The 115,343-nt window shown below is 70.4% G+C and carries 99 protein-coding genes, 1 pseudogene and 1 riboswitch (2 of these 101 running past the window's edge); of the genes and pseudogenes, 39 read left to right on the top strand and 61 right to left on the bottom strand.

All coding sequences use genetic code 11. From position 1 onward, the window contains the following. A protein-coding gene (locus OG446_RS33305) for an ABC transporter substrate-binding protein (protein WP_328897513.1) crosses the window boundary here: on the bottom strand, positions 1–776 show its 5' portion. It extends 253 nt beyond the left edge of the window; only the first 776 of its 1,029 coding nucleotides appear in the window; the start codon lies at positions 774–776; its stop codon lies off the left edge, out of view. 141 nt (positions 777–917) lie between these two features. Next, positions 918–1,028, bottom strand: a complete 111-nt coding sequence (locus OG446_RS33300) for a putative leader peptide (RefSeq protein WP_328897512.1) — start codon at positions 1,026–1,028, stop codon at positions 918–920. A 192-nt stretch (positions 1,029–1,220) separates the two neighbouring features. Between OG446_RS33300 and OG446_RS33295 the strand changes: the two genes are divergently transcribed. After that, entirely contained in the window at positions 1,221–2,003 is a 783-nt protein-coding gene (locus OG446_RS33295) for an IclR family transcriptional regulator (RefSeq protein WP_328897511.1), read from the top strand. A gap of 104 nt (positions 2,004–2,107) precedes the next feature. Then, positions 2,108–4,300: a DEAD/DEAH box helicase gene (locus tag OG446_RS33290; RefSeq protein ID WP_328897510.1), complete on the top strand. Its 2,193-nt coding sequence runs from the start codon at positions 2,108–2,110 to the stop codon at positions 4,298–4,300. Here the strand turns inward: OG446_RS33290 and OG446_RS33285 are convergent. Then, positions 4,297–5,310 (bottom strand): multicopper oxidase domain-containing protein, encoded by a 1,014-nt coding sequence (locus tag OG446_RS33285; RefSeq protein ID WP_328897509.1) that lies wholly within the window; start codon positions 5,308–5,310, stop codon positions 4,297–4,299. The genes OG446_RS33290 and OG446_RS33285 overlap by 4 nt on opposite strands. Before the next feature lie 199 nt (positions 5,311–5,509). Here OG446_RS33285 and OG446_RS33280 point away from each other — a divergent pair, with 199 nt between their 5' ends. Continuing rightward, positions 5,510–8,002, top strand: a complete 2,493-nt coding sequence (locus tag OG446_RS33280) for a ThuA domain-containing protein (RefSeq protein ID WP_328897508.1) — start codon at positions 5,510–5,512, stop codon at positions 8,000–8,002. A gap of 74 nt (positions 8,003–8,076) precedes the next feature. Beyond that, positions 8,077–10,236: an OmpL47-type beta-barrel domain-containing protein gene (locus tag OG446_RS33275; protein ID WP_443050295.1), complete on the top strand. Its 2,160-nt coding sequence runs from the start codon at positions 8,077–8,079 to the stop codon at positions 10,234–10,236. A gap of 15 nt (positions 10,237–10,251) precedes the next feature. Here OG446_RS33275 and OG446_RS33270 read toward each other — a convergent pair whose 3' ends face one another. Together OG446_RS33270 and ligD are read right to left on the bottom strand one after the other, a co-directional pair. Beyond that, the gene (locus OG446_RS33270) at positions 10,252–11,343 is read right to left on the bottom strand and encodes an ABC transporter permease (RefSeq protein ID WP_328897506.1); all 1,092 of its coding nucleotides are present in this window, start codon (positions 11,341–11,343) and stop codon (positions 10,252–10,254) included. Next, positions 11,340–12,350 (bottom strand): non-homologous end-joining DNA ligase, encoded by a 1,011-nt coding sequence (gene ligD, locus OG446_RS33265; RefSeq protein WP_328898492.1) that lies wholly within the window; start codon positions 12,348–12,350, stop codon positions 11,340–11,342. Before ligD ends, OG446_RS33270 begins: the two co-directional genes overlap by 4 nt. 97 nt (positions 12,351–12,447) lie before the next feature. On the opposite strand from ligD, the gene OG446_RS33260 reads away from it, so the two are divergent. After that, the gene (locus OG446_RS33260; RefSeq protein ID WP_328897505.1) at positions 12,448–13,512 is read left to right on the top strand and encodes an ATP-dependent DNA ligase; all 1,065 of its coding nucleotides are present in this window, start codon (positions 12,448–12,450) and stop codon (positions 13,510–13,512) included. A 19-nt stretch (positions 13,513–13,531) separates the two neighbouring features. Here OG446_RS33260 and OG446_RS33255 read toward each other — a convergent pair whose 3' ends face one another. The 17 genes from OG446_RS33255 to OG446_RS33175 all read right to left on the bottom strand — a co-directional run bounded on the left by OG446_RS33255 (position 13,532) and on the right by OG446_RS33175 (position 30,856). Continuing rightward, on the bottom strand, positions 13,532–14,803 hold the full coding sequence (locus OG446_RS33255) for a lytic transglycosylase domain-containing protein (RefSeq protein WP_328897504.1): 1,272 nt from the start codon (positions 14,801–14,803) through the stop codon (positions 13,532–13,534). Between the two features lie 19 nt (positions 14,804–14,822). Then, positions 14,823–15,536 carry a hypothetical protein gene (locus OG446_RS33250; RefSeq protein ID WP_328897503.1) on the bottom strand — a complete coding sequence of 238 codons (714 nt, stop codon included), beginning with the start codon at positions 15,534–15,536 and terminating at the stop codon, positions 14,823–14,825. A 46-nt stretch (positions 15,537–15,582) separates the two neighbouring features. Further along, the gene (locus OG446_RS33245; RefSeq protein WP_328897502.1) at positions 15,583–16,113 is read right to left on the bottom strand and encodes a hypothetical protein; all 531 of its coding nucleotides are present in this window, start codon (positions 16,111–16,113) and stop codon (positions 15,583–15,585) included. 79 nt (positions 16,114–16,192) lie between these two features. After that, positions 16,193–16,852 (bottom strand): hypothetical protein, encoded by a 660-nt coding sequence (locus tag OG446_RS33240; protein ID WP_328897501.1) that lies wholly within the window; start codon positions 16,850–16,852, stop codon positions 16,193–16,195. Beyond that, a complete protein-coding gene (locus OG446_RS33235; RefSeq protein WP_328897500.1) occupies positions 16,849–17,370 on the bottom strand; it encodes a hypothetical protein in 522 nt (173 codons plus the stop codon). Before OG446_RS33235 ends, OG446_RS33240 begins: the two co-directional genes overlap by 4 nt. Next, positions 17,367–18,623 carry an MlaD family protein gene (locus tag OG446_RS33230; protein WP_328897499.1) on the bottom strand — a complete coding sequence of 419 codons (1,257 nt, stop codon included), beginning with the start codon at positions 18,621–18,623 and terminating at the stop codon, positions 17,367–17,369. The genes OG446_RS33235 and OG446_RS33230 overlap by 4 nt, the downstream gene beginning before the upstream one ends. Further along, entirely contained in the window at positions 18,620–19,786 is a 1,167-nt protein-coding gene (locus tag OG446_RS33225) for an MCE family protein (protein WP_328897498.1), read from the bottom strand. The genes OG446_RS33230 and OG446_RS33225 overlap by 4 nt, the downstream gene beginning before the upstream one ends. Beyond that, entirely contained in the window at positions 19,783–20,898 is a 1,116-nt protein-coding gene (locus OG446_RS33220) for an MCE family protein (RefSeq protein WP_328897497.1), read from the bottom strand. The genes OG446_RS33225 and OG446_RS33220 overlap by 4 nt, the downstream gene beginning before the upstream one ends. A 1-nt stretch (position 20,899) precedes the next feature. Next, complete coding sequence (locus OG446_RS33215) at positions 20,900–21,919, bottom strand: MCE family protein (protein ID WP_328897496.1); 1,020 nt, start codon at positions 21,917–21,919, stop codon at positions 20,900–20,902. Next, the gene (locus OG446_RS33210) at positions 21,916–22,947 is read right to left on the bottom strand and encodes an MCE family protein (RefSeq protein ID WP_328897495.1); all 1,032 of its coding nucleotides are present in this window, start codon (positions 22,945–22,947) and stop codon (positions 21,916–21,918) included. Before OG446_RS33210 ends, OG446_RS33215 begins: the two co-directional genes overlap by 4 nt. After that, entirely contained in the window at positions 22,944–24,269 is a 1,326-nt protein-coding gene (locus OG446_RS33205; protein WP_328897494.1) for an MCE family protein, read from the bottom strand. Before OG446_RS33205 ends, OG446_RS33210 begins: the two co-directional genes overlap by 4 nt. Continuing rightward, entirely contained in the window at positions 24,269–25,072 is an 804-nt protein-coding gene (locus OG446_RS33200; protein WP_148016908.1) for an MlaE family ABC transporter permease, read from the bottom strand. Before OG446_RS33200 ends, OG446_RS33205 begins: the two co-directional genes overlap by 1 nt. A gap of 3 nt (positions 25,073–25,075) precedes the next feature. Beyond that, on the bottom strand, positions 25,076–25,942 hold the full coding sequence (locus tag OG446_RS33195; RefSeq protein WP_328897493.1) for an MlaE family ABC transporter permease: 867 nt from the start codon (positions 25,940–25,942) through the stop codon (positions 25,076–25,078). Continuing rightward, a complete protein-coding gene (locus OG446_RS33190; protein ID WP_328897492.1) occupies positions 25,939–26,937 on the bottom strand; it encodes an ABC transporter ATP-binding protein in 999 nt (332 codons plus the stop codon). Before OG446_RS33190 ends, OG446_RS33195 begins: the two co-directional genes overlap by 4 nt. A gap of 637 nt (positions 26,938–27,574) precedes the next feature. After that, positions 27,575–28,525, bottom strand: coding sequence for a hypothetical protein (locus tag OG446_RS33185; protein ID WP_328897491.1), 951 nt, complete (start codon positions 28,523–28,525; stop codon positions 27,575–27,577). An 83-nt stretch (positions 28,526–28,608) separates the two neighbouring features. Next, positions 28,609–30,123: a DUF6801 domain-containing protein gene (locus tag OG446_RS33180; protein WP_328897490.1), complete on the bottom strand. Its 1,515-nt coding sequence runs from the start codon at positions 30,121–30,123 to the stop codon at positions 28,609–28,611. Between the two features lie 100 nt (positions 30,124–30,223). Next, positions 30,224–30,856, bottom strand: a complete 633-nt coding sequence (locus OG446_RS33175) for a hypothetical protein (protein ID WP_328897489.1) — start codon at positions 30,854–30,856, stop codon at positions 30,224–30,226. 1,019 nt (positions 30,857–31,875) lie between these two features. Here OG446_RS33175 and OG446_RS33170 point away from each other — a divergent pair. The 4 genes from OG446_RS33170 (at position 31,876) to OG446_RS33155 (ending at position 35,357) form a co-directional block, all read left to right on the top strand. Further along, positions 31,876–33,090: a PucR family transcriptional regulator gene (locus OG446_RS33170; protein ID WP_328897488.1), complete on the top strand. Its 1,215-nt coding sequence runs from the start codon at positions 31,876–31,878 to the stop codon at positions 33,088–33,090. Between the two features lie 222 nt (positions 33,091–33,312). Next, the gene (locus OG446_RS33165; protein ID WP_328897487.1) at positions 33,313–33,576 is read left to right on the top strand and encodes a hypothetical protein; all 264 of its coding nucleotides are present in this window, start codon (positions 33,313–33,315) and stop codon (positions 33,574–33,576) included. Between the two features lie 87 nt (positions 33,577–33,663). Continuing rightward, positions 33,664–34,137, top strand: a complete 474-nt coding sequence (locus OG446_RS33160; protein WP_328897486.1) for an SCP2 sterol-binding domain-containing protein — start codon at positions 33,664–33,666, stop codon at positions 34,135–34,137. A gap of 5 nt (positions 34,138–34,142) precedes the next feature. After that, positions 34,143–35,357 (top strand): acyl-CoA dehydrogenase family protein, encoded by a 1,215-nt coding sequence (locus OG446_RS33155; protein ID WP_219567128.1) that lies wholly within the window; start codon positions 34,143–34,145, stop codon positions 35,355–35,357. Positions 35,358–35,396: 39 nt separating this feature from the next. On the opposite strand, the gene OG446_RS33150 is transcribed toward OG446_RS33155, so the two are convergent. Then, positions 35,397–36,653 carry a cytochrome P450 gene (locus OG446_RS33150; RefSeq protein WP_328897485.1) on the bottom strand — a complete coding sequence of 419 codons (1,257 nt, stop codon included), beginning with the start codon at positions 36,651–36,653 and terminating at the stop codon, positions 35,397–35,399. Positions 36,654–36,731: 78 nt separating this feature from the next. Between OG446_RS33150 and OG446_RS33145 the strand changes: the two genes are divergently transcribed. Together OG446_RS33145 and OG446_RS33140 are read left to right on the top strand one after the other, a co-directional pair. Next, on the top strand, positions 36,732–37,559 hold the full coding sequence (locus tag OG446_RS33145; protein ID WP_328897484.1) for a hypothetical protein: 828 nt from the start codon (positions 36,732–36,734) through the stop codon (positions 37,557–37,559). Positions 37,560–37,614: 55 nt separating this feature from the next. Continuing rightward, complete coding sequence (locus OG446_RS33140) at positions 37,615–39,687, top strand: MDR family MFS transporter (RefSeq protein ID WP_328897483.1); 2,073 nt, start codon at positions 37,615–37,617, stop codon at positions 39,685–39,687. 3 nt (positions 39,688–39,690) lie between these two features. Here the strand turns inward: OG446_RS33140 and OG446_RS33135 are convergent, their stop codons facing one another. Further along, positions 39,691–39,900 carry a winged helix-turn-helix transcriptional regulator gene (locus OG446_RS33135; RefSeq protein ID WP_328897482.1) on the bottom strand — a complete coding sequence of 70 codons (210 nt, stop codon included), beginning with the start codon at positions 39,898–39,900 and terminating at the stop codon, positions 39,691–39,693. 38 nt (positions 39,901–39,938) lie between these two features. On the opposite strand from OG446_RS33135, the gene OG446_RS33130 reads away from it, so the two are divergent. Further along, on the top strand, positions 39,939–40,121 hold the full coding sequence (locus tag OG446_RS33130) for a hypothetical protein (RefSeq protein WP_328897481.1): 183 nt from the start codon (positions 39,939–39,941) through the stop codon (positions 40,119–40,121). A 36-nt stretch (positions 40,122–40,157) separates the two neighbouring features. Here OG446_RS33130 and OG446_RS33125 read toward each other — a convergent pair whose 3' ends face one another. Beyond that, positions 40,158–40,598, bottom strand: a complete 441-nt coding sequence (locus tag OG446_RS33125; protein ID WP_328897480.1) for a YchJ family protein — start codon at positions 40,596–40,598, stop codon at positions 40,158–40,160. A gap of 154 nt (positions 40,599–40,752) precedes the next feature. Between OG446_RS33125 and OG446_RS33120 the strand changes: the two genes are divergently transcribed. Next, positions 40,753–41,910: a M48 family metallopeptidase gene (locus OG446_RS33120; RefSeq protein ID WP_328897479.1), complete on the top strand. Its 1,158-nt coding sequence runs from the start codon at positions 40,753–40,755 to the stop codon at positions 41,908–41,910. Between the two features lie 306 nt (positions 41,911–42,216). Here OG446_RS33120 and OG446_RS33115 read toward each other — a convergent pair whose 3' ends face one another. The 4 genes from OG446_RS33115 to OG446_RS33100 all read right to left on the bottom strand — a co-directional run bounded on the left by OG446_RS33115 (position 42,217) and on the right by OG446_RS33100 (position 45,351). After that, on the bottom strand, positions 42,217–43,203 hold the full coding sequence (locus OG446_RS33115) for a linear amide C-N hydrolase (protein ID WP_328897478.1): 987 nt from the start codon (positions 43,201–43,203) through the stop codon (positions 42,217–42,219). Between the two features lie 163 nt (positions 43,204–43,366). Further along, positions 43,367–44,173 carry an SAM-dependent methyltransferase gene (locus OG446_RS33110; RefSeq protein WP_328897477.1) on the bottom strand — a complete coding sequence of 269 codons (807 nt, stop codon included), beginning with the start codon at positions 44,171–44,173 and terminating at the stop codon, positions 43,367–43,369. Between the two features lie 81 nt (positions 44,174–44,254). Next, positions 44,255–44,491 carry a DUF397 domain-containing protein gene (locus tag OG446_RS33105; RefSeq protein ID WP_328897476.1) on the bottom strand — a complete coding sequence of 79 codons (237 nt, stop codon included), beginning with the start codon at positions 44,489–44,491 and terminating at the stop codon, positions 44,255–44,257. Next, the gene (locus OG446_RS33100; RefSeq protein ID WP_328897475.1) at positions 44,491–45,351 is read right to left on the bottom strand and encodes a helix-turn-helix domain-containing protein; all 861 of its coding nucleotides are present in this window, start codon (positions 45,349–45,351) and stop codon (positions 44,491–44,493) included. The genes OG446_RS33105 and OG446_RS33100 overlap by 1 nt, the downstream gene beginning before the upstream one ends. Positions 45,352–45,556: 205 nt before the next feature. Between OG446_RS33100 and OG446_RS33095 the strand changes: the two genes are divergently transcribed. Further along, positions 45,557–46,015, top strand: coding sequence for an ATP-binding protein (locus OG446_RS33095; RefSeq protein WP_219567119.1), 459 nt, complete (start codon positions 45,557–45,559; stop codon positions 46,013–46,015). Continuing rightward, positions 46,009–46,449 carry a hypothetical protein gene (locus OG446_RS33090; RefSeq protein WP_328897474.1) on the top strand — a complete coding sequence of 147 codons (441 nt, stop codon included), beginning with the start codon at positions 46,009–46,011 and terminating at the stop codon, positions 46,447–46,449. The genes OG446_RS33095 and OG446_RS33090 overlap by 7 nt, the downstream gene beginning before the upstream one ends. Before the next feature lie 58 nt (positions 46,450–46,507). Here OG446_RS33090 and OG446_RS33085 read toward each other — a convergent pair whose 3' ends face one another. Together OG446_RS33085 and OG446_RS33080 are read right to left on the bottom strand one after the other, a co-directional pair. Next, positions 46,508–46,651 (bottom strand): carbohydrate-binding protein, encoded by a 144-nt coding sequence (locus OG446_RS33085; protein WP_328897473.1) that lies wholly within the window; start codon positions 46,649–46,651, stop codon positions 46,508–46,510. 79 nt (positions 46,652–46,730) lie between these two features. Further along, positions 46,731–46,919, bottom strand: a pseudogene (locus tag OG446_RS33080) (hypothetical protein); the annotation flags it as partial. On the opposite strand from OG446_RS33080, the gene OG446_RS33075 reads away from it, so the two are divergent. Further along, the gene (locus OG446_RS33075) at positions 46,834–47,085 is read left to right on the top strand and encodes a hypothetical protein (protein WP_328897472.1); all 252 of its coding nucleotides are present in this window, start codon (positions 46,834–46,836) and stop codon (positions 47,083–47,085) included. The pseudogene OG446_RS33080 and the gene OG446_RS33075 overlap by 86 nt on opposite strands. 96 nt (positions 47,086–47,181) lie before the next feature. Here OG446_RS33075 and OG446_RS33070 read toward each other — a convergent pair whose 3' ends face one another. The 6 genes from OG446_RS33070 to OG446_RS33045 form a co-directional block, all read right to left on the bottom strand. Further along, positions 47,182–48,555 carry a 6-phospho-beta-glucosidase gene (locus tag OG446_RS33070; RefSeq protein WP_328897471.1) on the bottom strand — a complete coding sequence of 458 codons (1,374 nt, stop codon included), beginning with the start codon at positions 48,553–48,555 and terminating at the stop codon, positions 47,182–47,184. A gap of 84 nt (positions 48,556–48,639) precedes the next feature. Further along, positions 48,640–50,217, bottom strand: a complete 1,578-nt coding sequence (locus OG446_RS33065; protein WP_328897470.1) for a cytochrome P450 — start codon at positions 50,215–50,217, stop codon at positions 48,640–48,642. A gap of 79 nt (positions 50,218–50,296) precedes the next feature. After that, entirely contained in the window at positions 50,297–50,911 is a 615-nt protein-coding gene (locus OG446_RS33060; RefSeq protein WP_136324767.1) for a GTP-binding protein, read from the bottom strand. Then, positions 50,892–51,263 (bottom strand): DUF742 domain-containing protein, encoded by a 372-nt coding sequence (locus OG446_RS33055; protein WP_136324766.1) that lies wholly within the window; start codon positions 51,261–51,263, stop codon positions 50,892–50,894. The genes OG446_RS33060 and OG446_RS33055 overlap by 20 nt, the downstream gene beginning before the upstream one ends. Further along, entirely contained in the window at positions 51,260–51,667 is a 408-nt protein-coding gene (locus OG446_RS33050) for a roadblock/LC7 domain-containing protein (RefSeq protein ID WP_024494673.1), read from the bottom strand. The genes OG446_RS33055 and OG446_RS33050 overlap by 4 nt, the downstream gene beginning before the upstream one ends. Next, positions 51,664–53,274, bottom strand: coding sequence for a sensor histidine kinase (locus OG446_RS33045; RefSeq protein ID WP_328897469.1), 1,611 nt, complete (start codon positions 53,272–53,274; stop codon positions 51,664–51,666). The genes OG446_RS33050 and OG446_RS33045 overlap by 4 nt, the downstream gene beginning before the upstream one ends. A 457-nt stretch (positions 53,275–53,731) precedes the next feature. Here OG446_RS33045 and OG446_RS33040 point away from each other — a divergent pair, with 457 nt between their 5' ends. Continuing rightward, positions 53,732–54,526: an IclR family transcriptional regulator gene (locus OG446_RS33040; protein WP_328897468.1), complete on the top strand. Its 795-nt coding sequence runs from the start codon at positions 53,732–53,734 to the stop codon at positions 54,524–54,526. Positions 54,527–54,576: 50 nt separating this feature from the next. Here the strand turns inward: OG446_RS33040 and OG446_RS33035 are convergent, their stop codons facing one another. Both OG446_RS33035 and OG446_RS33030 read right to left on the bottom strand, forming a co-directional pair. Further along, the gene (locus tag OG446_RS33035; RefSeq protein ID WP_328897467.1) at positions 54,577–55,083 is read right to left on the bottom strand and encodes a MarR family winged helix-turn-helix transcriptional regulator; all 507 of its coding nucleotides are present in this window, start codon (positions 55,081–55,083) and stop codon (positions 54,577–54,579) included. After that, complete coding sequence (locus OG446_RS33030) at positions 55,080–56,771, bottom strand: FUSC family protein (protein WP_443050247.1); 1,692 nt, start codon at positions 56,769–56,771, stop codon at positions 55,080–55,082. The genes OG446_RS33035 and OG446_RS33030 overlap by 4 nt, the downstream gene beginning before the upstream one ends. Before the next feature lie 139 nt (positions 56,772–56,910). Here OG446_RS33030 and OG446_RS33025 point away from each other — a divergent pair, with 139 nt between their 5' ends. After that, positions 56,911–57,675, top strand: a complete 765-nt coding sequence (locus OG446_RS33025; protein ID WP_328897466.1) for a VOC family protein — start codon at positions 56,911–56,913, stop codon at positions 57,673–57,675. Positions 57,676–57,883: 208 nt separating this feature from the next. On the opposite strand, the gene OG446_RS33020 is transcribed toward OG446_RS33025, so the two are convergent. Next, a complete protein-coding gene (locus OG446_RS33020) occupies positions 57,884–58,465 on the bottom strand; it encodes a helix-turn-helix domain-containing protein (RefSeq protein WP_328897465.1) in 582 nt (193 codons plus the stop codon). 118 nt (positions 58,466–58,583) lie between these two features. Here OG446_RS33020 and OG446_RS33015 point away from each other — a divergent pair, with 118 nt between their 5' ends. Continuing rightward, positions 58,584–59,708 (top strand): aryl-sulfate sulfotransferase, encoded by a 1,125-nt coding sequence (locus tag OG446_RS33015; protein WP_328897464.1) that lies wholly within the window; start codon positions 58,584–58,586, stop codon positions 59,706–59,708. Between the two features lie 8 nt (positions 59,709–59,716). Then, the gene (locus OG446_RS33010) at positions 59,717–61,054 is read left to right on the top strand and encodes a uracil-xanthine permease family protein (RefSeq protein WP_328897463.1); all 1,338 of its coding nucleotides are present in this window, start codon (positions 59,717–59,719) and stop codon (positions 61,052–61,054) included. Positions 61,055–61,123: 69 nt separating this feature from the next. On the opposite strand, the gene OG446_RS33005 is transcribed toward OG446_RS33010, so the two are convergent. After that, entirely contained in the window at positions 61,124–62,029 is a 906-nt protein-coding gene (locus OG446_RS33005) for a phospholipid scramblase-related protein (RefSeq protein WP_328897462.1), read from the bottom strand. A 133-nt stretch (positions 62,030–62,162) separates the two neighbouring features. Between OG446_RS33005 and OG446_RS33000 the strand changes: the two genes are divergently transcribed. The 4 genes from OG446_RS33000 (at position 62,163) to OG446_RS32985 (ending at position 65,299) form a co-directional block, all read left to right on the top strand. Further along, entirely contained in the window at positions 62,163–62,588 is a 426-nt protein-coding gene (locus OG446_RS33000; RefSeq protein WP_328897461.1) for a hypothetical protein, read from the top strand. Between the two features lie 83 nt (positions 62,589–62,671). Further along, positions 62,672–63,322 (top strand): DUF3105 domain-containing protein, encoded by a 651-nt coding sequence (locus OG446_RS32995; protein ID WP_328897460.1) that lies wholly within the window; start codon positions 62,672–62,674, stop codon positions 63,320–63,322. A 26-nt stretch (positions 63,323–63,348) separates the two neighbouring features. Next, entirely contained in the window at positions 63,349–63,963 is a 615-nt protein-coding gene (locus OG446_RS32990; RefSeq protein ID WP_389261560.1) for a DUF305 domain-containing protein, read from the top strand. A 91-nt stretch (positions 63,964–64,054) separates the two neighbouring features. Beyond that, entirely contained in the window at positions 64,055–65,299 is a 1,245-nt protein-coding gene (locus OG446_RS32985; RefSeq protein WP_328897458.1) for an ROK family protein, read from the top strand. Positions 65,300–65,360: 61 nt separating this feature from the next. On the opposite strand, the gene xylA is transcribed toward OG446_RS32985, so the two are convergent. Beyond that, on the bottom strand, positions 65,361–66,530 hold the full coding sequence (gene xylA, locus OG446_RS32980) for a xylose isomerase (RefSeq protein ID WP_219568470.1): 1,170 nt from the start codon (positions 66,528–66,530) through the stop codon (positions 65,361–65,363). Positions 66,531–66,787: 257 nt separating this feature from the next. Here xylA and xylB point away from each other — a divergent pair, with 257 nt between their 5' ends. The 4 genes from xylB (at position 66,788) to OG446_RS32960 (ending at position 72,247) form a co-directional block, all read left to right on the top strand. Beyond that, a complete protein-coding gene (gene xylB / locus OG446_RS32975) occupies positions 66,788–68,278 on the top strand; it encodes a xylulokinase (RefSeq protein WP_328897457.1) in 1,491 nt (496 codons plus the stop codon). A 150-nt stretch (positions 68,279–68,428) separates the two neighbouring features. Beyond that, positions 68,429–69,703, top strand: coding sequence for a VWA domain-containing protein (locus tag OG446_RS32970; protein WP_328897456.1), 1,275 nt, complete (start codon positions 68,429–68,431; stop codon positions 69,701–69,703). Next, positions 69,703–70,527, top strand: coding sequence for a hypothetical protein (locus tag OG446_RS32965; RefSeq protein WP_328897455.1), 825 nt, complete (start codon positions 69,703–69,705; stop codon positions 70,525–70,527). The genes OG446_RS32970 and OG446_RS32965 overlap by 1 nt, the downstream gene beginning before the upstream one ends. Before the next feature lie 139 nt (positions 70,528–70,666). After that, positions 70,667–72,247: an aspartate:alanine exchanger family transporter gene (locus tag OG446_RS32960; protein WP_328897454.1), complete on the top strand. Its 1,581-nt coding sequence runs from the start codon at positions 70,667–70,669 to the stop codon at positions 72,245–72,247. A 13-nt stretch (positions 72,248–72,260) separates the two neighbouring features. Here OG446_RS32960 and OG446_RS32955 read toward each other — a convergent pair whose 3' ends face one another. Continuing rightward, entirely contained in the window at positions 72,261–73,433 is a 1,173-nt protein-coding gene (locus tag OG446_RS32955) for a GDSL-type esterase/lipase family protein (protein WP_328897453.1), read from the bottom strand. An 87-nt stretch (positions 73,434–73,520) separates the two neighbouring features. Next, entirely contained in the window at positions 73,521–74,090 is a 570-nt protein-coding gene (locus tag OG446_RS32950; protein WP_328897452.1) for a TetR/AcrR family transcriptional regulator, read from the bottom strand. A gap of 205 nt (positions 74,091–74,295) precedes the next feature. Here OG446_RS32950 and OG446_RS32945 point away from each other — a divergent pair, with 205 nt between their 5' ends. Then, positions 74,296–75,663, top strand: coding sequence for a cytochrome P450 (locus OG446_RS32945; RefSeq protein ID WP_328897451.1), 1,368 nt, complete (start codon positions 74,296–74,298; stop codon positions 75,661–75,663). Positions 75,664–75,835: 172 nt separating this feature from the next. Then, positions 75,836–76,372, top strand: coding sequence for a DUF4232 domain-containing protein (locus tag OG446_RS32940; protein WP_328897450.1), 537 nt, complete (start codon positions 75,836–75,838; stop codon positions 76,370–76,372). Between the two features lie 63 nt (positions 76,373–76,435). Here OG446_RS32940 and yicI read toward each other — a convergent pair whose 3' ends face one another. Then, on the bottom strand, positions 76,436–78,724 hold the full coding sequence (gene yicI, locus OG446_RS32935; protein WP_328897449.1) for an alpha-xylosidase: 2,289 nt from the start codon (positions 78,722–78,724) through the stop codon (positions 76,436–76,438). Positions 78,725–78,782: 58 nt separating this feature from the next. Continuing rightward, positions 78,783–81,656 (bottom strand): glycoside hydrolase family 3 C-terminal domain-containing protein, encoded by a 2,874-nt coding sequence (locus OG446_RS32930; RefSeq protein ID WP_328897448.1) that lies wholly within the window; start codon positions 81,654–81,656, stop codon positions 78,783–78,785. A 458-nt stretch (positions 81,657–82,114) separates the two neighbouring features. On the opposite strand from OG446_RS32930, the gene OG446_RS32925 reads away from it, so the two are divergent. From OG446_RS32925 to OG446_RS32895, 7 genes are all read left to right on the top strand, one after another. Beyond that, the gene (locus OG446_RS32925) at positions 82,115–83,788 is read left to right on the top strand and encodes an extracellular solute-binding protein (protein ID WP_328897447.1); all 1,674 of its coding nucleotides are present in this window, start codon (positions 82,115–82,117) and stop codon (positions 83,786–83,788) included. A 100-nt stretch (positions 83,789–83,888) separates the two neighbouring features. Next, positions 83,889–85,019, top strand: a complete 1,131-nt coding sequence (locus OG446_RS32920) for an ABC transporter permease (protein WP_328897446.1) — start codon at positions 83,889–83,891, stop codon at positions 85,017–85,019. Further along, positions 85,016–85,987, top strand: a complete 972-nt coding sequence (locus tag OG446_RS32915; protein WP_328897445.1) for a carbohydrate ABC transporter permease — start codon at positions 85,016–85,018, stop codon at positions 85,985–85,987. Before OG446_RS32920 ends, OG446_RS32915 begins: the two co-directional genes overlap by 4 nt. A 58-nt stretch (positions 85,988–86,045) precedes the next feature. Further along, positions 86,046–88,289, top strand: a complete 2,244-nt coding sequence (locus tag OG446_RS32910; RefSeq protein WP_328897444.1) for a WD40/YVTN/BNR-like repeat-containing protein — start codon at positions 86,046–86,048, stop codon at positions 88,287–88,289. Between the two features lie 22 nt (positions 88,290–88,311). Further along, positions 88,312–90,288 (top strand): beta-galactosidase, encoded by a 1,977-nt coding sequence (locus tag OG446_RS32905; protein ID WP_328897443.1) that lies wholly within the window; start codon positions 88,312–88,314, stop codon positions 90,286–90,288. Continuing rightward, a complete protein-coding gene (locus OG446_RS32900; RefSeq protein WP_328897442.1) occupies positions 90,285–92,537 on the top strand; it encodes a glycosyl hydrolase family 95 catalytic domain-containing protein in 2,253 nt (750 codons plus the stop codon). Before OG446_RS32905 ends, OG446_RS32900 begins: the two co-directional genes overlap by 4 nt. 39 nt (positions 92,538–92,576) lie before the next feature. Then, positions 92,577–93,290 (top strand): glycoside hydrolase family 12 protein, encoded by a 714-nt coding sequence (locus OG446_RS32895; protein ID WP_328897441.1) that lies wholly within the window; start codon positions 92,577–92,579, stop codon positions 93,288–93,290. Positions 93,291–93,411: 121 nt separating this feature from the next. Here the strand turns inward: OG446_RS32895 and OG446_RS32890 are convergent, their stop codons facing one another. The 12 genes from OG446_RS32890 to OG446_RS32835 form a co-directional block, all read right to left on the bottom strand. Continuing rightward, positions 93,412–94,419, bottom strand: a complete 1,008-nt coding sequence (locus OG446_RS32890) for a LacI family DNA-binding transcriptional regulator (RefSeq protein WP_328897440.1) — start codon at positions 94,417–94,419, stop codon at positions 93,412–93,414. Between the two features lie 294 nt (positions 94,420–94,713). Then, on the bottom strand, positions 94,714–96,807 hold the full coding sequence (locus tag OG446_RS32885) for a pectinesterase family protein (RefSeq protein ID WP_328897439.1): 2,094 nt from the start codon (positions 96,805–96,807) through the stop codon (positions 94,714–94,716). A gap of 83 nt (positions 96,808–96,890) precedes the next feature. After that, positions 96,891–98,342 carry a family 43 glycosylhydrolase gene (locus OG446_RS32880; protein WP_328897438.1) on the bottom strand — a complete coding sequence of 484 codons (1,452 nt, stop codon included), beginning with the start codon at positions 98,340–98,342 and terminating at the stop codon, positions 96,891–96,893. Then, entirely contained in the window at positions 98,324–99,298 is a 975-nt protein-coding gene (locus OG446_RS32875; protein WP_328897437.1) for an arabinan endo-1,5-alpha-L-arabinosidase, read from the bottom strand. The genes OG446_RS32880 and OG446_RS32875 overlap by 19 nt, the downstream gene beginning before the upstream one ends. Positions 99,299–99,865: 567 nt before the next feature. Next, positions 99,866–100,747 (bottom strand): TIGR03854 family LLM class F420-dependent oxidoreductase, encoded by an 882-nt coding sequence (locus tag OG446_RS32870; RefSeq protein WP_328897436.1) that lies wholly within the window; start codon positions 100,745–100,747, stop codon positions 99,866–99,868. A 78-nt stretch (positions 100,748–100,825) separates the two neighbouring features. Beyond that, a complete protein-coding gene (locus OG446_RS32865; protein ID WP_328897435.1) occupies positions 100,826–102,082 on the bottom strand; it encodes a cytochrome P450 family protein in 1,257 nt (418 codons plus the stop codon). Then, positions 102,079–103,374 (bottom strand): cytochrome P450, encoded by a 1,296-nt coding sequence (locus tag OG446_RS32860; RefSeq protein WP_328897434.1) that lies wholly within the window; start codon positions 103,372–103,374, stop codon positions 102,079–102,081. Before OG446_RS32860 ends, OG446_RS32865 begins: the two co-directional genes overlap by 4 nt. A 305-nt stretch (positions 103,375–103,679) precedes the next feature. Further along, positions 103,680–104,480 (bottom strand): DUF6585 family protein, encoded by an 801-nt coding sequence (locus OG446_RS32855; RefSeq protein ID WP_328897433.1) that lies wholly within the window; start codon positions 104,478–104,480, stop codon positions 103,680–103,682. Between the two features lie 449 nt (positions 104,481–104,929). Beyond that, the gene (locus tag OG446_RS32850) at positions 104,930–105,268 is read right to left on the bottom strand and encodes a MerR family transcriptional regulator (protein ID WP_328897432.1); all 339 of its coding nucleotides are present in this window, start codon (positions 105,266–105,268) and stop codon (positions 104,930–104,932) included. A 910-nt stretch (positions 105,269–106,178) separates the two neighbouring features. Next, positions 106,179–106,634 (bottom strand): hypothetical protein, encoded by a 456-nt coding sequence (locus OG446_RS32845; RefSeq protein ID WP_328897431.1) that lies wholly within the window; start codon positions 106,632–106,634, stop codon positions 106,179–106,181. 46 nt (positions 106,635–106,680) lie between these two features. Continuing rightward, positions 106,681–106,790, bottom strand: a riboswitch (SAM riboswitch). A 112-nt stretch (positions 106,791–106,902) separates the two neighbouring features. After that, positions 106,903–108,969: a phosphocholine-specific phospholipase C gene (locus tag OG446_RS32840; RefSeq protein ID WP_328897430.1), complete on the bottom strand. Its 2,067-nt coding sequence runs from the start codon at positions 108,967–108,969 to the stop codon at positions 106,903–106,905. A 202-nt stretch (positions 108,970–109,171) separates the two neighbouring features. Beyond that, positions 109,172–109,987 carry an SAM-dependent methyltransferase gene (locus OG446_RS32835; RefSeq protein ID WP_328897429.1) on the bottom strand — a complete coding sequence of 272 codons (816 nt, stop codon included), beginning with the start codon at positions 109,985–109,987 and terminating at the stop codon, positions 109,172–109,174. Positions 109,988–110,184: 197 nt separating this feature from the next. Here OG446_RS32835 and OG446_RS32830 point away from each other — a divergent pair, with 197 nt between their 5' ends. Beyond that, a complete protein-coding gene (locus OG446_RS32830; RefSeq protein ID WP_328897428.1) occupies positions 110,185–111,864 on the top strand; it encodes a DUF262 domain-containing protein in 1,680 nt (559 codons plus the stop codon). 81 nt (positions 111,865–111,945) lie between these two features. Here OG446_RS32830 and OG446_RS32825 read toward each other — a convergent pair whose 3' ends face one another. The 3 genes from OG446_RS32825 to OG446_RS32815 form a co-directional block, all read right to left on the bottom strand. Further along, positions 111,946–112,290: a hypothetical protein gene (locus tag OG446_RS32825; protein WP_328897427.1), complete on the bottom strand. Its 345-nt coding sequence runs from the start codon at positions 112,288–112,290 to the stop codon at positions 111,946–111,948. A 62-nt stretch (positions 112,291–112,352) separates the two neighbouring features. Next, positions 112,353–112,925 (bottom strand): hypothetical protein, encoded by a 573-nt coding sequence (locus tag OG446_RS32820; protein ID WP_328897426.1) that lies wholly within the window; start codon positions 112,923–112,925, stop codon positions 112,353–112,355. Between the two features lie 86 nt (positions 112,926–113,011). Further along, a complete protein-coding gene (locus tag OG446_RS32815) occupies positions 113,012–114,238 on the bottom strand; it encodes a DNA sulfur modification protein DndB (RefSeq protein WP_328897425.1) in 1,227 nt (408 codons plus the stop codon). A gap of 222 nt (positions 114,239–114,460) precedes the next feature. On the opposite strand from OG446_RS32815, the gene OG446_RS32810 reads away from it, so the two are divergent. Further along, positions 114,461–115,343 carry the beginning of an N-6 DNA methylase gene (locus tag OG446_RS32810; protein WP_328897424.1) on the top strand. 1,256 nt of this gene lie beyond the right edge of the window, so the window shows 883 of its 2,139 coding nt (coding positions 1–883); the start codon lies at positions 114,461–114,463; its stop codon lies off the right edge, out of view.

Below are 115,343 nucleotides of genomic sequence, written 5' to 3'. Positions count from 1 at the left end.
CCGAGGATGCGGTCGACCTCATCGGGCCGGCCGGCCGCCCAGTCGGCCGCCCTCAGCAGGACGGCGAGGAAGCGGTCGACGAGGTCGGGGTGGTCGTCCAGGAGCCGCTGGTGGACGGTGATGGGGCGTGGGGTTCCGTTGTTGACGCGGAAGCGACGGTCGGGCAGTTCGTCGAGCTCCACGGCCACCTCGGCACCGGCCCGCCGGGCCGCCTCGACGGCCACCGCGCCCTTCACGTACACGGCGTCGGCGTCGCCGCGGCGCAGTGCCGCGAGTTCGGCCGCCCACTGGCCCTCGTGTCCGTCGGCGGGTACGTCGACGAACGAGGCGTCGTCCAGGGCGAGTCCGGCGGAGGCGAGCGCCCCCTCGAAGCCGCGCAGGGCCATGGCCCGCCAGAAGTCGATGGCGATGTCGTGCTTCGGCACGGCGAGGCGCAGCCCGCGCAGTGCGGCGGCGCCCCGGATCCCGGAGCCGGGCGCGACCAGGACGGTCTGCCGTTCCTCGATCCAGGTGAGTCCGACCAGCCGGGTGTGCTCGCCCCGCGAACGGGCCCACAGAGCGGGTACGTTGCCGCCCTCCCGGAAGAGGCCGGGCAGGGCGTGGGTGTAGTGGGCGGCACGGTCGGCGTCCGGGGAGGCGTCCTGGAGGGAGCGCACGGAGATCCCGTCGGCGGCGAACTCGTCGGTGAGCCACTGCCGGTCGGCGGCGATGCCGGTGGCGGTGGGGACGGGACAGCGGGTGAACCAGAGGGTCCGGGGCAGGACGGCAGACGTCATGGAGTCTTCCCGAGGATCGGCGGAGCAGGGGGGAGCCCACGGGCACGGCACGTACGTCCCGGAGCCGGGAGATGCGTACGGCACGAGCCCGTGACGCGTCGGAGCGACGCGTCAGGCGTGAGGAAGAACGTGCGGGGAGGGTCAGCGACAGGCAGCGCTGGAGACGCGGGCCAGGTCGATGTGACGGCGCAGCGTGAGGGCGAGCAGGACCGGAGCGGTGCGGTCGGGGGACGCGGATCGGCGGCCGGCCATGGCACTGCTCCCTTCAGCTCGTCGGTGGTGAGGGCTGCAGCCTGCCACGGGGCGTCGTCCGCCCACAACTCGCTTCCCATGATGTGGGATTGGGTATGAACGGCATGTTTCACCAGGCGATTTGGGCCCGGCTCGGCTCCCGCAATGTGGCAAGGTCGGGTCCCGCACCCCCACGAGCGGAGAGTGAACCCCATGACCGAGGCCGCAGCGGTACGCGCTCCCGGTGGGGCGCAGGCGGTACAGCGCGCCCTGGACGTCCTGCACTGCTTCCACGACAACGGCCCCGATCTGAGCGCCTCCGATCTGGCCCGCCGTCTGAGGCTGTCGGTCTCCACCGCCCACCGGCTGGCGCGCACCCTGCTGGGTGCCGGGTTCCTGGAGCAGGACGCCCGGACGTCCCGTTACCGGCTGGGGCCCGCCGTGACCGAGTTGGGCCGGCTCTCCTACCACCAGCGCGGTCTGCATCTGGCCGCCCCCGAGCTGGCCGATCTCGCCGAGCGCACGGGCGCCACCGCCGACCTGGCGCTGCGCAGCGGCCCGCACGCGGTTATCGTCGCGGGCGGTTCGGTGACCCCCAAGGTGGGGCTGCGCCGGCCGCTGCACTCCACGGCTCTGGGCAAGGTCCTGCTGGCCTGGGCGAGGCCGGGTGAGGGCGGTCCTTCCTCGCTGCCGCCGCTGCCCGCCTTCACCGACCGGACGATCGTCGAACCGGCGGCCCTGGAGGCGGAGCTGGCCCGGGTGCGGTCCGACACCTATGCGGTCAACGACGGCGAGTCGGCCCACGGGGTGCGGACCCTGGCGGTGCCCGTGCTGGACGGCGCGGGGTACGCCCGTTTCGCCCTGGCGGTACGGGCCACCCCGTCCGTGATCACCGAGGAGCGCGGCGACTGGTTCCTGGCGCAGGCGCGTTCCTGCGCGCGCGCTCTGGAGGTACTGCTTCTGTCGCCGGCGGAGCGTCGCCCGCCCGCGCCCTGAACCGTCCGCCGGGCCGGCCTGTCAGTCGCGCATGGGACGATATGAGTCGCTCCGGGCGGAAGCCGGGCGCAGCGGCGCAAGGCGGCGGGGACAGAAGGTACGACATGACAGAGGCCGGGTCCACGGAGGGCGGGACGCCGACCGGGCGGGCGGCCCGTGAACTGCTGGCGCGGGCCGACGGGCTGCTGGAAGCGGCGCGCGGCGTCCTGGCGGATCACACCCGCGCGGTCGGTGCCGTGCGCGCGGCGCTGGACCCGCTCCTCGACGTCCTCGTCCGCAAGGAGCTGTCGGCCATCCCGGTGTCCCGCCTCAAGGACGTCACCGAGGGCCGGCTGCGCCTCGGCGCGGTCGAGCAGGCCGGGTTCACGACGGTGGAGCAGGTGTACGGGGCCGGCCGGTACGAGCTCCGCCAGATCCCCGGCGTCGGTGCGCAGACGGCCGACCAGACCCTGGCCGCCGCACGCCAGATCGCGCACGCGGTACGGGACACGGTCGCCCTGCGGATAGACGTGGACACCCCGGACGATGCCACGACGGCCCTGGTCACCGCGTTGTACCGGCTGGTCGAGGCCGGTCCTGACGTGCGGCGGGCCGTGGACGCGGCCCGCCGGCTGGCCACCTGCCTGGAGCCGCTGCTGACCGCTGCCGGACCGGCCCGGGGGCGGCTGCGGATGGTCTTCACCCGGCGGGAGGCCCGGGCGCGCGTGCTGGATGCCGTCGCGTCCGTGCGCGTGGCCGTCGCCGATGCGGTGGAGCGCGAACTGCCTCCGCTGTTCGCCCAGGTGTCGGTGGACCTGCTGCGGGACCCCGGGTCCGACGTCGCGGCCTGGGTCGACTTCGAGCTGCGGTCCGCGGAGTACTACAGCCTGCTGGCGGAGATGTCGGGAACCGGTCCCGACCGGGACGCGGCGGAGGGGTTCCTGCCGTCCGGGATCGCCGACCGGGTGCGCGGGCTGCGGCTGGACGACGCCCGGCTGCGGGTCTCGCTGCGCGGCTACCAGTCGTTCGGCGCGCGTTTCGCTCTCGCGCAGAAGCGGGTGATCCTCGGGGACGAGATGGGGCTCGGCAAGACCGTGCAGGCCATCGCCGCGCTGGCCCATCTCGCGGCGCGCGGGGAGACGCACTTCCTGGTGGTGTGCCCCGCGAGCGTGCTGATCAACTGGACGCGGGAGGTCCGCGCCCGCTCCACGCTGAGGCCCCTGCCGGTGCACGGTCCGGAGCGCCAGGAGGCGTTCGCCGAGTGGCGTGAGAGCGGCGGGGTCGCGCTCACCACCTTCGACGCCCTGCACACGCTTCCCGGCGCGGGCGAGAGCGGGGTGCGGCCCGGGATGCTCGTCGTCGACGAGGCGCACTACGTGAAGAATCCGGCCACCCGTCGCGCCCGTGCGGTGTCCGGCTGGTCGGAGGGGACCGAGCACGTGCTCTTCCTCACCGGCACGCCCATGGAGAACCGGGTGGAGGAGTTCCGCAGCCTGGTCCGCCATCTCCAGCCCGAACTGGCCCCGTCCGTCAGCACCACGCACGGCGTCGCCGGTTCGCACGCCTTCCGCCGGGCCGTCGCCCCCGCCTATCTGCGCCGCAACCAGCAGGACGTGCTCACCGAACTCCCCGCGCTCGTGCAGGTCGACGAGTGGGAGGAGTTCAGCGAGGCCGATCAGCAGGCGTACCACGAGGCGGTGGCCGCCGGGCACTTCATGCGGATGCGCCGGGCCGCGTACGCGCACCCCGCCACCTCCGCGAAACTGAACCGGCTGCGCGAGCTCGTCGCGGAGGCCGAGGACAACGGCCTGAAGGTCGTCGTGTTCTCCTACTTCCGCGAGGTGCTGGACACCGTCCGGCAGTCCCTGGGCGAAGGCGTGTTCGGCCCGCTGTCCGGAAGCGTGCCGGCCGCGCGACGCCAGGAGCTGATCGACGGCTTCGCCGCGGCGGACGGCCACGCGGTGCTGCTCAGCCAGATCCAGGCGGGCGGGATCGGGCTGAACATGCAGGCCGCGTCGGTCGTCATCCTCTGCGAGCCGCAGATCAAGCCGACGATGGAGCACCAGGCCGTGGCCCGCGCGCACCGGATGGGCCAGATACGCACGGTCCAGGTGCACCGGCTCCTCGCGGCGGACAGCGTCGACCAGCGGATGCTGGACATCCTGGCCCGCAAGGAGCGGTTGTTCGACGCGTACGCACGGCGCAGCGACGTCGCCGAGACGACGCCGGACGCCGTGGACGTGTCGGACGGTTCGCTGGCCCGCCGCATCGTGGAGGAGGAACAGCAGCGCCTCGCCGCGGTCGCGGACGCGCCCTAATGTCCCTCGTGCGCCGATGCCTTCGCCGAGGAGTCCGCCTCCGGCGCTGACGGCATGGTGTGTCCGTCGTACCCCGGCACCGTCCCGTCCGCCTTGGCGACCAGCAGCATTCCGGCCATGCCCATGTCGGAGTGGCTCTGCACATGGCAGTGGTACATCCAGGCGCCGGCGCCCACGTGTTCACCCGCGATGACCTGGAAGCCGAAGGAGTCCGCGGGCCCGACGATCTTCGTGTCGATGACCCGGCTCGGGTCGTCCGGCCCGGTGAGCAGGCCCGTGCGGTTGTCCGCCCAGCGGTGACCGTGGATGTGGAACGTGTGGTAGTACTCGCCGTGCGTGATCATGACGACTTCGAGCCGGTCCCCCACCGTGGCCTCGAAGTCGGGGCTCTGGTCGGCGGGCCTGTTGTTGATCGTCATGTCGTTGAAGACGATCGTGATGGTCTTGTCGGGCAGGATGTCGCCCTTGCGCCGGACCACCACAGGCCCGTACAGCCCCTTGCGGATGCCGCCCGTGCCGTGGTCCGTACCGACGACGTGGTCGTGGTAGTGCCAGTAGCCCGCACTGCCCGGCTGCCAGGTGCCGTCCTTGCGCCGGCCCGGGGCGTGGGTGCGCCAGGTGTACGTACGGGTCTCGCCCGGTTCGACGATGCTCCGGTTCATCCGGGTGCCGTCGCTCGCGATGTCGTAGTCCACGCCGTGCGCGTGGAGGCTGGCCGCCACGTCCATCGTGTTCTCGAACTCGATGTGCAGGGTGTCGCCCTCGTTGATGTCGATCAACGGCCCGGGAACCGATGCCTTGCCCTTCTCGAACCCGTAGCCCATCCGGCCGTCCGCCAGTTTCTCGGCGTACAGCTTGAGATGGCGGACCACTCCTCCCGCCGGTGCCGTCCGGGGTGGGTTCTCCGCCGACGTGGCCTCGATCGCACCGAGAGACAACGATGTCACTCCGGTCGCCGCCGCCACCCCGCCGCCCATCAGAACCCGCCGGTTGAAGCTCCTTCGGTCCATGTCGAACTCCCCACTGTGGGATGGATGTTGCGGAGATCGGGCCATACCGTAGCCCGGGCGGCTTCGTTTATCCACACCAAGGACAAAGTTGGTGTCATTGCTGCCATAGCTATTGGCGAGTCGCGAAAAGAGGTCTAGCTTCATGCGCTGTTGCAGTGACCGAAGCTGTGGCAGCGACCAAAGAGGGGTGGGTGACCACATGCAGCGCACACCACATCACAGGTCCGGATCACGACGCGGACTCGCGGCGGCCGTGGCGGCCGGCGCATTGACCGCATCCCTGCTCGGCGGCAACGCCGCCAGTGCCAGAACGGATCCCGGCGCGCCGGAGTCCATGGCGACAACGTTGTCCCTGCCGTCGCCGCCGGGCGGCGCCAACGTCAAGGTGCTCGTCTTCCACGCCTCCGCCACCGAGGAGTCCCCGACCGTCGACGCCGGGATCGCGGCGATCGAGAAGATCGGGCTCAGCGGGCCGGAGGCGGGCCGTTTCAGGACCGTGGCGTCCGACGATCCGGCCGTGTTCACCAACGGCAAGCAGCTCGGGAAGTACAACGCCGTCGTCTTCCTGACGGGTGGCGGCGACGTCCTCGACCCGGAGCAGGAGGCCGGTCTCGAGGCGTACATGGAGGCCGGCGGCGGCTTCCTCGGCATCCATGACGCGGCGCGCACCGAGCCGTACTCGGACTGGTTCACCGGACTCGTCGGTGCCCGTCCGGCGGCCGGCAGCCCCACCTCCGTACAGCGTGCGACGGTGGAGATCGGCGACCGGCAGCACCCGGCGACGAAGAACCTGCCGCTGGAGTGGAAGCGCCCGGACAAGTGGCTGAACTGGAAGGACAATCCGTCCGGGGACGTCCACACCGTGGCGCGGGTCCGGGAGATCACGTACAAGCCCGGCACGAGCGCCAACGGCTGGGATCACCCGGTCTCCTGGTGCCGTGACTACGACGGCGGCCGGTCCTTCTACACCGCCATGGGCGGCACGGTCGCCAGTTTCGCCGAGGCGGACTTCCGTGACCATCTGCGGGGCGCCCTGGACTGGACGACCCGGATCTCCCAGGCCGACTGCAAGGCGACGATCACCTCCAACTACACGGCGGAGAAGGTCACTCAGCCCAACCAGCCGGGCAAGAACGACCAGATCGGCGAACCGCACGGCCTGGTGACCGCCCCCGACGGACGGGTGATGTACATCGGCCGCGGCGGCGCGGACAGCAGCGTGCCGGTCGTCACCGACTGGACCGACCCGAACGTCGGCAAGGGGCTCGGCCAGATCCACGTCTACGACCCGAAGACCAAGAAGGTCACCCTCGCCGGTGAGCTGACGGTCTTCGGCAACAAGGGCGGCGGAGACGAACTGGTCAAGGTCGAGGAGGGTCTGCTCGGCATCGAGCTCGACCCGGACTTCGAGAAGAACGGCTGGGTGTACCTGCACTACACACCCCACGACAAGCTCGACCGCGACAAGCAGATGGCGGTCCGTCAGGTCTCCCGTTTCACCCTCGACCTGGCGACGAACAAACTGGACCTCTCCTCCGAGAAGGTGCTGTTGCAGTGGCCGGTCCAGGTCCACAGCTGCTGCCACGCCGGCGGCGGCATGGCGTGGGACTCGAAGGGCAACCTGTACATCGCGACCGGTGACAACAACTCCTCCGGATTCAGCGACGGTTACTCGGGCAACAACCCGCAGCCCAACTACAAGGGCGTCTCGTTCGCCGACGCCCGCCGCACCGCGGGCAACACCAACAACCTCAACGGGAAGATCCTGCGGATCCACCCCGAGGACGACGGCACGTACACGCTCCCCGCGGGCAACCTCTTCACCGGCAAGGAGCCGGACGAGGGCGGCGGCAAGACCCGCGGCGAGATCTATGTGATGGGCGTGCGCAACCCGGCCCGGATCTCCGTCGACAAGTCGACGGACACGCTGTACGCGGGCTGGGTCGGCCCCGACGCGGGTGCCCCGAGCACCACCTGGGGCCCGGCCAAGTACGACACGTTCGCCGCGATCACCCAGGCGGGCAACCACGGCTGGCCGTACTGCATGGGCAACAAGCAGCCCTACCGGGACCGCAATCTGCCGGATCCGGGCAAGCCGCTCGACTGGTACGACTGCGACCACCCCAAGAACGAGTCGCCGAACAACGACGGTCTCGTGAAGTTGCCGCCGATCACCTCCAACACCATCTGGTACTCGCCCCAGGGCGGTGGCGTGGACTACCCGCGCGACGAGAACGGCATCCCGAGCTACAAGGTCGAGGACCAGAAGGAGCTCCTGCCCTGGCTCAAGGGCGGCGGCCAGGCCACGATGAACGGCCCGGTCTACCGGTACGACGCGGCGAGCACCAGCGCCGACAAGTGGCCGTCGTACTGGGACGGCAAGTGGTTCGTCGGTGACTTCTACGACGACACCCAGCCGCGGCACGCCGTGCTCACCGATCCGAGGACGGTCGGCAAGGGCGGTCTGCCCACGCACGCCGAGTCCCTCAAGGAGATCATCCCGGTGGGCGCGGACGGCATCCGCAACCTGATGGACTGGAAGTTCGCCCCGGACGGTTCGCTGTACGTCCTGGACTACGGGCGCGGCTTCTTCACCTCCGACTCCAAGTCCGCGCTGTGGCGTGTGACGTACAAGGGCGGCGCGGCAACCCCGGCCGTCAAGGATCTGGCCAGGAAGGCGGCAGTGCAGTGAGTCACCGTTCGATCTTCTTCCGAAGGCGCTTGCGGCCGGCGCGGCTGTGGCTCGCGCTGCTGGGGTCGTTCCTGATGGTGCTGGGGCTCACGTCGACGGCGGCGTACGGCCGTACGGCGGCGCCGGCGGACGCGGCGGCCGACCAGGTGCTGACCTGGACGGCCGGCAATCCCATCGACCACTACCTCTCCGCGCCGAAGACGGCGGTGGCCGGCAAGGCGACCATCGTCTTCGAGAACAGTGAGGCGACCGGCAACACCACGGGCATGCCGCACACGCTGACCTTCAGCGTGTCGGACCCGGAGTTCAACAACGACGTCCCGCTGAACCTGCTGGCCAACCCGGGCGACGACCAGGGCGGCAAGCAGACGGCGGAGGTCACCCTCTCCCCCGGCCGGTACTTCTACCACTGCACCATGCCGGGGCACGAGGCGATGCAGGGCATCCTGACCGTGACCGACGGGGGCGGCGGTGAGGACACCACCGCGCCCGAGACCTCGGCGAAGGTCGACGGCGACAAGAACGCCGACGGCGCCTACATCGGCCAGGCCACGGTCACCCTCGCCGCCACCGACGAGGGTTCGGGCGTCGACACCGTCGAGTACGCGGTCGGGGCGGACGGTGCCTGGCAGCCGTACACCGTGCCGGTCGTCGTGAACGAGGTCGGCGCGCACGTCATCCGGTACCGCGCCACCGACAAGGCGGGCAACGCGGCCGCGGAGAAGACGGCCGAGTTCACGGTCGCCGCTCCGCCGACGGATGACGAGACCCCGCCCGAGACCTCGGCGACCGTGTCCGGGGAGACGGACGACCAGGGGCAGTACCTGGGCATGGCGACGGTCACCGTCACCGCCTCCGACACCGGTTCGGGTGTCAACACCATCGAGTACGCCCTCGGGGCGGACGGTGCCTGGCAGGCGTACGCCGGTCCCGTGATGGTCCACGAGGTGGGGGCGCAGAAGGTCCGCTACCGCGCCACCGACAAGGCCGGCAACGCGGCCGCGGAGAAGGCGGTGGACTTCACCGTCGTCGAGCCTCCGACCCAGGACACGACGGCGCCCGAGACGTCCGCGAAGGTCGAGGGCGACAAGAACTCGGACGGCGCCTACCTCACCAGCGCCAAGGTGACGGTCACCGCGACCGACGCCGACAGCGGCGTGGACAAGGTCGAGTACTCCCTGGACGGCGGCCCGTACCTCGCGTACACCACCACCGTCATCGTCGACCGGATCGGCTACCACACGGTCGCCCACCGGGCCACGGACAAGGCGGGGAACACCTCCGAAGCGCAGCAGGTGTCGTTCACCATCGCGCAGAGCGGCGGCGTTCCCGCGCCGAACTGCCCGGAGTTCGACGAACGCCTCACCGTCATCGTGGGCACGGTCGACACCGGGGTTCCCAACCGCATCACCGGGAACCGCTGCACGATCAACGAGCTGATCGAGGACGAGAAGGACTGGTCGTCGCACGCGCTGTTCCTCAAGCACGTCGACACGGTCCTCGACAAGCTGCTCACCGCCGGGGTGATCGACGCCCGCGAGCACAAGAAGATCTACCGGGCGGCCAAGCAGTCCGGCATCGGCAAGCCGGGCCAGGACGAGGGCTACAGCAAGCTCTTCGACGGCACGGCCGCCTCGCTCGCCAAGTGGCAGCAGGTGGGTGGCGGGCAGTTCGCGCTCAACGAGGCGGACAGCGCGATCACGAGCTCCACCACGGTGGACGGCATGGGCATGCTGTGGTTCCCGGGCCGTCAGTACGGGGACTTCTCGCTGAAGCTCCAGTGGCGGGACGACGCCCCCGGCACGGGCAACGCCAACGGCGGAGTGTTCGTGCGCTTCCCCGACGTCCACGACAACCCGGAGGAGCCGCGTCCGGAGTGGGCCGCCATCAAGTTCGGCCATGAGATCCAGGTCAACGACCGGCCGGACGGCGACATGTACAAGACCGGTTCCGTGTACGGATTCGACCGGGTGGGTCTCGCCGGCGCCGGGGTCACCCCCAAGGGCACCTGGAACGACTACGAGATCCGGGTGGTGGACCAGCACTACTCGATCTACCGCAACGGTGTCCTGCTCAACGAGTTCGACAACACCGGCGGTCAGGCCTTCGAGCCGCCGCGGGACGACGACCCGGGCACCGACGGACGGCGGTACGCCTCCGGCTACATCGGGCTCCAGGTCCACAGCACCTCGGACGTGATCTCCTACCGGGACATCCGCATCAAGGAGCTGTAACCGCACCGTTCGGCATCAGGTGGCCGCGGCCGCATGCTCGGGCATGTGGGCGCGGCCACCAGGGTGCCGGTGGCGCCATACCCAGAAGACCGTGATGGAGACCAGGCACCAGACCGCGAGCACCAGGAAGGGGAAGAGCTTCTGGTGGCCCTGGTAGTAGACGGCGGTGTGCTGGGCGTTGACGGAGGCGCCCGGCGGCAGCCAGCGCCCGATGTGCCCGAGCACCGAGGGCAGCAGCGGCCAGGACACGGCTCCGCCGGAGGAGGGGTTTCCCAGAATCACCATCAGGCCCCAGGTCGGGAGCATGGCCCAGCGCCCCATCATGGTGTTGAACATGGTGAAGACCATGCCCGAGGTGAACATGGTGAGCGCCAGGATCAGCCAGGACTCGGCGAAGGGCAGATCGACGGCGCCCAGCAGCCAGTCCACCACCGCGGCAATGGAGAAGGCTCCCAGCAGCGAGTAGAGAACCGTGAACGCGATCCGTTCCAGCGGGATCAGCCCCTTGGCGTGCACGCTCAGCTGGATGGAGCCGACGAAGCCGATGATCACGGCGGCGAGCGAGATGTAGAAGAGCGCGAGTCCGCGGGGGTCGCCCTTCTGGAGCGGTTTGACGTCAGCGACGGCCACCGGGAGGCCGAGCGCGTCCCCCACCTTCACCGCGGATTCCGCGAGCAGCTGGGCGACGGCCGCGCCGGAGGCACTGGCCACGTCGATCTCCACCCCGCGGCTGCCGGACCGCACGATCGTGAAGACCTCCTGCTCCTCCAGTGCCTCACGCGCCGCGGCCGGGGTCTCGTAGACGTGGATGACGAGGGAGGCGTCGAGGGCCTTGTCCATCGCGGCGACGAACTCCTTGCCGCGGGCCGTGTCCGGCTGGCTGACCACGGCGGTCGGAATCCGGTGGGGGGTCGGATTGGCCATCGCGTACGTGTACGAACCGGCGAAGAGTCCGGCGGCAGCCGCGAGGATGAACACCAGGACCGTCGCCGGGAAGTAGGGCGACTCCTTGTACGCCGCCCATTTCTCGCCCCTGGTCAGCGGCCTGCTGTGTGCCCCGCGGTGTGCGTCGGCGTGCGCCTCGGGCTCCTGGCCGGATGTGCTCATGCGTCGTCGTCCTCGTCGTGGCGGGCACGGCTGGGCTGTACGCGTTTCGGTTCGCCCGGCATCTTGGGGTACTCCGGCGGGTAGGGCAGGTCGCCGGGGCCGCCGTCGCGCTCGTGGCGGTCGGCGAGCTCCAGCAGTGAGTCGAGGCGGTAGGCCTCCTGGTCCATGTCCTCGTGCACATCGCCCAGTTCCGCGTAGCGCACCGGCATGGTCCTGATGTCGAAGTCGCGCGGCTGGGCGTCGTCGATCTCGTCCCAGCGCAGCGGGGCGGAGACCGGGGCGTGCGGGCGGGGGCGTACGGAGTAGGCGGAGGCGATCGTGCGGTCCCTGGCCGTCTGGTTGTAGTCGACGAAGATCCGCTCGCCGCGCTCCTCCTTCCACCAGGCGGTCGTCACCCGGTCGGGCATCCGGCTCTCCAGCTCGCGCCCCACCGCGATGGCCGCCCGCCGGACCTCGGTGAACGTCCAGCGGGCCTCGATGGGCACGAAGACGTGGATGCCCCGGCCGCCCGACGTCTTGGGCCAGCCGCGCAGCCCGTGCTCGTCCAGGACCGACCGCAGCTCATGGGCGGCCCGGACGGCGTCGGAGTAGTCGGTGCCGGGCTGCGGGTCCAGGTCGATGCGCAGTTCGTCGGGGTGGTCGGTGTCGCCGCCGCGGACGGGCCACGGGTGGAAGGTGAGCGTCCCGAGGTTGGCGGCCCAGATGACGGCGGCGACCTCGGTGGGGCACATCTCGCGGGCGGACCGGCCGCTGGGGAAGGAGATCTCCGTGGTGGGGATCCATTCGGGGAGGTTCTTCGGGGCGCGCTTCTGGTAGAAGAACTCGCCCTCGACCCCGTCCACGAACCGCTGGAGCGTGGTGGGCCGGTTGCGCAGGGCACGCAGGATTCCGGGGCCCACGGCGAGGAAGTACTCGGCCACGTCCCGCTTCGTGTAGCCCTTCTCCGGGAAGTAGATCTTGTCCGGACTGGACAGCCGTACGGCCCGTCCCGCTGCTTCCAGCTCCACCGCTTTGCCCGCTGCTGCCATGTCGGCCACGGTAGGCCGGGCACACATATGCCGCATATCGGAAGACTCCGGTCGTCGCACGGTTCACAATCGGGGCATGGACCTGCCGGTGATGCCACCCGTGAAGCCGATGCTCGCGAAGTCCGTGAAACGCATCCCGCCGGGGATGCAGTACGAGGCGAAGTGGGACGGTTTCCGCGCGATCGTGCACCGGGACGGGGACGAGGTGGTGATCGGCAGCCGTACCGGCAAGCCCCTGACCCGCTACTTCCCCGAGCTGGTCACCGCGGTCCGGGAGAACCTGCCGCCGCGCTGTGTCGTCGACGGCGAGATCGTGGTGGCGTACGACGGCCGGCTGGACTTCGACCGGCTGAGCGAGCGCATCCACCCCGCCGACTCCCGGGTACGGCTGCTGGCCGAGCAGACCCCGGCGAGCCTGGTCGCGTTCGATCTCCTCGCGCTGGGCGACGACTCGCTCCTGGACACCCCGCAGTCGGACCGGCGGACGGTACTGGAGGCCGCGCTCGCCGATGCCTCGGCCCCGGTTCACCTCGCTCCGTCGACCACCGATCCGGCCGTCGCGCAGGAGTGGTTCGAGCAGTACGAGGGGGCGGGCCTGGACGGGGTCGTCGCCAAGCCCCTCGATCTGCCGTACCGGCCGGACACCCGCGCGATGTACAAGATCAAGCACGAGCGGACCGCCGACTGTGTGGTGGCGGGCTACCGCTTCCACAAGAGCGGCCCGATCGTCGGCTCGCTGCTGCTCGGACTCTACGACGACCGGGGCACCCTGCAGCACGTGGGCGTCTGTGCGGCCTTCCCCATGAAACGACGCGCCGAACTGGTCACCGAACTCGAACCCCTGGTGACCGATGTCGCCGGGCATCCGTGGGGTTCCTGGGGGGACGCCGAGGCACACGAGGGTTCCCGGATGCCCGGCGCACCCAGCCGCTGGTCGGGGAAGAAGGACATGTCCTGGGTGGCGCTGCGTCCCGAGCGGGTCTGCGAGGTGGCGTACGACCACATGGAGGGCGACCGCTTCCGGCACACGACCCAGTTCCGCCGGTGGCGGCCGGACCGCACCCCCGCCGGCTGCACGTACGAGCAACTGGAAGAGGTGGTGCGGTACGACCTGGCCGAGGTGCTGTCGGCGGGCGGCTGAGACCACCGACCGCCGGTGCTCAGTCGGCGGCCGGCGGCACCGACGCCGTGGAGCACGGCTCCTCGGTGTCCGTCGGGTCGGGCGACGGTGTCTCCGTGCCACCTGTCGGGTCCGTCGGGTCCGTCGGGTCCGGCGAAGCCGGGTCCGTCGGGCAGCCGGGCTCCCCCGGGTCGGGCGGTGTGGTGGTCGGGCCGGGGTCCGGGGTGGTGCCCGGGTCGGGGGTCGTCGTCGGGTCCGGGCTCGCGGAGCCGGTGTCGGTGGGGTCGGGTGTGCCCGGGTCGGTGGATCCGCCAGGGTCCGGGGACTCGGTGTCGCCCGGCGAGGGGCTCGGGCCCGGGTCCACGGTTCCCGGTGTGGTCGGGCGCGTGGAGTGGCTGGGCTGCGGGCCGACCTCGATGCCGCCACCGCCGTTGTTGTCGTCGCCGCCCGTGCCCGGCCCGCCCACGGGGCGCTTCGGCTCGTTCGGACTGCCGGCGCCGGGGCTCCTGGGCACCGCCCCCTGGCCGTCGGGCACCACGTGGATGCCGTTGCGGTAGAACGCCAGCCAGGACAGCACGGTGCGCAGATAGGTGTCCGAGTGGTTGTAGCTCAGGATCGCCCGGTCGAGGTCGGCGCCCACCGTCAGATCGCGGGTGCCTGCGCAGAGATAGGACCCGGCGGCGAGGGCCGCGTCATAGATGTTGCTCGGGTCGCTGCGCCCGTCACCGTTGCCGTCCTTCGCCCAGTGCGCCCAGGTCGAGGGGATGAACTGCATCGGGCCGACCGCCCGGTCGTAGGTCCTGTCCCCGTCGTAGGCGCCACCGTCCGTGTCGGGGATGTTCGCGAACCCCGCACCGTTGAGCACCGGTCCCAGGATCGGGGAGAGCGTCGTGCCGTGGGTGTCCACCCGGCCGCCGGCCGCGTGCCCCGACTCGACCTTGCCGATCGCCGCCAGTAACTGCCACGGCAGCCGGCAGCCGGGGTCACTGCGCCCCAGCGCGCTCTCCGCCTTGCGGTAGGCGGCGAGCACGGTGGACGGGATGCCCGCCTCGGCCCACGACTGGACCGCGGCCTTGCTCTGCTTGACGCCGGGCTTCGGCGGCTCGGGGCTCTTCAGGGGCGGGAGTTCGGTGTGGTACGAGTCGTCGTTCGGCACCTGCGACCACGTGACCTCGTCCGTCTCCGTGTTCCGCTGCTGCGCCTCGTCGTGCGCGACGAGCCCCGGCGCCTGGGACGCGGTGAGGGCTGCCATCGCGGCGACGGCGGCTGCGGTGCCGCCGATGCCACGGCGCATGGTGCCGTTGAACCTCATGCGTGCTCCTCTCCCCGGGTCACCGGGTGAACGTGTCGATGGCAGATATCCGCCAGGTGCCGCCCCGGCGAACGGCGTCCACGGCGAACATGGCCGCGGCGTACGTGGTCTCATCGGACTTGCCCGTACGGGTGTTGCTCTGGTCGGCGAAGATGATCAGCCGGGCCCGGTCGCCGTCGAGCAGCTCCACACCGCTCTCGGTGACGGTCGTGGTGAGGACGAGCTTCTGCTTCGGCGCCTGCGCCCGTACCTCGGCGAGCATGTCCTCGTGCTGAGAGACGGCCTTGCCCGTCAGGTACTTCTTCACCGCCGCGTCGGCCTTGGCGGGCGAGGCGTAGTTGTACGAGAACACCGCGCCGACGGCCTCGGTGATCTGCCCCTTCACCTCGCTGGTGCGGGCGATGTCGGTGAGCGCGGTGTTCTGCCGGCCCGGTTCGTCGTTCAGGGTGGCGGCCGAGGTGAACGCCCAGGCGGCGAAGGCGCCGAGGAGGACGGTGAGGGCGCAGAGCACGGCGGGCAGCGTGATCCGGAGACGGGGGCGGGGACGGGGTGGCCGGCCGCCGGCCGGCTCCTTCTCCTCCTTCTCCTCCTGCTGTTCCGGCTCGTCCAATGGCTCCTCAGCGCCCGTCCCGGGTTCCACGGGCTTGCGTACGGGCGTGGGGGCGGCGGTGCGTTCGGCGGCGACGGTGGCCAGGCGGCGCTGCCGGTTGACGAGGTGACGGGTCGTCGACATGTCCGGGGTCCTCTCGGTGCGGGGTGGGAGTCGGTGACGTCAGCCGTCAGCCGGCGGTGTTGCCGACGGGTGCCTGGCCGAGGGCGCTGAGCTTCCACCCTTCGGAGGTACGGGTGAGCTGGCCCAGCATCCGGCTCTCCTTGACCGCGGGCTTGCCCTTGGGCGCGGTCACGGTCACCCGCAGCGCCACCATCACGCCCGCCTTGCCGGCCCGGTCGTCGAGCTCGGTGACCGCGCCGGACAGCACCTTGGCCGTGCTGACGGTCTTCGCCTCCTGGATCTGCTTCACGAACCCGTCCCGTCCGTCGACGAGTTGCCGGTGCAGGTCCCCGGTCGTGGAGTCCTCCCAGCTGTCGAGCCCCTTGGCGAGCTGCTCGTGATCGAGCGTGTTCATGTTCTGCACGGCCTGCTCGCCGGCGGCCAGCGCGTCGTCGCGGACCTGGGCGTACGCCGCCGAGTCGTCGTGCGCCGCCTGGTACCGGGACACTCCGCCCCAGCCCGCGGCGCCGGCTGCCGCGACGGTCAGCACGATCGCTGCCGCCACCAGCGGGTTCCTCGTCATCCGTACCCGTGCCATCGCTGCCTCTCCCTGCCGGCCTGTCCGTGCTGTGCCTGCTGCCTCGTGGTGCGGTCGTACGTCGTGCGGTCGGGGTGCGCTATCGGGCGTCGATCTCCACGATCGTCCAGCGGCCTTCCCGGAGTTGGGCCGTGACGGACAGCTGCGCCGCCGCGGTGCTCGCGGCCTTGCCCTTGCGTTCGTAGACCTGGTCCATGAAGACCAGGAGGTGCGCGCTGTCGTGGGTCAGCCGGGTCACCCCGGCGCGCACGACATGGGTGGTGAGGGTGAGCTTCTGGTCGGCGGCCTGCTTCTCGACCTGGCCGAAGAGCGCCGCGTACTGCTGGAGGGCCTTGCCCGCCAGCAGTTGCTGCGCGGCGGCCTTGGTGGCGGCGGTGGCGCCGGGACCGTAGGAGAAGACCTTGCCGAGCGCGTTGGTCACGTCGCCGGCGACCTGTGTGGTGGCCGCGCTGTCCGTCAGCGCCCTGTTCGAGGTGGCGGGGGTGTCGCGGAGTTGCCGGCCCGCGACGTAGAACGCGCCACCGGCCGCGAGCAGGACGACGACGAGCACCGCGGCCAGCACGCGGGGCCACCGCCGGGCGGGCCCGGCTTCGGTCTCGTCATCCCCGGACGAACCCGCACCGGAACCGGTGTCGTCGCTCGGACGCCCGGCAGTTCCGGGCACGCGGGGTTCCGCCGCGGCCTCGGCGTCCGTCTCGTCGGTCACGACGTCCGTCGTGGTCCCGCTCCCCGGCTTCATGCGCTGCCTCCTATGCCGAGCGCCGTGAGCGCCTTGACCTTCCAGCCGTCCCCGGTCCGGACGAGCGTGGCCTCGAAGCGTTTGCGCTCGGTGCCCGCCTTTCCGGTACGCGGGGTGACCTCGACGTCGACGGTGGCGATCATCAAGGCGGTGCCCGTCCGTTCGTCGACCTCGGTGAGCGCCGCGTCGGTGACCTTCCCGCGCGCCGTCGAGCCGGACTTCTTCAGCTCGGCGGCGTCCTTCGTGCGGGTGCGCTTCAACTGGTCGTGCAGCGGGCCGGTGGACGCGTCGAGCCAGGCGGCGAGGCCGGCGTCGACGCTCGGACCGTCCTTGCCGTCCAGAGTGTTGAGCCGGGCCAGGTCCTGCCTGCCGTCGGCCAGTGCGGCATCCCGGCTCTTGGCGTACGCCAGGTCGTCGTCGCCGCGCGCCCGGGCGTACGACCAGCCGCCCAGGGCGCAGATCAGCGCGGCGACGAGCAGGACGGCCCAGCCGCTGAGAGTGCGGCTACGTGAGGTCATGCGCCGCCTCCCAGGCCCAGCAGCCCGGCCATGCCCTCAGCCGCGGGTGCGTTGTCCGCCGGGGCACCGAGCGCTCCGGGCAGCCGGTCCTCGGTGTCGCCGCCGAGAAGCAGCGTGCCGGGTTTCGCCGGTGGTGCCAGTGGCCCGCCCTTCGGGGCGTTCGCGCTGCCGCGGACGTTGATCCCGGTGCCGGGCGACGAGGTGCAGCGGGCCTTGGTGTTGAGCGCGGGCGCGGGTGCGAGATCGCGCCCGTTGCGGTACTTGGTGGCACCGTAGCCGGCGGTGCAGGGCAGCGGTTCGAAGAAGGTGACCGACATCCCGAACCGGGCACCGTCCTCGTCGACCGCGCTGGCACCGGCCGCCGCGACGGCCGGGAGTTTCACCAGGAGTTCCTCCAGTCCGCGCTGCCGGGTGACGGCGACGTCCGACGTGGTGAGGAGGTTGGCGACGACGACCCCGAAGCTCGGGTCGAGGTCGCGCAGCAGCCCGCTGATCTGCCCGGTCGCGTCGGGTCCGGCGGCGATGAGCTTGCGCAGGTCGGTGTCCGAGCCCTTCAGCTGGGCCGCCAGTTCCTTCGCGCCCGAGGCGAAGCCCTTGAGGGCCTCGCCCTGTTCGACCTGGGTGCGCAGGACGGTCTCGCCGTCGGCCATCAGCTTGGTGTTGACGGGCAGCGCCTCGTCGGCCGCCTCGACGAATTCACTGCCGGTGTCCAGGAGGACCTGGAGGTCGTCGCCGCGTCCGGAGAACGCGGTGCCGAACTCGTCGACCACGGTGCGCAGCGACTCCAGGTCGACCGAGGAGGCCAGGTCGTTGACGCTGGTGAGCACATTGGTCACGGGTGCCGGAACGGTGGTCTCGGCCTGGTCGATGACCGAGCCGTTCCCGAGGAAGGGGCCCTCGGTGCGGGTCGGCCGCAGGTCGACGTACTGCTCGCCGACCGCGGAGAGGTTGGCCACGACGGCCTTGAGGTCGTCGGGGATGGACGGCGCGGACTTCTTGATGCGCAGCTCGGCCTCCACGCCGTCGTCGGTGAGTTCGATGGGACCGACGCGGCCCACGGAGACGCCCCGGTAGGTGACGTTGGAGTGAGTGAACAGGCCGCCGGTGCGCGGGAGTTGCATCTTCACGGTGTAGTAGTCGCGCATGCCGACGTAGTGGCCGAGGTCGGCGTAGCGCACGCCCAGATAGCCGAGCGCCAGCACCGCGATGATCAGGAACGCGATGTTCTTCAGCCGGATGGCGAGGGTGATCATCGGCTGCTCCCCTCAGAGGCCGGGCCCGTCCTGGGCGCCGAGGTGGCGGGAAGGGGCAGGGGCAGTCCCGCGCCGGCGACCGTCGTCGCCCCTGCCGGGGGCTGCGTCTCCTCCGGTTCGTAGGCGGGAATGATCTGGGTGCCGGGTGCTGCCGTCATGTCCAGGTACACGTTGAGGTAGTCGCCCTTCACGCCGCGCAGCACCTCGTCCGTGAACGGATAGGTGAGCAGCACCTGGAGCGAGTCGGGCAGGTCGTCGCCGGAGTCGGCCAGGGCCCTGAGGGTGGGGGCGATGGCCTTCAGGTCGGCGATCGTGTCCGCCTTGCTCTTGTTGATGGTGGTGACGGCGACGGTGGAGAGCGTGTCCAGGGAGCGCAGCATCGTCAGGAGCGAGCCGCGCTGCTTCTCCAGGACCTTCATCCCGGGGCTGAGCTTCGTGAGGACCGTTCCGACGTCCTGCTTGCGGGTGGCGAGCGTGGTGGAGAGCCGGTTGACGCCGTCGAGCGCCGCGGTGATGTCACCGCGGTGGTCGTCGAGGTTGGTGACGAGGGTGTCGACGCGCCGGAGCATGGCCCGGACCTGGGGTTCCTGACCGGTCAGCGCCTTGTTGAGTTCGGTGGTGATGGTCTTCAGCTGGTTGATGCCGCCGCCGTTGAGGAGCATCGACAGGGCGCCGAACACCTCCTCGACCTCCGGGTTGCGGTTGGTCCGGGTGAGCGGGATCCGGTCACCCGAGGCCAGGGTGCCCACCGCGGTGCCGCTCGCGGGGGGCGAGAGCTGGATGTACTTCTCGCCCAGCAGGCTCGACTGCTCCAGGTGCGCGTAGGCGTTGGCGGGCAGTTTGATCTTCCCGTTGACCTTCATGGTGACCCGGGCCTGCCAGGTGTCCGGGGCGAGCGAGATCCTGGTGACGCGGCCGACGGCGACGTCGTTGACCTTCACCGAGGACTGCGGGGCGAGGCTGAGCACGTCCCCGAAGTCCGCCGTGATCTCGTACGGATGGTCGCCGAGGTCCGCGCCGCCGGGCAGCGGCACGTCCTCGATCCCCGAGAAGCTCGGAGCCCCGCATCCGGTGACGAGGAGCGTGCAGCAGAGGCCGAACGCGATCAGGGTGGACGCGCCCGTGGTCGCGAGGGCGCCGGGTCTGCGCAGGTTCCGGCTCACTGGTTCGCCCCCTTCTTGTCGTTCTTGCCGTCCTGCGTCGTGCCGTAGACGGTGCCCACGGCCGGCAGGGGCAGCGAGGGCAACGCCTGCTGCTGTTCCGCGTCGACCGGCGAGAGTCCTTCGAGGCCGATGGACGGCTCCAGAAGAGGACCGCCCATGCTGAGCTCGTTGAGGTCGGTCCGGCCGTTGAGCGTGCGGTTGGCCGGGTCGTACGCGTTCAGGACGTTGCCCGCCGCCAGCGGCAGGGTGTCCATCGATTCGGCCAGTGAGGCGCGCTGGTCGACGAGGGTCTGCGTGATCGGCACCAGGGCGTCGACGTTCGCCTTGAGCGCGCCCCGGTTGTCCTTGATGAACGTCTTGACCTGACCGAGGGCGGTGCCCAGCTCCTTGAGCGCGGCCCCGAGGTTCTTCTTGTCGTCCGCCAGGAAGCCGGTGACGGAGTTCAGCTGGTCCTCGGCCGTGCGTACGTTGCTGTCGTTGTCCTTCAGCATCGTGGTGAACGTCTGGAGATAGGCCAGCGTGTCGAAGAGGTTCCCGCTGCTCCTGTCGAGGGTTTTCGTCGCCTTGCCGAACTGCTCGATGGAGTCGCCGATGTCCTTGCCGTTGCCCTTGAGGTTCTTCGCGCCGGTGTCCAGGAGCCCGGCGAAGGCCCCCTCCGCGTTCGCCCCGTCCGGGCCGAGCGCGGCTGAGATCTCGGTGATGGACTCGTAGAGCTGGTCCACCTCGACCGGTGTGGCGTTCTTCTCGGCGGGCAGTTCGGCTCCCTCGGCGAGAACGGCTCCCCCGGTGTACGCGGGGGCGAGCTGCACGTAGCGGTCGGCAACGAGGCTGGGGGCGACGACGACGGCGTGCACGTCCTTCGGGACCTGAATGTCCTTGTCGACGCGCAGGACGACCTTGACGTCCTTGCCGCGCGGCTCGACCGACTCGACGGTTCCGACCCGCACTCCGAGGATCCGCAGGTCCGATCCGGCGTAGACGCCGGTCGCCTGGTCGAAGTACGCGGTGACGGTCGTCGTGCCCGCTTCCTCCATGGCCATCACACCGGTGGTGGCCGCGACGGCCACGACCGCGAGGCCCGCCCCGATGCCGATGATGCGGGTGAGTCTCATCTCAGCTCCCGCCTTCCTGCTTGGGAGGCATGCATCCGGTCGCCGGCGGGGTGCCGGCGGGCAGGTAGTTCTTCGGGACGACGCCACAGACGTAGTTGTCGAACCAGCGGCCGTTGCCGAGGGTGTTGCCGACGAGCCTGTTGTACGAGCCGGAGAGCGCGAGCACCTTGTCGAGACTCTTGCGGTTCTTGTTCAGCACCGCGGTGACCCGGCCCAGCGCCTTGAGCGTGGGCTTCAGCTGCTTGTTGTTGTCGGCGACGAGACCGGTGAGCTGGATGCCCAGGTCGCGGGTGCCGGTGAGCAGCAGGTGGATGGAGTCGCGGCGGGCCTGGATCTCGCCGAGGAGCAGGTTGCCGTCCTCGAGGAGGGTCTCGAAGCTGCTCTTCTTGTTGGCGAGGGTCTTGGTGAGCTGCTTGCTGCCCTTGAGGAGGGTCGCCAGCTGTGCGTCACGCTCGGACACGGTCTTGGAGAGGGCGGAGAGCCCCTTGGCGGCGCTCTTCACGTTCGGCGGCGAGTCCTTGAACGTGGCGGAGATCGTCTCGAAGCTCTTGGCGAGCTGCGCGGTGTCGATCTCCTCGATGGTCTCGCCGAGTCCGTTGAAGGCCTGGGTGACGTCGTACGGGGAGGTGGTGCGGCCGGCCGTGATGCGCTCGTCCGGGTTCTGCGGCGACTCGCCGAGCGGGTCCACGGCGAGGTACTTGTCGCCGAGGAGCGTCTTGATGGCGATGCCGACGGTGCTGGCGTTGCCGATCCAGGCGTCCTTGACCTTGAAGGTGACCTTGACCTTGGCGCCTTCGAGGGAGACCCCGGTGACCTTGCCGACCTTCACTCCGGCGATCCGCACCTCGTCACCCTCGTCGAGCCCTGCGGACTCGGTGAAGTCGGCGCTGTACGTGGTGCCGTCGCCGATGAAGGGCAGGGAGTCGGCGCGGTAGGCCCCGTATCCCAGGAGGGCGAGCACGAGCAGTCCGACGATGCTGACGGCGACGGGGTTGCGGTCGCGTACGGGCTTGATTCTCATGACAGGCACCTCGGCTGGGTGATCTCGATGCCGGTCGGCGGGGTGCTGCCGTCGCTGGTCGTCACTCCGCTGACCTTGGCTTCGCAGAGGTAGAGGTTGAGCCATGAGCCGTACGAGGCGAGCCGGCTGATCGCCTCCATCTTGGCCGGGGTCTTCTGGAGGAAGTTCTCGATCTTCGGGGAGTTGTCGGCGAGCCGGTCGGAGAGCCGGCCGAGCTGCTTGATGTCCTCCTTGAGGGGCGCTCGCCCGTCCTTGAACAGGTCGGCCGTGACCGTGGTGAGGGCGCCCATCGCGGTGACGGCCTCGCCGAGCGGCTTGCGGTCGCCCGAGAAGCCGGTGACGAGTGCCTGGAGGGTGTCGACGAGGTCGTTGAACCCTGCCTCGCGGTCGTTGACGGTCTTCAGGACCGTGTTGAGGTTCTTGATCACCTCGCCGATCACCTGGTCCTTGGCGGCGACTGTGCCGGTCAGCGATCCGACGTGCTGGAGGATGCTGTCGATGGTGCCGCCCTCGCCCTGGAGCACCTGGACGATGGAGCCGGCCAGCTGGTTGACGTCGGGCGGGGACAGCCCTTCGAAGAGCGGCTGGAATCCGTTGAAGAGCTGGGTGAGGTCCAGGGCCGGCGTCGTACGGGAGAGCGGGATGGTGGCGCCCGCGGTGAAGCTCTTTCCGACGGGCCCGGCGCCCTGGTCGAGGTCGATGTAGCGCTGGCCGACCATGTTGAGGTACTTGATCGACGCGGTAACCGACGCCGGCAGCTTCCGGCTCTTCTGCACGTTGAAGCGGACCTCGGCGAGCCGTCGGTCGGCGACCTTGATGGACTCGACCTGTCCGACCTTGACGCCGGCGATCCGGACGCTGTCGCCGACGATGAGTCCGGTCGCGTCGGTGAACCTGGCGCGGTACGAACGGGTGTCGCCGACACCGGTGTTGGCGATGGAGAGACCCAGCACCGTGGTGGCGAGGACCGTCACCAGGATGAAGACGATCGATTTCGCGAGCGGTCCCGCGAGGGAGCGGCGCTTCACTTGAGCTTCACCTCCACACCGCGGAAGGCCGGACCGATGAGCACGCTGCTCCACTCGGGCAGGGCCTGCGGCCGGACTTTCAGTGAGGGAGCGACCAGCTCGTTGACGAGCCGGCTCTCCTGCGGGGAGTTGGGCATACCGAGGGACGGGTCGGCCGCCGGTACTTCTTCGGGGGCGGTCGTCTCCGCCTCGCCCGTGCCGCCGGTGTCGGCGACGGTCCTGGCGTCGGCGGTCGGCACGGTATCGCCGACATAGGGGACGGAGTAGCAGTGCGGTCCGCCCGTCGCGTTGTAGACCGGGGTGTCCTTGCCCGCCACGTACTTCCCCTTGGAGGGCACGGCCTTGACCGTGACGTGGAGCCCCGGCCGGTCGGTGCCCTTGCCGAGCGCCTTGTCCATGGCCGGCACGAACCCGGCGATGGTGCGCAGGGTGCAGGGGAACTCCGAGGAGTACTTCGCGAGGGTCTCCAGCGTCGGCCTGCCCGAGGTCGCGAGCCTGATGAGGTTGTCCTTGTTCTTCTCCAGGAACGCGGTGAGGTCCCGGGCGGAGGCGGTGGTGGAGCCGTACAGGTCGGCGAGTTCCGCCTGCTGTTCGGCGACGGTTCCGCTGGTGGTGGTGAAGTCCGTGAGGGCGTCCAGGACATCGGGGGCGGCGTCCGCGTACAGCGCGCTCACCTTGACGAGTTCCTTGATGTCGGCGTTGAGCGTGGGGAGTTGCGGGTTGAACTTCTTCAGGTGGGCGTCGAGGGTGACGAGGGTCTCGCCGAGCTTCTCGCCGCGGCCCTGGAGCGCCTGGGAGACCGCGTTGAGCGTGGCGGAGAGTTTCTCCGGCTTCACCGCGGTCAGCAGGGGAAGGACGTTGTCGAGGACCTCTTCGAGTTCGAGGGCGTTGCTGGAGCGGTCCTGCGGGATCACGGCCCCTGCCTGCAGTGTCTGCGCGGACGGCACGGCGGGCGGCACAAGGGCCACGAACCGTTCGCCGAACAGGGTGGTGGGCAGCATCTGGGCGGTGACGTCGGCCGGGATGCGGTCGAGCTTGTCCGGCTTGATCGCCAGGGTGAGGCGGGCGCCTTCGCCGTCGGCCGCGATGGAGCGGACCTGCCCGATGACGACACCGCGCAGCTTCACGTCGGCGTTGTCGTGCATCTCGTTGCCCACGCTCGACGTCTGTACGGTGACGGTCGCGTCGTGGACGAAGTCCTTCTCGTACACGGAGACCGAGACCCAGATGAGTACGGCGGGCACGAGGAAGAACGCGACCCCGGCGGTCCTGCGGCCGGCGGTCCTCGCGGCCCTGGTGCTCCTTGTGGTCCGGGATGTCATCAGCCGGCCACCTTCACGGTCGTCGTGGCGCCCCAGATCGCGAGCGAGAGGAAGAAGTCGGTGACGCTGATCAGCACGATCGCGTTACGCACCGAGCGGCCCACGGCCACGCCCACCCCGGCGGGCCCGCCGGTGGCGTGGTAGCCGTAGTAGCAGTGCGCGAGGATCACCATCACGCTGAAGATCAGCACTTTGAGCACCGACAGCAGGACGTCCTGCGGGGAGAGGAAGAGATTGAAGTAGTGGTCGTACGTTCCCGCGGACTGCCCGTTGAACAGGACGGTCACGTAGCGGGAGGCGACGTACGAGGAGAGCAGCCCGATCGCGTACAGCGGGATGATGGCGACGACCCCGGCGATAATGCGGGTGGTCACGAGGTACGGCATGGACCGCACGCCCATCGACTCGAGACCGTCGATCTCCTCGTTGATCCGCATGGCACCGAGCTGCGCGGTGAAGCCGGCGCCGACGGTCGCGGAGAGTGCGAGCCCTGCGACGAGCGGGGCAATCTCGCGGGTGTTGAAGTACGCGGAGATGAAGCCGGTGAAGGCGGCGGTGCCGATCTGGTTGAGGGCGGCGTACCCCTGGAGTCCGACGACCGTGCCGGTGGCCAGGGTCATCGCGATCATGACGCCGATGGTGCCGCCGACGACCCCGAGCCCGCCGCTGCCGAAGGCGACCTCGGCGAGCAGACGCTGCACCTCCTTCAGGTAGCGGCGCAGCGTCCTGGGTATCCAGACCAGTGCCCGTACGTAGAAGGTGAGTTGGTCGCCGGATCTGTCGAGCCAGCTGAGCATGGACATCGGTCAGCTCCCCTTCGCGGGGACGATCTGGAGGTAGATCGCCGTGAGGACCATGTTCACGAAGAACAGCAGCATGAAGGTGATGACGACGGACTGGTTGACCGCGTCGCCCACGCCCTTCGGACCACCGCGCGGGTTGAGGCCGCGGTAGGCGGCGACGATGCCGGCGATGAAGCCGAAGATCAGGGCCTTGATCTCGCTGACGTACAGGTCCGGCAATTGGGCCAGGGCCGAGAAGCTGGAGAGATAGGCGCCCGGGGTGCCGTCCTGCATGATCACGTTGAAGAAGTAGCCGCCCATCGTGCCGACGACGGAGACGAGGCCGTTGAGCAGCACGGCCACCAGCATGGTGGCCAGGACCCGCGGGACGACGAGGCGCTGCACGGGTGAGACGCCCATGACCTCCATCGCGTCGAGCTCCTCACGGATCTTGCGCGATCCGAGGTCGGCGCAGATGGCCGAGCCCGCGGCCCCGGAGACCAGCAGCGCCACGATGATCGGGCTGGCCTGCTGGATGACGGCGAGGACGCTGGCGCCGCCGGTGAAGGACTGGGCGCCGAGCTGCTGGGTGAGCGAGCCGACCTGGAGGGCGATGACCGCGCCGAACGGGATGGAGACGAGGGCGGCGGGCAGGATCGTGACGCTCGCGACGAACCAGAACTGCTCGATGAACTCCCGCACCTGGAAGGGCCGTCGGAAGGTCTCCCGGCACACGGTCCCGGCGAGCGCGAACAGCCGGCCGGTCTCGCGCAGCGGGGCGAGGGCCCTGCTGGGGCGCGGGGCCTCGGGCGCCTTCTTCGGGAGCGGGGCCGGAGTCGGGGGCCGGTCCCCCGGCGGCCCCGGGGGTATCACCGGCATGGGAGCCGTCATGGGCGCCCACCGCCCGCGGCGGCCGGGCTGTAGCTGTTGAGGATGGCGGTACGGGCCGCCTCCGGCAGCTGCCCCATCATCGACATGACCCGCTCCCGGCGGCGCAGGGCGCCCTGGCGCACCGGGAGGCCCGGCGAGGGCTCCAGTTGCGGGACGACGGTGCGCGGGGCGTTGGCCGAACTGATGCCCTGTCCGTAGCCGTTGAGCTCCTCGGCGGCGAGCGTGGCGGCGTCCTTCTCCTCGGACATGCCGATGGGCCCTTCGCAGCGCCCGGCGAGGAACTGGTTGACCACGGGCAGATCGCTGGTGAGCAGCACCTCGCGCGGCCCGAAGGTCACGAGGTTGCGGCAGAACAGCATGCCCATGTTGTCCGGCACGGTGGAGGCGATGTCGAGGTTGTGCGTGACGATGAGCATCGTCGCGTCGATCTGGGCGTTCAGGTCGACGAGCAGCTGGGAGATGAACGCGGTGCGGACCGGGTCGAGTCCGGAGTCGGGCTCGTCGCAGAGGATGATCTGCGGGTCCAGAACGAGTGCCCGGGCCAGGCCGGCCCGCTTGCGCATACCGCCCGAGATCTCGCCGGGCAGCTTGTCCTCGGCACCCAGGAGGCCGACCACGTCGATCCGCTCCATCACGATGCGGCGGATCTCGGATTCCTTCTTACGGGTGTGCTCCCGGAGCGGGAACGCGATGTTGTCGAAGAGCGACATCGAGCCGAAAAGCGCACCGTCCTGGAACATGAGGCCGAAGAGCTTGCGGGCTTCCATGATGTCCCGCTCGGAACCGTTCACCATGTCGACGCCATTGACAAGGACCCGGCCCTGTTCAGGCTTGAGCAGGCCGATGATGGATTTGAGGAATACGGTCTTTCCCGTACCCGACGGGCCGAGCATGACACTGACCTCACCTGCGGGGAGAGTGAGGCTGACGTCCTGCCAGATGTTCTGCTTTCCGAAGGATTTCGTCAGGCCTTCCACGATTACTTCGATTCCCATCGGCCCTCCCTCGACGTGTCGGTGAACGAAGTCATCAGTCAGCACTCCGGCTCTGAGAAATCCAATGGCGGCTCGTCACACATGCACCAGGAGGCGCACGTTATGTCCGCCGAAACCGCCAGGACAAGCCGTTGAACAGCGGAAATCAGCGGATCGATGACTCGGGTCGGACCACTTGTCACTGATTGACAATCCCACCCGGTGGGCTTGTCGGAATCTGCGCAAGTGACCCCGGCGTACGGGCCTGCGGCCCGGGGCCCGCCAGGAGCCCTGGTCTCACGCCTTTCGGGCAAGACGGCCGTCTCCCCCTCAGTGCGGACGCTACGGCCCGGTAACCTGAGTTCGCAATACTGGTTCATGAAATTTCTTGACCAGCATCTCCGGGTGCCGATTCCTTGTCCCGCAGTGAGCAACTCGCTTTTGAAACCTATCCGGATGTGAGTTGCTCCGAAGGGGCCGGCGGCTTCGGATCGGAACAATTTCATCAGCCCCGGACAGGACGCAGCCCGCCCCGGCCAGGAGTGACCTGACCGGGGCGGGCGCGAACGCGGGACGGCAGGGAGCACGCACGAAGTGACAAATCCGCTTCGGCCTGCCCGGAAGGGGACGGTTCCGAGGTGGGAGCCGCCGGAACCGGCTACTTCACAGCAGAGTGCCAGTTGTCGGACAGAACCTTGCCGGCGTCGGGTACGACGGCCCCGGGCGCGGTCAGCCCGACGGTGTACGTCGAGGCGTTGTTCAGCACCAGGTTGTTCTTCCCGGATCCCGCGGGCAGCCCGGTCTTGAGGTCGAGCACACCGTTGAGGAGGCCTCCCAGCCCACAGCCGCTGGACTTGGGTACGGAGAAGGTGCTGTCACCCTGGGAGGCGCCGGTCAGCGCGAACTGGATCAGCGAACCCTCCGGGTTGGTCGTCCCGTCGGGGTCGAACAGCGTCACGCCGAGCTCCGGCTGGCTCAGGTTGCCCGGGTGCAGCACGATCGGGTTCGAGGACGAGCCGAGGTAGCAGCCCGAGCCGAGGAACGGGTTCTCCAGGTGGATCCTGATCGGCAGGGAGACGATCGGCCCGGAGCTGAGGCCCGCCACCAGGTCGAAGTCCTTCGGCGCGCCCGCCGACTCGACCGTGGCCGTGACCTTGTTCAGCGTGTTGCTGGTGATCTGGTTGCAGATGCCCGTCACGAACGGGATGTCGCTCGGGCACATCAGCCCGAGCAGACCGCCGGGGATGGTGGTCCGGTCACTGATGATGGACCCGGCGGCCGGCGGCACGACGCTGTAGGTGCCCTCGGCCGGGTGCTGGATCACCCCGAACTGGAGATTGGTCGCCCCGGTCGTCGCGGTGGTGTTGCCGAGCTTGATCGTGCCGTTGGGGGACGTCGAGGTCACGCACAGCGCGATGTCGGTTTCGCCGTCCGTGGCCAGCATGGCGGGATCGTCCACCGGACACCGGTTGAACGGCGCCCAGTTGCCGTTGAGCTGAGGGGCCGCCGCTGCCGCCCCGGCGGGTGAGGCGACCACCGGTACGACCAGTGCTGCGGTGGCCGCGGCTGCGAGAAGGCCGGTGCGCCAGCTCTTCGGGACAGGTCTCATTGTTCCCTCGATTCGTTTTGCGCATGAGTAGGAATGCCGGGCTCGGTGCGAAGTGGGGCCTGCGTGGCGCGGTGCGAGCCGGTTCAGCGCTCCGCGACGGGTACGTTGACCGGCTGCCCGTCAGGTGTGCAGTACGCGGGGTCGGCGCTCACGGTCGCGCACGGGGCTCCCTGGGTCTGCTTGACGTAGCCGGACTCCCCGGAGATGGACGCCGTGAACAGGCTGTCGAGGTCCTCACCGGCGGTGCCGCATCCGCTGAACGGCGGGATGGTGACCGAACCGGTCAGCACGCCACCGCTGACCAGGGTGTATCCGTCGATGACACCTTCCGGCGTCATGGTCATCCGCCCCTCGAGCGAGAGCCGGAACGGCTTGCTCGTGCGGCAGGAGTCCCCGACGTCCATCGGTACGCCGTTGACCTCGACGTCACGCAGCCGCAGCATGAAGTCCATCGTGATGACCGTGATGTTCTTGCTGGAGTTGTCCGAGAGATTGATCGCGATGTCGGACTTGATGTTGGGGACGGGGATACCGTTGGCGTCGATCTTCGGCGGTATCTGGGTCATCTCCATGACCGCCGTGGTCGGCATGAAGCCGAAGGTCAGGAACGTCCCGGAGGCCGGTGGGAGCTGCGGTTTGCCGTGGTAGTCCAGCACCACGGCGGAATCCTGGTACACGTGGAGGAAGCCGGGCTCGGAGAAGTCGGGACGGGTGTCCCCCTGGGTGATCTGCGCACAGGCCAGCGGGAACCTGGTCGCGCTCCTGAGTTTCGTCACGTCGGCGTAGCCGGTCACGTAGGCGACCATGTTCAGCCCGTCGTTCGGGTCACCCACACAGGGAGGCGCCGCGGCGGCCGCGGCCGCCGGTTCCTTGCGCGCGCCGACCTCGGGCGCGGCAGAGTCCTTCGGCTTCGCCTTCGCCCTACTGCTCTCGGCGTCGCCGGGCCAGGTGGGCTCCGGTGCGGCGGTCTCGGTTTCCTCACCCGTGATCCGCACTTTTCCCAGGCCGGTCGGCTGATCGGCTTCGGGGGTGCAGGCGAGTGCCGTGGCGGCCGGTTCGACCGCGGTTCCGTCGGCCTTTCTGGGCGTGAGCACAGTCGTGAGCCCGACGGCATCGAAGGTGAGGTCGCCCACCGCCAGGGGCCTGACGAAGGGGACTTCGCCGGCCGATGTCAGGGTCAGCGGCCCCGAGGCGGGAACCGGCACAGCGGTGCCGGTCGTGCCGATCCACTCGGTCTCCGTACGGTGGTCCTGCTGCCCGACCCGGGTGGTGAGCCGGGTCTCGGCGCTCAGCGTCGTCGCGCCCGCTCCGGCCAGTTCCCTGACCAAGGCGTCCGGAAGGGTCACCTCCGTCACGACGTCGGCGGGAGTGATCCGCTCACCCGCCTTTGCGGAGTCGGGGACCGTCGCGGTGACACCCACCTCGACCTGCTGCTTGCTCGCGGCGAAGTCGCAGGTGTAGACGAGGTGGGCATCGATCTTGTGATCCCCGGCCGTCGCCTGGGCTCCGGGCAGCATCCCGCCCAGAAGCACCGCGGTCGCCACGACCGCGCCGCGCGCCGTGGTTCGGCGCCGGACCCCCGGCGCAAGGATGGGCATCACTGACGATGTCTCCCTTCGGACGGACCGGACGGCGGCTCGCACGACGGGGAACCCCCGCCGCGCGAGCCCGTTCCGGCCGGATCGTGCGGTGGCCGGATCAGCTGTAGACGATGGTCGGCTTGGTCGTGCCGCCGGCCGGGGTCACCGCGGAGTAGGAGGAGGTGAACGTCGGAACGTCACCGACCTTGGCGATGCCGGTGCAGCCGCTGGCGCTGATCGACGCGACGGACAGCTTGTAGGTGGCGTTGTTGGAGACCGCCAGCTTGCCGGTGGAGTTGGTGTACGTCGCCGCGACCCGGCCCGTCACCGTGAAGGTGCAGGTGAGCACCTTGATGGTGGCCTGGACACCATCGATGTAGCCGCTGGTGACGCCGGCGCTGTAGGTGTTGGCCACCAGGCGCCACGCCGGCGAGGTGTTGGTGGTCGGCGTCACGGTGCCGAACGGGCTGGTGCAGCCACTGAACGTCAGCGGGGCGATCGTGCCCACCTGGACGTTCGTGGTGCCACTGGCCGAGGTCAACGTGCCGGCGGCAGCGGATCCCGTACAGGTCATCGGGATGCTGTTGAGGGTGAGCACCGCACTGGTGGCGGTGGCCGAGAACGTCTCGGGCGAGGTGGGACCGACAGTCCAGACAGCCGTCGCACCAGCCGTTGCGGCAGGGGCGGCGAGGACGACGGCAGCGACGGTGGCGCCTGTCGCGACCGCGAGCCTTCTGAGGGAGTTGCGCACAGTAGTTCCTCCGATTCGACAATGCGGATGCACTGTTGCGGGGACGCACCGGGAATCCTGCGCCGAGGCAGGAAGTGCGGGATCAACCGTGTTGCGTGGGGGCCGTGCCCTGTTCAGCCACACACGTTCTGTGACAGGCCGTGACGTTACTTGCGGGAAACTTCGAGCACAATCCTGCCGGTCAAGATTCTCCGTAAGAGATTTTTTCCTCGTCCGCAGGTCAGTATTTCGAGCCAACGGCTTAGCATTTACTGCGCAGTTTCCCGGCCACGGACGAGGACCGGACCCGGCCACCCGAGCCGACGCATACACGTACGCTTCGCCATTTCGCGCGGCCAGGGGCTCGCGGGCCATTGGACGGTCGAGGCCGAACTCACCCCCTGCCGAATGCGCGCAGGCCCGCACCCGGGAGCCGCCCGCCCGGTATTGCGGGATCCGCCGGGGACCGACCGCCCGCGGCGGACCGCCGATCAGGCTGCTCCTCTTCCGGCCGCCGGGCCCAGGCCGGTGACGGACAGTGAGGTCGGTGCGCCGGGGGCCGGTTCGGTGCGGATATCGGAATGTGCGCCTCCGATAGCTCTCCCGGCGCACGGCACTCCCTGCCAAGACATCGGAAAGCCCCGAGCGCACGGCGGTTGCGAACCGAACAGGACAACGGCCTCGGCCTCTCCATGGAGACGCTCCGGAAGCACGCGGTTTCCCGGCTCCCGGAGCAGTCGACGACGAATCGGGCCGAGCCCTCCCAATTTTCCCGTTACCCAGGGTTACTTCATTGTCGCGAGAAGAGTAAACGGCCGGAAAACATTGTCTTGAAGTGAGCATTGGCGCCCGACCTGCACGGAAGGCCCACAACGCGGCCGAGATGTGTGGCCCCTGCACTTCGATCTTGTTCAAGTGGTGTGCACAATGCCTGACTTGGTCTATCTTCATCGCGGACTTGGTACGCACCTGTCGGTTCGTGGGAGCGCTTTCCCCCACTGCCTCACCCCCACCGGGCGCCGGAGAGCAAGGGGAACGTCATGCCGCACCGCATTCATCCGTCCGACGCCGACGATCCGCTGGGGCCGCTCCCGCAGGAGTTCGCCGCAATCATGCGACCCGAACTTCCCAGCCTCATCAAGGAAATAGGCGTCGAGGTGACCCGGGCATATCCGGAGTACGCGCGTCTGCTCGACGGCCCCAACGGGCAGGCGTTGCGGGTCGGTGTGGAGCAGAGCCTCGCCTCCTTCGTCGACCTGGTCGCGGAACCCTCCACGTCCACCAGCCTGCGCGACGACATGTGCCGGCGCTTCGGCCGGTTCGAGGCCTACGAGGGCCGGAGCATGGAGGCGCTGCAGGGGGCCTACCGCCTCGGCGCCCGGGTGGCGCTGCGCCGGGCGAAGAAGGTCGGCCGGAGCTACAGCTTCTCGCCCGCGCTCATGCTCAGCTTCGCCGACGCGCTCTTCGCCTATGTCGACGAACTGGAGTCGCTGTCGCGGGAGGGCTTCCTCGAGGTCCAGTCCCAGTCGGGCGAGCAGAGCGAGGCCACGCGCCGGCGCCTGCTCCATCTCATCCTCGCCGGACGGCCGGTACCGCGCACCGCCATCGCCGAGCTCTGCGAACAGACCGGCTGGCCCTTACCCGACCAGGTCACCCTGGTCGCCGCGCGGGCCCCCGCCGGACTCGACCGGGTCGACGCGGACCGCGACATGCTGGTCGACCTCAGCAGCCCGCAGCCTCACCTGCTGATACCGGGACCGCTGAACGAGGCACGCAGACAGATGCTCGAGCGGGCACTGATCGGCACCCGGGTCGCGATCGGCCCCACCGTTCCCACGGCACAGGCGTCCGACTCCATCCGCTGGGCCCGCCGGGTACTGGAACTCATCGACAGCGGGGCCATCGACGACGCGCCACTCGTGCTGTGCGAGAACCACCTGGTGACACTCTGGCTGCTGTCCGATCCCGCACTGCTCGACCAGCTGGCACAGCGGGAGCTCGCCCCGATCGCGGGTATCACCGCCACCCGGCGGGACCGGTTGATCGAGACCTTGCGCATCTGGCTCGACACCCGTGGCACAGCCGCGCACATGGGCGCCCTGCTCGATGTGCACCCGCAGACCGTCCGTTACCGCATGCGCAACCTGGAGACGATATTCGGCGAGCAACTCATCGATCCGGAAAGCCGGTTCTCGACGGAGGCGGTACTGCGCGCGCTCCAGCTGCGGTCACGCGGTGAGAACCTCCCCCTCTGAGCAGAGCTCCGGCCGCGCGAGGCGCGGGCCGGGGCGGGTACGTCACGACAGGTCAACTTACCTATGGGTAAGCGGAAATAGCCGGTCAGTCCCGAACGGTTGCCACACGGAGACGTTCTCAACGAGAAACCCGGAACTGCGTCCCGTACATATGGAGGAGTCGGCCGCCCACCCGGCGGCCGCGACGCCCGACCTCCTGGCCACCATTCGAGAGGGAACCCCATGACCGCCTCGCACCTGCTCGTCCCCGTACCGATCCCGGACCGCATCGCGGCACTGATCGGCTCCTGCATCCCGGCGCACATCCTGGAGGCGGAGTTCGACGCGGAGTGCGCCGCGCGCGAGGTCCGCAGCTTCCGCGGCCCGCGGCTCGACATCGAGGACCAGGCCGACCGTGAGCAGGCCCTCTCCCAACTGGCCCGCGCCAACAAGGTGCTCTCCGCCCACCATCCCCGGCTGGCGGTGCGCCCCGGCAGCTCCTGGTGACTCCCCCGCCTTGACTCCATCTTGCGAAGGCGCCGCACTGCGCTTACCTTACTCGGAAGTAAGTTTACTCCAGAGTAAGGAACTGGCGTGGCCGACAACAGCAGCGGCAACCTCACCGACGAACTGACCGCCCTCGACTTCGCGGCCGTGTCCCCGCAGGAGTTCGCACGGATCGTGAAGGGCCTGTCCGCCAAGCAGCTCGGCGAGGTCATGCACGGCGAACTGCGCACCCGGGTGCTAGGCGAGGTCTTCGGCCGGATGAAGCAGCAGTTCCGCCCGGAGGCGGCGGGACAGCTCAAGGCGCTGATCCGCTGGAAGATCACCGGTGACACGGACACGGTCTACGAGACCGCGATCGCCGACGGCGCCTGCACCATCAGCGAGGGCCGCTCCGACGCCGAGCCGCGCACGACGCTGGTGATGGCCGACGCCGAGTTCCTCAAGCTGGTCTCCGGTAACGGCAACCCCGTGACGATGTTCATGATGCGCAAGCTGAAGGTGGCCGGCGATGTCGGCCTCGCCTCGGGCCTCACCCGCTACTTCGACATCCCGAAGGCCTGAGGCCGATGAGCTACTTCTCCCTCGCCCTCACCGAGGAACAGCAGGACCTGCGCAACTGGGTGCACGGCTTCGCCGCCCAGGTGGTGCGCCCGGCGGCCGCCGAATGGGACGCCCGCGAGGAGACGCCCTGGCCCGTCATCCAGGAAGCGGCCCGGATCGGTCTGTACGGATTCGAGTCCCTGGCCGACATGTACGGCGACCCGTCAGGGCTCTCCCTCCAGATAGCCAACGAGGAACTGTTCTGGGGCGACGCCGGCATCGGCATGGCGCTCTTCGGCACCTCCCTGGCCGTCGCCGGCATCTTCGCCTCCGGCACACCGGACCAGCTCGCCGAGTGGGTGCCCCAGTGCTACGGCGACGAGGACGACCCGAAGGTGGCGGCGTTCTGCGTCTCCGAGCCGCAGGCCGGCTCCGATGTCTCCGCGATGGCCACGAAAGCGCGTTACGACGAGGCCAAGGACGAGTGGGTGCTCTCCGGCCAGAAGGCGTGGATCACCAACGGCGGGATCGCCGAGATCCACGTCGTCGTCGCCTCCGTCGACCCGTCGCTCGGCGCCCGCGGACAGGCCGCGTTCATCGTGCCGCCCGCGACAAAGGGGCTTGAGGCGAGCCGCACCATCAAGAAGCTGGGCCTGCGCGCCTCGCACACGGCGGACGTCTTCCTCGACGACGTACGCGTGCCCGGCCACTGCCTGCTCGGCGGCAAGGAGAAGCTCGACGCCCGGCTCGCCCGCGCCCGCGAGGGCGGCAACGCCAAGGGGCAGGCGGCGATGGCGACCTTCGAGGTCAGCCGCCCCACCGTCGGCGCCCAAGCGCTGGGCATCGCGCGCGCGGCGTACGAGTACGCGCTGGAGTACGCCGGACAGCGCGAGGCGTTCGGCCGGCCCATCATCGAGAACCAGTCGATCGCGTTCGCGCTGGCCGACATCCGTACGGAGATCGAGTCCGTACGGCTGCTGATCTGGCAGGCCGCGTGGATGGCCCGCAACGACCGCACCTTCGACGCGGGCCAGGGCTCCATGTCCAAGCTGCGCGCGGGCGAACTCGCGGTGTCCGCCACGGAGAAGGCCGTCCAGATCCTCGGGGGCGCCGGGTACAGCCGCGAGCATCCGGTGGAGCGGATGTACCGCGACGCCAAGATCTACACGATCTTCGAGGGCACCAGCGAGATCCAGCGCCTGGTCATCGCGCGGGCGATCTCGGGGCGCCACATCCGCTGACGCGGGATCGTGGGCCGAGGACCGGACACTGACACACGGTCAGGGCCCGGCGACCGGGGTGAACCGCACCGGCAGCGACGCCGGGCCCCGGGTGAAGACACCCTGCTCGGACGGGGTGAACCCGTCCGCGAGCCGTACGTCGGGCATCGCGTCGAGCAGCATGTTCACCCCGGTCCGCACCTCGGCCCTGGCCAGCAGCGCGCCGACGCAGAAATGCCGGCCGAGGGCGAACGCCAGATGGTCGGCCGCTGCGGAGAACGCCGTGGTGCTGGTCAGGTCGGTCCGGAAGAGGTCGAAACGATCGGGGTCGCGGTACCGGGACGCGTCCCGGTTGGCCGAGCCGATCAGACAGGTGACGGTCGACCCGGCCGGCACCCGGCCGCCGCCGAGCTCCACATCGACGGCCGTCTGCCGCATGATCATGTGCACCGGCGGGTTGAGCCGCAGCGTCTCGGCGAAGGCCCGGTCGATGAGAGTGCGGTCCTCCCGTACGGCGGCCAGCTGCTCGGGGTGGGTCAGCAGGTTGGCGAAGATCGAGGCGATGGCCTTGTCGGTGGTCTCGCCACCGGCGGCGAGCAGCAGGCTGCAGAACGCCTTGATGTCCTCGTCGCTCATCCGGACACCGTCGACCTCGGCGGCGCAGAGCGCGGAGAGCAGGTCGTCGCCGGGTGCCTTCCGCCGCTCCTGGACGACCGGAATCATGTACTCGGCGAATTCCTGCCGGGTCCGGTCACCGGCCGCCGCCACCTCCGGGTCGCCCGCGAGGTTGCCGAGGAAGGCGATGACGGTGGTGTACCAGCCGTGGAAGCGGTCGTGGTCGGCCTTGTCGAGGCCGAGCATGTCGGCGATGACGAGGACGGGGAAGCGGGTCGCGAACGCGTCGACGAGATCGGCCTCTCCGGTGTGCCGGAAGGTGTCGATCAGCTCACGTGCGTTGCGCTCGATGACGGGGAGGAACTTCTCCTGGAGGTCGGTGCCCCGGAAGGCCGGGGCCACCAGGGCCCTGCGTACGGAGTGCTCACGGCCGCTGAGCTGAAGGATGGTCTTGCCGTGGACGGGCTCGATCTGCCAGTCGTAGTTGTCGGTGGTGAACTCCCCCGCCTTGTCCCTGAAGACGCGCTCGACGTCCTCGTACCGGGAGACGATGTAGCTGTTGGTGGCCTCGTGCCTGATCAGCGGGTGGCTCTCGCGCATGATCCGGTAGGCCCCGTAGGGATCGGCGGCGAAGGAAGGCGAGAGAATGTCCGGCACGGGCGGTGCTTGCGAGGCGAGTGACTCTTGTGGGGCAGATGTCATGACGCTCCAGGGTCGTTGACGGGCAACGTCGCTCAGGTTATTGACCCACCGTCCGCTCTTGAACCCCCTGGGGGAACCATGCCCGCCGGCCCGCGCCCGTCCGTTCTCTTCGTCACCGATCTCGCCTACGAGGCGCGCGGGCGCCGCTACTGCGACGAGGACATCCACCTGACGTCGCGGCTGCGCGAGGACTTCGACGTCGCTCTCTGCCACCCCCGTGACGCCGCCGCGCTGCTGGAGGGATTCGACGCCGTCGTCGTACGCAACAGCGGCCCGGTGCTGCACTACCAGGAGGCGTACGACGCGTTCTGTGCGCGGGCCCGGAAGCTGGGCACGCGGGTGTACAACCCGCTGACGGGCCGTGGCGACATGGCGGGCAAGCAGTACCTGGTCGATCTGAGCCGGGCCGGGTACCCGGTCATCCCCACCGTGGACCGGGCGGCGGATCTGGGGCTGCTGCCCGAGGCCGAGGGCTATGTCATCAAGCCGAAGCTGGGCGCGGACTCGGTCGGGCTGCGGTTCGTCCGTACCCCTGAGCTCCCGCCGGGGGCGGACGGCACGGAGCTGGTCCAGCCGCGCATCGACTTCCGCTACGAGGTGTCCTTCTACTTCGTCGACCACGACTTCCAGTACGCGCTGTACGCGCCGCACCCGGAGCAGCGGTGGGTGCTGGAGCCGTACGAGGCCGACGCCGCGGATCTGGCGTTCGCGCGCGCGTTCGTCGACTGGAACACCCTCGACCACGGCATCCAGCGGGTCGACGCGTGCCGGACGGAGGCGGGTGAGTTGCTGCTCGTAGAACTGGAGGACCTCAATCCGTATCTCTCGCTGGACCGGGTGGGCGAGCCGGTGCGGGAGGCGTTCGTCGCACGGATGAAGGCCTCACTGAAGGACCTGCTGGGCTGACACGTCCGGCCGCCTCCCGCATGCGGGTGACAGGGGGCGGTGTGAGGGTGCAAAGGTGACCACTGCCAGCGAGATCGCCCCCGCCGCGCAGGCCGCCGGCGCACCGCCCCTGCTCGATCCGCGCCGCCGGAACATCGTCTTCGCCACGATCGTGCTGGGCATTCTGCTGGCCGCCCTCGACCAGACGATCGTGGGCACGGCGCTGCCCACGATCGTCTCGGACCTGGGCGGCGCCGCCCATATGTCGTGGGTGGTGACCGCGTACCTCCTGGCGGAGACCGTGGCGACGGTGCTGGTCGGCAAGTTCGGTGACCTGTTCGGCCGGAAGATCGTCTTCCAGGTCTCGGCGATCATCTTCATCACCGGTTCGTTCCTCTGCGGTCTCGCGACCAACATGACGCTGCTGATCGTGTGGCGCGGTCTCCAGGGCATCGGCGCGGGCGGTCTGATGGTCACGTCGATGGCGCTGATCGCCGATGTGATCCCGCTGCGCGACCGCGGCAAGTACCAGGGTGCGATCGGTGCGGTCTTCGGCGTATCGACCGTCATCGGGCCGCTGCTGGGCGGCCTCTTCACCGACCATCTGACCTGGCGCTGGGCGTTCTACGTCAACGTCCCGATCGCGATCGTGGTGGTCATCGCGGCAGCCAGGACCATTCCGTCCGTGAAGGCGGCGGGACGTCCGGTGATCGACTACCTGGGCATCGCGATGGTCACGGTCGGGGCGAGCTCCCTGATCCTGGCGACGAGCTGGGGCGGCAACGAGTACGCCTGGGGCTCCCCCGTCATCATCGGCCTTTTCGTCCTCGGCCTGGCCGCCCTCGCCGCGTTCTGCTTCGTCGAGTTCCGGGCGAAGGAACCGATGCTGCCGATGCGGCTGTTCAACAATCCGGTCTTCACGGTCTGCTCGATCCTCAGCTTCATCGTGGGCTTCGCGATGCTCGGCGCGATGATCTATCTGCCGACCTATCTGCAGTACGTGGACGGGGACTCGGCGACGCTGTCGGGGGTCCGGACGCTGCCGATGGTCATCGGACTCCTGGCAGCCTCGATCTTCAGCGGCAACGTGGTCAGCAAGACCGGCCGCTACCGGATCTTCCCCATCGTGGGCTCCCTCGTCATGGCGGTCGGACTGTTCCTGCTCTCCCGGATGGGGCCGGACAGCGGGGTGTGGCTGGAGTCGCTGTACATGCTGGTGCTCGGGCTCGGCATCGGGCTGTGCATGCAGGTCCTGACGATCGCGGTGCAGAACACGGTCGACTACGCGGACCTGGGCACGGCGACATCGGGGGTGACCTTCTTCCGGACGCTCGGCAGCTCGTTCGGCACGGCGGTGTTCGGGACCATCTACGCCAACTCGCTCGGGCCGAACCTCGAGGACGGGGTGGCGGCGGCGGTGCGGGCGGGCGGAGATCCGGCGGTGGTGGCGAAGGCCTCGCAGAGCCCGGAAGGGCTGCACTCACTCCCCGACGCCCAGTCGGCACCTCTCGCCCAGGCATACGCCGACACCCTGCACACGGTGTTCCTGTGGACGGTGCCGGTCGCGGTGCTCGGATTCGTCGTGGCGCTGTTCCTGAAGCAGGTGAAGCTGCGGGACACGGCACGGGCCTCCTCGACCGACATGGGTGACGGGTTCGCGTCGCCGAGCGCCGGGGACTCGGCCCGGCTGCTGGAGTTCTCGGTGGCCAAGGTGCTGCGCCGGGTGGACCCGGACACGGCCCGGCGGATCGTGGCCTCGTCCGACACCCGGCTCGACATGGCGGGGGCCTGGGCGGTCATGCAGGTCGAGCTGTTCACCCGGATGGTCGGCCACGCGGGACTCCGGCTGATCGCGACGCGGCACAGGATCCCGCCGGAGGTCCTGGTGCCCGTCTTCGACCGGATGATCGAGGAGGGCTATCTCACCGGGGACGGCCATCTGTTCACCCACACCGAGGCGGGCAGCCGGGAGGCCAGGACCATCAACGACGCCTGGTCCCACTGGCTCACCGAGCAGCTGGGCGACCAGGGAGCACAGGCCGACGACACCCGGCTGCGCGCGGCGGTCGACGTGATCGCCAAGCGGCTGCTGGCGGAGGACCTCACGCAGGAACTGGCTCCGGTCGCCCCGGCAGGGGCGCCGGTCTGACGCCTACGTCCTCCCCGCCGCCTCGTGCGCCGCGCGGGCTTCGAGGAGCGCGGGCAGATGGTCCTTGCTCCAGCTCCTCGCGGCTTCGACGAGGAGCATCAGGGAGTGCCCGAGCGGTGTCAGCTCGTACTCGACCCGGGGCGGGTTCTCGTCGTAGGCGGTACGGGTCACGAGTCCGTCCCGCTCCATCGCCCGCAGGGTCGCCGCGAGCACTTGGGGGTGATGGCACCGAGCGGCACGCCGACTGGCTGATGCTGACGCCGCCGGCGCTGCTGGAGGCGGACGGGGTCAGGACGGGCCGCTACCGGATCGGTGGGGACCGTGTGCCCGAGTCGCCGTCGGCCCGTCTGTCGTACGCGGATCTGGCCGTGGCCCTCGTCGACGCGTACGAGAAGCCGACCCTGCACCGGAAGCGCGTGTCCGTGTTCAGCTGACGGATACCGATTCCGCCCTGTCCCCCGCGCGACGGTTCACTCGGCGAAGACGGCCGACTCGTAGACCCAGGCGCCCTCGTGGCGGACGAAGCGGCTCTTCTCGTGGAGCGAGTCGCGGTCACCGCCGATCGTGTAGTGCGCCCGGAAGGTGACCGTTCCCGTGGTGTGGAAGGCGCTGCCCTCCGTCGTCCCCAGGATCTCCAGCCCCTGCCAGCGCTGCCCGGGGTCGAGGTCAAGGACGGCCGGCCGGTGGTCCGGGTGCCAGGTACGGAGCAGGTACGCGACGTCCCGGACGACGAAGGCGGCGTATCGGGAGCGCATCAGCGCCTCGCACGTCGGTGCGGACGCTCCGGCGTGGAACCGGCCGCAGCACTCGCCGTAGGTGGCGGGCAGCCCGCACGGGCACGGCAGGGCGGGGGTGACCTGGAAGACGGGGGCGGCGGAAGGCCGTCGGGGGCGTGCGGTGCGTCGGGACATGGCTCCATTGTGGCCTGGGGCCGCACCGCTCCGAGTGCCGGGCGTCGTCGGTCGCGCCTTCGGAACATGCGCGGGCCACTTGTCATTCCTGCGCGATGTTGATCAGATCATTTCATCTTCACGCGGCATCAGCCGTTCATTGCCGGGGGGCATCATGGATTCCGACCAGCACGGCCGACCGGCGAGCACCTCACGGGTCGGGTGCGCGAAAGCGGCGGTCGCGTACGCCGTGGCCGGGGTGGTCCATCTCGTCACAGCCGGGCTTTTCCTCACCGGCCTGCGATTGACCGTTCTCGGATTTCGCACGTTCTTCCAGCCGTGGATCGGCCTGTTGCTCCTGGGCATGGCCTTTGCCATGCGTCCGCGGCCCGGGCGACTGGATCCTGACGCGCCGACCGTGCGGGAAGCCGATGCACCGGCCCTGTTCGCGCTGTTGCACCGCACGGCGGACATCGCCGGAGTACGACGCGTCGACGCGGTCCAGTTCACTCCGGACTTCTCCGTGAGCGTCATCCACTACGGCCTTCGTCGCCGACGCTGCTTGGTCCTGGGCCTCCCGCTCTGGGCTGTCTCCCCTCCTCAGCAACGTGTTGCCGCCCTGACTCAGGCCCTGGGCCGGAGCGCTCCCCGCAACGTCCGGGACGGTGCGTTCGTCGGCACGGCCCTCAGGTCGCTGACAGCCGGGTCGCGGGCCGTGCAGGAAGGCGAGCCCTCCGCCACGCCACCACGCATCAACGCTGTTGCCCTGGGCGCTGCCGCCGTGGCAGACGGAACGCGACGCTTCGACGCACGGTCGCGGAAGAGCGAGTGGCTGCTGTGGATTCCCCGGACGGCGCTGGCCGCGACGGCCCGCCTGCTGCTGTGGCTCACGGAACCGGCCGCCCGGCGTGCGCTGTTCGAGGCGGACGACGCGTCGGCCCGTGCTGCTTCCTCGCAGGCCGCTCTCGCCGCTCTGCGTGACGGGCGCCTCGCACGTGCGGTCAGCATGGAGATGCACCGGCTGGCCGTCGAGAAGCGCACCGTCGTCAGGACTCACCGGCCTGCGGCCCCGCAGGAGGATCTCTGGGACATGCTCCACGCGCATGCGGCCCGTCTGCGCGCACAGGACATGCCCCAGCCCTCCGGACCGGACGCACCGGTCTCCACCGGCAACGGTTCCAGCGCCCTGCGCATCGAACGACTGACCCGGGCCCCGCAGTGTCCCGCGGCGATCACGCTCGCCGAGCCCGACCTGGCCCGCATCCGGGAGGAGCTGCGCGTGCCTCGGCAGACAGTGGCGCAACAGGTGCTGCGTGACGGCGTGCGGCTGTAGGACACCGAGCGGGGTGAGGCGCCGGCCTCACCCCGCTTCCGTCACCGTTCAGGCCTTGCGTGCCACGCTCGGCGAGGTCATCGACGTCCCGGGCGACGAACCGATCCCGGGCCACGGGGGTGGAGAGTGAGGCACCCGGGTCGACGGGTTCGAGACCGTGGAGGAAGGCGGTGGGTTCGGCGCGGCTGCGCGGGTGCGGGGCCATGCCCGGGGCCTGCCCGCCCAGTACGCCATACGAGTGAACCGGGCCTTCGACGCTTCGACCTGACCGCTGTGCGGTCGGAAGGGCCGTCTGCCCACTGGGTTCTACCGCGCCGGGAGGAAGTGCATCGGCGGTGCCTGGGCGAAGCGGTCGGTGACGTCTCCGACGAGTCCGCCTTCGAGGCCGGTGTCGTGGGCCAGGTCGAGTTTCAGCGCGGGGGCACCCTCGGAGAGATCGAGTCCGGACATCCGTGCCCACACGATGTTGGGCCGTGATGTCGACTCAAAGACGTAGACGCCGTTGGTCAGGTCCGCGAGTGTGCGCCAAATGGTCTGCGAGGCGTAGGGCTTGTGCGGATCGGCGACACGGAACGGCTGGGCTGCGTTACGCATCACACTCAGCAGTGAAGCGACCCCTTCGGTGATGCCACCGGGCTGCGGAAGCCTGGTCAGGTAGTACGCCGCACGCGCGAAGCGGTCCTCGGGGTCGGTCCCGCCCGGCAGGGGCTCGTTGCCGCCGAGGCCCTCGATCGTGCGCAGGTGCGCGAGCTGCTCGTCGAACGGGGGCGAGTTGGTGACCACCGTGTAGGCCTGGTCGTGGTGCACCCGCGGCTTCCCGTCCAGGTACTCGACGATCGCCGAATCGCCCGAGCTGTCGTCCAGCACCATGTGCAGGGTCACCGACTTACCGCTCGACGGGTCACTCTGTGTCACGATCTGCAGCTGGGAGCTCTCGATCCAGGCCGCCGCGTCAGCGACGGTCGCGAAGTTGTCGAGTACGTACTGCATCCAGACCGCCACGCTCAGAGCCGGCCGGCTCTCGTCCCGCTCGCCGTAGTCGGACTCCGGGAGGAACAGCTGGTGTGCCGCCAGGCCGGCCTCGTTGAGCCCGTCGACGGTCATGAGGTCGTGCGCGCCGGCGACCAGGCTGCCGTACACAGAAGTCCAGGTCAGCGTCCCGCCGAGCCCGTCATCGCGGGCCATGCCGCGTGGGAACGCCCAGAGGTTCGTCCCCATCTCCTCCATCCAGTCCATGTTGCGCCCGACCAGAACAGCCCCGCCCGCGCCAGCCCAGAGTGCCCGCGTGCACATAGATTCTCGCCTTCCGGACGTCAGTGATCCGCACCATCCCGTGCGGATCGGACGCCTGCGCTCGTTGAGAGCCCCATTATGGCGAATTGGGTAAGAATCAACCTCTCGGACGAGTCGCCGCACGGCGGGCGGGGCCACTTCGGTGCCGCTACGCGCCGAACGCTCAGCCCTTGCGGGCCACGCCCGCGTAGCCCGGGATCGGTTCGTCGCCCGGGACGTCGATGACCTCGCCGAGCTCCGGGTGCCAGTCGGCGGAGAGCGAGACACCCGGATCGACGAGTTCGAGACCGTGGAAGAAGGCGGTGAGTTCGGCCCGGCTGCGCGGGCGCAGCGTCATGCCGCGGGCCTTGTACATGGCGGCGGCCTTGGCCGCGCCCTCCGGGTCGAAGTCGCCGGTGGTCTGCGAGAGGATGAGGTAGCTGCCGGGGGCCAGTTGGTCGACCAGGCGGTCCACCAGTTCCGCGGCGCCGTCCTCGTCGTCCAGGAAGTGCAGCAGCGCCAGCAGGGACAGGGCGATCGGCTTGTCGAAGTCGAGGACCTTGCCGGCCGCTTCCAGGATGACCTCGGGCCTGCGGGCGTCGGCCTGGATGTACTCGGTGGCGCCCTCGGGGGTGGAGCGCAGCAGGGCCGCCGCATGGGCCAGGACGATCGGGTCGTTGTCGCAGTACACGACGCGCGCGTCCGGCGCGGTCTGCTGGGCGATCTGGTGGAGGTTGGGCTCGGTCGGTATCCCGGCACCGATGTCGAGGAACTGCCGGATGCCGTTCTCCGCCAGCCAGCGGGTGGCGCGGTGCATGAACGCCCGGTTGACGCGGGCCATGTCACGGCCGCGCGCGTCCACGGCGAGGAGCTGCCGGGCCATCTGCTCGTCGATCGGATAGTTGTCCTTGCCGCCGAGGAACCAGTCGTACATCCGGGCGGGATGCGGCTTACTGGTGTCGATCTCGACGGGGGGCTCGTGCCCGGTCATAGCGCGCTCCTTGGATCCGTGGTCGGCGAACAGAGAAACGACGTCGGTGCGCGGCGACCGGGAACCGCCCGCGCAGTGGGGTCAGGTCAGGAGGAAGTCTGCCTGACCGGCCTTGGCGCCCTGGATGAAAGCGGCGATCTCACGGTGGGTGTAGATGAGGGCCGGGCCCTCGGGGTCCGCGGACTGGCGCATGGCGATTCTTCCGTCGGAGAGCTTCATCGCCTCGACGCAGTTGCCGCCGTTGCCACCGCTCCACGGCTTGTACCAGCCCTCGGAGCCGAGATCGGCGGCCGGCATGCCGTTGTATATGGGTGTCATCACAGCTCCTTGCGGAAGTCCCGGAGGATTTCCTTCGTGCGTTGTGCAGTCGCGGCCTGGGCCGCCATGCGGTCCATGACCTCGAGGTAGGAGGCCACCTCGGGGCGCGCGTCGAAGTAGACGGCCCCGGTCAGGTATTCGCTGTAGACCATGTCGGGGAGTTCGGGGACGGCGAACCGGAAGAGGACGAACGGCCCGTAGGTGCCCGGGTGATGGCCGGTGGAGAACTCGGCGATCTGGAGGGTCACGTTGGGCAGCTCGGTCGCTTCCAGCAGCCGGTCGGTCTGGGCGCGCATGGCCTCGGGGCTGCCCACCGGGCGGCGCAGCACCGTCTCGTCCATGACCACCCACAGCCTCGGGGCGTCCGGCCGGATCAGCAGGGACTGCCGCTCCATCCGCAGTGCCACATGGCGTTCGATGTCCTCGGGCCTGGTCTGGCCGACGGCTCCGGTGCGCATCACCGAGCGCGAGTAGTCCTCGGTCTGCAGGAGCCCGGGAACGAAGTGCGGCTCGTACATCCGCAGGAGGCTCGCGGCGCCCTCCAGGCTGACGTACATGCTGAACCAGTCGGGCAGCACGTCGTGGAAGCGCTGCCACCAGCCCGGCTTGTTGGCCTCCTCGGTGAGGTCGACGAAGGCGTCGGTCTCCTCCTCGGCGATCCCGTAGGCCCTCAGGAGCGACTGCACATAGGGAACCTTGAGAGCGACCTCGGCGGTCTCCATCCTGCGGATCGTCGCCGGAGCGACACGGAGCACCTTGGCTGCCTGGTCCCGGCTCAGGCCGACACGCTCCCGCAGATCCTGCAGGCGCTTGCCGAGAACGACCTGACCCACGGTCGGGGCGGACCGCGGTTCGCTCACTTCAGACCTCCCCATGCGCTGTTTGGCAGCAGTGTGCCATGCGCGTGCCACCAAGAACACTGCCACTCTGAATTTTTCAGAGTGCCCCTTGCCAAGTGTTCACGACAGGGGGAGAGTTGGTGAGTGAACCAGTTCACTCGTCATGCCCGCCCTTTTTCAGGAAGATCGCGAAGCGTGACACAGCCCCCACTGTGAGGATTCGGTCGTGGCACCTGGCAGTGCGCTCATCCCCCGGCTCATGGACCTCAGCCCCGGGACGGAAGCGCTCCGATACTGCTTCGCGCTGCCCGCGCAGCCCGAGTCGGTCGCCGGAGCCCGGCGGCTGACGCGGGCCCGGCTGGACGAGTGGCGGCTCGACGACGACGCCCATGACGCGGCGGTCCTCATCGTGTCGGAACTGGTCACCAACGCGGTGGTGCACACCGCCAGCGCGCGCGTCGTGTGCGAGTTGCGCTGCCTCGAGACCCGGTTGCGCATAGCCGTACAGGACCAAGGACACCAGCCCGGCGGGCCACGTCTGGGCGCCGGCGCCGACGACGAGCACGGACGCGGCCTGCTGCTCGTCGACGCGATGTGCAGCGCCTGGGGGTCCCGCGACGCCGGGAACGGCTCGGGCCGCATCGTCTGGGCGGAACTGCCGCACAGCTCGGAGCACTCATGCTGAAGAACGCCATGTCCCATCTGCTCGGAGCCAGGCGCTCCCGTGAACCCGGCTGCCCCAACGGTGCCGGCATGGTGCGACTGCCGCTGCCCCCTGCCCTCTCGGCGAGCCTGGGCTGCGACGCGGTGGGCGTGCCCGCGCGCTACGGCTTCCGCCTGATGTCCCATCTTCCGCGTACGGGCTGCGTCTTCGCGGACGCGGACCGCTGGTGGTGGATCGTGCCGTCCGGCTCCGACCTCGATCTGGACTGGCCCGTGCAGGCCGCGTACGCGCGCGGGGGGTACGTCCCCGCCGTACGGCCCCGGCTGATCCACCAGCCGGACAGTCGCACGCCGTACACGCCGCCCATTCCGCTGTTCCTGATGGTCTGCCAGGTGACGGGTGTGACGCCCTCGTGGGCGCCCGCGGGCGGACGGCGCGTCGTCTCCGCTCCCTGAGCGCGTTTCCGTGCGGGTGGGGCGGGGCATCGTCCGATGCCCCGCCCCACCCGTCTGCTCACTTGCGGAAGGTCAGCCAGTCGACCGCTGCGGTCTTCTCGCCCCCGGCCGCCACGAGGTACACGTCGTGCGCTCCGGTGACGGTGTGCGGCAGCTTCGCCGACTGCTCCTGCCAGGTGTCCGCTCCGCCCGTGGCGCGCACCGGAAGCACCCCCCACGACCCGCCCCTTCGGGCTGTCCAGGCGCACCTGGAGCACTCCGGTCGCGCCCCGGCCCGGAGCCGCGACGCGGACGGTGATCCGGTCCGCTCCCGCGCCGAACCGGACCTGGCGGAAGCCCAGGCGGTCGCCGGAGCCGAGCAGGCCGGTGGCCGCGTTGCCACGGGTGACGCCCTTGACGTCGGTGGCCTGTTCGGCCTGGAGGGTGGTGGCGGCGTCGGGTCCGTCCGCGTACAGCCGGATCTCGTTCACCGCCCACCCGGTGTCACCGGGCGCGGTCAGCGTGATCCGCAGATGGCGGACCGTCTCCGGTGCGAAGACGGCCTCCTGGGTGAAGGAGCGGCCGCTGACCTCGGCGACCGGCTCGCCCCACTTCCTGCCGTCGGTGCTGGTGGAGACGGTGAAGCCGGACGGGTGACCGGTGGCGTCGAGACCGGCGTCCAGGGCGAGCCTGCCGACGGTGCCGGCTACGGCACGGGCCGAGCGGGAAGCGGCTGTTGCCCACAGCGCACGTCTACCCACCACCACGAGTGCTGGACGGCCCTTCCCGGCGCAGGTACGACAGCCCCGGATGGACCTTCGTATAGCCGTCGACCAGCCGGCGCGCCACCGAGACCGAGTCCACCAACGGGTGCAGCGCGAAGGCGCGGACCGCGTCGGCGCGTGATCCGCTCGCTGCCGCGTCGAGTACCGCACGTTCGACGGCCTTCACCGCGGTGACCAGCCCGACGGCGTGGTACGGGAGCGGATCGACGGCGACGGGACGGGCTCCGTTCGCGTCGACGAGGCACGGGGCCTCGATCACGGCGTCCGCGTCGAGCACCGCGAGGGTGCGCCCGTTGCGGACGTTGAGGATCAGGGACGTCTGCTCGTTGCGGGCGACGGCCCGCATCAGGGCCAGCGCGACCTGCTCGTAGCCACCGGAGTCCAGATCGCTCTCGTCCCGCTCCCCCGCCCCCGCGACATCCCGGTTCTCCGACATGTACGTCGCCTCGCGCTCGGCGCGGGTGCGGTCCCAGGTGGCCAGGGCCGGTGTGGCCGGGTCCTTCATCCGGCCGTAGAAGCCCTCCTGCTGTTCACGGAGGAAGGCGCCACGGGTCTGCTCGGCGTCCTGGTAGGCGCGGACCGCCTCGCGGTTGAAGTAGTAGTAGTGCAGGTATTCGTTGGGGATCGCGCCCAGGGAACGCAGCCAGTCGGCGCCGAAGAGCCGGCCCTCCTCGAAGGAGCCGAGCAGCTCCGGGTCGGCGAGCAGGCGCGGGAGTTCGTCGCGGCCCTCGACGTACAGCCCGCGCACCCAGCCGAGGTGATTGAGGCCGACGTAGTCGATCCGGGCCCGGTCGGGGTCGGCGCCGAGCACGCGGGCGATGCGGCGGCCGAGGCCGACGGGTGAGTCGCAGATCCCGATGACCCGGTCGCCGAGGTGACGGGACATGGCCTCGGTGACCAGGCCTGCGGGGTTCGTGAAGTTGATGACCCAGGCCTGCGGGGCGAGCCGGGCGATGCGGCGGGCCAGATCGACGGCGACCGGTACGGTGCGCAGTCCGTAGGCGATGCCACCGGCGCCGACCGTCTCCTGGCCGAGGACGCCCTCGTCGAGCGCGACGCGTTCGTCAGCCGCCCGGCCGGCGAGGCCGCCGACCCGGATCGCCGAGAAGACGAAGTCGGCGCCGCGCAGCGCCTCGTCCAGTTCGGTGGTCGCGGCGACGGTGGGCGCGTCCGGGATTCCCTCGGCCTGTTCGGTGAGGACCCGCGCCATGGCGGTGAGCCGGTCGACGTCGGTGTCGTAGAGGGTGACGGCCGAGACGCGGCCTTCGGCGTGGTCGGCGAGCAGCGCCCCGTAGACCAGGGGAACCCGGAACCCGCCGCCGCCCAGAATTGTCAGCTTCACGCTTCCGCATGGTACGTGGGGTGGTGGAGCGAGGCGCGGACGACCGGCCGGTGACCGGCCGTCCGCGCCCGACTGCGCCGCCGGTCAGTAGCCGTTCCACCAGCGGGTCACGACGCGCCACAGCCTGGCCGGGGCCGCGGGCCTCCGCTGCTGCGGGATCATCCCGGCAGCGGAGCCCTCACCGGTCCGCGCGTCGACGGATCCGTCGACGGCCACGGTCACCCCGGCCGGTGGGACGCCCGGCGCCGTGCCTGCCGGTTCCGGCGGGGCGGGGGCCCGTACCGGGGTCGGCGCCACGTGCCGTACCGCGGACTGCACCTCCCAGTCCTGGCGCGTCGGGTTCGGCTTGCCCATGGACGGCGGTTCCCGGTCGTCCTGCGGGGCGCGCGGCGCGAACTCGGCCGGCAGCTCAACGAGGTGGCGGCCCATGAGGTTGCCGACCCACCTCAGTTCGCTCTCGTCGACGGCGAGTTCGAGGTCGGGCAGGCGCATCAGCAGGGCGTCGACGCCGACGTCCGCGATGGCACGGCCGATGTCCTGGCCCGGGCACTCGTGGGGGCCGCCGCTGAACGCGAGGTGGGCGCGGTTGCCCTCCATGTTGGCGTCGAGGTCGGGACGCACCACCGGGTCGATGTTGGCGGGGGCGATACCGACGATCAGCGCGTCGCCCGCCTTGATGCGCTGCCCGCCGAGTTCCGTGTCGCCCACCGCCCAGCGGCCGAAGACCGCGGTGAACGGGGGCTCGTCCCACAGGGTCTGCTCGACCGCCTCGGGGACCGTCATGTGCCCGCCGCTGAGCCGGGCCCGGAAGCGCGGATCGGTGAGCACCATGCGGAGCACGTTGGCGATCAGGTTGGTGGTCGCCTCGTAGGACGCGATCAGGATGAGCCGCAGATGCTCGGCCACCTCCTTGTCGTTCATGTCGGCGGGGTGCTCCACCAGCCAGGTGGCGAAGTCGTCCGCGGGTTCGCGGCGGCGCCGCTCGACGAGGCGGTTCAGCGCGTCCAGCACATAGGCGTTGCTCTCGACCGCGGTCGCGGTGCCGCGGGTCATGTCGCGGGCGGCCTGCACCATCCGGTCGTTGTACTCCTCCGGCATACCGAGGATGGCGCACATCACCATCATGGGCAGCCGTTCGGCGAAGGCGGTGACCAGGTCGGTGCGGCCCTCGCGGCAGAAGTCGTTGACGAGCCGGTTGCTGTAGCGGTTGACGTGGCGCCGCACACCGCGGGTGTCGATCCGGCCCATGGAGTCGGTGACCGCGCCGCGTTGGCGCTCATGGGTGGCGCCGTCGGCGAAGACGCAGATCGGCTGCCAGGTGAAGATGGGCGCCAGCGGGTGGTCCGGCGCGACGCTGCCGTCCTGCAGGGCCCGCCAGCGGCGCGAGTCCCGGGAGAACTGTGAGGGCGTACGGGTCATGTGCAGGTTCTCGCTGTGCCCGAGGACCAGCCAGGCGGGTACGTCCCCGTGCAGCAGCACCGGCGCCACCGAGCCGTGTTCGGCGCGCAGTTTGGCGTACAGGCCGCGCGGATCCTGTTCGGCCTCGGGGCCGTAGAGGCGTCGCACGCCGCCGGGGCCGATACCGAGGCCGTGGGCCGGGCACTCGGGGGGCGGAACCGGCCCCGTGGCCTCGCCGGGTTCGTAGTGGAATGGGGATGTCACGATCGCTCCAGGGATCAGTCTGCCAAGGGCCGGACGGATGGGTGCGCGATGGGGGCGCGCGGATCGGGTGCGGGCGACGTCAGCCGAGCGGGACGGCCAGGCTGTGCAGATAGCGCATCAGGGTCATCAGCACATCGCGGCTGGAGGCGCGCAGCCGGGCGTCGCAGTCGATCATCGGGACCTCGTCCGGCAGGTCCAGGGCGCTGCGCAGCGCCTCGACGGGGTGTTTCGGCGCGTCGGGGAAGGTGTTGACGGCGACGACGAACGGCACGCCGCGCTCCTCCAGCCGCCCGATGACGTCGAAGCTGACTTCGAGCCGGCGCGTGTCGATGAGCACGACGGCGCCGAGTGCGCCCTCGAACAGTCCGTTCCACAGGAACCAGAAGCGCTCCTGCCCCGGGGTGCCGAACAGATAGAGGATCAGCTCCTCGCTGATGCTGATCCGGCCGAAGTCCATGGCGACGGTGGTGGCGGTCTTGCTCTCCACCCCGAAGTTGTCGTCCACGCCGACGCCGGCCTGGGTCATGGTCTCTTCTGTGGTCAGCGGTCGGATCTCGCTCACCGAGCCGACCATGGTCGTCTTGCCGACCCCGAACCCTCCGACGATCACGACCTTCACCGCGGCGGTGGCCGTGGTGGGGAGGACGTCCTCGCTGCGGGGGCCCGTGATCGTGTCAGAGTTTCTGAAGTCCATGCATCACCGCTTCGAGGAGGGACCTGTCCGGGAGGGTTGCGCGGACGATCGGGGCGCGCGATTCGATCAGTTCGGTGGCGAGGAGTTCGGTGAGGAGCGAGGTCACCACGCTGAAGGGCAGGCTGAGGTAGGCGGAGATCTCTGCCACGGATAACGGCGCCTGGCAGAGCCGCAGGATCACGGCCTGCTCGGGCTGGACCGTCGGTGTCGGCTGCGACTTCGAGACCACCATCGTGACCAGGTCGAGCGCTGCCCGCTCGCTGCCGTCGGGATCGCCGGTGATGACGTACAGCCGTTCCGGATCGCTCAGTGCCGGATCGGCCTTGCGGCGTTCTCGTCGGGAAGAACTCATCCGGCCTGCCCGTCGTGTCGGGGCGGGCTCGTCAGATGGGCGCCGATCCGTACGACCATGTCGCGCATCCGTGATCCGACGAGGCCCGCGTCGACCGTCTCACCGGCGAGTACGGCGAGGTACGCGCCGGCTCCCGCGGCCATCAGGTAGAAGAATCCGCCGGTCACCTCGATGACGACGAGCCGCATCCTGCCGTCGCTGTACGGGATTTCGGAGGCGACGGCGGCGGCCAGGCTCTGCAGCCCGGCGCAGGCCGCGGCGAGCCGGTCGGCGACGTCGGGGTCGCCTCCGTGCCGGGCGATGCGCAGTCCGTCCGCGGAGAGCACGACGATCTGGTGGATGTCCGGAACGTCGTCGGCGAGCTCTTTGAGCATCCAGTCCATGTTGCCCCGCTGCTGGATCACTTCAGGTCTCCCTTGTCCCACGCGTCGTCGGAGTCGTCGTCTGCCCCGGGCTCCCGGGGCACGCCGTTGGCTGCCTTGGTGAACGCCTCCAGCCAGATCCCGGGAGGCGGTTCCTTGCCATTGGCCTGACCGTGGCCGTTGCCGTAGGCGTTGCTCCGTCCGGCGCCCGTTTCGGTGGACTGGGCGGGAAGGTTGTGCGAACCGAGCGGTGCGCGGCCCCGGCTGCGGCGCTGCGGGAGTCCGCCGGAGGTCCATTCGGTGACCACGGGGACGTCGTCCTCCATGGCGACGGCCGGGGTGACGGGCCGGGGTTCGGGAGCGACCGGTCCGGTGGCCGGGCGGGAGGCTACGGGGCTCGGCTTGCGGCGGGAGCTGCGGGCCGGGACGACGTGCTTCATGTCCGCGAGGTCGATGTCGCTGGTGGGCCGCGACGTGGCGCCGATGCCGTGGGCGATGCCGGGCGCGGGGCCGGTGGTGATCATGGAGCGCGGCACGATGAGTACGGCGCGGACACCGCCGTACGCGGACTGCCGCAGCGACACCTGGAGGTCGTACATCCGCGACAGCCGGCCGACGACCGCCATGCCGAGCCGGGGGGACTCGCCGAGGTCGTTCATGCTGGAGCCGGCCTGGGCCCTGGCGAGCATGTTCTCGGCCCGGGCGCGGGCCTCCTCGCTGAGGCTGACGCCGCCGTCCTCGATCTCGATGGCGATGCCGGTCTGGACCTCGACGGCGGTGACGTGCACGCGGGTCTGCGGCGGCGAGTACCGGGTGGCGTTGTCCAGGAGTTCGGCGCAGGCGTGGATGAGCGGTTCGACCGCGGTGCCGATGATGGCGACCTTGGCGATCGAGTGCAGATCGACGCGCGGGTACTCCAGGATGCGCGACATGGCACCGCGCAGCACGCTGAACAGCGGTACGGGCTTGGGCCACTGACGGCTGGGCCGGGCTCCGCCGAGCACGGCGATGGAGTCGGCGAGCCGGCCGATCAGCGCGGTGCCGTGGTCGATGCGCAGGAGGTCGTCGAAGACGTCGGGGTTGCGCCCGTGGTGCTCCTCCATCTCCCGCAGCTCACTGGCCTGCCGGTGGACGATCGCCTGGACACGGCGGGCGACGTTGACGAAGGCGCGCTGCGCGGAGTCACGCGTCGCCTCCTCGTTGTCGATGATGTCCAGCACCGTGTAGACGAGCGCGCGCTGGGCGTCGGGGAGGTGGCGGTATACCTCGTCGCCGTCGACGACGTCCCGCAGCACCTCGTCGGGCGAATTGCCCACGCGCAGCCGGTGGATCGCCGCAGGGAGGAGCTCCTTGCTGATCCGTACGCTCTCTTCGTCGTGACTGGCGATGCGCCGCTCCAGCGCGGTGATGCGCTGTTCGTAGTGGGCGCGCTGCCGCCGGTTCGTGCGTGAGCGGCGGGCGAGTTCGGCGGTGAGCACGGCGACCACGACGGTGGCGACGGCGCCGCACCAGACGACTGGTATCCGCGCGGCCTCGGCAACCAGCGCGACGGCGGCGGCGGTTGCGCCGGCCATCACGACGACGGGCAGCAACACGGCACGGACGACAGGTGTTTCTCGGTCGATCGGTGGTGATTCAACACGAACCATCTAAAACCTCTGGCGGTTGATTCGGGAGGTAATCGGGAGGTACAGCGCTTGCAGGGCAGTAGGGAACAAGCGCTCGAATTCATATCAACTCGACTTCACTGCGCGTGAGCTTAGTCAGATCGAAACAGTGCTTCGGCACATTCACCCAACCCCCTGCGCGAGCGCTCCCGCGGTAATACACTCACGAGTTTTTACACGCACCGCCAACAGTCGTGCGCGAGGAGTGACGAACGGGAGAGATGAGCGAAACCCACGCCCGCCCGTCCTGCCCTGCGGGACGGAGATGCCGCATCCCGCCTTCGACCGGCAACACCCTCCCCGCAAGTCGTACGGTGACCGGGCGAATCATCGGGCTGCTCCGATGGGGGACGCCCCTTCGCGTCCCGCAGAGAAGGACAAGGGCACATGTGATCGAAGCGGATCGAAAGAAGCGGGTTGATGACCACCGCAAGGGTGGATGCCCATCGCGGACACGAAGGGGAACAGACATCTGATGGAGCCGGCGCGGGACTACACCATCGAATCGCTCGACACCGGCCTGCGGCTGATGCGGCTGTTCCTCACCCATGACGCCCTGACCGTCTCTGAGGCGGCCGGGCTGCTCTCCATCGGCCGCTCCACCGCCCACCGGGTCCTCAGCACCCTGGAAGGACGCGGCTTCGCCACCCGGGAACCGTCCGGGCGGGGCTACTCGCCCGGTCCCGAACTGGTGCGGCTGGGCCGCCCGGCCGGATTCGGCGCCCCGGTCCGGGAACGGGTGGGTGCGGTACTGGAGGACGCCGCGCGGCGCACCGGTGAGACCGTGCTCAGCACCGCGCTGATCGGCGACGAGGTCCTGGTCACGGACGGCCGCGAGTCCGGTCATCCGGTACGGGTGATGCTGGAGCGGGGCGGCACCCGTCCCGCGCACGCCACGGCGGGCGGCAAGCTGCTGCTCTCCCGGATGACCGCCGAGCAGATCCGCGTCCTGTACCCGCGGGAAAGGCTCGACGCGGTCACCCCCGACACGCTCACGTCCCGGCCGGAGCTCCTCGCCGAGCTGGGCCGGATCCGTGACCGCGGCTACGCGACCGCCCGCGACGAGTCGGTGCCGGGCCTGCACGCGGTCGCCGTACCGCTGGCCGGTGCCACCTGGCGTGACCGGCTGGCACTGGTGGCGTGCGCGCCGGCCTGCCGCGGCGACGAGGCCGCGCTGGAGCGTCGCGCCGGGGAACTCCTCCGGTCGGCGGCGCGGTTCGGTGCGCCCGGGTAGCTGTCCCAGGGCGCCGGGGCCCTGCTACGGGCCCCGGGTACCGCGGCCCGTCAGCGGCGGCCGCCGCCGATGCTGCCCTCCAGCTGGACCAGCAGTTCGCTGAGCTGTGCGCTGAGCCGGTCGCGGGACTCCGCGTCGAGACCGGAGAGCACCGCGCGTTCGTACGCGAGCTGCTGCGGCAGGAGTCCGTCGACCAGCTCCCGCCCCTCGTCGGTGAGTCCGACATGCGCGACCCGGCGGTCCCGCGCGTCGCTGCGGCGCGCGATCAGGCCGCGCTCCTGCAGCACCCGGAGCCGTTTGGTGACCGCTGCGCCGGAGGAGAACGTCTCCCGGGCCAGCTCGCCCGGGGTGAGTTCACGGTCGGTGCGTCGTACGGCGCCGAGCAGGTCGAACTCGGCGCGGGTCAGTCCGGCACCCCGCAGCGGTGCGTCCTCGGCCTGCTGGAGCAGGGCGGAGCAGCGGTTGATGCGGCCGATGAGTTCCATCGGCCCGGTGTCGAGTTCCGGGTTCACGGCCTGCCACTGCCGTACCACCGAGGCGACGATGTCGTCGGTCACACCGCTCCGTTCTCCTGGGCCGGGGCGATCGTCCCCAGCCGTTTCGCTGTCGCCGCGAGCGTACGGTGTCCGGCCTGCTCGGCCGCCAGCACCGCCTCCTGCGGCAGGGCGCGCTGCCACCATTCGCCGGCCGCGGTGTCCTCCGCCTCGCGCAGTTCGACCAGTGATCCGGTGAGCCTGCGGCGGGCCGCGTCCAGGGCGGCGTGGGTGGGCGCGGGGGCGGCCAGGGTCTGTACGGCGTGGGCGCGGGCCTGCTCGGCGTCGGCGAGTGCCTGCTCGACGCGGCCCGTGGCGCGGCGGTTGGTGACGAGCACGGCCGCGAGGAATCCGACTCCGGCACCGATGACGGTGTCCAGGATCCGGTCGCCGATGAGCTCACCGGCCGGGTGGCTGCCTGCGTACTCCAGGACGAGCAGCGCCATCGGGGTGACGGCCACGGAGCCGAGCCAGTAGTTGCGGGTGATCAGGGCTTCGGCGGCGAACCCGAAGAGGAGGCAGAAGCCGATCAGGGCCAGCGGGTCCATCCGGGCGGCCGGCAGGACCGCGGCGAAGACCAGGACCCCGAGGAGGTTGCCGAGGGTGCGCTGCAGCGTGCGGTTCCACGAGAGCATGACGTTGGCCTGGTAGAGCGAGGCGGCGGTCACGATGGCCCAGTAGGGGCGGCCGACGCCGACGGCCGAGCAGATGTACCCGGCCAGGGCGCAGCCGATGAGCGTGCGCACGGCCACCGGCAGCAGCGGGGAGCCCGGGGCGAGGCGGTGCAGCAGAGCGCGTACGGCTCCGTCGCCGGGGACCCGGCGCCGGGCGGTGCGTTCGGCGTCGACGCCGAAGATCTCCGCGGCGGTTCCGGGGGCGGGCGGGGGTGTGGGGACGGGCCCGCGGGCCCGGGTCTGCCGGGCCCATTCGCGGAGCCGGCCGGCGTCTGCGGCGGTGTCCCCCGGGTGTGCGGTGAGTGCCGTCTCGGCGTGGACGACGAGGCGTTCGAGTGCGGTGCGTACGGGGGTGGGGCGTCCGGCCGCGAGGAGGGTCTGCCAGGCCGCGTGCACGGCGGCGACCGCGGCGCGGCGGGTGCGGTGGCCGGGCTCGGCGACGTAGGCGGCCGCGGCGTTCAGCGCGCGGGCCGTGGCGCGGCGCTCGGGTCCCTCCCGGCGGACCAGCGCGGGGGCGACGGTGACGAGCCAGGACACCGCGCCGGCGCCGAGGGTCAGAGCGAGGTGGCCCGGCACCTGGCCCATCTCCTGCGGGCTGAACAGGGCGGCCGAGCTGACGAAGGTGAAGATCACCGGCCCCGGGGGCCCGATGCGGGTGGCGTCGCAGAGCAGCTTCTGCCCGGCGGCCAGGAGGGCGCCGACGGCGATCAGTACCGCGGTCGAACCGGTCAGCGAGGCCGTGACCAGGGAGACGGCCAGCCCGGCGAGCATCCCGAGGACCACTCCCACGACGGTTCCGGCACGGCGCGCGTACGGCAGGTTGTGGCCGTACAGCGCACAGAGCGAGCCGGCCATCGTGTACATCACGAGGTCGAGGCGGTCCAGGGAGTAGAGCACCAGGTTGGGGATCGCCGTGGCCACGACCACGCTCGTCGCCGGCTTGAACCACATGTCCGAGGGCCTGGCCAGACGCAGCGGGGCGGCCAGCGGGATTCTGCGGAAGGAGGACGGCCGGGGCCTGATGCTTGTATGACTCACGCACATACTTTAGCAGGTATTACACACGTAAACGATTGGGTCGGCTGCGCGTGCCTGATGGCCCGCTCCGGCACACGGTCATAGCGTTCAGCCGGACCGGCGAACCCGGCGCGCATCCACTCACGACGGAGGAATCCGAATGAAGCTCACCGCACCGGTGCCCGGCGGTCCCTGCTGGATCGAGCTGAGCACCTCCGACGTTCCGGCGGCCAAGTCGTTCTACACCGCACTCTTCGGCTGGCGGACCGAGACGGATCCGCGCGAGGAGGCGGGCGGCTACACCATGGCGCACCTGGGGAACGCCCGGGTCGCAGCCCTCAGCCCCACGTACCAGCCGGGGCAGCCGCCGGCCTGGACCGTGTCGTTCGCCGTCGAGGACGCGGACGCGACGGCCCGGAAGGCGACGGCGGCGGGCGGTTCGCTGCTGGTCGGTCCGATGGACGTGTTCGAGGAGGGCAGGTTCGCCGTCCTGGCGGACCCGTCCGGCGCGGTCTTCTCGCTGTGGCAGGGCCGCGCCTTCGCCGGCGCCGACCTGTTCAACGAACCGGGCACACTGGGCTGGACGGAGCTCGCCACCCGCGCGAGCGAACCGGCGCTCGCCTTCTACCCGGACGTCTTCGGCTGGACGGTCAAGGCCTCGGAGACGTACCCGCAGTGGGGCATCGCCGGGGAGGACTTCGGCGGTCTGCTGACGATGGACGAGAACATCCCGTCCGAGGTGCCGCCGCACTGGCTGCCGTACATCGCCGTCGCGGACGTCGACGCGACGGCGGCCGCCGCGCAGAGCGGAGGCGGCGATCTGCTGATGCCCCCGACGGACATCGCGAGCAGCCGCAGGATCGCGGTGGTACGCGACCCGCAGGGGGCCGCGTTCGGCGTCTACCGGGCGGGGGACGAGGGGTAGCCCCTCGGGCCTCCCGCCTGGATCGTGCCGGGGCCCGCGGGCCCCGGTGCGCACATCTGCGGCGTTGCCGTCGGTCGCCAATGCTCCGCAGCGACTCCCGCCTCCGCCCTGCGGCTGCACCCCCGCTCCCCGACCCGGTCCGATCCGAAGGAGAGGCCCGAGGTCAGCCGCTCCCTGATCCGGTCCGATCCGACCGAGTGGCCCGAGGTCAGCCGCTCTGCTCGTCCGTGACCTGGACGTGGTCCCCGATGCCGACCACGAGGACCCGGGTGCCCTCTTCGATCGGGCGCCAGCGGTGGACGAGGCCGCCCGCGCAGTAGAGCGTGTCGCCCCGCTCCAGGCGATAGAAGCTGCCGTCCGCCTCGACCTCCGCCGAACCGTCGGCGACGTACAGGATCTCGTCGTTGCGGTGCCGGAACTCGCGGCCCCAGTCGTGGTCCCCGGTGAACTCCAGCGCATGCAGCCGCTGGTGGCCGCGGACCAGCGGCCGCATCCGGCCGTCCCCTTCGCCCTCCGCGCCCGTCTCCCGCACGGACGCGGAGGTGCCGCGCACCACGTCGACGGGGCGGGGCGCCTCGGCTGTGGAGAGCAGCTGGACCGCGGTCGTGTCGAGCGCGTCGGCGATGCGCTGGAGCGATCCCATGCTCGGCCGGGAGCGGCCGTTCTCGATCTGGCTGAGGAAGGGGGTGGAGAGTCCCGCCCGTCGCGCGACCTCGGCGAGGGTCAGTTCCAGGGCGCGGCGCCGTCGGCGAATCCCCGGGCCGACCTGTGGGGCGTCCGCCTCGCTCATCTCATTCACTCCGTGTCCCTGCGTGCCGCACACCACAGGCGGCTGGGCAAGGAGCAGCCTACCGGGCCGGTTAACCTCTTAAGTCCCACCTAATAAAGTTAACCGGGAGGACCGATCCATGCCCCTCGTGGACCAGAACCAGCGACGGCGACGCGGTACCGGGCTCATGGCCCTGGACGAGGACGCCAGCTACGGCGGCTACACCCTCTTCGCCCCGCTGACCGGTGGTGGCGAGGTGTATCTCATCGACCTGCGCGGTGAGGTGGTCCACCAGTGGAACCTCCCGTACCGTCCCGGCCGTCACGCCCGGATCCTGCCCAACGGCAACCTCGCGTACAGCGGTGTCCTCCCGGACGAGCCGGCGCTCTTCCCGATGTGGCACAAGTACCGCGGCGGGATCATGCAGGAGATCACCCCCGACGGCACGGTCGTACGCGAGCACCGCGACCGTTTCCAGCACCACGACGCGTACCACTACGGCGACGGCCGGCTGTTGTACGCGGCGCTGGAGCCGCTGACCGGCGAGGCCGCGGCAGCGGTCCGGGGCGGGGTGCCCGGATCGGAGCCCGAAGGAACCGTCTGGGCGGACACCATCATCGAGGTGGACGCCGACGGGAACACCGTCTGGGAGTGGAAGGTCTCCGAACACCTCGGCCGCGAGGCGTTCCCACTGCACCCCGACTACTCGCGCGAGCACTACCCGCTGATCAACAGCGTGCTGCCGACCAGCGACGGCAACATCCTGGCGAGCTTCCGCTCCGTCTCCGCCGTGGTCGTCATCAGCCGGGAGACCGGCGAGATCATCTGGCGCAGCGAGCCCGGTGCCGTCTCGCAGCAGCACTGCCCGACCGAGCTGGAGAACGGCAACTTCCTGGTCTTCGACAACGGCGTCTTCCGGCCGCACTGGGACGTCCCGTTCAGCCGGGTCATCGAGATCGAGCGGTCGAGTGGCACCATTGCGTGGGAGTACCACGATCCGGCGCGCGAGTCGTTCTTCGCCCCGTTCATGGGCAGCGCCCAGCGCCTGCCGAACGGGAACACGCTGGTGACGGACTCCCCCGCGGGACGCCTCTTCGAGGTGACCGCGGACGGCTATCTGTGCTGGGAGTACATTGTGCCGTTCTTCGGCGGCTACCAGGAAGAAGAAGTGCGCAAGCTGTTCCCGTCCGAGCCCAACGCCGTGTTCCGCTCCTACCGCTACTCGGCCCGGGAACTCCCCTGGCTCGACGTCCCGAAGGGCTGAGCCGGACCATGGCCTCCCCTGTCCCCGACACGGCCGCCCCCGCCGCCGCACCGTCCGCCGCGCCGGCCCCGTCCGTCGCGCCGGTCGACGAGCGGCTCCCGCTCCCCCGGCTGGTCCCGCTCGCGTTCCAGCACCTGCTGGCCGGGGTGGCCGCCCCGGTCTCCTCGGTCATCCTGATCGGCACCACGCTGTCGCTGAGCGCCTCCCAGACCGCGTCGCTGCTCAGCGCCACGCTCGTGCTGTGCGGCATCGGCGCGCTGCTCCAGTCCCTGGGCGTCAAGGCGTTGCGCATCGGGGCCCGGCTGCCGTTCCTCATGCTCCCCGGCGGGGCGGCGGTAGCGATCTTCCTCCAGGTCGCCAAGGAGCACGGACCGGCCACCGCCTCCGGTTCGGTGCTGATCGCGGCGGTCTTCCTGATCGCCGTGCTGCCCCTGTACGGACGGCTGGTGCGGTTCTTCCCGCCGCTGGTCATGGGCACGACGGTGGTCCTGATCGGGATCAACATGATCAAGATCACCGCGCCGATGATCGCCTCGGGGCCGGGCCTCGGCTTCGCCACGCTCGGCATCACCGCCCTGTTCTTCCTGTTCATGCGTGGTGTCTGGCGGCAGATGTCGGTGCTGTTCGGACTGGCGGGCGGCACTCTGGTCGCCGCGCTCAGCGGTACGGCGTTCCACATGGCGCACGGCAGCACGTTCGCGCTGCCCGACCCGTTCCCGTACGGCACACCGCACTTCGATCTGCTGGCCGCCGTGCCGCTGCTGGTCTTCGCGCTCGCCTCGCTGGCGGAGGCGACCGGGCAGACCGTGCTGAACAGCGAGGCGGTGGGCCGTACTCCGGACGCCGCGCGTGACGTGCCGAGGATCTCCCGCGCGGACGCCGTGACGTCGCTGGGTGCCGGCGTCTTCGGTACGTCGCTGATGGTGACCAGTGCCGAGAACATCGGGATCGTCCAGCTCACCCGGGTGCGCAGCCGGTTCGTCACGGCGGGCGCGGGTGTCCTGCTGATCCTGTGCGGCCTGATCACGCCGCTCACCCGGCTGCTCGCCGCCATCCCGGAACCGGTGGTCGGCGCCGCGGGGCTGATCATCTACGCGGTGATCGCGACGATGGGGTTCGGCATGCTCAGCCGCGAGAACCTCAGCCACGGCACGAACGGCATCGTGGTCGCCCTGGCCCTCTGCGTCGGTCTGCTGCCGGTCTTCGCTCCCGAGATGTACGCGGGTCTGCCGGTGTGGGCGCGGACCGTCTTCGGCAGCGGTGTGGCCGCCGGGGCGCTGGCCGCGGTGATCCTCGCGGCGGTGTTCTCCCGGCTGGGACCGCCGGACGGTAAGCCGCCGGAGTGAGCACCGAGGAGGCCCGCACCCCCGGCCGGGGGTGCGGGCCTCCTCGCGTACGCGGGCGGGGGCGAGGGCTCAGCCGAGGCCGCGGGCGTCCTGCTTGAGGGCGGTGTCCACGGTCAGGGCCGTCGCCACGACGAGGCTCAGCAGCGGCTCGGGCAGCTGGTAGTGGATCTGCAGCACGTAGTTGTCCGCCGTGGTGAACATGGTCTTCGCGAGACCTTCCCAGGTCTTGGTGATCCGGGCGATCTCGGCCTCGTTGTGGTCCACGATCGCGAAGTTCCAGGCGCGCCAGTTCTCCGCCTTGATGGCGCCGACCTGCTGACCGTCGACCATGATCGCGAAGTTGATCTTGCCGATGGCGTTCTGCTGGACGATCTCGCCGACCGGCTGCCCGTCGGGCCGCTGCACGATGACCTTGGACTTGATGAACTTCGCCGGGCGCGTCAGCAGCAGCTGCGGCTGTCCGTACGCGTCGCGGATCTCGAGCCGGTGGGTCAGGTACTGGTCGATGCTGCTCACGAAGCGCAGCACCTTGCGCATCGCGCTCTGGCCGACCTGGATGACCGAGCCGATGGTGTTGCCGTGCTGGTCGAAGACGCTGTACTCGTTCGTGACCTCGATCAGCTTGGCCTTCTGGTTCACGACCAGGACCTGCTGATTGAAGAGCGTGCCCGCGCCGGGGGCACCGCCCTGCTGGGGCACGCCCTGCTGCGGAACGGCCGCGGGCTGGTGCTGCTGAGCCTGCTGATGGGCCTGGGCCGCCTGCTGCTGATACGGCTGCTGCGGGGCCTGCTGCGGCTGGACCTGCTGCTGCGGAACCTGGGCGGGTGCCTGGGCCTGCTGCGGCTGGGCCTGCTGCTGTCCGCCGGCCGGATTGGTGTGCTCGGTCCACTGGGAACCGTCCCAGTAGCGCAGCAGCTGGGGGGCGCCGTGCGGATCCGGATACCAGCCCGCAGATACGTTCGAGTGCGTTGTCACCGGGGCACACTATCCCGCCACGCCCTCAGCGGAAGCCCTTCCCCCGGGATCCACAGGTTCGCCGGCCCCGGCCCCGCTTCACCGATCCGGGTCCGGGACTCATTGAAACTTCACACACCGATACGATGCCGGAATGAACTGGCTGAGCGATCGCACGGACCGGCGGCGGGGTACCCGCGCGTCCGTGCTGCTCGGCTGGGCGTTCGTCCTGATCGCCCTGGCCTCGTGCTGCTGGCCGACGCCGGGGGCCTCCGCCGCCGCGCACGACGGCCACGCCTCGGCGGCCGCGCCCGGGGTCACCCTCGCCGTTCCGGTGCCCGCAGCGCGGGTCGTGGTGGCCGACGCGCCGCGCGATCGCGGGGCCGGAAGTTCCTGCCACGGCGACTCGGAGCACTCGGACCCCGTCGTGGTGCCCGGCCAGCCCGCCCCGGCGGCGCTCCCGTCCGCCACCTCGCCCCTCCCCCCGTCCCCGCTCACCGGCGCCGCCGCCATCCGCGGCCCGTCGAACGACGCGGTGGGCGATGTGGACCGTCTACGCCTCCAGGTTCAACGGATCTAGGGCCTCACCGGCCGTTCCCGGACGTCCCGAGAACGTTCCCGCGCGCCCGCAGCCCATCCGTTTCACGAACCGAAGGACCCACCATGGCCTCCGCCAAGAAGCAGAACACCCCCGCCGCCGCCCGCCGCGCCAAGCTGGAGGAGGCCCGCCGCAAGGAGCGGGCCCGCGAGCGCCGCAGCCGCATCATCACGATCACCGCGGCGGTCGTCGTCGTGGCCGGTCTGGTCGCCGGCGGCGGCTACCTGATGAACGAGGCCGACGAGCAGGAGAAGGCCGAGACGGCCGCCAAGTCCTCGCCCGTCGAAGGTGAGAAGAGCTGGGACAAGCTCACCCAGGAGCATGTCGAGAAGAAGGTCGACTACCCGATGAACCCGCCGGTCGGCGGCGACCACAACCCGGTGTGGATGAACTGCGACGCCGATGTCTACACGGAGGAGATACCGAAGGAGAACGCCGTCCACTCGCTGGAGCACGGCGCCGTCTGGGTGACGTACACCAGCAAGGCGAGCCCGGCCGACGTGAAGAAGCTCGAGAAGAAGGTCGAGGCCACCCCGTACTCCCTGATGAGCCCGGTGGAGGACCAGGGGTCCCCGCTGATGCTCAGCGCCTGGGGCAAGCAGCTGGCCGTGAAGAGCGCCTCCGACGCCCGCGTCGCGCAGTTCTTCACGAAGTACGTCCAGGGCCCGCAGACCCCGGAGCCGGGCGCCGCCTGCTCCGGCGGGATCGCCAAGTGACGTCCCCGGCCCGTGTGTCACGGCCGATGGTGCTGGCCGGCGGGGCCGTGCTGCTGCTCGCGCTCGGTCTGGTCGCGCTGATGCTCGTACGCCCTTCCTCCTCGGCGCCCTCCGCCACCGCGTCCGCCGCGGCTCCCGCCGAGGCCTCGGCCGATGTCGGATTCGCGCGCGACATGGCGGTCCACCACCAGCAGGCCGTCGAGATGTCGTTCATTGTCCGGGACCGCACCTCCGATGTGGCGGTGCGCCGGCTCGCGTACGACATCATCAACACCCAGGCCAACCAGCGCGGCATGATGCTGGGCTGGCTGGAGACGTGGGGCCGTGCGAAGAGCTCACCCGGGCCGCCCATGGCGTGGATGGGCCATACCGTCACACCGCGGGACGGCGCACTGATGCCCGGTATGGCGACCGACACCGAGCTCGACGCGCTCCGCGCGGCCAAGGGCCGGGACGCCGAGGTGCGCTTCCTGAGGCTGATGACCGCGCATCACCGGGCCGGGGCTGAGATGGCGCAGGCGGCCGCCACCGCGGCGGGGACCGACGAGATCCGGAACCTGGCCTCGGGCATGGTCCTGGGGCAGCGGTCGGAGATCGCCCTCATGGCCGACATGCTCAAGGCGCGCGGGGCCACGGCCTGAGTGCCACCCGGTCCGGCCGCTCCCCGTGAGCGACCGGACCGGGACATCGCGACCGTACTGACGTACGGGATCGCATAGGCTCGGCACCGATATGAAGAGCAACCTCACGCCGCTGGGGCCCAAGGCCGACAAGGACACCGTCCGGCGCAGCAACCTCAGCCTCGTGCTGCGAGCCGTCCGTGACGAGGGCGAGGGTGAGGCGACCCGGGCCGGGGTCGCCGCGCGGGTGGGGCTGACCCGGGCCGCCGTGTCCTCGCTCGTCGAGCAGCTGCTCGACAGCGGGTTCCTCACGGAGTCGGGCAAGACGTTCAGCGGCCAGGCCGGCCGGCCGGGAACCGCGCTCAAGACGGCCCGCACCGGACCGGCCGGGCTCGGCGTCGAGGTCAACATCGACTACGTGTCGGTGGTGGTCGTCGACCTGGCCGGGACCGGCCGGGTCCGGCTCACCGAGCATCTCGACAACCGCGGCGCGCCGCCCGCCGAGGTACTGGCGCGGGCGGCCAGGATCGCCGCGCGCACCCTGGACTCGGCGCGCGAGCAGGAGCTGTTCCCGGTCGGCGTGGCGCTGGCGCTGCCCGGTCTGGTCTCCGGCGGCTCGGTGCGTCAGGCGCCGAACCTGGGCTGGAACCAGGTGCCCGCCGAGGAGCTGTTCGCCGCCGCCCTGGCAGCCGAGCGCCCCGGTCACGAGGCGCTGACGGTCAGTTCGGAGAACGAGGCGAATCTGGCGGCGCTGGCCGAGCTGTGGTTCGGCGGGCTGGGCCGGATCCGGACCTTCCTCTATCTGACCGGTGAGATCGGCGTCGGCGGCGCCCTGGTGATCAACGGCGAGCTGCTGCGCGGTGCGCACGGTTTCGCCGGGGAGATCGGGCACGTGGTGGTGGACTCGGAGGGGCCGCAGTGCCGGTGCGGGTCGCGCGGCTGCCTGGAGCAGTACGCGGGGCAGGCGGCGCTCCTGCGGTCGGCGGGGATCGAGGAGAGCGGCAGCGGGATCGGGGTCGCCGAACTGGAGCGGCGTACCCGGTCGGGGGACGAGCGGGCGGTGGCCGCGGTCGCGGACGCCGGCCGGATGCTGGGGCGGGTACTTTCGGGGGCGGTGAACCTGCTGGACCCGGACGCGGTGGTGCTCGGCGGGGTCTACCGGAACCTGATGCCGTGGCTGGCACCGCCCGCCGACGAGGAGCTGACGGACCGGGTCGTGTCGGGACTGTGGGCCCCGGGCAGCGGCCGGCTGCGGGCCTCGTCCGTCGCGGGTGACGCGGCACGGGGTGCGGCGGCGCTGGTGATGACGGATGTGCTGGCCGACCCGGTGGCGTACGCGGGGCGGCCGACGGCCTGAAGGTACGCGGGGAGGGGGAGGGACATCGGCGTGTCCCTCCCCCTCCCCTGTTCCCGTGGTGTCAGCGGACGCCGAGCAGGTGGTCCATCGCCAGCTGGTCCAGCGCCTCGAACGCCATGCCGCGCTCCGCCGCCGCGGTCACGTCGAAGTCCTCGAACGCCGAGCGGTCGGCCAGCAGGCCCGCCACGCCGTCCTCGGCGGTGCGCTGCGCCAGCTCGTCCAGGCGGGACGCGCGCAGCGCCTCCTGGACGGCCGGGTCGGCGCGGAAGGCGGCGGCGCGCTCCTTGAGGATGAGGTAGTTGCGCATGCAGCCGGCGGCCGAGGCCCAGACGCCGTCGTAGTCCTCGGTGCGCGGCGGCTTGAAGTCGAAGTGGCGGGGGCCGGCGTAGTCCGAGTTCTCCAGGAGGTCGACGAGCCAGAAGGCCTGGCGCAGGTCGCCGGCGCCGAAGCGGAGGTCCTGGTCGTACTTGATGCCGGACTGGCCGTTGAGGTCGATGTGGAAGAGCTTGCCCGCCCACAGGGCCTGCGCGATGCCGTGCGCGAAGTTCAGCCCGGCCATCTGCTCGTGGCCGACCTCGGGGTTCACACCCACCATCTCGGGGCGCTCCAGGCGCTCGATGAAGGCGAGGGCGTGGCCGATGGTGGGGAGCAGGATGTCGCCGCGCGGCTCGTTGGGCTTGGGCTCGATGGCGAACTTGAGGTCGTAGCCCTGCTCGGTGACGTAGTCGCCCAGCAGGTCGAAGGCCTCCTTCATGCGGTCGAGCGCGACGCGGATGTCCTTGGCGGCGCCCGACTCGGAGCCCTCGCGGCCGCCCCAGGCGACGTAGGTGGTGGCGCCGAGCTCGACGGCGAGGTCGATGTTGCGCAGCGTCTTGCGCAGGGCGTAGCGGCGGACGTCGCGGTCGTTGGCGGTGAACGCGCCGTCCTTGAAGACGGGGTGGGTGAAGAGGTTCGTCGTCGCCATCGGAACGACGAGCCCGGCCGCGTCCAGCGACTGCCGGAACCGCTTCACGATGCCTTCGCGCTCGGAGTCCGTCGAGCCGAACGGGATCAGGTCGTCGTCGTGGAACGTGACGCCGTACGCGCCCAGCTCCGCGAGACGCTGAACGGAGTCGACCGGGTCGATCGCCTCCCGCGTCGCGTCCCCGAACGGGTCGCGGCCCTGCCAGCCCACGGTCCAGAGGCCGAAGGTGAACTTGTCCTGCGGGGTGGGCGTGAAGCGATCCGTCATGGTCCTGCCGCCTTCGGTGCCGTGGGTCCGCAGCCGGTCGAACGGCCGAACCTCAATTTGTTCACTGTCATGACTAATCATGCACGGACCACCCCCGCGACGTAACCCCCCGTCCCGGAAAATCCGGAGCGGCCCCTGTTCGGGAGGGGATCCGTCGCGTAATTTGTTCATCGTACGATCAAATCCCGGCGGGATGAGAGCCCGCAGTGCGAGGGTCCACGGCCGGGAACCATCTGAACCAGAGATCGAGGTCAGCCATGCCGCCGCATGAGGTCGTCATCGGTGTGGACAGTTCCACCCAGTCCACCAAGGCCGCGTTCGTCGACGCCGCCACCGGCCGGCTGCTCGCCGTCGGCCGCGCTCCGCACGTCGTCACGGGCGAGGGCGGAGCCCGCGAGACGGATCCCGAGGTGTGGTGGCAGGCGCTGCGCGACGCGGTCGCCGCCGGGCTGAAGGAGTCCGGCGCCGCCCCCACCGACATCACCGGGATCGCCGTCGCCGGGCAGCAGCACGGACTGGTCGTCCTCGACGGTGCGGGTCGCCCGCTGCGCCCCGCCCTCCTCTGGAACGACACCCGTTCCGCCCCACAGGCCGCCGCGCTCACCGCGGCCCTGGGCGGCGCCGACGCCTGGACCGCGCGCACCGGCTCGGTGCCGGTCGCCTCGATGACCGCGTCGAAGTGGCAGTGGCTGCGGGAGAACGAACCGGAGACCGCCGCCGCGACTGCCGCGATCCGGCTCCCCCACGACTTCCTGACCGAGCGCCTCTCGGGCCGCGCCGTCACGGATCCGGGCGACGCCTCCGGCACCTGCTGGTACTCCACCGCGACCGGTTCCTACGACCCGGAGCTCCTCGCCCTCCTCGCCATCGACCCGGCGATGCTGCCCGAGGTGGCGTCGAGCGGGGCGGCGCGCGCCGGTGTGCTGACTGCCGCGGCCGCGGAGGCGCTCGGCCTGCCCGCCGGGATCGCCGTCGCCGCGGGCACCGGGGACAACATGAGTGCCGCCGTCGGCCTCGGGCTCGGTGGCGCGGGACTCCTGGACCACCCCGTCCTCAGCCTGGGCACCTCGGGCACGGTCTTCACCGCGTCCCGGGCCCGGCCGGCCTCCCCGGCGCTCGCCGGATTCGCCGCGGCGGACGGTACGTACCTGCCGCTGGCCTGCACCCTCAACTGCACGCTCGCCGTGGACAAGGTGGCCGCGCTGCTGGGCCTGGACCGCAATGACGCGACGCCGGGCGGCGAAGCCGTACTCCTGCCCTACCTGGACGGCGAACGCACCCCCGACCTGCCCACCTCGGCCGGCCTCCTCACCGGCCTGCGCCACGACACCACCCCGCAGCAACTCCTGGGCGCGGCCTACGAGGGCGCGGTCGTCACCGTGCTGCGCGCCCTCGACGAACTCCTGCGGGCCTGCGGCCTCGACCCGGACGACCCCGAGGTGGCGAAGCGGCCGCTCCGGCTGATCGGCGGCGGCGCCCAGGGGCGCGTGTGGGTGGAGACCGTGCGCCGTCTCTCCGGGCGGCCGGTGACCGTGCCCTCCAGCGGGGAACTGGTCGCGCTGGGCGCCGCCGCGCTCGCCGCCGCCGCGGCCATGGGCGCGGACCCGGTCGCGATCGCCACCGGCTGGGACACGGGCGAAGAGGTGCACCTGGAAGCCGTCGAAAGGGATCTGACGACCTGGGAGCGGGTCGGTTCGGTGCTGGAACGGGCGGCCGTCCCGCTGCTGGGAGCCGGCCGGCCGATCTGACGGAACGAGCGCACCGGCCGAACCGACCGCCGTACACGCCCGGCCGGTTCGGCTGACCGTCTGTCATGTCCCGTCGCACGCCGCACACAAGCGCGTGCGACGGCCACCGGCCGTTTTGGTCAGCGAACAGATGTTCACTACTATCCGGCGATGATCATAAGAAGAAGGCTGACGGTCGGGGTGGGCATTCTGCTCGCCACCCTGACCGCCGGGCTCGGCTCGGCGCTGCCCGCCTCGGCCGATGAAACCCCCGCCAACGCCTCCCCCAAGGTCGAGCTGGTGCTCGACGTCAGTGGCTCCATGCGGACCCGCGACATCGACGGCCAGTCCCGGATGACCGCGGCGAAGCAGGCGTTCAACGAGGTCCTGGACGCGGTGCCCGAGCAGGTACAGCTCGGCATCCGCACCCTCGGCGCGGACTACCCGGGCGACGACCGGAAGGTCGGCTGCAAGGACACCAAGCAGCTGTACCCGGTCGGCCCGCTGGACCGCACCGAGGCCAAGACCGCGGTCGCCACCCTCGCCCCCACCGGCTGGACCCCGATCGGCCCGGCCCTGCTGGGCGCCGCCGACGACCTGGAGGGCGGCGACGCCACCCGCCGGATCGTGCTGATCAGCGACGGCGAGGACACCTGCGGTCCGCTCGACCCGTGCGAGGTCGCCCGTGACATCGCGGCGCGCGGCATCCACCTGGTCATCGACACCCTCGGCCTGGTGCCGAACGCGAAGATCCGCCAGCAGCTCACCTGCATCGCCGAGGCCACCGGCGGCACGTACACCGCCGTCCAGCACACCGATGAACTCTCCGGCCGCGTCAAGCAGTTGGTGGACCGTGCGGCCACCCCCGTCGTCACCCCGGTCGCCACCGAGGGCGCCGACAGCTGTACCGAAGCCCCGCAGCTCAAGCCCGGCCTCTACACCGACCGCGAGAAGATCGCCGAGCACCGCTGGTACCGCGTCGACGTGCTGCCCGGCCAGGAACTGCGCGCCTCGGTCAGCGTGTTCGCCGACCGCGCCGTCAACAACGACTACGGCATGCTGCTGCGCGCGGTGACCGTGCACGGCAGGGAGATCGTCCGAGGTGCGGAGTCCGGTACCGGACGCACCGACGCGATCTCGTCCGGGCTGCGCTACCCGAAACCCGAACAGGACACGGACGGTGACGTGAAGCCGGCCGCGGAGACCGTCTGTCTCCAGGTCTCCAACTCCTTCTCCGCGCCCGCCTCGGTGAAGACCACTCCCGGCATGCCGGTCGAGCTGACGATCGACCTGGTGGACGCGCCCGACGCGGCGGACGACGCCGCGGCGTTCGGTCTCGGGCGCGGCTGGTGGCTGCTGGGCGTGCTCGTCCTGACCGGACTGATCGCGGGCCTGCTGACCGGCTGGATCTCACGCTGGCGCTTCGCCGTCTGGAGGACCCACTGATGTTCCGTACGAGACGCGTGCTCGCGGGCGCGCTGCTGGCCGGCCTCACCCTGCTGACCGGGGCGGGTGCCGCCGTCGCGGACGACCCGTCGCCGAGCCCGAGCACCTCCGGTGACGGGTCGGGCCCCACGGAGGCGGGCACCACCTTCCGCACCGCCACGGCGATCCGGCCGGACCAGCTCGCCACCGCGGGCGCCTCCACCGGCGACTACCTGTACTGGGTGTTCCCGGCGGACGCCGGACAGCGGGCCACGGTCAAGGCGAAGATCACCCTTCCCGAGACCGCGACCCGGCACGGCGCATCGACCTGGCAGGTCGATGTGTACGACGGGCTGCGCCGCCGCCAGGCCTGCATGTACGGGAAGCAGACCGGCAAGGCCGCGGCCGATGCCGCCACGGTCGAGCTCACCTGTGTGCTGCGTACCGTCAGGGCGTGGTCCGAACCGTGGGCCAACGACCCGCTGCCCGGCAGCTACTACGTACGCCTCACCGTCGTCGACCTGCCCTCGGCGGACCTCGGACTGCCGGTGCGGACCGAGATCGAGGTCTCGGCCGACGGCAGGGGCGGCGCCGCCGATGTCGACGGCACGCTCTCCGAGCCGCTGGTTCCCGGCGTGTCCTCGGTCGAGCAGGCCGCCGACGGCTCGTCGGCCGCCCCGGTCGCCCTCGCGGGCGAGCCGGAGGACGGCTGGGCCTCCGGCTGGTGGACCGACCGCTGGCTGTGGACGGTCGGCGGTGGCGTGCTGGGGGCGATCGCGGCCGTCTTCGGCTACTCGCTGACGCGCGGCAGCGGCCGCCCGTCCAGGGTCCCGCCGGGCGTCTGACGACCCGCGCGTCGGGCGGGCCGGACGACCCGGTCTGCCCGACGCGCGGTCATATTCCCCCGAGTGGCGGCCTCCCGTCATGTCGAAGATCATGGCCCGGTCAGGATCGGCCCGCTCTTCGCTACGGGAGGCCCACCCCGTGTGGCAGTTCTTCGCGGACAACCCCTGGGTGGCCGTGTTCGCCGTCATCACCGTCGGCGCCCTGCTCGGAATGGTCCGGTTCGGCCCGGTGAAACTCGGCGCGGCCGGCGTCCTGTTCGTCGGCCTGCTGGTCGGGGCACTCGACAAGGACATCGCACCCGCCGTGCCGGCCGGGATCTCGGCCCTGGGCCTTGCCCTGTACGTGTACACCGTCGGCCTGGAGTCCGGGCCCGCGTTCTTCCGTGAACTGCGCAGCCAGCTGCCGGTGATGGCCGGTGCGGTGGTCGCGCTGGCGCTCACCGCGGTCGTGGTCGGCTTCGTGGGACACAGCGGCTTCGGGATCAGCGGACCGTTCCTGGCCGGCGGGTACGCGGGCATCGGCACGACCACGCCCGGCCTCGCCGCCGCGCAGGAGGCCTCGGCCGATCCGGCACAGCCCGCGGTCGGGTACGCGATCGGCTATCCGCTCGCCGTCGTCATCACCATCCTGTTCATCTCCGCGATCGCGGCCCGCCGCCGCTGGGTGGCACGCCGCGACCCCGACTCAGGGCTGCCGCCCGTCCTCGTCACCCGTACGGTCCAGGTGGAGCACGAGACGGCGTGGGACGAGGTACCGGGCGTCGCGGACCACCGGGTGCTGGCCAGCGAGTACCGCCCCGAGGGCGGCGACGTACGGGTGGCACGCGGACTCGGCCGGCTGCGCCCCGGCGACCTGATCGTGCTGGTCGGCGGCGAGGACGACGTGCGCACCGCGACCGAGCGGCTGGGCTCCACCGCCCCCGTCCATCTGCTCGACAACCGGCGGACGGTCGACTACCGCCGCATCCTGCTCACGAACCCGGCGCTCGCGGGCCACACGATCGCCGAACTCGGATTGGGCGAGCGGTACGGGGCGGCGGTCAGCCGGGTCCGTCGCGGCGATGCCGACATGCTCGCCCACGACGACCTGGTGCTCCAGCTCGACGACCGCGTACGCGTGGTGATGCCGCGCGAACGGATCACCGAGGTCTCCACGTACCTCGGCGACACGGAGACGAAGGTCAGCGAGGTGAGCGCGGTGAGCCTGGGTCTCGGGCTGACCCTCGGCTTCCTGATCGCCATCCCCTCCGTCACCTTCGGCTCCACCACCCTGGCGCTCGGGACGGGCGCCGGTCCGCTGGTGATGGGCATGGTCCTGGGCTGGCGCCGGCGCACCGGCCCGCTGGTCTGGACCCTGCCGACCCGGGCCAACCTCACGCTGCGCCAGATCGGTCTGCTGCTCTTCCTGGCGGTCGTCGGCCTGACCTCCGGCTACTCCTTCCGCCAGAACGCGTTCTCCCTGTTCGGTCTGAAGCTGGCGGCCGTCCTGGTGATCGGCGCGGTGGTCAGCTACACCCTCATGGTGCTGATCGCCAAGGCGCTCGGGCAGAGCCGGGAGCGGACGATGGGTCTGCTGTCGGGGTACGTCGGCAACCCGGCGATCACCGCCTACGCCAACAGCCGGGTCAGCGACAGCCGCGTCAACCACGGGTACTCGACGCTGTTCGCGCTCGCCATCCTCGTCAAGATCGTCTGCATTCAGCTGATCGTCGGGCTCTGAGTCCGGTGGACGCTCAGCCGGCCGGCTGCGAGGCGGCGAACGGGCCGTCGCCGTCGAAGACCATCCCGGCGAAACGGTCGCCGATACGGCGATGGGTGGCCGCGTCCGGGTGGAGCTGGTCCGGCAGCGGCAGTTCGTCGAGGTCCTGCTCGCCGTAGAGGCTGCGGCCGTCGAGGTGGTGGAGGTTCGGGTCGTCGGCCGAGCGCTGCGTCACGAGGCGGCTCAGTTCGTCCCGGATGACGTTGAGCGTCAGCTTCCCGGCGGCACGTTCCGCCGGATCGCCCATCGCCGTGAACCGGAGCCTGCCCTCGGCGAGGTTGCTGAAGTCGGGGGCGCTGGGGCCGGGCGTGTCCTCGTGGATGGGACACAGGAGGGGCGAGACGACCAGGAGCGGCGTGTCCGGGTGCCCGTCCCTGATGGTGTCGAGGAATCCGTGCACCGCCGGGGCGAAGGCGCGCAGCCGCATCAGGTCGGCGTTGACGATGTTGATGCCGATCTTGACGCTGATCAGGTCCGCGGGGGTGTCGCGCATCGTACGGGCCGTGAACGGGTCGAGCAGGGCGCTGCCGCCCAGGCCCAGGTTGATGAGGTCCACCCCGCCGAGCAGGGCGGCGCGTGCGGGCCACGTGGACGTCGGGCTCGCGGCGTCGGAGCCGTGGCTGATCGAACTGCCGTGGTGCAGCCACACCTTGCGGCCGCTGTCCGGTGCGGGCTCGACGGCGGCGTCGGTGCGCAGGGCGACGAGCTCGGTGGTCTCGTTGTACGGCAGCCAGATCTCGATGTCCTTGGCGCCCTCGGCCAGCCCGGCGAACCGGACGGTGCCGACCGGGCCCGTCCGGGTCTCGACGGATCCGGTCATCATGTCCACCACGAGGACGTTCCCGCCGGTGGCGCCGGCCCGGCCGGCGGGGCGGCCGTCGACGAGCAGGTCGTACACGCCGTCCGGCCGGGGCGGCGCGCCCACGTAGGCCGTCCTGGTGCGCAGGGCGTCGAGCTCGATGGTGGTGGCGCGGGTGCGGAACACCAGCCTTACGCCGGAGGGCTGGGCCTCCGCCATGGCCAGCTGGCCGTCGGCGCACTGCGCGCGGGCCCATGCGGGCAGCCGGTGCGGGCGCAGCCCGTGGGCGGTGTGCTCGATGTCGAGCGCGCCGCGCAGGAGGGCGGCGGTGATGGGGGTGGTGTGCATGTCTCTCCGCCTGTTGTTCGGAACGTCCGGGGGGTGGGAGTCGGCGTCAGCGGGCCGGCGCTCGCCGCGGGCCCGCAGGGTTCGTGGTCAGGGCGCGGGCCATTTGCGCAGCAGGGCGTCCAGGGCGTCCACGATCCGTGACCAGGACTCCTGCGAATCGGGCGCGCTGTGGCTGAAGCCGCCCTGGGCCTCCAGGCTGACGTAGCCGTGGAAGACGCTGCCCAGCAGCCGGACAGCGTGTGTCTGGTCCGGTTCGGTCAGGGCGTAGCCGCGCAGGATCGCCCGCGTCATCTGCGCGTGCCGGCCCCCGGCACTGGCGGCGGCCGCCTCCGGGTCGAGCCGGTACTGCGCTGCGGCGTACCGGCCCGGATGCTCGCGGGCGTAGTCGCGGTACACGTCCGCGAAGGCGCCCAGGGCGTCCTTGCCGGCCCGGCCGGCCAAGGCGGCCGCCCCCCGGTCGGCGAGCTCCTCCAGGGCGAGCAGGGCGATCCTGGTCCTGAGGTCGTGGGAGTTCTTCAGGTGCGAGTACAGGCTGGCGACCTTGACGTCGAACCGCCGGGCGAGGGCCGAGACGGTCACCTGGTCGAAACCGACCTCGTCGGCCAGCTCCGCCCCCGCACGGGTCAGACGTTCCGGGGTCAGTCCCGCACGCACCATGAGCCACTCCTCTGTTCCGACTACACCCATCATGCATCTACCTAAAACCTTTAGGCAAATAGGTACTCGACATAGGCGCGGCTGATCACGGCGTCGAACCGGCCGCACACCTGTGCCCCGCCCCGACTACTCTCGACAACTCACGTACTCCACAAGGCCGGTGACGCCCGACCGCCCGGCCGGACCCTCAGAGCGGAGACTCTTCATGTCCACGGAGACCGGCCCGGCCGTCGATGCCGGACCGCGCGGCCACAGGATCGTGCCGGGCCCGAAGGGCCTGCCCTTCCTCGGGAACATGCCGCAGTTCGGAAAGAACCCCCTCGCGTTCTTCGAGCGGCTGCGCAGTCACGGAGACCTGGTCCAGTGGCGCTTCGGCCCCAACTCCTGCGTGTTCATAGCCGATCCGGAATGCATAGGCGAACTGCTCACCGAGACGGAGCGCACCTTCGACCAGCCGGCGCTCGGCATCGCCTTCCGTACCGTGATGGGCAACGGCGTCGTGGTGGCACGCGGCACCGAGTGGCGGCGCAAGCGGTCACTCGTGCAGCCGTCCGTACGGCCGAAGCAGGTCAGGTCGTACGCGTCGACCATGGCGGGCAGCACCGTGGAGCTCGCGGACAGCTGGTCGGGCGGCGAACGCATCGACATCAAGCGGGAGATGGCGGCACTGACGCAGAAGATCGCCGTCCGCACGATCTTCGGAGTCGACACCCCCGCCGACGCCGAGGCCATGGGCCGGGCGATGGACGTGGCGCAGGCGGAGATCGGCAAGGAGTTCGCGGGCATCGGCGCACTGCTCCCGGACTGGGTGCCGACTCCCGGCCGGGCCAGGATCAAGAAGGCCGCCGCGGTCATCGACGCCGAGGTGGGCCGGGTCGTCGCCCGGCACCGCGACGGCGGCGACGAGCGTCCGGACCTGCTCAGCCGGCTGCTCACCGCCGTCGACGAGACGGGTGCGAAGCTCGACGACCGGGAGATCCGCGACGAGACGGTCACGCTGTACATCGGCGGCCACGAGACGACGAGTTCGACGCTGGTGTGGGCCTGGTACCTCCTGTCCCGCAACCCCGGGGCGCGGGCCGCCCTGGCCGAGGAGCTGGACCGGGTGCTCGGTGACCGCGAGCCCGGATTCGACGACTACGCGCAGCTCACGTACACCCAGGCGGTGGTCAAGGAGACGCTGCGGCTGTACCCGACGATCTGGCTGGTCACCGGGGTCGCGAAGGAGGGGGCCCGGATCGGCGGCCTGCCGATTCCGGAGGGGACCAGGGTGTGGAGCAGCCAGTGGGCCACCCAGCGGGACGAGCGGTGGTTCCCCGAGCCGGAGGAGTTCCGTCCGGAGCGGTGGGACGCGGAGACGGGCGACGAGATCGCGGAGTACGCCTGGTTCCCGTTCGGCGGCGGCCCGAGGGTCTGTCTGGGCACCCGGTTCGCGATGGTCGAGGCGGTGCTGATCCTGGCGGTGCTCGCGCGGCGCTTCGAGCTGGACGTCGACCCGGGCACGGTCAACCCGGTGCCGACACTGACGCTGCAGCCGGATCGCGAGGTGATGGCCACGGTCCGGGCGCGGTAGCGGATCCGCGGGAGCGGGGCAGGACGACGCGCATCACGGCAGATGCTGAACCGATATATCCGATCTATCGCCATGAACCGGGCATACCGTTCAGAATGTCCCTGTCGGCCGTACCGGCCACCGGGGCCCTGTGGCCACGACCGCAGGCTGTCGATCCAAGGGGAGAAACATCATGCGTCCGAGTTCCGCTCTCACCGCCGCGCTCACCGCGGCGGCCGCCCTGGCCCTGACGGCCACCGGGGCGTCGGCCACAGCCGGCGCGGCCACCCCCGGGGCGTCGGCCCGCCCGGCCCACTGCCAGGAGAAGGCCCTCAGGATCTCCGCCTCCCCCGGCGACCGGCACCACGTGGCGCGGATCGCCGTCACCAACCGGGGCGGCCGCACCTGCGTCGTGGACCGCATCCCGACGGTCACGTTCCGGGGCCTCGACGGCTCGGCCCAGCCCGTCCCGCCCGCGACCAGCGGGTCGTACGTGCTCTCGCCGGGTGAGCGCGGCTACGCGGCCGTGCGCACGGCGGAGCGCGGCACCCGCCAGGGGCATGTCGTCCGCAGCCTGTCCGTTGCGGCGGACCCCGCGCACTACGGGGTCACCTTCGGTGCGGCCACCGTGGGCATGGACCGCGGGATCCGGGTGTGGGAGCCGGTGACCACGCTGTGGCACACCTCGCGCGGCGCGGCGGACCGGGCCCTGGCCGCGGCGACGCGCTGAGCCGCGGCGCACCGGTGCGGGGCGGGGCAACAGCCGTGCGACGCTGCCCCGCCCCGCCGACGCCTACGGCGTCACCGTCACCGTGCCCGTTCCCTCCGCCGTGGTCCCCGTCGTCTCCGCGACCACGCGGTAGGGACGGTCCGTGCCCTCGGCGGTGACGGTCAGGGTCTCCCCGTCCCGCACCACCCGGAAGGCGGCGGCGGTCGCGCCCGCCAGGTCCGGCACGGTGACGGACGTGCCGTCGTCGCCTCCGGGCTCCGTGGACGCCCCGCCGAAGACCCGCAGGGTGAGCCCGTCGAGCCAGTCGCTGTCGGGGCGCTGGTCGTCGGCCCCCCACGGGAGCACCGCGCCGGGGCGCACCAGGATCGGCAGGCTGTCGAAGCCGTGGGTCTCATGGCGCCAGACCGGTCCGGTGACGGTCTCGCCGGTCAGCAGCACGGTCCAGGTGCCCTCGGGGACGTAGTACTCGACCTGCCCGTCCTCGGTGAAGACCGGCGCGACCAGCAGGTCCGGTCCGAGCATGTACTGGCGGTCCAGCATCCGTGTCGTCGGGTCCCCGGGGAACTCCAGCAGCATGGGGCGCATCATCGGGATGCCGGTGCGGTGGGCGGTGACTGCCGCCCCGTACAGGTACGGCATCAGCCGGTGCTTGAGCAGGGTGAACTTCCGGGCGACGTCCACCGCCTCCTCGCCGAACGCCCACGGCACCCGGTAGGACACGTTGCCGTGCAGCCGGCTGTGCGAGGACATCAGGCCGAAGGCGAGCCAGCGCTTGAAGACCGCCGGGTCGGGGGTGCCCTCGAAGCCGCCGATGTCGTGGCTCCAGAAACCGAAGCCGGACAGCGAGAGCGAGAGACCGCCGCGCAGCGACTCGGCCATCGCCGTGAACGAGGCGAAGCAGTCGCCGCCCCAGTGCACGGGGAACTGCTGACCGCCCGCGGTGGCGGAGCGTGCGAAGAGGACCGCTTCGCCGTGGCCGCGTTCCTTCTCCAGGAGTTCGAAGACCGTGCGGTTGTAGATCTGCGCGTAGTAGTTGTGCATGCGCTCCGGATCGGAGCCGTCGTGCCAGACGACATCCGTGGGAATGCGCTCGCCGAAGTCCGTCTTGAAGCAGTCCACCCCCTGGTCGAGCAGCAGACGGAGTTTGCCGTTGTACCACTCGCGCGCGGCGGGGTTGGTGAAGTCGACCAGGGCCATGCCGGGCTGCCACAGGTCCCACTGCCAGATGTCGCCGCCGGGACGGCGCACCAGATAGCCGAGTTCGGCGCCCTCCGCGAAGAGCGAGGACTTCTGCGCGATGTACGGGTTGATCCACATGCTGATCCGCAGCCCGCGTTCCTTGAGCCGGGCCAGCATGCCCTCCGGGTCGGGGAAGACGTCCGGGTCCCAGAGGAAGTCGGACCACTGGTACTCGCGCATCCAGAAGCAGTCGAAGTGGAAGACGGAGAGCGGGATGTCGCGCTCGGCCATGCCGTCGACGAACGAGGTGACGGTCTCCTCGTCGTACGAGGTGCAGAAGGACGTGGTGAGCCAGAGGCCGAAGGACCAGGCCGGCGGCAGGGCCGGGCGGCCGGTGAGCGCGGTGTAGCGGGCCAGGACCTCCCTGGGTGTCGGTCCGGCGACGATGTAGTACTCCAGCGACTGGTCCTCGACGCTGAACTGCACCTGGCCGACGGACTCCGAGCCGACCTCGAACGAGACCTTGCCGGGGTGGTTGACGAAGACGCCGTAGCCGCGCGAGGAGAGGTAGAACGGGATGTTCTTGTAGGCCAGTTCGCTGCTGGTGCCGCCGTCCGCCTGCCAGATGTCGACGGTCTGGCCGTTCTTGACGTACGGCGTGAACCGTTCACCGAGACCGTAGACGTTCTCGCCGACGTCCAGGGCGAGTTGGGCGACCATGTGATGGGCGCCGTCCGGGGTGGTGGCGAAGGCGGTGCCCTTGGTGTCGACGCCGGTGAGGCGCCGGCCGTCGGCGTCGAGGAAGGTCAGGCCCCAGGGCCCGTCACCGTCCGTGCGCAGGGTCAGCGGCCCGCTGGTCAGTTCGGTGACCGACCCGTCGCGGCGGGTGCGGGCGCCGGCGGCTGCCGGGTCGAGGCCGGGAAGGGCGAAGTCGGGTCCGCGCTGCACCCGTCCGGCGTGGTGGGTGGTGCGCACCCCGATGATGCCCTCGGCCGGGGAGAAGCAGTCGACCGTGATGAGGGGGCTGTTGAGCGTGTCGCCGCGCTCGGCGACACGCTTGACCGACGCGTAGGCGGTGAACCGGTCGGCGCCGACGCGCAGATCGCGGATCTCGGTCGCGTAGGAGGCGCGTACGCCCTCACGCATGAGCCAGAAGCCGTCGGTGAACTTCATGCGGACTCCTTGCCGGGGGCAACTGGAGGGACGGGGGCAGGGGTACGGACGGGGCCGCTCATGCGTCGTCGCCGGTGAAGGCGATCCGGGCCAGGCGCACCGAGCCGCGCAGGGTGACCCGCAGATCGGCGGTGCCGGAGGCGTTCAGGGAGGCCCGCACGGTGCGGTAGCCGTACGGTCCGTCGGTGGCGGCGACCGGGACGGTGACCGTGGTGTCCGCGACGGAGATCAGTACGGCCCCCTCCCCTGCCGCGCAGACCTCGACGCCACTTGCTCCGGATGCGAAGTCGCAGCGGCGGTAGAGGAGTTCATTGCCCCCGGTGACGGCGGTGACCGCGTCACCGTCCACCTTCGTCCGGTCGACGATCTCGGTGCCCAGCTGCTCGTCGTAGTCGGCCGCCTCCAGACCGCGGGTCAGAACGGGGCGCGGTCCGGACGGTTCCCCGTCGAGGGTGACGACCGCCACGAGGCGGATGTCCGCGCTGGAGGCCCCCGCCTGAATCTCGTACGCGCCCGGGTCGACGGTCCAGCGGCCGTGCGCGACGTCCCAGTGGCCGAGCTCGGTGACGGGGACGAGGAAGTCGACGCGCTCGGCGGCGCCCGGTGCCAGGTGCAGTCGGTGGTGCCCGGCCAGCTGGCGCAGCGGCCGGACGACGGACGGCGCCACCGCGCGCACGTACAGCTGGGCGACCTCGTCCGCGGCGACGGGCCCGGTGTTGGTGACGGTCAGCGAGACCCGCACCAGCTCGCCGTCGCGTTCGGCGTTCAGGGCGCTGTAGGTGAACTCGCTGTACGAGAGGCCGTGGCCGAACGGGTAGAGCGGGGCGCCCTCGTAGTAGAGGTAGGTCTGGCGGGAGCCGATGATGTCGTAGTCCAGCAGCCCGGGCAGCTCCGCGTCCGAGGTGTACCAGGTCTGCGGCAGCCGGCCCGCCGGTGAGACGTCGCCGGCGAGGACGCGGGCGAGCGCGGTTCCGGCGGCCTGTCCGCCGTGCGCGGTCCACAGCAGTGCGGGGAGCGTGGCCGCCGCGTCGGTGAGGGCGTACGGGTAGGCGGAGGTGACCGCGAGCACGGTGCGCGGGTTGGCGGCGTGGGCGGCGCGCCACAGGCGCTCCTGCTGGGCGGGGAGGTCGAGGGTGGTGCGGTCCTCGGTCTCGCGGCCGTTGATGTGGGCGTCGTTCCCGGCCACGACGATCACGACGTCGGCGGCCGCCGCCGCACGGGCGACGGCGTCCTCCCCGCGCTCGGCCACCTCGATCTCGAAGACCGCTCCGAGGGCGTCGGCGGTGCCGGAGTCTTCTTCGCCCTGAGCGGCAACCTTTACACCGTCGGCGGCAACAGAGACATACCTACCCGTTCCCACGTGCAGAAGGCGGTGACCACCGGCATGACCCTCCACCGCTTCCCAGCGGAAGGTCTCCTGGACGATCCAGCCGCCCGGCTCGTCCGCGGAAGCGCGTACGAAGCCGTCCTCGGCGACCGACAGATAGCGGCCGGCCGGATCCCGCAGGGTGATCACGCCGTTGCCCCAGTCCACGAGGGCCAGATCCGACGGGGTGTCGCCGCAGGTCAGCGGCGGCAGGTCGGTGCGGCCTGCGAGCAGTGCAGGGTCGAGGGCACCTTCCGCGCCGCGCACCGGCTCCCGGCTCTCGTCCGCCGCCGGAATCTGCAGCCAGCCGTCCGCGCACTTGAGCCGGACCAGGTCGACGCCTTCCGCGTGGACGACGTGCTCCGCGCCGAAGCGTTCCCGCAGTCCGTCGAGCGGGGTGGAGCGGTGGATGAGGGAGCCGCTGTACCAGTCGAGTTTGCAGGCGTCCGCGAGGAGGCCGACGACGGCGACGGTCCTGCCGGCGGCAGGGTCGAGCGGCAGCAGCCCGTCGTTCTTCAGCAGCACGACGGCCTGCTCGGCGGCTTCCAGGGCGAGTGCCCGGTGACCCTCGGTGTCGAAGGCGTCGGTGTTCGCGTACGGGTCGAGCTCGGGGTCGAACTCGCCGAGCGAGAAGCGGAGTTCGAGCAGCCTGCGGACGGCGGTGTCGATGTCGTGCTCGTCGAGGAGGCCCTGCTCCAGGGCGCCGCGGATGCGGCCGGTCATGACGGCGGAGTCCTGGCCGTGGTCCGTGAAGCTGTCGACACCGGCGCGCAGGGAGGCGGCCGTCGCCTCCTCGTGGGTGTCGAAGTAGTGCTCGGAGTCGACGAGGTTGGACGGCGCCCCGGCGTCGGAGCAGACCACGAGGGACCGGTCGGTCCAGGACCGCAGCTGCCGGGACAGGTGCGGCGAGACGTGGTTGGGACGCCCGTTGACCAGGTTGTACGCCGGCATGACCCCGGCCACCGCGCCCGCCTGCACGGCGTCGCGGAAGGCCCTGAGGTCGTACTCGTGCAGGACCCGCGGGCGGACCGAGGAGGACGTGGTGTCGCGGTCGGTCTCGTTGTTGTGGGCGAGCCAGTGCTTGAGGACGGGGGCGGTCCGCCAGTAGAGCGGGTGGTCGCCGCGCAGTCCCCGGGTGTACGCGACCGCGATGGCGGAGGTCAGCCCGGCGTCCTCGGAGTACCCCTCCTCGCCGCGTCCCCACAGCGGGTTGCGCAGCAGATTGACGGTCGGGGCCCAGACGTTGAGGCCGACGCGGTCGTCCTGGGCGCGCTTGGCGCGGACCTCGTCGCCGACGGCCTCGCCGACCCGGCGGACCAGTTCACCGTTCCAGGTGGCGCCGAGTCCCACGGCCTGCGGGAACACCGTCGCCGGGCCCATCCAGGCCACGCCGTGCAGGGCTTCCTGGCCGGTCCGGAAGGAGCCGATCCCGAGGCGGTCGACCGCCGGCGCGAACTGGTGCAGCATCGCGATCCGCTCGTCGAGCGTGAGCTGCTGAAGCAGATCGTCGACGCGCTTGGCGAAGGGGAGCTGCGGGTCGCGGAAGGGCTGCGGTTGTTCCGTCACGTGCGGGTCCCCTTGGAGAGGTGGGAGGTATTCCGGTGTCTGCGCCTCGTTCGAGCACACGAGGAGCCTCGGAAGATCTTTCGAAGCGCTTCGATGCTCAACGGACGACCCCTCAAGTGTCAAGGCCCCGCACGTGACCTCCGTACGCGACAGCGTCGCATTGCGCCAGGAAACGGTTCGGAAACAGGTCGGAGGAATCTGGAAACGGACTCTTGTGCGCCCGGGGCCCTTCACTTAACCTCGCTGCAACATCGAAGCGCTTCGACAGAGCTTCGATGGGGCGCCCGGCGCCCGTGATCTCCCCCGGGACTGCGACACGTTCTGCCGCTTCCCTGTTGAACCGCTTCACCTGCGGCCGGTCACGCCGGTCCAGTCAGCAACGCTCCACCTCAGACACAGGAACCGAACGGCGGTCGCCCGCCACGTGTCGTCCTGGTGCGCCTCGAAGGGTTGACGCAATGACGCCGAATTCCACCCCCTCCTCCACGGCTCCGAGCCGGAGAAGCTTCCTCGCCACGGGCGCGGTCGCCGCTGTCGCCGTGGCCGGCGGGGTACCGCTGCTCGCCGCGTGCGGTGGCTCCGGTTCCGGTTCCGGGAGCAAGGAGGGCACGACGACGGGCAAGGCCCTCAAGAAGGTCGTGCCGTCCTACGCCCCGCTGAACCTGGTCCAGCCCGATGTCGCGAGCGTCAACGGTTCGAGCCCCGGCTTCACCAAGCTGCCCGACCCGCTGGTCGTCTCGGTCAAGTCGGTCCCGGGCAAGGGCTCGTCGTTCCGCGTCATGACGCCCCTGTGGGGCACCGTCCCGAAGAAGAACAACCCGTACTACGCGGCGGTCAACAAGGCGGTCGGCGCCACGCTCAACTTCGACCCGCAGGACGGCAACACGTACCAGGACAAGATCGGCGCGGTCCTCGCCGGTTCGGACATCCCGGACGTCATGACCATCCCCGGCTGGAACATGCAGGGGCAGATCCGCAACGCGATCACCGCCAAGTTCGCGGACCTGTCCCCCTTCCTGGCGGGCGAGGCCGGCAAGAAGTACCCGAACCTGGCGAACATCCCGACGGGCGCCTGGCAGTACTCCGTCTTCGGCGGCAAGCTGCGCGGCCTGCCCATGCCGACGTCGATCATCGGCAACGCGCTCTTCTACCGCAAGGACCTGATCGGCTCCGGAGCCGTACCGGCCAGCGCCGACGACCTGCTGGCCTTCGGCAAGGAGCACACCGCCCCCAAGCAGAAGGTCTGGGCGTTCGACGACCTCTGGACCTGCATCCAGATGATCTTCGGTGTGCTCCCCGACGCGCCGCACTACTGGCAGCTGGAGAACGGCAAGCTGGTCCACAAGATCGAGACGAAGGAGTACCGCGAGGCGCTGGCCTTCGCCCGCAAGCTCCACGACGGCGGGTACGTCCACCCGGACGCCGAGGCCGGCAAGGACGCCGACGCCAAGATCCGCTTCACCAGCGGTCACACCGTGATGTACAACGACGGCACCGGTGGCTGGAAGGGCATGGTCACCGAGCAGGCGGCCGCGAACCCGAAGTTCGACATGCAGGCGCTCGACTTCTTCAGCGCCGACGGCGGCAAGCCGACCCTGTGGCAGTCCGACCCGGCCAGCATCTTCACCTTCCTCAGCAAGAAGCTCCCCAAGGAGAAGATCGAGGAGTTCCTCGCGATCGCCGACTACGCCGCCGCGCCGTACGGCACCGAGGAGTTCATGCTCACCAACTACGGCGTCAAGGGCACCCACTACACGATCAAGGACGGAACCCCGACCTACACCCCGCAGGGTGTCCAGGAAGCACAGCCCTCCACCTTCCTGTTCCTCGCCTCACCTCCCCACGTCATCGCCTATCCGGACCAGCCGCAGCTGGCCAAGGACTACGCCGGCTGGATGGCGCGCCAGGCCCCGAACACCAAGAAGCCCCTGTTCTTCGGCATGCAGGTCGTCGAACCGCAGCGGTACGCCTCCCTGTACACACCGTTCGACGACCTCCAGAAGGACATCCGCCGCGGCCGCAAGAAGGTCAGCGACATCGACGAGGCCGTGAACACCTGGAAGAAGAGCGGCGGCGACAAGCTGCGCGCCTGGTACCAGGAGATTCTCGACAAGAACGGCTCCGGCGTCTGACGCGTACGACACACACCGACCGTACGCAGCACGGCACAAGGGCCGCCGGGCGCACCAAGTCCGGCGGCCGGGGCGGAGAGCACGACATGGGGAGCACACGGTGAAGCCACGGGCCACGGTCACGACCGACCCGGACCGCACCGCCGACGGGGCCGGCGCCCCGGCCGGCGGCGATGACGGCGGGGACGGAAGCGGCACACGGACGGACAGGTCCCGCGCGATCGGCACACGCGGATCCCGTACGGCGAAAAAGGCGAAAAGGGCGAAGAAGGGGTCGGCGAAGAGCCGGCCAACGGACACCGGACCGCAGCTGGGCGGCATCACCCGGCGTCAGCGGCTGTACCGCGACCGCACCCTGGTGCTCATGACGGTCCCGGCCATCGCGCTGTTGCTGATCTTCAACTACATCCCGTTGCTCGGGAACATCGTGGCCTTCCAGGACTACGACGTGTACGACCTGGGCATCACCGGCAGCCCCTTCGTCGGCTTCGACAACTTCACCCGGATCTTCGAGGACTACCGCTTCTGGGAAGTCCTCATCAACACCCTGGTCATCTTCGTCACCCAGCTCGTCCTCTTCTTCCCCATCCCGATCGCCATCGCGCTGCTCCTCAACACGATCATGAGCGCGCGGATCCGGGCCTGGGTCCAGGCAGTCGTCTATCTGCCCCACTTCTTCTCGTGGGTGCTCGTCGTCACCGTGTTCCAGCAGATGTTCGGCGGGGCGGGACTCGTCGCCCAGTGGCTGCGCGACCACGGTCACGAGGGCTTCGACCTGATGACCAACCCGGGCTTCTTCAAGTTCCTGGTCTCCGCCCAGGCCGTGTGGAAGGACGCCGGCTGGGGTGTGATCGTCTTCCTCGCCGCGCTCGCCGCCGTCAACACCGACCTGTACGAGGCCGCCGCCGTCGACGGCGCGGGCCGCTGGCGCCGGATGTGGCACGTCACGCTGCCCGCCCTGCGTCCCGTCATCGCGCTCCTGCTCGTCCTGCGGGTGGGCAGCGCGCTCAACCTCGACTTCGAACAGATCCTGCTCCAGCGCGATCAGGTCGGCTCCGGGGCTTCGGAAATCCTGGACACCTACATCTGGTGGACAGGCATCAAAACCGGCGACTTCGGCTATGCGGCCGCCGCCGGCGTCTTCAAGGGACTGTTCAGCGTCGCCATGGTGCTGGGTGCCAACAAGGTCGCCCACATGCTGGGCGAGCAGGGGGTGTACTCCAAGAAATGACAACTCTCCTGGAACGTGAGAAGGGCCCGGCAGAGCCCGCGCCGCGCGCGGAGACTCCGCTCCAGCGCGCCCTGCGGATGGAACCCCGCCCGGTGTGGGAGGAGGAGCCGACCAAGGCGGGTCTGGCCTTCAAGGGGGTCGGACTCGTCGCGATCTGCGCGATCGTGATCGTCCCGATCTGGGTCGTGCTCGTCACCAGCCTCTCCGACACCAAGGCGATCAACGACGCGGGCGGCCTGGTCGTCTGGCCGAAGAGCATCACCTTCGTCGCGTACAAGGAGCTCCTCAGCGGTGGCGCGGTGACACGCGCGGCAGCCGTGAGCGTCGGCCTCACGGTCGTCGGCACCGTGGTGAGCATGGTGGTCTCGATCCTCTGCGCGTACGGGCTGAGCCGCCGCGACTCGTACGCCCACCGTCCGCTGCTGATGACCCTGATGGCGACGATGTTCTTCGGCGCCGGCCTCATCCCCACGTACCTGCTGGTCACGGGCATCGGGCTGAGCGACAGCTACTGGTCGATGATCCTGCCCAGTGCGATCAGCGTCTTCAACGTGCTGGTCCTGCGCGGCTTCTTCATGGACACCGCACCCGAACTCATCGACGCGGCCCGCATCGACGGCGCCGGTGAGTGGCGCATCCTGCTCCAGATCATCATGCCGCTGTCGCGCGCCGTGATCGCCGTGATCTCGCTGTTCTACGCGGTCGGCTACTGGAGCCAGTGGTTCAACGCGATGCTGTACATCCAGGACAGCGACAAGTACCCGCTGCAGATGATCCTGCGTCAGCTGGTCCTCCAGCACCAGGTGCCCCCGGGGGCCATGGGCGCGGCGGTCAGCAACGGGTCGATCAACAGCCTCGCCGTACAGATGGCGGTCATGATCCTCGCGCTGATCCCGGTCGCGATCCTGTCGCCGTTCGTCCAGAAGCACTTCCAGAAGGGCATGCTCACCGGCGCCGTGAAGGGCTGATTACCGCACCGCCTCCGCTCGTTCGTCCCCTCCCCCTTGTCCGGAAGGTGTTCTCGCCATGCGCGCTTCCTCCGCGCCCACGCCCAGTCGCAGAACCGTGCTCGCGGGAGCCGCCGTCGCCGCGGCAGCCGTGGCCCTGCCGACCGCGGGCCCTGCCGCGGCCGAGTCGAAGCACCACTCGGACGGCCGCACCGAACCCCACCGCTGGCGGACCGCCGCCATCGGAGGAACGGGATTCGTCACCGGGGTCCTGTTCCACCCGGCGGTCAAGGGCCTCGCCTACGCCCGCACCGACATCGGCGGCGCCTACCGCTGGGACGGGCACAAGGCCCGCTGGACGCCGCTCACGGACCACCTCGGCTGGGACGACTGGAACCTGCTCGGCATCGAGGCCCTGGCCGTCGACCCGGCGCACCCGGACCGGCTCTACCTGGCCTGCGGTACGTACGCCCAGTCCTGGGCGAGCCCCGGCGCGGTGCTCCGCTCGGACGACCGGGGCGCGACCTGGCAGCGGGCCGACCTGACGGTGCGTCTGGGGGCCAACGAGGACGGGCGCGGCGCCGGCGAGCGGCTGCTCGTGGACCCGCGGAACAGCGACACCCTGTGGCTCGGCACCCGTCACGACGGGCTGCTGCGCTCCACGGACCGGGGCGCCACCTGGGCGCCCGTCGACTTCCCCGCCACGGCGACGGCGAGCGGCCAGGGCGTGATGTTCCTCGCCGCCGCCGGCCGGGTGGTCTATGCGGGCTGGGGCGACGGCGGCAGCGCGCTCTACCGTACGGACGGTTCCGGCGGCTGGGAGGCCGTGCCCGGGCAGCCGTCGGGGAGCGCGGCGACGAAGGTGCCGGTGCGGGCCGCGTACGACGCGCGCGGCCGTGCCCTGTACGTCACCTACGCCGACGCCCCGGGCCCCAACGGGCAGTCCGCTGGCTCGGTGCACCGGCTCGACACGGTGACGGACACCTGGAGCGAGGTGACCCCGGTGCGGCCCGACGCCGCGGCCGGTGACGGCTTCGGCTACGGCGGTGTCGCGGTCGACGCGCGCCACGCCGGGACGCTCGTCGTCACGACCAACAACCGCTGGTCGCGGATCGACACGGTGTTCCGCTCCACCGACGCCGGCGCCACCTGGACATCGCTGAAGGACACCGCGGTCCTCGATGTCGCGGAGACCCCGTACCTGCGGTGGGGCGGGGAGCCCAAGTTCGGCTGGTGGATCCAGGCCGTGGCGGTCGACCCGTTCGACTCCCGGCACATCGTGTACGGGACCGGCGCGACGCTCTTCGGTACCCGCGACCTCGTCCACTGGGCCCCGGAGATCCGGGGTCTGGAGGAGTCGTCCGTACGGTTCCTGCTCGCCCCTCCCGGCAAGGGCGCCCGGCTCCTCAGCGGCCTCGGCGACATCGGCGTCATGTACCACGACTCGCTCACCGCCTCCCCGTCGCGCGGCATGGCGTCGAACCCCGTCTTCGGCACGGCCACCGGCCTCGCGCTGGCCGCGCTGAAGCCCTCGTACGTCGTCCGGACGGGCTGGCCGTCGGGGTCGGACTCCGCCGGCGCGTCCTCGGACGACGGCGGCAGGACCTGGCAGCCGTTCGCCGCCCAGCCGGAGATGGCCGCATCCGCTCCCGGACCGGTCGCGGTGTCCGCCGACGGGTCGGTGCTGCTCTGGTCGTTCGTCCACTGGGACGGCACCACGTACCCGGCCCACCGCTCCACCGACGGCGGGGAGAGCTGGGCGGAGGTCGCCACGTTCCCCAAGGGCGGCGCCCCGGTCGCCGATCCGCTGGACCCGCGGCGCTTCTACGTCTACGACACCGGCACCGGAGCGGTCTTCCGCTCCGCCGACGGCGGCGCGACGTTCACCCGCGGCGCGACCGGACTCCCGTCCGGTGACGTGCAGTTCAAGGTGGTGGCGGCGCCCGGCCGCAGTGGCGACCTCTGGCTCTCCGCGAAGGACAACGGACTGTTCCGCTCGACGGACGGCGGGCTGACGTTCACCGCGGTGGCCGGCTGCCAGGCCTCGCACGCCCTGGGCTTCGGCAGGGCCGCGCCGGTCAGGGACCGCAAGCGCCCGGGCGCCGGCTACCCGGCGGTCTTCCAGACGGGCCGCGTCGCCGCGACGCACGACGGCGTGGCGGTGCTGCGCTCCGACGACGCGGGCGCCACCTGGGTCCGGATCAACGACGACTCCCACCAGTGGGGCTGGACCGGCGAAGTGATCACCGGCGACCCCCGCGTCCACGGCCGTGTCTACCTGGGCACCAACGGCCGCGGCATCCAGTACGCAGAACCCGCATAAGCAAGAAGGAACGAGAGACGCCATGCCGTCCCTGCGCGACGCAGCCCGTGGCCGCATCCTCTTCGGAGGCGACTACAACCCCGAGCAGTGGCCCGAGGAGGTGTGGGAGGACGACGCCCGGCTCATGAAGGAGGCCGGGGTCAACTCCGTCACCCTCGGCGTCTTCTCCTGGGCGAAGATCGAACCACGCCCAGGAGCCAGGGAGTTCGGCTGGCTGGACCGGCTGATGGACCTGATGCACGCCCACGGCATCGGCGTCGTGCTCGCCACCCCGACCGCGTCCCCACCGCCCTGGATGGGGGCGCGGCACCCGGAGACCCTGCCGCGCACGGAGGACGGCTCGGTCGTCTGGTACGGCTCGCGCCAGCAGTTCTGCGCCAGCTCCCCCGTCTACCGGCGCTATGCCGCGGCCCTGACCGAGGACCTCGCCGCGCGGTACGCGGACCATCCCGCGCTCACCGTGTGGCACATCAACAACGAGTACTGCACCCACTGCTGGTGCGACGAGACGGCGGCCCACTTCCGCCGCTGGCTGCGCAGCCGGTACGACACCGTCGACACGCTCAACGAGGCGTGGGGCACCGCCTTCTGGAGCCAGCGCTACGACTCCTGGACGGAGATCCTGCCGCCGCGCAAGGCGCAGTACATGAAGAACCCGGCGCAGGTACTGGACTTCAAGCGGTTCACCTCCGACGCGCTGATGGAGTGCTACGTCGCCGAGCGTGACATCGTCGCCCGGCACACCCCGCGCGTGCCGGTGACGACGAACTTCATGCCGATGTGGTCGGGCCAGGACGCCTGGGCCTGGTCGGCGCAGGAGGACATCGTCTCCGTCGACATCTACCCGGACCCCCGGGACCCGCAGGGCGGCCAGTACAACGCGATGCTCGCCGACATGACGCGTTCGCAGGCCGCCGGCCCGTGGATGCTGATGGAGCAGGCTGCGGGCCCGGTCAACTGGCGGGGCGTCAACCACCCCAAGCCCGAGGGTCTGAACCGGCTCTGGTCGCTGCAGGCCGTGGCGCGCGGCGCCGACGCCGTGTGCTACTTCCAGTGGCGGCAGTCCCGGCAGGGCTCGGAGAAGTTCCACTCCGGAATGCTCACCCACGCCGGTGAACAGGGCCGCACGTTCCGCGAGATCAAGCGGCTGGGCAGGGAACTCGCCACGCTCGGACCGGCCGTCGGGGGCAGTGACGTGCCGGCCGACGTGGCCGTCCTGCACGACTGGGACGCGTGGTGGGCGGGCGCGCAGGAGGGCAGGCCGTCCTCGCTGCTGGACTACACCGAGGTCGTGCAGCGCTGGCACCGCGCGCTGTGGGAGAACGGTGTCGTCACGGACTTCGCCCGCCCCGACGCCGATCTGAGCCGGTTCAAGGCGGTCGCCGTACCTCATCTGTATCTGCTCACGGACGAGGCGATCGAGAATCTGGTGGCGTACGCGCAGGAGGGCGGGACCCTGGTCTGCGGCTTCTTCAGCGGGATCGCGGATGTGGACGACCGCATCCGGCCGGGCGGCATGGACGAGCGGCTGCGCGAGCTGTTCGGAATCCGCACGCTCCACGAGTGGTGGCCGCTGGACGCGGGCTCGGTCGTGGCGTGCGACGGCTTCGACGGCACCCTGTGGTCGGAGGAGCTGGAGACCACGGAGGGCACCCAGGTGGTCGTCTCCTACCGCGACGGCGAGCTGGCCGGCCTGCCCGCGGTGCTGCGCAGGGGCCGGGCCCACTACTTGTCGACGCTGCCGGAACCGGCGGCGCTCCGCGCGCTGCTCGGTGACGCGGTGCGGGAGGCCGGCGTGACACCGGTCCTGGCCGGACTGCCCGACGGTGTGGAGGCGGTCCGCCGGGGCGACCTGCTCTTCCTGCTGCACCACGGCCGGGACACCGTCACGGTGACGCTGCCGGGCTCGTACGAGGACCTGCTGACCGGCCGCACGGCCGAGGACCGGGTGGAGCTGGGCCGCCACGGGGTCGCCGTGCTGCGGAGCGCCGCCCCATGACCGCCCGCACCCTCGTCGACGGCACGTGGGAACCGCGGCCCGCCACCCGCTGGGAGGACGCCTTCCTCGGCGGCAACGGCCGGCACGGGGCGATGGTGTACGGGGACCCCGCCGACGACCGGGTCATCGTCAACCACCACACCCTGGTCCGGCCCAACGGCTCCGAGCAGCTGCGTCCACCGGAGCTCGCGGACCGGCTGCACCGGTTGCAGAGCGCGCTGCTCACCGGGGACACCACGGCCGCCGAGCGGTTCGGGGTGGGCCGGCCGCTGGTCTGGGTGCAGCCCTTCCATCCTGCGTTCCAGACGCGGATCCGCCCCACTCCGGACGCGTCGCCCGCTTCCGACGGCACGGAACCTCCCCCGGGGTACCGCCGCACGGTCGACTTCGCCACCGGTGAGATCACGGCCGTGTGCGAGGGCAGGCGCAGCCAGGTCTTCGTCTCCCGCGCCGACGACGTGATCGTCCAGTACGTCACCGGCCCCGGGCTCGCGGTGGACCTGACCCTGGACCACGCGCTGCCCGGCGCCCCGCCGAACCTGGCCATCGGCCGCAGCACCGTGCTGACGCCCGCCGGCGGCCGGCTCACCCTGCGCGTGGGCTACCCGGACAGCGAAGCCGCCTACACCGGGATCACCGTGGTCCGGGCGGACGGCGGCAAGGTGTCCGTCTTCGGCGAGGGCATCCGGATCGAGGGGGCTCGCAGCCTGCTGCTGCTCACCCGGGTGCGGCGCCACACGGGCAGCCCGGACCTCAGGGCCGAGTGCGCCGCCCTGCCGCACGACGACTACCCGGCCCTGCTCGACCGGCACCGCGCCCTGCACCGCCCCGCCTTCGAGCGGGCTTCCCTGACCCTGGACGCCGATCCGGCGGAACGCGCACTGCCCGGCAGCGAGTTGACCGGCAAGCCGGGCAGCCCCGCCCTGCTGGAGCGGCTGTTCGCGGCGGGGCGCTACCACCTGTACTCGTCGTCCGGCATCCTGCCGCCCCGGCTGACCGGCCTGTGGACGGGCACCTGGGACACCGCCTGGTCCGGGGCCTTCACCACCAACGCCAACCTCAACCTCCAGATCGCGTCGGCGGCGGCCGGTGCACTGCCCGAGGTGTCCGAGGCCCATGCCGGCCTGGTCCACGGCCAGTTGGCCGACTGGCGGGAGAACGCCCGGGCGATCTTCGGGGCGCGGGGCATCGTCGCCCCGTCCCACACCGACGGCGAGTCCGGACTCACCCGCCACTACCAGCGCGCCTACCCGTTGCATCTGTGGACGGCCGGTGCGGACTGGCTCCTGGAACCGCTGATCGAGCACGCCGAGACGAGCGGGGCGACGGACCCCCGGCTGGTCGACGCGCTCCACGAAGTCGCACTGTTCTACGAGGACTTCCTGACCCGCACCGCACCCGACGGCACCGTGGCCGTCGTGCCCTCGTACTCACCGGAGAACCGTCCGGCCAACGCGAGCTGGGGCACGGTGAACGCGACGATGGACCTCGCGGCGGCCCGCCACGCCCTCACCGCGTCGGCCGACCGCTCCCCCACCGCACCGGCCTCCGCCCGGCGGCGGGCGCTCGCGGACCGGCTTCCCGCGTACCGGGTCAACGAGGACGGCGCGCTCGCCGAGTGGGCGTGGCCGGGGCTGGAGGAGACGTACGACCACCGCCACCTCAGCCACCTCTATCCGGTGTGGCCGCTGGACGCGATCAATCCGTACGACACCCCCGCTCTCGCGGCCGCCGCACACCGCGCACTGGAGCTGCGCGGATCGGAGAACGACTCCGCGCACGGGCACCTGCACCATGCGCTGATCGCCGCGCGGCTGCGGGACGGGGTGCGGGTCTCGGCGGCGCTGAAGGCCGTACTGGCGGGTGACTTCTTCCACGACTCGCTGATGAGCGCCCACTATCCGTCCCGCAACGTGTACAACGCGGACGCCGCGCACGCGCTGCCCGCAGCGGTCATCGAGTCGCTCGTCCAGTCGACGCCCCGCCGGCTGGTCCTGCTGCCCGCACCGCTGACCGGCTGCCCGAACGGTGAACTGCGCGGTGTGCGCACCAGGTTCGGCGCGGGCCTGGATCTGCGCTGGTCCGCCGACGGCACCGCGACCGCGGTGCTCCGTCCCACCCGTGACGCCCGGATCGACGTCCGTACGGGCCACGGCAGCACCGTCACCGATTCCTCCGCCGGCACCCCTTCGGCTCCGCTGGAACTGAAGGCCGGCGTGGACCGCGTCCTCGAACTGGGGCCGCGGTAGCACTCCCCCACCCAGTCCCCCCACCATGGAAGGACACCCATGGCACCTCGCACCCGCACCCTCAGCAGGTTCGTACTGGCCCCGGCCACGGCAGTGGCGGCCCTCATCGGCTTCGCCGCCGCCCCCGCCCAGGCCGCGATCTGGTCCTCCTCGGACCAGTGGGGCAACTACACCACATCCGACGGATACACCCTCTACAACAACATCTGGGGCTCCGGCGCAGGTTCGCAGTCCATCTGGGCCAACTCCTCCGGCAACTGGGGCGTCTGGGCCGACCACCCGAACACGGGCGGCATCAAGTCGTACCCGAACGCGAAGAAGGTCGTCAACAAGTCGATCACCTCGCTGCGGTCGCTCACCAGCACGTACAACGTCACCGTCCCGTCGTCGGGTGCGTACAACACCTCGTACGACATCTGGGACAGCGACTACGACTACGAGGTCATGCTCTGGGTCAACTACAACGGCGCCGTGGGCCCGCTGGGCTCCCCGCAGGGAAACCTGACGCTCGGCGGCCACACCTGGAGCGTCTACAAGGGTGACAACGGGGCCAACCAGGTCTTCTCGTTCCTGCGCACCTCGGACTCCTCGGCGGGCACGGTGGACATCCTGCCGATCCTCAAGTGGATCAAGGACACCAAGGGCTGGTGGGGCAACGAGACGATCGGCGACGTCCAGTTCGGCTACGAGGTCACCTCGTCGGCGGGCGGACTGGACTTCACGACGAACGGGTTCAGCGTCTCCTCCGGCTGACCCGCGCTTCCTCCGGCTGGTCCGCGCCTCCCGCGCTGATCCGCTCCTCCCCCGCTGATCCGTACGCACAAGGAGCCGGCCCCCGCACGGGGGCCGGCTCGTGCGCGCTCTGCGCCGGGCTCTACTCCGGGGCGGGCCCGGTGCTCTCCCGTACCGTCAACTCGGGTGCGAGCAGCTCCACTTCGTCCGTACCGCGACCGGAGAGCTTGGCGACGACCTGCTCGACCGAGCGGCGCCCCATCTCCTGTGCGGGAATGGCCACGGAGGTGAGCCGCACGGAGGCCTGGGAGGCCACCTGCTCGGGGCAGATCGCGACCACCGACACGTCCTCGGGCACCGCCCGGCCCTGCTGCCGCAGGAGGTTGAGCAGCGGCTCCACCGCCGACTCGTTCTGCACGATGAAACCGGTGGTGCCGGGGCGCTCGTCGAAGATCCGCGACAGGGTCTGCGCCATCGCCGGATATCCGCCCTCGCAGGGGCGGTGCAGCACACGCACACCGGCCTCCTGCGCCTTGGCGCGTATGCCGTCGATCGTCCGCTCGGCGAATCCGGTGTGCCGTTCGTACACCGCGGCCGCCTCACCGATCACGGCGACCTCACGGTGGCCGAGGCCGGCCAGGTGTTCCACGCAGAGCGCCCCGGTCGCCTCGAAGTCGAGGTCCACACAGGTCAGCCCGTCGGTGTCGGCCGGCAGTCCGATGAGCACGGCGGCCCGGTCGGTGTCGCGGAGCAGTGGCAGCCGCTCGTCGTGGAGTTCGACGTCCATGAGGATCATCGCGTCGGCGAGCGAGCTCCCGGCGATGCGCCGCACCGCGGCGGGCCCCTCCTCCCCGGTGAGGAGAAGGACGTCGTAACCATGGGTGCGGGCCGTGGTGGCGACCGCGATGGCGATCTCCATCATCACGGGGACGTACATGTCGGTGCGCAGCGGCACCATGAGCGCGATGATGTTCGACCGGCTGCTGGCGAGGGCACGCGCGCCTGCGTTGGGGTGGTAGCCGAGCTGCTGGATGCTCAGCTCCACCCGCTCCCGGGTGGACACCGAGATGGACCGCTTCCCGCTGAGGACGTAACTCACCGTGCTCGCGGAGACTCCGGCGTGCTGCGCGACCTCGGCAAGGGTGACCATTCAGCTCTCCATCAAGGAACGTCGTCGGACACCGGCACGGAGACCGGCCTGCACCGGCTGCTTCGACCGGATGAGGCGAAGCGCTTCGACTTCGCCTGCCCCGCCTGCGACATGCCCGGATGATACGAGCCTAGACCTGCCCGCACAACGTGTCCATAGGCCTGTCGAAGCGCTTCGACTCGCTCCTGCCGGTGGTCGGTTCCGGAACGGAGCGTGGCGGCAGCCGTGTCGGCTACCGCCACGATATGCCCGGACCCGGAACGGAACATCAGGGGGACCAGGAGTGCCGCCGGCTCAGGACGCCGACGGGGTCCAGCCCTCCAGCCAGTCGGCCACCTCCTGTCCCGCCGCCCCGGTGTCGCTGAGCTGGGGCCGGTCGCCGCTCGCCGTTCCGGCGCCCGGTCCGTCGTTGCGGTACTCCGCGAACCGGTCGTCCTTCCAGGAGAAGCCGCTCATGTCGGTCCACGGCGCCGGCCGGATCGCGGCGCTCAGGGTGCTGTCACGGACGGTGGTCATCGGGTCGAGCGTGGCGTCACCGCCGGCGTGCCAGGGGCGCCCGAGGTAGAAGGTGGAAGCGGAGACGTCACCGTTGACCGTGGAGTTGTTGATGAGGAAGCCCTTGCGGCCGGCGGCGGTGCTCGGCGCGGTGACGTAACCGGCGGAGCTGCCGTTCCACCGCTTCTTCAGGGTGATGACCGAGGCGTCGATGACGGCGCTCGCCCGGCCGAAGATGAAGTCGACGTTGCCGACGACATAGGAGTTCTTCATGTAGACACGGCCGAGCCTGTCCTTGGCCGCGGTGTCGAGCAGCAGGGTGTCCTGATCACCCTCGGTGATGATCGAGTCGAGGAACACCTTGTCGGCCGCGGTGCGCAGGGCGACTGCCTGAAGACCGTTCATGTCCTGGTGGGCGGCCTCGTCGAAGTCGTTGGCGATGGTGAGGTTGCGGGCCTGGAAGCCGTCCCCCTCGGCCGCGACGGTCGCGCTGCCACCCGTCCCGTACGGCCCCGACCCGTCGGGCTTCTGGGTGCCGGAGGCGTTGCCGTACACGATGACCGTGCTCCTGCGGCTGGACCCGGTGCCCTGGAGGGTGACGTTCTGCTTGGTCGAGGGGACCTTCACCAGCTCGCGGTACGTGCCGGGCGCGATGGCGATGACGGTCCGGGCCGTGTTGCCCGCGGGCACCGCGTTCACGGCGGCCTGCACGCTGCTGTACCGGCCGCTGCCGTCCTTGGCCACGGTGAGCGTGGTCGCGGCGGCGGTGGACGCCGCCGCGACGGAGGAGCGCGGCCCCGCGTCGGCCTTCACCAGCGCGGGCACGTCCGCGGCGTCGTCGAGCGTGTAGGCGTAGTAGCTGTGCGGGTCGAAGGAGGCCGCCCCGCCGCCGCTCTCGTTGCGTCCGCTCGTACCGGCGAAGATGCTGCCGCGCTGGACGAGGGTGGCGGTGCTGTCCCGGGTGACGGGGTTGTTCAGTCCGTCGAAGTAGCTGTTCTCCAGGACCATGTTCGTGCGGCCGCGGGCGTAGTTGCCGTAGCTGCTGGTGATGTCGGTGCCCGGGTCGTCCTGGAGGAAGTTGTTGTACAGGTGGGCGTGGGCCACGTTGTCGGTCGAGGGGTTGCGCTGTTCGGTCTCGTGGAACCAGTTGTGGTGGATCGTGATGTCGGCGGTGGTGTTCTCGGTCCAGCCGATGCCGAACGCCTTGTTGTCGTGCTGGAGCCGGTTCCAGGACACCGTGAGGTAGGTGGTGTCCTTGCGGCTGTCGATCAGCCCGTCGGCCATGTTCCGCAGGTCGTTGTGGTCGATCCACACATGATGGGCGCCGTCCATCTGGATGGCGTCCCAGTCGTGCTCCTTGTCGTTCCAGGTCCCGGCGTACGAGTCCCGGATCGTCAGATTGCGGACGATGACGTTGTGCACGCCCTGGCCGAGGAAGAAGCCTCCGCCGACGATGTGCCCGGAGGTGCCGGAGCCGATGATCGTCTTGTCGGAGGCGACCTTGATCTCCTTGCCCTTGGGATCCATGGTGATGGCCGCCGCGACGACGATGACGTAGGGCTCTGCCGCCGTCGCGTACTTCTCCAAATCGGCGAGGGTGCGCACGGTCACGGTCTCGCCGCCGCGTCCGCCGTACGTTCCGTCCTGCCCCAGGGCGTGGACCGAGGCGAAGCCGTCGGCCGCCTCGTCGGCCCGGACCGGGGAGGCGGCCGACGAGGCGGGGTGGGGGGTGTTCCGCGGCTCCGTCGCACCGTTCGCCGAGGTGGCGGCGAATCCGGCCGCCAGGGCCGTGCTGACCGCAATCGCCACACCCAGCCGTGTTCTGCGACTGCGGCGGCTGCTGCCTGCGGGCATGTGGGGGGTGTGCTGCGCCGTTCGGCGTTCCGCTGTCATGACCTGAACCATTCCGTCGAGGAAGGATGCCGTTCAGGTACTGGTTGCCGCCGCCCGGCCGAAAGGTTGCTGCCCGCGCCTGTTCAGACGGGCTTCAACCGCCATTGCTGGCAGTGGTTGCCGAGCCACGACCACTGCCGGATGTCCGCCCCGTCGGCCGCCGAGCAGTCGGCCACGTCGGCGACCTTCCCCGACGCCTGGTTCACGACGCGCACCCAGCCGCCCGCGTCCGTGACCAGGAACCTGAAGCGCTGACAGGTGTTGTCCAGCCAGGACCACAGCCGCAGGTCGGCTCCGTCGGCCGTGGAGCAGTCCGCGGTGTCCAGGACCTTCCCGGTGGCCGCGTTGACGATCCGGCTGGTGTCGTCACCCCGGTCCTCGATGCGCCACCGCTGCCGGCTGCCGCCGTCGCACGTGCCCTGCAGGACGCCGGTCCCGTCACCGCCCGAACCGGCGGCCACAGCCATGCACTTGCCGGTGGCCCGGTTGACGACGGTGTAGGCGGTGGGGGTGGCTGCCGTCTCCCCTGCGGGCCCGGCGGCCGTGGTGCCGAGCGCGACGGGTGTGCCGAGGTTCGGTGTGCCGTCGGCGTTCCAGGTGAACTTCTGCGCCCGGGCCGTACGCCCGTTGTCGCAGCCGTCCGAGGCGGCGTCGTTGGCGTGGTAGACGATCCAGCTCTCCGTCCCGTCGGGCGAGGTGAAGAACCCGTTGTGTCCCGGCCCGTAGACCCCCGCCGCGTCCTTCCGCTGAAACACGGGATCCGCCTTCTTCGTCCACGAGGACGCGGACAGCGGATCGGAACCGGTGAGCGTGAGCAGCCCGAGCTTGTAGTCGGGGGTCCAGCAACCGCTGGCGGAGTAGACGAGGTACGTCCTCCCGCCCCTTTGCAGCACCTCGGGCCCCTCGTTGACGACGGCCCCGGACTTCTCCCAGCCGTACACGGGTGTCGAGATCGTCGAGAAGGGCCCGCTCAGCGTGTACGGGTTCGCCATCGGCGCGATCACCAGGTTCTGGGTGCCGCCGCCGCTCGCGCTGCCGAGGAGGTACAGCCTGCCGTTCACGGTGAGCACGCTCGGATCGAGCATCCAGTCGCTGCCCAGCCGGCCCTTGTACGCGTACGGCCCCGTCGGGTCCGAACCGGCGCTCTCCAGGACGTGCACCCGCTGGGTCGGGTTGTAGTCGGCGATGTTCTGCCCCGCGACGTAGTACAGGTACCAGCGGCCGCCCGAGTAGTGCAGTTCGGGCGCCCAGATGTTGCAGCAGCGCGAGGCCGCGTCGCCCTTCCAGACCTGCACGCTCGGGGCGGCCGCGAGTCCGGCCAGCGTGGGCGAGCTGCGCATGGTGATGACGTCGGTCCAACTCGTCGTCACCAGGTAGTAGTTGCCGTCGTGGTACGAGATCCAGGGGTCGGCGCCCTTCTGCGCCTTGACCGGGTTGGCGTACGGGCGCCCCTCGGCCGCCGACGCGGGCGCCGGCTGCGCCAGGACCAGGGCGAGGAGGAGGGCGCTCAGCAGGGTCAGTAGGCGACGGGCCATCCGCTGCTCCAGTTCAGAAGGTTGACGCCGAGCTTCGGGGTCCCGTTGTCCTGGCCGTCGTAGTAGTGGTAGACGAGCAGATCACCGTCGGAGTCGGCGAGTACCGACTGCCCGCCGGGCCCGATGTAGCGCCCGTGCGACTCCAGCACGGGCGTCCCGCCGTTGCTGAGCATGTTCACGCCGTTGCGGTCCTTGTACGGCCCCGTCACAATCGTCGCGCGGCCCACCTTGACCTTGTACGTGGAGCTTGTACCGGCACAGCAGGTGTCGTACGAGGCGAAGAGGTAGTAGTAGCCGTTCCGCTTCACCACGGTCGGCGCCTCCACGGCCTTGGTCCCGGTGGGGCGGGAGGCCAGCGAACGGCGTGCCGTGTCACCGGCGTACTGCTTCCCGGTCGAGGGGTCGATCCGGATCATCTTGATCCCGGTCCACCAGGAGCCGAAGGACAGCCACCACTTACCGTCGTCGTCCACGAAGAGGTTGGGGTCGATGGCGTTGTAGTCGCTCGACGCGTTCGAGGTGTACACCGTGCCGTAGTCGGTCCAGCTGCCCGGCTGCCCGGTGGTGGAGCCGGCGAGCCCGATGGCCGAGGTGTTCGACCCGAACGACGAGACGGCGTAGTACATCAGGTACTTGCCGCCGCGGAACGAGATGTCCGGCGCCCAGGGGTCGGATGCCGAGGAGTAGTTCTTCCACCAGCCCGGCGGGGTGCTGAAGGCCGATCCGGAGCGGCGGAAGGCGGTGCGGTCGGTGGAGGTGCGCAGCTGGAGGTTGTCGCCGGTCGAGTAGAGCAGGTACTGCCCCGAGGACGTCCGGACCATCGAGGGGTCGTGGACGACGATGTCACCGGTCACCGTACCGGGGTTGGGGTAGGCGGAGGCGCTGCCCGGCACGAGGGCCAGGAGCAGTGCGGCGGGGAGGACCGCGAGGGTCCTTCTGCGGGTGGTGCGGCTCATGAGGGGACCTCCTGCGTTCGGTTACGGGAGGAGCGTGGGCTCGTACAGCAGTCGCCGCCGGACAGCGGTTGGTTGCCATGCTCATGTCAGCAAGAAGGTCTACCCCTCCACGACAGACAACGTGTTCGACATATCGAATAGCGCTCGTAACTTCGAACGGGACCGTAGAGTCGAACAGCTTGCGCGTCAACGGCCGGCGCACACCCGGAGAGGAATCTCACCGCATGGGCCGGGGTGGAGTGCCGATCCCATCGGTCCCGGTGCAGAACCTGCTCGCGCGGGACCCGGCGGGCCGGCTCGAACTCGGTGCCGGTGGTGAAGGCCGGTGTGACGTCGTCGTACGGAACGCCGAGCACTTCGGCCGACTCCCGCTCCGCGGCCCCTGCGCCTCGTCCAGGTGGTACCCGGGCCCGCCCGGTCGGCCGCCGTGAAGCTCCGCACCGCAGGCAGGATCGAGCCCCGGCCCCCCGCCCGCACGCCCGACCGGGACATGGCCGGTGCGCCCTTCTCCAGCCCTGACCCGACCGCGCCGAGGCCGAGCGCCGCCCGGCCGTGGGAGCCGCGCTCTCAGTTCTGCCGGGGCAGCAGTTCCGCCTCGAACCGGTCCACGAACGCGTCGAGGGGCCCACCCCCTGCGGAGTAGACCACGAACTTGCTGAGCCCGGCCTCGACATATCCGTCCAGCAGCCGGTGGAGTTCCGGCCATCCGTCGGCCACGAGGTCCCGTGGGTCGCTCTCCGGAGCACGCCGGCGAATCGCCTCGGCCAGCTCCTGCGGGATTCCGTTCTCCGCCACCGTGAGACTGATCCCGAAGTGGTCGGGCTCGATCTCCCGCCCAGCTTCCTCGGCCGCGGCCTGAATGGACTCGCGGGCCCGCCCCGCCGCACCGGGTGTGAGGAAGGACCCCAGCCAGCCGTCCCCGTACCGCCCGACCCTGCGGAGCCCGGCGGGCGCGCTTCCGCCGAGCCAGACGTCCAGGGGCTTCGCGGGCAGCGGCGCGATCCGCGCGCTCGCGACCTTCAGGAACTCCCCGTCGAAGCCTGCGACTTCCCCGCCGAGGGAGGCCCGCAGCAGTTCCAGGGACTCGTCGAACAGCGCCCCGCGCCGGCCTTCCGGCGCGGGGAACAGCTCCCGTTCACCGGGCCGTGCCGGCTGGAGACCGAAGACCGGGAGCACGCGCCGGGGCGAGAGCCCGGCCAGGGACGCCAACTGCTTGGCGACCAGGACCGGGTGCCGCCCCGGGAGCACCGCCACCGAGGTACCGACCTTGAGCCGGCTCGTCCTCGACAGGGCGTGGGCCATGCCGACGAAGGGGTCCACGGCCTCCGAGCAGATGTGTTCGGACAGCCAGAGCGAATCCACGCCGTCGCGTTCGAGGCGGTCGACGATCCGGCTGAAATCCGACAATGCCGCACCTGCACCGAGCCCGACTCCGAAGCGGATCTTCATGACATCCACCCTACGCGCGCTGCCCGCCGGCGGATTCGGGCGTTGAGCCGGGCGAATCCAGGCGTTGAGCGAGCGGACTCAGCCGTTGAGCAGAACGGGAAAGGCCTCCATGTCGTTCTGTGTCATCACGGGCAGCTTGCGGATGTCCGCGTCCGGCACGGCGAGCCGCAGCTGCGGGAACCGCCCGAAGAGCGCCGGCAGGGCGATGCCCGCCTCGACGCGGGAGAGCGCCGCGCCGGGGCAGATGTGCGGACCGTGGCCGAAGGTCATGTGCCGGATGGGCGTGGCACGGGTGATGTCGAACGCGTCGGCGTCCGGGCCGTGCTGCTCGGGGTCGCGGCCGATCACCCGGTAGGAGATGACCACGCCCTCGCCCTTGGCGATGACACCGTCACCGACCTGGATGTCCTCGGTCGCGAACCGCATCAGCAGATGGGTGGTCGGGGTGTCCCACCGCAGCGTCTCCTCGATCACGGTCTCCCAGGAGACCTCGCCGTCGAGGACCATCCGCAACTGGTCGGGGTGGGCCAGCAGGGCGCGTACGGCGTTGAGGATGAGCCCGATCGTGGTCTCGTGCCCGGCGGCGACCATCGCCTTGAGGTTGCCGACCACTTCTTCCTCGGTCAGCGGCTCGCCGCCCTCGTCGGCGAGGATGAGCGCGGAGGTCAGGTCGTCGGTCGGCTGCGCGGTCTTCTCGCGTACGAGCCCGGCGTAGAAGACGTCGAGGTCGGCGAGGAGGGCCAGGCGTTCGTCCTGCGGGGTGAGCATCGAGAAGAAGGCCTTGTACTGCCGGGTCAGCATGGCGTTCTCGGCGGGATCCACACCCATCAGCATGCCGACGACCCGCATGGGCAGCGGCTGCGCGAAGACGGCCTTGAGGTCGACGACGGCCCCGTCCCTGCCGCCCTCGGCGAGCGCGTCGAGCAGTTCCTCGGTGAACTTCTCGATGTCGGGGCGTATCGCCTCCAGCCGGCGGGGCGTGAGCGCCTGGGAGGTCTTGGTCCGCAGCCGGCGGTGCTCGTCGCCGTCGACGGTGAACATGGACCGGCCCGCGTCGATCATGCCGATGAGCGGCCACGCGTGCGTCACCTCGCCGCTCTGCCACAGGCCCCAGGCGTCGAGGTCCTTCACCAGTCGCGGATCGAGCAGGAGCTGCCGGGCGTCGGCGTGCCGGGTGAGGGCCCAGGCCGGGACACCGAGCAGCTCGATCCGGGCCAGCGGTCCGGCGTCGCGCAGCCGCGCCGTCTCCCCGTCCAGGTCCTGGACCATCGGATCGATGACGACGGTCCCGCCGTTCCGGGCTGCTGCCTGAGCGGCGGCGTGGGGGCAGTTCACGAGAGGTCTCCTGTCGTACGAACGGGGGTGAACCGAACGGGGAGCGAAGTGGTGCCGCGCAGGAACGCGGAGGGCCGTCGTACGAGGTCGTCGACGGGGACGGCGAGCTGGAGATCGGGCAGCCGGTCGAGCAGGACCTCGATGCCGGTCCGGGCGATGATCTCGGCGATCTCCTGGGCGGGGAAGGGACACCGGTACTCACCGTGGCTGAACGCGAGATGGGCGCCGTTGCCGCCCTGCGCGGGTGCTCCGGTGCCGGACATGCTCTGCCGGATCAGCGGGTCGGTGTTGGCGGCACCGAGCCCGAGCAGCAGCATGTCCCCCGCCTTGATCCGCTGACCGCCGAGCTGGGTGTCCCGTACGGCCCAGCGCCCGGCGAGGATCTGGGTGGGCGTGTCCTCCCAGAGCACCTCGTTCATGGCCTCGCCGATACTGCGCCGGCCGCGCGCCATGGATTCGGCGAACGCGTCCTCGGTGAGCATCAGCCGCAGGGAGTTGCTGACCCAGTCGGCGGTGGTGAGGTGCCCGGCGGCCGTGATGGCCATCAGGTCGAGCATGTACTCCTCGTCGGTGAACGCCTCGGGGAAGGCGAGCATGCGGGAGGTCACGTCGTCCCCGGGCACGGCCCGCTTCGCGGCCACCAGCCGGGCCATGTGTTCCCCGAACCGCAGATGGGCGCTCTGCGCGTCCGGGCCGCCGTCGGCCAGGTCCTTCAACACCTGGGCGATGTCGGCGCCTTCGTCGTCGGGGAACCCGACCAGGCGGGCGAGGACGAGGACGGGAAGCGGCTCGCAGAAGTCGGCGACGAGGTCGGCCGTGCCGCGGCTGCACACGTCGTCGATCAGCCGGTCGGCCAACTGCTCGCAGTGGCTGCGGATCTGGAACGGATCGGCGCCCTCCAGGGCCGGCCCGACCATCCGGGCGTGCCGCCGGTGTTCCTCCCCGGCACTGAAGTAGATGGACGGCAGAGGTCGCCCCACCATCGGCAGCAGCGGCCAGTCGTCGGGGATGTGGGGCCACTGGTTCCACAGGCCGACATCGCGCGGGAACAGCTCGCCGTCACTGGTGACTTGATGGAGTTCGCGGTACCCGATGACCAGCCAGGCCGGGAACCCGCCCGGCAGCTCCACGGGGACGACGGGTCCGTGGTCACGCCGCATGGTGCGGTACGCGGCCTGCGGCTCGGTCTGGAAACCGGGCCCGCCGAGCGGCACGGCTCCGCTGTGCGCCGGACAGCCGGGGGGCGGAGGCGGAGAGGTCGGCGCGGGCTCTGTGGAAGAAGGGCGCGTCATGAGTCCTGACTCCTGTGGCGACAGCTGCACGCGTCATGATCATGCGATCAACGCATGTTCACTATAAGGATTTTGTGTGACCTCGGAACAGTCAACGGCGATCAATCCCGTGCCCTGAACGGAACAACAGGACGACCATGCAGGTAATCGCCGCGGGTGGCGCAGGTGGTCTCGCCGACCAGCAGGTCCGCGGCGGCCTCACGTCGACAGCCAGGACACCGGACTCAGGAACGTGGCACTTCCCGTGACTGGGTGGCCACGGCCACCAGCGCACTGCGGTTGCCGGAGCGCCGGCCTTCGCCGGATCAGGCCGGATTGTCAGGTCGCGGCCGATTCCCGCCCGCCGGCCGGCACATCATCGCTGCGAGGGCCAGGAAGACCGAGAGGTTCTCGACCATCTCCACGGGGAGCCCGGCCCACGGCTCTCCGTCGCCGTGCCGATGGATCTCCAGCCGGCCTTGTTCGACCGTGACCCGCTCGACCTCGCGCCAGCCGAGCCGGTGTTCGAGGTATCCCACACCGGCGGGATCGAGGTGGGCCCCGAGGAAGTCGACCCGTTCGCCCGCGTTCAGCCGGTCCCTGTCCAGCGGCAGCCGTACGCGCGTGAAGGTCTTGTCCAGTTCGTCGATGAACCGTGCGACCCCCTTGTACGCGTCGGTCACCGTGATCTCGGCACCCTCACGGGGACGCACCCGGAGTTCGTGCGTGGTCACGCTGGTGATCCCGTTCGTCACTTTGGTACTGCTCCGCCGAATGCCGTCGATCTCGTCCCACGCGTAGGCCTCCGGCACGTGCCCGGCCACCTCCCGGACGATGCCGTGCCGGTAGTGACCTACCCACACCTGCGGCTGCCGTCTCGTGAGCGCGAGGAAGAGGAAATACACGGCTGCGGCGACTATGGCGGTCCCCAGGACGAGCAGCGGCAGCCCGTAGTACCAGGCGCCGTCGCTCCGTTGGCCCTCCCGTGCGGCAGAAATCCCGAGCCGGAGCACCGGCAGTCCGACCAGTGTCGGCAGCAGCACCACGATCCACGGGAAGCGCTTGGGATCGGTCCACACCAGCCCCTGGTGCGCCCCGAGTTCGAAGTCCCGCGCGACTCTGCGCATGGCGGGTGGAACAGGATGGGAACCACGATCCGACACAAGCCCCCCAAGGCCAGACAGCGGAGGGCCATTATCGGGGAGGGAAGCCCGTTCGGGAAGGGCGCCCCGGCCCTGCGCATCGGCCAGGCGGAGCGGTCCCGAGCTCTCGTCGACGTCACCGCTTGGACCAGGAGCGGTCGCCGTCTGCGGCCCGGAGGGACGCAACCACTGCTGCGGCCTCGACCTGCGACGGCCTCGTCAGTCGGCCCGTATGCCGGTCCCGACGCACGTCAGGGCCGCGCAGCACTGCTGCTGAGCGGCCCTGTCACTTGTGCTCCCCGCACCATCCGCTGCCGGTCGACGCCCGGTGTTCGTGCGAGCCGGCCGGAGCGGGGGCGGGTGGGGCAGGCGGTGCTGACGGGTGGCCCGGGGCGCCGCCAGGTGTGTGCAGTACCCGGCGGGGACGTGCCACCTCAGCTCGCGGTCGCCTGATTCTCCGCTTCGGCAGCGTGGCGGTATTGGGCGTTGATGCGCTGAGCTTCTTCGAGCTGGTCTTCCAGGATGACGATGCGGCAGGCGGCCTCGATGGGGGTGCCCTGGTCGACGAGTTCCCGGGCGCGGGCTGCGATGCGCAGCTGGTACCGGGAGTAGCGGCGGTGGCCACCCTCGGAGCGCAGCGGGGTGATGAGGCGGGCTTCGCCGATGGCGCGGAGGAAGCCCTGGGTAGTGCCGAGCATGTCGGCTGCCCGGCCCATGGTGTAGGCGGGGTAGTCGTCGTCATCGAGACGGCCGAACGAGTCGTCTGCTGTCATTTGCACCTCTCTGCGGAACGCGTGGAGGGGCCCGAGTGCCATGTGGCACCCGGGCCCCGAAGGAACTGCTACACCATCTGCCGGCCTTGATACTGTGCCGGCCTTCTGTTTCCGCCGACCCGACCTGGAACGCGTCGGGGTTGCGGGGATCGCGGTTGCTTGACCGGAGACCACCTCACTATCGATGTCCTGCGGTACCCGGGCTCAAGGCTTCCGCCCGGGCGATCCTGATGGCGCCTGGTCCTCCGTTTCTTCCCTCTGGGATCAGTCACTTACCTGTTACTGGTACTGCTGGTGATGCGAACTGCTTCGTGGCCTGCGACAGCGCCACTCTTCGGCAGCCAGCCCCGTTGCCCGTCCTGCGTCTGCTCTGGCTTGGAACCCCACTGCCGAACCTCCCGGCACGCGCGCCCGCAGCCGACGCCTTCACCGAGGTGCTGCTCACTGACTTCACTGCTGGGTACTGCGCTTGCCGAACTACTACTGCGTGAACTGCGGTCCTGCTCACGGCAGCCCCTGATCACTGCGGGCCGCCCGGTGCGGTCGTCAGTCCCGTCGCCGTCCTGCAACAGCCTGGCTTCGAAACTCCACCACCGCACCGTCGTGCGAACTGCGGATACTGCTGCCCGGCAGTTCGTCTCTGCCGGGCCCTGCTGTCTCTCTGGGCTACGAGAGAAACCATAGCCACACCACAACCCAATGTCTACTCCCGCCAACATAGATTTCCGTGTGTCAGGTCGAGCGGTAGTCGGCCTTGGTCACCGACCGGGTACGCGGCGGTCACGCGTCGGCCGACTCACCCGCGCTGACCAGGTACGTCATGCCGGATCGATGCCGCCGACACCGGAGCCGCCGGCCGGCGCGGCAGGGACAGCCGACACGGCGACCCGCCCGATCGCCTCGGTGGGGGCTATGCCACGGAGGCGTGGCCCCCGGCAAGGTCGCCCTCGTCCCCCGCCTCGACCTCACAGAGCCGGCCGCCCTCGTACCCGACGTTGACCAGCCCGGCCGCGCCCCGCGCTCCGGCTCCCCCGGACACCGCGCCCTCGCCATTGCCGTACTCGAGCTTCAGCGCATGCCAGCGCGCCAGCCAGTACACGCGCCCGCGGTGACCGGCGAGGGTGTCCCGCAGTGCGGCGGGGGCATGGGTCCACACCGGAGGGAGGTCACCCGCGTAGTCGAAGGCGGCCCGCAGTTCGATCCATCCGTCGTCGCGGACATCACCGGAGGTGAGCAGGACCTCGACGGCCTGCCCCGGCTCCTGGCGGCACTTCTTCGCGTGGATCCAGTGCACGCGGTGACCCGCGGCATAACGCGAGCAGTCGTCGCTCCGCACGGAGTCGTTCTGGGTGAGGTGACGCAGCATGGTGAGGTTCGCCTTCCGGGCCGAGGACCCGGAGCGCCTGCACCGTGGTCCGCTGTTCCCCGTGCCCTTCGCGCGGGGCAGGTCGTCACCCGGAGCACCCGCAGCGGAGCGGGGTGCCGTCCAGCAAGCCGGGGCTGTGCACTGGAACTCATGACCCGTGCAGGACTCTAACGCACGCAAACCAGCCGTCCCGACGGGTGGTCAGGAGCGAGCGGACGCCCGCGGACGCCCACCGCCCGCCCCCAACCTCCTCCCCAGACAGGGCCACTCACCCGGTGACGAGGCCCGGGTCGCTCGTACCGGCCTGACCGGTCTCGACATGTCCGGCGAAGCGCCGCAGGAAGGTGGCGTCCACGTCGGAGACGACGGTGACGTCGTACCAGTTCCCGCTTCCCCGCAGGTCGAGCACATGCTTGACGGTGGCGCCCGCACGGACCTCGAAGGTCTGCACGCCGCCCCCGTACCCGGCCGCGCTGCGTACGGTCAGCCGGACCGTGGCGGAGCCGCCGTGGACGAACGTGAGCTCAAGCCCTCCACCGGACGCGACATGACGAGCCGTCACCTCCGGTCCCGCCACCTTGCCCCCGGCCCGGAAGGTGCGCAGGAAGCCGTTGGGGCCATGGACGGTGAGGTCGGTCACTCCCTTGGAGTAGGCCGTGTTCCAGCTGTCCGCGAGGGACTTGCCCGCCTCGGTGGTGTACGTCCACGGCCCGTCGGTGCGGTTGGCGGAGGTCACCAGGAACTGCGCCCCGGCCGCGGCGCCACCGCTGAAGGTGAGGCGGTACTTGCCGGTGGCCGGATCGGCCGCACCGTCGACGAAGGGCGCGTAGCGCAGCGGCCGGGTGGGCCGGGCGCCCTTCTCCTGCTTGGGCAGGCTGCCTGCGGCGGGCGGCGCGGGAGTGTAGTCGGGATGCCGGAGGCGGTCCGGAGGCTCGTAGGCGTCGGTCGACGGCAACGACACGTCCGAGACGTCCGCACGACCGAAGTCGAAGGCGGAGGTGAGATCGCCGCAGACCGCGCGTCGCCAGGGCGAGATATTGGGCTCGTGCACACCGAAGCGCTGTTCCATGAACCGGATGACGGAGGTGTGGTCGAAGACCTCGGAGCACGCGAACCCTCCGGTGCTCCAGGGGGAGACGACGAGCATGGGCACCCGCTGACCGAGCCCGTACGGCCCGGCGGCGTACCGGATGTCACCGGGGAAGTAGTCGGCGGCGGTGTCCACGGTGGACAGCCCCTGCGCGGGACCCGAGGGCACGAAGGGCGGCACCACGTGGTCGAAGAAGCCGTCGTTCTCGTCATAGGTGATGAAGAGGGCGGTCCGGCCCCAGACCTCGGGGTCGGCGGTCAGTGCGTCCAGTACCTGGGAGATGTACCAGGCACCGTAGTTGGCGGGCCAGTTGGGATGCTCGCTGTACGCCTCGGGCGAGACGATCCACGAGACCTTCGGCAGCGCGCCGGCCCGGACGTCGGCCTTGAGGTCGTCGAGGAGCCCGCCGCCGTTCTTGATGTCGGTACCGGTGCGGGCCTTGTCGTGGAGCGGATCCCCGGGCTCGGCGTTGCGGTAACTGTTGAAGTACAGCAGCGAGTTGTCGCCGTACGTACCCCGGTAGGCATCGTTGATCCACCCCCAGGACCCGGCGGCGTCCAGCCCGTCGCCGATGTCCTGGTAGACCTTCCACGACACCCCGGCCCGCTCCAGCCGCTCCGGGTAGGTGGTCCACCCGTAACCCGCCTCGTCGTTGCCGAGCACGGGACCGCCTCCGGAACCGTCGTTCCCCGTGTACCCGCTCCACAGGTAGTAGCGGTTGGGGTCGGTACTCCCGATGAACGAGCAGTGGTACGCGTCGCAGACGGTGAACGCATCGGCCAGGGCGTAGTGGAACGGTATGTCCTCACGTGTGAGGTGCGCCATCGTCGTCGCGGTCTTGGCCGGCACCCACTGGTCGTACGCGCCCTTGTTGAACGCCCGGTGCCCGCCTGCCCAGTCATGGTTCAGGTCGCGGAGGAACTGCAACCCGAGCTCGTCGGCGGGCGGCCGGAACGGCAGCACCTCCTTGCCGAGGAGGTCCTTCTGATGCCAGACCGGCTTTCCACTGGGGAGCGTGACCGGTCGCGGATCACCGAAGCCGCGAACGCCGTTCATGGTGCCGAAGTAGTGGTCGAAGGAACGGTTCTCCTGCATCAGGACGACAATGTGCTCGACGTCCTGCAGGCTGCCCGTACGCCCCTTCGCGGGCAGGGAGGCGGCGCGGGCGATGCTGCTCGACAACGCGGTGTAGGCGGCTGTCCCTCCGGCGAGTTGCAGGAGGCGGCGACGGTTCAGTTCTGCCATGGGTGGGGGCCTCTGTGGGGTGAGGGGATATGGGGCGAAGGCGACTGGAGTGTTCCAGAACCGACGGTGCCGGCGGAAGGCCCGTGCGGTGTGCACGGGGTGTCGATCGACCGAACTCCCGGCGGCGGAGCCGACTGCGCACACCGCTCGCGCGCCACACCCAACGCGCGATCACCCCGGCCACCCCACACCGGCCGGCGTCCTACGCCTTCACTCCCACGCCTCCGAACGCGTCCACATCGGCCGCCACCGTCGCGCTGTCGGCATCGGGATACCACTCGCTGAGCCGTACGAAGCCGGGCTCGATCATGCTCAGGCCGTCGAAGAGGGTCTCGATCTCCCTGGGCTCACGGACGTAGTACGGGACGGCACCGCTCTCGATGTACGCCTTCTCCGCGGCGATCATGCCCTCGCTGGTCCGCGTGCCGTCGTACACGACGAGGAGACTCCCGGACGGCAGCCCGTCCATGAGCGCGCGCACCACGTCACGTGCCTGGGCGAAGTCACCGGCATGGCCGAGTATGCCGAGCAGCATGAGCGCGACGGGCCGCTCGAAGTCGAGGGTCTTCGCCGCCTCGGCCAGGATGACGTCGGGCCGGTAGAGGTCGGCGTCGATGTAGTCGGTGACCCCCTCCGGCGTGCTGGTGAGCAGGGCCCGCGCATGCGTCAGCACCAGCGGGTCGTTGTCGACGTACACGATGCGCGCGTCCGGGGCGATCGCCTGCGCGACCTGGTGGGTGTTGTCAGCAGTGGGCAGGCCGGTCCCGATGTCGAGGAACTGCCTGATGCCCCGTTCCTGGACCAGGTGACTCACCGACCTGCGCAGGAACTGCCGTCCGGCCACGGCCACATCGACGAGGCCGGGAAAGAAGGCCTTGATCTGGTCTCCGACTTCACGGTCGACCTCGTAGTTGTCCTTGCCGCCCACGAAGTAGTTCCAGAACCGGGCCGAATGAGGGCGTGTGGTATCGATCCGCGCCGATATGCCGACTCGGGCAGGCACTTGGTTCTCGCTCACGGGTGCCTCCTGGCACAAACGGTGTTGAGGGACGCTCTCAACCTAACCCGGTGCCGTGCCCGCCTCTCGGCGCATCAGCCACGGAGACTCGGACAGAACTCCTCGGCCGTCTCACGTCACCGCACCAACTCACCCGGGTTGGGGGACTTGCCCTGCTTCACTGCGAAGTTCGCGTCCTGTGGGGAATCATGCGGATCATGGCCCAACTCGAAGCGCGCGAAGTGCCGCTGCACAAAGTCTTCTGCAGTGACTACGACTTTCGGATCCCCGACTACCAGCGCCCATACGCATGGCAGCCCGAACAGGCCCAGCAGCTCCTGGCCGACCTGGAGGAAGCCCTCCTGCGGGGCGACGGGGAGCCCTACTTCCTCGGCTCTCTGGTCCTCGTCAAGGACAGCGGATCCGCCGAGGCCGACGTCATCGACGGTCAGCAACGTCTGACGACGTTGACCATCCTGCTGGCCGTGCTGCGCGATCTGGCGCAGCAGCCCGATGTGGTGACCAATCTGGTAGCGATGATCTCCGAGCCCGGGAACACGGTCCTGGGTCTGAAGGCCAAACCCCGTCTCACTCTGCGTCCCCGGGACGCCGACTTCTTCCAGCAGCACATTCAGACCGCCGGTTCCATCAGCACACTCCTGGTGCTGAACCCGCACAATCTCAGGACGGACGCGCAGAGGGCTGTCCAGGCCAACGCGCTGGCACTGCACACCGCCTTGGCCTCCTGGAGCGACGAGCAGCGACTCTCCCTGTGCAAGCTGATGGGGGTCCAGACCTTCCTGGTCGCGGTCAGCACCCCTGACCTGGACAGCGCCCACCGGATCTTCAGCGTCATGAACTCCCGCGGCCTCGATCTGTCGCCTGCTGACATCTTCAAGGCGCAGATCATCGGGGAGATCGACGAGGAGGTCTCGGAGACGTACGCCAGGCGGTGGGAAGATTCCGAGGAGAGCCTTGGCCGCGAGGACTTCTCCGACCTCTTCTCCCACATCCGCATGATCTTCTCGGGCGAGCGGGCACGACAGGAACTGCTCAAGGAGTTCCAGAGCCAGGTCCTCGTCCACTACAAGGGCGGTCGCGCCAAGGAGTTCGTGGACCAGGTACTCGTGCCCTATGCCGAGGCGTCGGCGGTGATCCGTGACAAGGCGTACGCGGCCGGAGACGGGTCGGATCAGGTCAATCTGTGGTTCCGCAGGCTCCTGCTGCTGGACAACAACGACTGGTGGCCGGCCGCGCTGTGGGCACTCAGGTCACACGGAGACGATCCGGTGTGGCTGGGTTCCTTTCTCCGGTCACTGGAAAGACTCGCGGCAAGCATGTTCGTCCGACGTGTCTACACCACTCCCCGTGTCCTCCGCTTCGCCGAGTTGCTTACCGAGCTGAAGGAGCTGACCCCGGACAGGAGCCTCGAAGCCCCGGCCTTCCAACTGACCGAGACCGAGCGGGCCGAGACACTGCGCCGGCTCGACGGCGAGGTCTACCACGAGTTGAGGACGCGGCGATACATCCTGTTGCGGCTCGACGAGTTGGTTTCCGAGGACGACATCGTGGCGACCTACGACGCTCCGCGCATCACGGTCGAGCATGTGCTCCCCCAGAATCCCGATCCGCAGTCGCAATGGCGTGCGGACTTCACCACGAGCGAACGCGCTCTGTGGACGCACCGCCTGGCCAACCTGGTGCTGCTCAGCCGTGCCAAGAACTCCCAGGTTCAGAACCTCGACTTCACCGACAAGAAGGAGCGGTACCTCAAGCGGGGCGTCGTCACGTTCCCCTTGACCACACAGGTACTGGGGCAGGAAACCTGGACGCCCGAGCACCTGGAGAAGCGCCAGGTGGAACTCATTGGCCTCCTGGCCGAGGAATGGCAGCTGTAGCACCCCGGGCACGACGTTCGGATTCGCCGACCCGATCGGAGTCCGGTCGCCGCTCGGACTGCCCGTCGCTGCGACGGGCAGTCACAGGTGGCCGCACCTGGCATCGTCCGCGTCGGTTGCCGTGATCCGGCGGTAGAGGGTGAGGAAGAACTCCAACTCTTCGCTCTCCACGGCGCTCGCACGCCCCGAAGCGAGGCGGCTCCGGGCCTCCTGACTCACGCGGCTCAGGTGACCCACGTGGTCCAGGTGGTGCCAGAGCAGGCGGAACGCCTGCTGATGGTCGTAGAGGCTCGTCTCGTACGACCGGCTCGTGATGTGACGGGCCTGAGCCATGAGGGCTCGGAAGGTCTCCCTGTCGCCGGACGAGAGCAGGCCCTTCAGGTGGCGGTGATACACCGCCAGTTCGGGCTCTTCAGCCGCGTCCATACGGATTCCCCCCGATGTGTTCGTCGTCGTTCCTTCACCTGGCCTTCGGCCGGCGCTCGGGGTCACCCGGCCTTCTTCCACTCCGCGCAGCGCTTCGTCTGGAAGTACTCGCCCTTGTTGAGCGTCACCCGGCCCGGCCCCTCCAGGTTGTTGTTGGCGATGATCGCGTCGAACTCACCGCTGGCGTCCTTCAGCCGGGCCCAGTAGCAGCCGAACGATCCGTCGCCGCCCGCGGTCTTGTACGTTCCGGCCGCGATGTCCTCCCCGACCAGGTACTCCCCGTCCCCGCTGAACGTGCTCGGGGGCCCGGGCTTCTCCGTCTTCTTCGGCTTGGCCGTCACGGTCTTGGTGACGGTCGGCGCGGGAGCGGCCTTCGCCGTCTCCCTCGCGGTGGCAGTCGCGGTCGCGGTCACCGTCGGCCCCGGCTTGGCGGAGGCGCCGGCCTTGCCGTCGGCGTCGGCCTCACCGCTGGAGCCGATGCCCGTGCCGACGAGCAGGGCGACGAAGGCGACCGCCCCGTGGGTGACCCACGCCTTGGCACGCGAAGGCTTCCGCGGCGACGGGGCGGGCGGGAGCGGGGCGGTGTACTGGGGGGTGTTGTACGGTCCGGGGCCCTGGTACTGGGGAGAGTTCATGGCGTGCTCCAAGTGAGTGGTGTACGAGTGGCGTACGAGCTGAGTGGGTTCGGGTGGCCGTGCCGGTCCGGATGCGCGGACCGCTGTCACTCCCCGCGGATCCGGCGTCCCGTTTCCGTCGCGGGGTAGAGGATCGCGTCGGCAACGCGGCCGCCGGAGTCCTTGACGCCACCGCTGAAGTTGAGGCGTCCTGTGGCACTCGCCTTGGCGGCGACGCCGTGCCAGTAGCGGGGCTCGCGGTCCCACCGGATGTCGGCGAGAAGCCGGTGCAGGTCCTCGACGCCGAGCGCGTTCATCGGGTCGGCCCACGGGGTGGTGTGGTGCACGGCGATGCCGAGTCCCGCGAGCACCGCCGGGGCGGTGATGGCACTGCGCGAGGCGAAGTGCGGGAAGTGGTCGGAGATGAGCCGGGCCAGTGACGGGACGACGCTCCCCTCGACCTGCGCGGCCCCCGTCCCGGCGGGAAGCTCGTCCTCGTGGACCGTCTCCGCCGAGCGTGAGAGTCCCGTGCGCCCGTAGATCGCGGTGATGACGAGGGCGCGCAGCGCGGAAAGGGTGATGACCTCCGGGTCCGTCTTGCCGACCTGCCGCTTGCTGGCGTTGACGAGCTTCGTGAACGGGACGACCTTGTCGTCGACCTCGACCTTGACGGATTCGGCGAGGCGGTGCGCGAGCCGGGTCGCGAAATCCCGCTGGTCCATGGACATGGCCAGGTTCTTGGCGACGATGACGCCCTGCACGTTCCGGTCGTAGAAGATCTGCCGTGCGTCGGCGACCGACAGATCCACGTACAGCTCGAAGGGGACGCGGATGGTGGCGAGTTCGGCGTACGTGAGCCCGTAGTGCCCGGGGTCGTCGTAGAGCTCGTGCCAGGCCGTCGTCTGCGTCTCGCCGTCGATGGCGACGACGCAGGTGCCGGGCGTGATGGTCAGCGTCCGCAGGCCCGTTCCGGGCAGCAGTTCGTCACTGAGGGCTGCGAGCGGGCCGGCGTGCCAGAAGGTGATCGGCGGTGTGGACCAGCCGGCGCCCAGTTCGCCCTTCACGCCGTCGGCGATGTACTCGGCGTAGGAGCCGACGTTCTTCCCCTTCTGCGTGGACTTCAGCGCCCGCTGCACCAGGGAGCGCAGTTCGGCGTGGCGCCGTACGGCACCGGACGCGGCCTTGAGCGTCTTCGTGTCCTCCTCGCGGCGGGGCGAGGGGACGAGCTGGACGAGGGTCGCCACGGACATGGTCCCGATCACGGCGTCGGTCCGGAACGGCATGACGGTGAGCTGGATTCCTTCGACGACGGTGGTCGGCAGGGTGATCTGCATGGGTGTCTCCCTCGGGATCAGAGGAGCGGTGCGTGGCGTGGCGCGGCACCGCGTCGCAGGCAGGGGCAACGGCACATCAACGGTTCACACCGCGAGGAGCGCGCTGCCAACCGGAAGCTCCATCAGATAAGCACCGCAGTGAAAGCACTGTCAAACCCCTTGAGAGATTTGACGAGCGCTGTAGTCTGTTTACTGTTCACTCCCGAGAGGCCAGGAACCCCCATGCCCCAGCCACCCGCTCAGGTGACCGCCGCCGAGATCTCACGGATCGCCGGGGTCACGCGTGCCACCGTCAGCAACTGGCGCCGTCGGCACGACGACTTCCCAGCCCCGTCGGGCGGCACCGACAGCAGTCCGCTCTACGACCTGGAAGCGGTGCGGGGATGGCTGGAGGCACGCGGCCAGTCGTCCGCTGCCACGCCCTCGGAAGAGCTGCGCACCGTATTGCGACTCCACGGATCCGGGGCCGGCGTGGCAGCCCGCCTGTTCCCTCTCGTTCTGGCGGCGTCGCGCCGAAGCGCGGACGATCTCGCCGCGCTCGACGGCCTGCCCGACTCCGACGTCATCGCCCAGGCCGACAAAGCTGCGGCAGAGCTCGCCGGGGCGGTCCCCGGGGCCGAGGCCACTGGTTTTGGTCCGGATGACGTGGCCGCGCTCCGGGCCCTGGTGCGGTGCGTCTGCGGCGAAGGTGCGCAGAGCGCCCTCAATGTCCTCGCCGAACGCGAACTGGACGACACCGCCTCCAGCGGCACGTACCGCACGCCGCCGAAACTCGCGGACCTCATGGCCCGGCTGCTGCCGGATCGCACGACGCGCGTTCTCGATCCGGCGTGCGGCAGCGGCAGCCTGCTCGCGGCGGCGGCCCGCCGAGGCGCCACGGAGTTGTACGGCCAGGACTCCCTGCCCGTGCAGGCCCAGCGCAGCGCGGTACGCCTGCTGCTCGCGGCCCCCGACGCGCAGGTCACCGTCCGCGCGGGCGACACCCTGCGCGCCGACGCCTTCCCGGACCTTCGGGTCGGCGGCGTGCTCTGCCACCCGCCGTACGGCGACCGCGACTGGGGCCACGAGGAGCTCGCGTACGACCAGCGGTGGGCCTACGGCGTGC

It is taken from the genome of Streptomyces sp. NBC_00236 (assembly GCF_036195045.1).
GTDB lineage: Bacteria > Actinomycetota > Actinomycetes > Streptomycetales > Streptomycetaceae > Streptomyces.
The sequence above is the reverse complement of the archived record's forward strand: the minus strand, read 5'-3'. Positions and strand labels throughout refer to the sequence as shown.

Bases quoted from the DNA above. Each gene is read 5' to 3' on its own strand.
- OG446_RS33300 (WP_328897512.1), bottom strand. From the start codon at position 1,028: ATGGCCGGCCGCCGATCCGCGTCCCCCGACCGCACCGCTCCGGTCCTG.
- OG446_RS33295 (WP_328897511.1), top strand. From the start codon at position 1,221: ATGACCGAGGCCGCAGCGGTACGCGCTCCCGGTGGGGCGCAGGCGGTA.
- OG446_RS33290 (WP_328897510.1), top strand. From the start codon at position 2,108: ATGACAGAGGCCGGGTCCACGGAGGGCGGGACGCCGACCGGGCGGGCG.
- OG446_RS33285 (WP_328897509.1), bottom strand. From the start codon at position 5,310: ATGGACCGAAGGAGCTTCAACCGGCGGGTTCTGATGGGCGGCGGGGTG.
- OG446_RS33280 (WP_328897508.1), top strand. From the start codon at position 5,510: ATGCAGCGCACACCACATCACAGGTCCGGATCACGACGCGGACTCGCG.
- OG446_RS33275 (WP_443050295.1), top strand. From the start codon at position 8,077: ATGGTGCTGGGGCTCACGTCGACGGCGGCGTACGGCCGTACGGCGGCG.
- OG446_RS33270 (WP_328897506.1), bottom strand. From the start codon at position 11,343: ATGAGCACATCCGGCCAGGAGCCCGAGGCGCACGCCGACGCACACCGC.
- OG446_RS33260 (WP_328897505.1), top strand. From the start codon at position 12,448: ATGGACCTGCCGGTGATGCCACCCGTGAAGCCGATGCTCGCGAAGTCC.
- OG446_RS33255 (WP_328897504.1), bottom strand. From the start codon at position 14,803: ATGAGGTTCAACGGCACCATGCGCCGTGGCATCGGCGGCACCGCAGCC.
- OG446_RS33250 (WP_328897503.1), bottom strand. From the start codon at position 15,536: ATGTCGACGACCCGTCACCTCGTCAACCGGCAGCGCCGCCTGGCCACC.
- OG446_RS33245 (WP_328897502.1), bottom strand. From the start codon at position 16,113: ATGGCACGGGTACGGATGACGAGGAACCCGCTGGTGGCGGCAGCGATC.
- OG446_RS33240 (WP_328897501.1), bottom strand. From the start codon at position 16,852: ATGAAGCCGGGGAGCGGGACCACGACGGACGTCGTGACCGACGAGACG.
- OG446_RS33235 (WP_328897500.1), bottom strand. From the start codon at position 17,370: ATGACCTCACGTAGCCGCACTCTCAGCGGCTGGGCCGTCCTGCTCGTC.
- OG446_RS33230 (WP_328897499.1), bottom strand. From the start codon at position 18,623: ATGATCACCCTCGCCATCCGGCTGAAGAACATCGCGTTCCTGATCATC.
- OG446_RS33220 (WP_328897497.1), bottom strand. From the start codon at position 20,898: ATGAGACTCACCCGCATCATCGGCATCGGGGCGGGCCTCGCGGTCGTG.
- OG446_RS33215 (WP_328897496.1), bottom strand. From the start codon at position 21,919: ATGAGAATCAAGCCCGTACGCGACCGCAACCCCGTCGCCGTCAGCATC.
- OG446_RS33205 (WP_328897494.1), bottom strand. From the start codon at position 24,269: ATGACATCCCGGACCACAAGGAGCACCAGGGCCGCGAGGACCGCCGGC.
- OG446_RS33200 (WP_148016908.1), bottom strand. From the start codon at position 25,072: ATGTCCATGCTCAGCTGGCTCGACAGATCCGGCGACCAACTCACCTTC.
- OG446_RS33195 (WP_328897493.1), bottom strand. From the start codon at position 25,942: ATGACGGCTCCCATGCCGGTGATACCCCCGGGGCCGCCGGGGGACCGG.
- OG446_RS33190 (WP_328897492.1), bottom strand. From the start codon at position 26,937: ATGGGAATCGAAGTAATCGTGGAAGGCCTGACGAAATCCTTCGGAAAG.
- OG446_RS33185 (WP_328897491.1), bottom strand. From the start codon at position 28,525: ATGAGACCTGTCCCGAAGAGCTGGCGCACCGGCCTTCTCGCAGCCGCG.
- OG446_RS33180 (WP_328897490.1), bottom strand. From the start codon at position 30,123: ATGCCCATCCTTGCGCCGGGGGTCCGGCGCCGAACCACGGCGCGCGGC.
- OG446_RS33170 (WP_328897488.1), top strand. From the start codon at position 31,876: ATGCCGCACCGCATTCATCCGTCCGACGCCGACGATCCGCTGGGGCCG.
- OG446_RS33165 (WP_328897487.1), top strand. From the start codon at position 33,313: ATGACCGCCTCGCACCTGCTCGTCCCCGTACCGATCCCGGACCGCATC.
- OG446_RS33155 (WP_219567128.1), top strand. From the start codon at position 34,143: ATGAGCTACTTCTCCCTCGCCCTCACCGAGGAACAGCAGGACCTGCGC.
- OG446_RS33150 (WP_328897485.1), bottom strand. From the start codon at position 36,653: ATGACATCTGCCCCACAAGAGTCACTCGCCTCGCAAGCACCGCCCGTG.
- OG446_RS33145 (WP_328897484.1), top strand. From the start codon at position 36,732: ATGCCCGCCGGCCCGCGCCCGTCCGTTCTCTTCGTCACCGATCTCGCC.
- OG446_RS33130 (WP_328897481.1), top strand. From the start codon at position 39,939: ATGCTGACGCCGCCGGCGCTGCTGGAGGCGGACGGGGTCAGGACGGGC.
- OG446_RS33125 (WP_328897480.1), bottom strand. From the start codon at position 40,598: ATGTCCCGACGCACCGCACGCCCCCGACGGCCTTCCGCCGCCCCCGTC.
- OG446_RS33120 (WP_328897479.1), top strand. From the start codon at position 40,753: ATGGATTCCGACCAGCACGGCCGACCGGCGAGCACCTCACGGGTCGGG.
- OG446_RS33115 (WP_328897478.1), bottom strand. From the start codon at position 43,203: ATGTGCACGCGGGCACTCTGGGCTGGCGCGGGCGGGGCTGTTCTGGTC.
- OG446_RS33110 (WP_328897477.1), bottom strand. From the start codon at position 44,173: ATGACCGGGCACGAGCCCCCCGTCGAGATCGACACCAGTAAGCCGCAT.
- OG446_RS33105 (WP_328897476.1), bottom strand. From the start codon at position 44,491: ATGACACCCATATACAACGGCATGCCGGCCGCCGATCTCGGCTCCGAG.
- OG446_RS33090 (WP_328897474.1), top strand. From the start codon at position 46,009: ATGCTGAAGAACGCCATGTCCCATCTGCTCGGAGCCAGGCGCTCCCGT.
- OG446_RS33060 (WP_136324767.1), bottom strand. From the start codon at position 50,911: ATGGACTTCAGAAACTCTGACACGATCACGGGCCCCCGCAGCGAGGAC.
- OG446_RS33055 (WP_136324766.1), bottom strand. From the start codon at position 51,263: ATGAGTTCTTCCCGACGAGAACGCCGCAAGGCCGATCCGGCACTGAGC.
- OG446_RS33045 (WP_328897469.1), bottom strand. From the start codon at position 53,274: ATGGTTCGTGTTGAATCACCACCGATCGACCGAGAAACACCTGTCGTC.
- OG446_RS33040 (WP_328897468.1), top strand. From the start codon at position 53,732: ATGCCCATCGCGGACACGAAGGGGAACAGACATCTGATGGAGCCGGCG.
- OG446_RS33025 (WP_328897466.1), top strand. From the start codon at position 56,911: ATGAAGCTCACCGCACCGGTGCCCGGCGGTCCCTGCTGGATCGAGCTG.
- OG446_RS33020 (WP_328897465.1), bottom strand. From the start codon at position 58,465: ATGAGCGAGGCGGACGCCCCACAGGTCGGCCCGGGGATTCGCCGACGG.
- OG446_RS33015 (WP_328897464.1), top strand. From the start codon at position 58,584: ATGCCCCTCGTGGACCAGAACCAGCGACGGCGACGCGGTACCGGGCTC.
- OG446_RS33010 (WP_328897463.1), top strand. From the start codon at position 59,717: ATGGCCTCCCCTGTCCCCGACACGGCCGCCCCCGCCGCCGCACCGTCC.
- OG446_RS33000 (WP_328897461.1), top strand. From the start codon at position 62,163: ATGAACTGGCTGAGCGATCGCACGGACCGGCGGCGGGGTACCCGCGCG.
- OG446_RS32995 (WP_328897460.1), top strand. From the start codon at position 62,672: ATGGCCTCCGCCAAGAAGCAGAACACCCCCGCCGCCGCCCGCCGCGCC.
- OG446_RS32990 (WP_389261560.1), top strand. From the start codon at position 63,349: ATGGTGCTGGCCGGCGGGGCCGTGCTGCTGCTCGCGCTCGGTCTGGTC.
- OG446_RS32985 (WP_328897458.1), top strand. From the start codon at position 64,055: ATGAAGAGCAACCTCACGCCGCTGGGGCCCAAGGCCGACAAGGACACC.
- xylA (WP_219568470.1), bottom strand. From the start codon at position 66,530: ATGACGGATCGCTTCACGCCCACCCCGCAGGACAAGTTCACCTTCGGC.
- xylB (WP_328897457.1), top strand. From the start codon at position 66,788: ATGCCGCCGCATGAGGTCGTCATCGGTGTGGACAGTTCCACCCAGTCC.
- OG446_RS32970 (WP_328897456.1), top strand. From the start codon at position 68,429: ATGATCATAAGAAGAAGGCTGACGGTCGGGGTGGGCATTCTGCTCGCC.
- OG446_RS32965 (WP_328897455.1), top strand. From the start codon at position 69,703: ATGTTCCGTACGAGACGCGTGCTCGCGGGCGCGCTGCTGGCCGGCCTC.
- OG446_RS32955 (WP_328897453.1), bottom strand. From the start codon at position 73,433: ATGCACACCACCCCCATCACCGCCGCCCTCCTGCGCGGCGCGCTCGAC.
- OG446_RS32950 (WP_328897452.1), bottom strand. From the start codon at position 74,090: ATGGTGCGTGCGGGACTGACCCCGGAACGTCTGACCCGTGCGGGGGCG.
- OG446_RS32945 (WP_328897451.1), top strand. From the start codon at position 74,296: ATGTCCACGGAGACCGGCCCGGCCGTCGATGCCGGACCGCGCGGCCAC.
- OG446_RS32940 (WP_328897450.1), top strand. From the start codon at position 75,836: ATGCGTCCGAGTTCCGCTCTCACCGCCGCGCTCACCGCGGCGGCCGCC.
- yicI (WP_328897449.1), bottom strand. From the start codon at position 78,724: ATGAAGTTCACCGACGGCTTCTGGCTCATGCGTGAGGGCGTACGCGCC.
- OG446_RS32925 (WP_328897447.1), top strand. From the start codon at position 82,115: ATGACGCCGAATTCCACCCCCTCCTCCACGGCTCCGAGCCGGAGAAGC.
- OG446_RS32915 (WP_328897445.1), top strand. From the start codon at position 85,016: ATGACAACTCTCCTGGAACGTGAGAAGGGCCCGGCAGAGCCCGCGCCG.
- OG446_RS32910 (WP_328897444.1), top strand. From the start codon at position 86,046: ATGCGCGCTTCCTCCGCGCCCACGCCCAGTCGCAGAACCGTGCTCGCG.
- OG446_RS32905 (WP_328897443.1), top strand. From the start codon at position 88,312: ATGCCGTCCCTGCGCGACGCAGCCCGTGGCCGCATCCTCTTCGGAGGC.
- OG446_RS32900 (WP_328897442.1), top strand. From the start codon at position 90,285: ATGACCGCCCGCACCCTCGTCGACGGCACGTGGGAACCGCGGCCCGCC.
- OG446_RS32895 (WP_328897441.1), top strand. From the start codon at position 92,577: ATGGCACCTCGCACCCGCACCCTCAGCAGGTTCGTACTGGCCCCGGCC.
- OG446_RS32890 (WP_328897440.1), bottom strand. From the start codon at position 94,419: ATGGTCACCCTTGCCGAGGTCGCGCAGCACGCCGGAGTCTCCGCGAGC.
- OG446_RS32885 (WP_328897439.1), bottom strand. From the start codon at position 96,807: ATGACAGCGGAACGCCGAACGGCGCAGCACACCCCCCACATGCCCGCA.
- OG446_RS32880 (WP_328897438.1), bottom strand. From the start codon at position 98,342: ATGGCCCGTCGCCTACTGACCCTGCTGAGCGCCCTCCTCCTCGCCCTG.
- OG446_RS32875 (WP_328897437.1), bottom strand. From the start codon at position 99,298: ATGAGCCGCACCACCCGCAGAAGGACCCTCGCGGTCCTCCCCGCCGCA.
- OG446_RS32870 (WP_328897436.1), bottom strand. From the start codon at position 100,747: ATGAAGATCCGCTTCGGAGTCGGGCTCGGTGCAGGTGCGGCATTGTCG.
- OG446_RS32860 (WP_328897434.1), bottom strand. From the start codon at position 103,374: ATGACGCGCCCTTCTTCCACAGAGCCCGCGCCGACCTCTCCGCCTCCG.
- OG446_RS32855 (WP_328897433.1), bottom strand. From the start codon at position 104,480: ATGCGCAGAGTCGCGCGGGACTTCGAACTCGGGGCGCACCAGGGGCTG.
- OG446_RS32850 (WP_328897432.1), bottom strand. From the start codon at position 105,268: ATGACAGCAGACGACTCGTTCGGCCGTCTCGATGACGACGACTACCCC.
- OG446_RS32845 (WP_328897431.1), bottom strand. From the start codon at position 106,634: ATGCTGCGTCACCTCACCCAGAACGACTCCGTGCGGAGCGACGACTGC.
- OG446_RS32840 (WP_328897430.1), bottom strand. From the start codon at position 108,969: ATGGCAGAACTGAACCGTCGCCGCCTCCTGCAACTCGCCGGAGGGACA.
- OG446_RS32830 (WP_328897428.1), top strand. From the start codon at position 110,185: ATGGCCCAACTCGAAGCGCGCGAAGTGCCGCTGCACAAAGTCTTCTGC.
- OG446_RS32825 (WP_328897427.1), bottom strand. From the start codon at position 112,290: ATGGACGCGGCTGAAGAGCCCGAACTGGCGGTGTATCACCGCCACCTG.
- OG446_RS32820 (WP_328897426.1), bottom strand. From the start codon at position 112,925: ATGAACTCTCCCCAGTACCAGGGCCCCGGACCGTACAACACCCCCCAG.
- OG446_RS32815 (WP_328897425.1), bottom strand. From the start codon at position 114,238: ATGCAGATCACCCTGCCGACCACCGTCGTCGAAGGAATCCAGCTCACC.